This window comes from Nocardia thraciensis, assembly GCF_054782435.1.
In genome coordinates this window covers 1-102,539 of sequence record NZ_BAAGSM010000029.1, presented here as the reverse complement: position 1 = coordinate 102,539, position 102,539 = coordinate 1, and the positions used below count along the sequence as shown (strand labels likewise).

General features: G+C 68.0%; 101 protein-coding genes and 3 pseudogenes. 60 read left to right on the top strand and 44 right to left on the bottom strand.

Annotated features, from left to right (window positions below; all coding sequences use genetic code 11):
- Window positions 1–95: 95 nt before the first annotated feature.
- The 4 genes from ACYVLQ_RS20170 (at window position 96) to ACYVLQ_RS20155 (ending at window position 3,499) form a co-directional block, all read left to right on the top strand.
- Window positions 96–1,100 carry an NADP-dependent oxidoreductase gene (locus ACYVLQ_RS20170; protein WP_460699061.1) on the top strand — a complete coding sequence of 335 codons (1,005 nt, stop codon included), beginning with the start codon at window positions 96–98 and terminating at the stop codon, window positions 1,098–1,100.
- Window positions 1,101–1,268: 168 nt separating this feature from the next.
- The gene (locus ACYVLQ_RS20165; protein ID WP_460699056.1) at window positions 1,269–1,523 is read left to right on the top strand and encodes a GntR family transcriptional regulator; all 255 of its coding nucleotides are present in this window, start codon (window positions 1,269–1,271) and stop codon (window positions 1,521–1,523) included.
- Entirely contained in the window at window positions 1,463–1,936 is a 474-nt protein-coding gene (locus ACYVLQ_RS20160; protein ID WP_460699055.1) for a DUF2848 family protein, read from the top strand. Before ACYVLQ_RS20165 ends, ACYVLQ_RS20160 begins: the two co-directional genes overlap by 61 nt.
- 84 nt (window positions 1,937–2,020) lie before the next feature.
- Window positions 2,021–3,499, top strand: coding sequence for an FGGY-family carbohydrate kinase (locus tag ACYVLQ_RS20155; RefSeq protein WP_460699054.1), 1,479 nt, complete (start codon window positions 2,021–2,023; stop codon window positions 3,497–3,499).
- Between the two features lie 48 nt (window positions 3,500–3,547).
- Here ACYVLQ_RS20155 and ACYVLQ_RS20150 read toward each other — a convergent pair whose 3' ends face one another.
- Both ACYVLQ_RS20150 and ACYVLQ_RS20145 read right to left on the bottom strand, forming a co-directional pair.
- A complete protein-coding gene (locus ACYVLQ_RS20150; protein WP_460699053.1) occupies window positions 3,548–4,351 on the bottom strand; it encodes an SDR family NAD(P)-dependent oxidoreductase in 804 nt (267 codons plus the stop codon).
- A gap of 30 nt (window positions 4,352–4,381) precedes the next feature.
- Entirely contained in the window at window positions 4,382–5,371 is a 990-nt protein-coding gene (locus tag ACYVLQ_RS20145; RefSeq protein ID WP_460699052.1) for a sugar-binding transcriptional regulator, read from the bottom strand.
- Between the two features lie 118 nt (window positions 5,372–5,489).
- Between ACYVLQ_RS20145 and eltD the strand changes: the two genes are divergently transcribed.
- From eltD to ACYVLQ_RS20085, 12 genes are all read left to right on the top strand, one after another.
- On the top strand, window positions 5,490–6,563 hold the full coding sequence (eltD, locus tag ACYVLQ_RS20140) for an erythritol/L-threitol dehyrogenase (protein ID WP_460699051.1): 1,074 nt from the start codon (window positions 5,490–5,492) through the stop codon (window positions 6,561–6,563).
- Window positions 6,564–6,637: 74 nt separating this feature from the next.
- On the top strand, window positions 6,638–8,059 hold the full coding sequence (locus tag ACYVLQ_RS20135) for an ABC transporter substrate-binding protein (RefSeq protein ID WP_460699050.1): 1,422 nt from the start codon (window positions 6,638–6,640) through the stop codon (window positions 8,057–8,059).
- 31 nt (window positions 8,060–8,090) lie between these two features.
- The gene (locus ACYVLQ_RS20130) at window positions 8,091–9,050 is read left to right on the top strand and encodes a carbohydrate ABC transporter permease (protein WP_460699049.1); all 960 of its coding nucleotides are present in this window, start codon (window positions 8,091–8,093) and stop codon (window positions 9,048–9,050) included.
- Between the two features lie 3 nt (window positions 9,051–9,053).
- Window positions 9,054–9,920 (top strand): carbohydrate ABC transporter permease, encoded by an 867-nt coding sequence (locus ACYVLQ_RS20125; protein ID WP_460699048.1) that lies wholly within the window; start codon window positions 9,054–9,056, stop codon window positions 9,918–9,920.
- The gene (locus ACYVLQ_RS20120) at window positions 9,920–11,101 is read left to right on the top strand and encodes an ABC transporter ATP-binding protein (protein WP_460699047.1); all 1,182 of its coding nucleotides are present in this window, start codon (window positions 9,920–9,922) and stop codon (window positions 11,099–11,101) included. Before ACYVLQ_RS20125 ends, ACYVLQ_RS20120 begins: the two co-directional genes overlap by 1 nt.
- Window positions 11,098–12,225, top strand: a complete 1,128-nt coding sequence (locus tag ACYVLQ_RS20115; protein WP_460699046.1) for an ABC transporter ATP-binding protein — start codon at window positions 11,098–11,100, stop codon at window positions 12,223–12,225. The genes ACYVLQ_RS20120 and ACYVLQ_RS20115 overlap by 4 nt, the downstream gene beginning before the upstream one ends.
- Window positions 12,226–12,235: 10 nt before the next feature.
- A complete protein-coding gene (locus ACYVLQ_RS20110; protein ID WP_460699045.1) occupies window positions 12,236–14,089 on the top strand; it encodes a dihydroxyacetone kinase family protein in 1,854 nt (617 codons plus the stop codon).
- A complete protein-coding gene (locus ACYVLQ_RS20105; protein ID WP_460699044.1) occupies window positions 14,089–14,550 on the top strand; it encodes a ribose-5-phosphate isomerase in 462 nt (153 codons plus the stop codon). The genes ACYVLQ_RS20110 and ACYVLQ_RS20105 overlap by 1 nt, the downstream gene beginning before the upstream one ends.
- A 17-nt stretch (window positions 14,551–14,567) precedes the next feature.
- The gene (locus ACYVLQ_RS20100; protein ID WP_460699043.1) at window positions 14,568–14,702 is read left to right on the top strand and encodes a hypothetical protein; all 135 of its coding nucleotides are present in this window, start codon (window positions 14,568–14,570) and stop codon (window positions 14,700–14,702) included.
- Window positions 14,703–14,814: 112 nt separating this feature from the next.
- Window positions 14,815–15,672, top strand: coding sequence for an alpha/beta fold hydrolase (locus tag ACYVLQ_RS20095; protein ID WP_460699042.1), 858 nt, complete (start codon window positions 14,815–14,817; stop codon window positions 15,670–15,672).
- 47 nt (window positions 15,673–15,719) lie between these two features.
- The gene (locus ACYVLQ_RS20090; protein WP_460699041.1) at window positions 15,720–16,151 is read left to right on the top strand and encodes a pyridoxamine 5'-phosphate oxidase family protein; all 432 of its coding nucleotides are present in this window, start codon (window positions 15,720–15,722) and stop codon (window positions 16,149–16,151) included.
- A 485-nt stretch (window positions 16,152–16,636) separates the two neighbouring features.
- A complete protein-coding gene (locus ACYVLQ_RS20085; protein ID WP_460699040.1) occupies window positions 16,637–18,142 on the top strand; it encodes an alpha/beta hydrolase in 1,506 nt (501 codons plus the stop codon).
- Between the two features lie 6 nt (window positions 18,143–18,148).
- Here the strand turns inward: ACYVLQ_RS20085 and ACYVLQ_RS20080 are convergent, their stop codons facing one another.
- Window positions 18,149–18,391, bottom strand: a complete 243-nt coding sequence (locus tag ACYVLQ_RS20080; RefSeq protein WP_460699039.1) for a hypothetical protein — start codon at window positions 18,389–18,391, stop codon at window positions 18,149–18,151.
- A 661-nt stretch (window positions 18,392–19,052) separates the two neighbouring features.
- Between ACYVLQ_RS20080 and ACYVLQ_RS20075 the strand changes: the two genes are divergently transcribed.
- From ACYVLQ_RS20075 to ACYVLQ_RS20045, 7 genes are all read left to right on the top strand, one after another.
- A complete protein-coding gene (locus ACYVLQ_RS20075) occupies window positions 19,053–19,418 on the top strand; it encodes a hypothetical protein (RefSeq protein ID WP_460699038.1) in 366 nt (121 codons plus the stop codon).
- A gap of 46 nt (window positions 19,419–19,464) precedes the next feature.
- Window positions 19,465–20,460 (top strand): alpha/beta hydrolase, encoded by a 996-nt coding sequence (locus ACYVLQ_RS20070; protein ID WP_460699037.1) that lies wholly within the window; start codon window positions 19,465–19,467, stop codon window positions 20,458–20,460.
- Between the two features lie 2 nt (window positions 20,461–20,462).
- Window positions 20,463–21,383 (top strand): SDR family NAD(P)-dependent oxidoreductase, encoded by a 921-nt coding sequence (locus ACYVLQ_RS20065; protein ID WP_460699036.1) that lies wholly within the window; start codon window positions 20,463–20,465, stop codon window positions 21,381–21,383.
- A 1-nt stretch (window position 21,384) separates the two neighbouring features.
- A complete protein-coding gene (locus tag ACYVLQ_RS20060; protein ID WP_460699035.1) occupies window positions 21,385–22,305 on the top strand; it encodes a ferritin-like domain-containing protein in 921 nt (306 codons plus the stop codon).
- Window positions 22,302–23,822 carry a flavin-containing monooxygenase gene (locus ACYVLQ_RS20055; RefSeq protein WP_460699034.1) on the top strand — a complete coding sequence of 507 codons (1,521 nt, stop codon included), beginning with the start codon at window positions 22,302–22,304 and terminating at the stop codon, window positions 23,820–23,822. Before ACYVLQ_RS20060 ends, ACYVLQ_RS20055 begins: the two co-directional genes overlap by 4 nt.
- Window positions 23,823–23,918: 96 nt before the next feature.
- Window positions 23,919–24,677, top strand: coding sequence for a MerR family transcriptional regulator (locus tag ACYVLQ_RS20050; RefSeq protein ID WP_460699033.1), 759 nt, complete (start codon window positions 23,919–23,921; stop codon window positions 24,675–24,677).
- An 8-nt stretch (window positions 24,678–24,685) separates the two neighbouring features.
- Window positions 24,686–25,855 carry a hypothetical protein gene (locus ACYVLQ_RS20045; protein ID WP_460699032.1) on the top strand — a complete coding sequence of 390 codons (1,170 nt, stop codon included), beginning with the start codon at window positions 24,686–24,688 and terminating at the stop codon, window positions 25,853–25,855.
- A gap of 10 nt (window positions 25,856–25,865) precedes the next feature.
- Here ACYVLQ_RS20045 and ACYVLQ_RS20040 read toward each other — a convergent pair whose 3' ends face one another.
- On the bottom strand, window positions 25,866–26,081 hold the full coding sequence (locus tag ACYVLQ_RS20040; RefSeq protein ID WP_460699031.1) for a hypothetical protein: 216 nt from the start codon (window positions 26,079–26,081) through the stop codon (window positions 25,866–25,868).
- 381 nt (window positions 26,082–26,462) lie between these two features.
- On the opposite strand from ACYVLQ_RS20040, the gene ACYVLQ_RS20035 reads away from it, so the two are divergent.
- The 8 genes from ACYVLQ_RS20035 to ACYVLQ_RS20000 all read left to right on the top strand — a co-directional run bounded on the left by ACYVLQ_RS20035 (window position 26,463) and on the right by ACYVLQ_RS20000 (window position 34,437).
- Window positions 26,463–28,049, top strand: a complete 1,587-nt coding sequence (locus ACYVLQ_RS20035) for a sensor histidine kinase (RefSeq protein WP_460699030.1) — start codon at window positions 26,463–26,465, stop codon at window positions 28,047–28,049.
- Window positions 28,046–28,456, top strand: coding sequence for a roadblock/LC7 domain-containing protein (locus ACYVLQ_RS20030; protein ID WP_460699029.1), 411 nt, complete (start codon window positions 28,046–28,048; stop codon window positions 28,454–28,456). Before ACYVLQ_RS20035 ends, ACYVLQ_RS20030 begins: the two co-directional genes overlap by 4 nt.
- Complete coding sequence (locus ACYVLQ_RS20025; protein ID WP_460699028.1) at window positions 28,453–28,845, top strand: DUF742 domain-containing protein; 393 nt, start codon at window positions 28,453–28,455, stop codon at window positions 28,843–28,845. Before ACYVLQ_RS20030 ends, ACYVLQ_RS20025 begins: the two co-directional genes overlap by 4 nt.
- 28 nt (window positions 28,846–28,873) lie before the next feature.
- The gene (locus ACYVLQ_RS20020; protein WP_460699060.1) at window positions 28,874–29,458 is read left to right on the top strand and encodes a GTP-binding protein; all 585 of its coding nucleotides are present in this window, start codon (window positions 28,874–28,876) and stop codon (window positions 29,456–29,458) included.
- Complete coding sequence (locus tag ACYVLQ_RS20015; protein WP_460699027.1) at window positions 29,455–30,753, top strand: cytochrome P450 family protein; 1,299 nt, start codon at window positions 29,455–29,457, stop codon at window positions 30,751–30,753. The genes ACYVLQ_RS20020 and ACYVLQ_RS20015 overlap by 4 nt, the downstream gene beginning before the upstream one ends.
- On the top strand, window positions 30,750–31,985 hold the full coding sequence (locus ACYVLQ_RS20010; RefSeq protein WP_460699026.1) for a cytochrome P450 family protein: 1,236 nt from the start codon (window positions 30,750–30,752) through the stop codon (window positions 31,983–31,985). The genes ACYVLQ_RS20015 and ACYVLQ_RS20010 overlap by 4 nt, the downstream gene beginning before the upstream one ends.
- 53 nt (window positions 31,986–32,038) lie before the next feature.
- A complete protein-coding gene (locus ACYVLQ_RS20005) occupies window positions 32,039–33,244 on the top strand; it encodes an AI-2E family transporter (RefSeq protein WP_460699025.1) in 1,206 nt (401 codons plus the stop codon).
- Window positions 33,245–33,372: 128 nt separating this feature from the next.
- The gene (locus ACYVLQ_RS20000) at window positions 33,373–34,437 is read left to right on the top strand and encodes a cobalamin-independent methionine synthase II family protein (RefSeq protein WP_460699024.1); all 1,065 of its coding nucleotides are present in this window, start codon (window positions 33,373–33,375) and stop codon (window positions 34,435–34,437) included.
- Window positions 34,438–34,543: 106 nt separating this feature from the next.
- Here ACYVLQ_RS20000 and ACYVLQ_RS19995 read toward each other — a convergent pair whose 3' ends face one another.
- On the bottom strand, window positions 34,544–35,761 hold the full coding sequence (locus ACYVLQ_RS19995) for a cytochrome P450 family protein (RefSeq protein ID WP_460699023.1): 1,218 nt from the start codon (window positions 35,759–35,761) through the stop codon (window positions 34,544–34,546).
- Between the two features lie 190 nt (window positions 35,762–35,951).
- Window positions 35,952–38,150, bottom strand: a complete 2,199-nt coding sequence (locus ACYVLQ_RS19990) for an MMPL family transporter (protein WP_460699022.1) — start codon at window positions 38,148–38,150, stop codon at window positions 35,952–35,954.
- 360 nt (window positions 38,151–38,510) lie between these two features.
- Between ACYVLQ_RS19990 and ACYVLQ_RS19985 the strand changes: the two genes are divergently transcribed.
- Window positions 38,511–44,981 (top strand): type I polyketide synthase, encoded by a 6,471-nt coding sequence (locus ACYVLQ_RS19985; RefSeq protein WP_460699021.1) that lies wholly within the window; start codon window positions 38,511–38,513, stop codon window positions 44,979–44,981.
- 135 nt (window positions 44,982–45,116) lie between these two features.
- Window positions 45,117–46,505: a condensation domain-containing protein gene (locus ACYVLQ_RS19980; protein ID WP_460699020.1), complete on the top strand. Its 1,389-nt coding sequence runs from the start codon at window positions 45,117–45,119 to the stop codon at window positions 46,503–46,505.
- Here the strand turns inward: ACYVLQ_RS19980 and ACYVLQ_RS19975 are convergent.
- Window positions 46,498–47,181 carry a hypothetical protein gene (locus ACYVLQ_RS19975; RefSeq protein WP_460699019.1) on the bottom strand — a complete coding sequence of 228 codons (684 nt, stop codon included), beginning with the start codon at window positions 47,179–47,181 and terminating at the stop codon, window positions 46,498–46,500. The genes ACYVLQ_RS19980 and ACYVLQ_RS19975 overlap by 8 nt on opposite strands.
- 144 nt (window positions 47,182–47,325) lie before the next feature.
- A complete protein-coding gene (locus tag ACYVLQ_RS19970) occupies window positions 47,326–48,654 on the bottom strand; it encodes a bifunctional o-acetylhomoserine/o-acetylserine sulfhydrylase (protein WP_460699018.1) in 1,329 nt (442 codons plus the stop codon).
- A gap of 123 nt (window positions 48,655–48,777) precedes the next feature.
- On the opposite strand from ACYVLQ_RS19970, the gene ACYVLQ_RS19965 reads away from it, so the two are divergent.
- The 5 genes from ACYVLQ_RS19965 (at window position 48,778) to ACYVLQ_RS19945 (ending at window position 52,758) form a co-directional block, all read left to right on the top strand.
- On the top strand, window positions 48,778–49,083 hold the full coding sequence (locus ACYVLQ_RS19965) for a hypothetical protein (protein ID WP_460699017.1): 306 nt from the start codon (window positions 48,778–48,780) through the stop codon (window positions 49,081–49,083).
- A gap of 197 nt (window positions 49,084–49,280) precedes the next feature.
- On the top strand, window positions 49,281–50,105 hold the full coding sequence (locus tag ACYVLQ_RS19960; RefSeq protein ID WP_460699016.1) for an SAM-dependent methyltransferase: 825 nt from the start codon (window positions 49,281–49,283) through the stop codon (window positions 50,103–50,105).
- 57 nt (window positions 50,106–50,162) lie between these two features.
- On the top strand, window positions 50,163–51,509 hold the full coding sequence (locus tag ACYVLQ_RS19955; protein WP_460699015.1) for a family 1 glycosylhydrolase: 1,347 nt from the start codon (window positions 50,163–50,165) through the stop codon (window positions 51,507–51,509).
- Between the two features lie 311 nt (window positions 51,510–51,820).
- Window positions 51,821–52,162: a hypothetical protein gene (locus ACYVLQ_RS19950; protein ID WP_460699014.1), complete on the top strand. Its 342-nt coding sequence runs from the start codon at window positions 51,821–51,823 to the stop codon at window positions 52,160–52,162.
- Window positions 52,163–52,314: 152 nt separating this feature from the next.
- Window positions 52,315–52,758, top strand: coding sequence for an NUDIX hydrolase (locus tag ACYVLQ_RS19945; RefSeq protein ID WP_460699013.1), 444 nt, complete (start codon window positions 52,315–52,317; stop codon window positions 52,756–52,758).
- Between the two features lie 74 nt (window positions 52,759–52,832).
- Here ACYVLQ_RS19945 and ACYVLQ_RS19940 read toward each other — a convergent pair whose 3' ends face one another.
- Window positions 52,833–53,912 (bottom strand): asparagine synthase-related protein, encoded by a 1,080-nt coding sequence (locus ACYVLQ_RS19940; RefSeq protein WP_460699012.1) that lies wholly within the window; start codon window positions 53,910–53,912, stop codon window positions 52,833–52,835.
- 92 nt (window positions 53,913–54,004) lie between these two features.
- Window positions 54,005–54,508: a DinB family protein gene (locus tag ACYVLQ_RS19935; protein WP_460699011.1), complete on the bottom strand. Its 504-nt coding sequence runs from the start codon at window positions 54,506–54,508 to the stop codon at window positions 54,005–54,007.
- Between the two features lie 477 nt (window positions 54,509–54,985).
- Between ACYVLQ_RS19935 and ACYVLQ_RS19930 the strand changes: the two genes are divergently transcribed.
- From ACYVLQ_RS19930 to ACYVLQ_RS19895, 8 genes are all read left to right on the top strand, one after another.
- Window positions 54,986–55,747, top strand: a complete 762-nt coding sequence (locus ACYVLQ_RS19930) for a GntR family transcriptional regulator (RefSeq protein WP_460699010.1) — start codon at window positions 54,986–54,988, stop codon at window positions 55,745–55,747.
- Window positions 55,748–55,975 (top strand): 4Fe-4S dicluster domain-containing protein, encoded by a 228-nt coding sequence (locus tag ACYVLQ_RS19925; protein WP_040744775.1) that lies wholly within the window; start codon window positions 55,748–55,750, stop codon window positions 55,973–55,975.
- Window positions 55,976–55,984: 9 nt separating this feature from the next.
- Window positions 55,985–57,412 (top strand): ABC transporter substrate-binding protein, encoded by a 1,428-nt coding sequence (locus ACYVLQ_RS19920; RefSeq protein ID WP_460699009.1) that lies wholly within the window; start codon window positions 55,985–55,987, stop codon window positions 57,410–57,412.
- Complete coding sequence (locus tag ACYVLQ_RS19915) at window positions 57,409–58,266, top strand: ABC transporter permease (RefSeq protein WP_460699008.1); 858 nt, start codon at window positions 57,409–57,411, stop codon at window positions 58,264–58,266. The genes ACYVLQ_RS19920 and ACYVLQ_RS19915 overlap by 4 nt, the downstream gene beginning before the upstream one ends.
- Complete coding sequence (locus ACYVLQ_RS19910) at window positions 58,263–59,033, top strand: ABC transporter ATP-binding protein (protein WP_460699007.1); 771 nt, start codon at window positions 58,263–58,265, stop codon at window positions 59,031–59,033. Before ACYVLQ_RS19915 ends, ACYVLQ_RS19910 begins: the two co-directional genes overlap by 4 nt.
- A gap of 23 nt (window positions 59,034–59,056) precedes the next feature.
- On the top strand, window positions 59,057–61,735 hold the full coding sequence (locus tag ACYVLQ_RS19905) for a fumarate reductase/succinate dehydrogenase flavoprotein subunit (protein ID WP_460699006.1): 2,679 nt from the start codon (window positions 59,057–59,059) through the stop codon (window positions 61,733–61,735).
- A gap of 58 nt (window positions 61,736–61,793) precedes the next feature.
- Window positions 61,794–62,276, top strand: a complete 483-nt coding sequence (locus ACYVLQ_RS19900) for a MarR family winged helix-turn-helix transcriptional regulator (RefSeq protein ID WP_460699005.1) — start codon at window positions 61,794–61,796, stop codon at window positions 62,274–62,276.
- Window positions 62,277–62,521: 245 nt separating this feature from the next.
- The gene (locus ACYVLQ_RS19895; RefSeq protein ID WP_460699004.1) at window positions 62,522–62,884 is read left to right on the top strand and encodes a hypothetical protein; all 363 of its coding nucleotides are present in this window, start codon (window positions 62,522–62,524) and stop codon (window positions 62,882–62,884) included.
- On the opposite strand, the gene ACYVLQ_RS19890 is transcribed toward ACYVLQ_RS19895, so the two are convergent.
- The gene (locus ACYVLQ_RS19890) at window positions 62,873–63,058 is read right to left on the bottom strand and encodes an alpha/beta fold hydrolase (RefSeq protein ID WP_460699003.1); all 186 of its coding nucleotides are present in this window, start codon (window positions 63,056–63,058) and stop codon (window positions 62,873–62,875) included. The genes ACYVLQ_RS19895 and ACYVLQ_RS19890 overlap by 12 nt on opposite strands.
- 344 nt (window positions 63,059–63,402) lie before the next feature.
- Here ACYVLQ_RS19890 and ACYVLQ_RS19885 point away from each other — a divergent pair, with 344 nt between their 5' ends.
- Window positions 63,403–63,555 (top strand): winged helix-turn-helix transcriptional regulator, encoded by a 153-nt coding sequence (locus tag ACYVLQ_RS19885; protein ID WP_460699059.1) that lies wholly within the window; start codon window positions 63,403–63,405, stop codon window positions 63,553–63,555.
- 112 nt (window positions 63,556–63,667) lie between these two features.
- On the opposite strand, the pseudogene ACYVLQ_RS19880 reads toward ACYVLQ_RS19885, so the two are convergent.
- From ACYVLQ_RS19880 to ACYVLQ_RS19865, 4 genes and pseudogenes are all read right to left on the bottom strand, one after another.
- A pseudogene (locus ACYVLQ_RS19880) lies at window positions 63,668–63,841 on the bottom strand (winged helix-turn-helix transcriptional regulator); the annotation flags it as partial.
- An 80-nt stretch (window positions 63,842–63,921) separates the two neighbouring features.
- A complete protein-coding gene (locus tag ACYVLQ_RS19875) occupies window positions 63,922–64,665 on the bottom strand; it encodes a metallophosphoesterase family protein (RefSeq protein ID WP_460699002.1) in 744 nt (247 codons plus the stop codon).
- 30 nt (window positions 64,666–64,695) lie between these two features.
- Window positions 64,696–65,523 (bottom strand): BON domain-containing protein, encoded by an 828-nt coding sequence (locus tag ACYVLQ_RS19870; protein WP_460699001.1) that lies wholly within the window; start codon window positions 65,521–65,523, stop codon window positions 64,696–64,698.
- A gap of 11 nt (window positions 65,524–65,534) precedes the next feature.
- Window positions 65,535–65,672: a hypothetical protein gene (locus ACYVLQ_RS19865; protein WP_460699000.1), complete on the bottom strand. Its 138-nt coding sequence runs from the start codon at window positions 65,670–65,672 to the stop codon at window positions 65,535–65,537.
- Window positions 65,673–65,995: 323 nt separating this feature from the next.
- On the opposite strand from ACYVLQ_RS19865, the gene ACYVLQ_RS19860 reads away from it, so the two are divergent.
- Window positions 65,996–66,760, top strand: coding sequence for a MerR family transcriptional regulator (locus tag ACYVLQ_RS19860; RefSeq protein ID WP_460698999.1), 765 nt, complete (start codon window positions 65,996–65,998; stop codon window positions 66,758–66,760).
- Here ACYVLQ_RS19860 and ACYVLQ_RS19855 read toward each other — a convergent pair.
- Window positions 66,757–68,163 carry an aspartate ammonia-lyase gene (locus tag ACYVLQ_RS19855; RefSeq protein WP_460698998.1) on the bottom strand — a complete coding sequence of 469 codons (1,407 nt, stop codon included), beginning with the start codon at window positions 68,161–68,163 and terminating at the stop codon, window positions 66,757–66,759. The two genes, ACYVLQ_RS19860 and ACYVLQ_RS19855, sit on opposite strands and share 4 nt — an antisense overlap.
- A gap of 94 nt (window positions 68,164–68,257) precedes the next feature.
- Between ACYVLQ_RS19855 and ACYVLQ_RS19850 the strand changes: the two genes are divergently transcribed.
- Window positions 68,258–68,401, top strand: coding sequence for a hypothetical protein (locus ACYVLQ_RS19850; RefSeq protein WP_460698997.1), 144 nt, complete (start codon window positions 68,258–68,260; stop codon window positions 68,399–68,401).
- A gap of 19 nt (window positions 68,402–68,420) precedes the next feature.
- Here ACYVLQ_RS19850 and ACYVLQ_RS19845 read toward each other — a convergent pair whose 3' ends face one another.
- From ACYVLQ_RS19845 to ACYVLQ_RS19820, 6 genes are all read right to left on the bottom strand, one after another.
- Window positions 68,421–69,053, bottom strand: a complete 633-nt coding sequence (locus ACYVLQ_RS19845; RefSeq protein WP_460698996.1) for an LppU/SCO3897 family protein — start codon at window positions 69,051–69,053, stop codon at window positions 68,421–68,423.
- A gap of 19 nt (window positions 69,054–69,072) precedes the next feature.
- Window positions 69,073–70,464 (bottom strand): DUF4328 domain-containing protein, encoded by a 1,392-nt coding sequence (locus ACYVLQ_RS19840; RefSeq protein WP_460698995.1) that lies wholly within the window; start codon window positions 70,462–70,464, stop codon window positions 69,073–69,075.
- A gap of 276 nt (window positions 70,465–70,740) precedes the next feature.
- Window positions 70,741–71,304 (bottom strand): hypothetical protein, encoded by a 564-nt coding sequence (locus ACYVLQ_RS19835; RefSeq protein WP_460698994.1) that lies wholly within the window; start codon window positions 71,302–71,304, stop codon window positions 70,741–70,743.
- A 652-nt stretch (window positions 71,305–71,956) separates the two neighbouring features.
- Complete coding sequence (locus ACYVLQ_RS19830) at window positions 71,957–72,433, bottom strand: SRPBCC domain-containing protein (protein ID WP_460698993.1); 477 nt, start codon at window positions 72,431–72,433, stop codon at window positions 71,957–71,959.
- Window positions 72,423–72,767 carry an ArsR/SmtB family transcription factor gene (locus tag ACYVLQ_RS19825; RefSeq protein WP_460698992.1) on the bottom strand — a complete coding sequence of 115 codons (345 nt, stop codon included), beginning with the start codon at window positions 72,765–72,767 and terminating at the stop codon, window positions 72,423–72,425. The genes ACYVLQ_RS19830 and ACYVLQ_RS19825 overlap by 11 nt, the downstream gene beginning before the upstream one ends.
- Before the next feature lie 25 nt (window positions 72,768–72,792).
- Window positions 72,793–72,936 (bottom strand): GntR family transcriptional regulator, encoded by a 144-nt coding sequence (locus ACYVLQ_RS19820; protein WP_460698991.1) that lies wholly within the window; start codon window positions 72,934–72,936, stop codon window positions 72,793–72,795.
- Window positions 72,937–73,410: 474 nt separating this feature from the next.
- Here ACYVLQ_RS19820 and ACYVLQ_RS19815 point away from each other — a divergent pair, with 474 nt between their 5' ends.
- Window positions 73,411–73,917: a hypothetical protein gene (locus tag ACYVLQ_RS19815; protein ID WP_460698990.1), complete on the top strand. Its 507-nt coding sequence runs from the start codon at window positions 73,411–73,413 to the stop codon at window positions 73,915–73,917.
- Between the two features lie 302 nt (window positions 73,918–74,219).
- On the opposite strand, the gene ACYVLQ_RS19810 is transcribed toward ACYVLQ_RS19815, so the two are convergent.
- The 4 genes and pseudogenes from ACYVLQ_RS19810 to ACYVLQ_RS19795 all read right to left on the bottom strand — a co-directional run.
- A complete protein-coding gene (locus ACYVLQ_RS19810; RefSeq protein WP_460698989.1) occupies window positions 74,220–75,035 on the bottom strand; it encodes an SAM-dependent methyltransferase in 816 nt (271 codons plus the stop codon).
- A gap of 94 nt (window positions 75,036–75,129) precedes the next feature.
- Window positions 75,130–76,074, bottom strand: a complete 945-nt coding sequence (locus ACYVLQ_RS19805) for an SDR family oxidoreductase (protein WP_460698988.1) — start codon at window positions 76,072–76,074, stop codon at window positions 75,130–75,132.
- Between the two features lie 107 nt (window positions 76,075–76,181).
- A complete protein-coding gene (locus ACYVLQ_RS19800; RefSeq protein ID WP_460698987.1) occupies window positions 76,182–76,490 on the bottom strand; it encodes an SDR family oxidoreductase in 309 nt (102 codons plus the stop codon).
- A gap of 68 nt (window positions 76,491–76,558) precedes the next feature.
- Window positions 76,559–76,930, bottom strand: a pseudogene (locus ACYVLQ_RS19795) (SDR family NAD(P)-dependent oxidoreductase); the annotation flags it as partial.
- Between the two features lie 180 nt (window positions 76,931–77,110).
- On the opposite strand from ACYVLQ_RS19795, the gene ACYVLQ_RS19790 reads away from it, so the two are divergent.
- Window positions 77,111–77,722, top strand: coding sequence for a TetR/AcrR family transcriptional regulator (locus tag ACYVLQ_RS19790; RefSeq protein ID WP_460698986.1), 612 nt, complete (start codon window positions 77,111–77,113; stop codon window positions 77,720–77,722).
- 278 nt (window positions 77,723–78,000) lie between these two features.
- On the opposite strand, the gene ACYVLQ_RS19785 is transcribed toward ACYVLQ_RS19790, so the two are convergent.
- From ACYVLQ_RS19785 to ACYVLQ_RS19770, 4 genes are read right to left on the bottom strand one after another with little or no spacing between them, the layout of a single operon-like run.
- Window positions 78,001–78,519, bottom strand: a complete 519-nt coding sequence (locus tag ACYVLQ_RS19785; protein WP_460698985.1) for a hypothetical protein — start codon at window positions 78,517–78,519, stop codon at window positions 78,001–78,003.
- 10 nt (window positions 78,520–78,529) lie between these two features.
- The gene (locus tag ACYVLQ_RS19780; protein WP_460698984.1) at window positions 78,530–78,946 is read right to left on the bottom strand and encodes a hypothetical protein; all 417 of its coding nucleotides are present in this window, start codon (window positions 78,944–78,946) and stop codon (window positions 78,530–78,532) included.
- On the bottom strand, window positions 78,930–80,183 hold the full coding sequence (locus ACYVLQ_RS19775; RefSeq protein WP_460698983.1) for a hypothetical protein: 1,254 nt from the start codon (window positions 80,181–80,183) through the stop codon (window positions 78,930–78,932). The genes ACYVLQ_RS19780 and ACYVLQ_RS19775 overlap by 17 nt, the downstream gene beginning before the upstream one ends.
- A 38-nt stretch (window positions 80,184–80,221) precedes the next feature.
- Entirely contained in the window at window positions 80,222–80,968 is a 747-nt protein-coding gene (locus ACYVLQ_RS19770; RefSeq protein WP_460698982.1) for a hypothetical protein, read from the bottom strand.
- 322 nt (window positions 80,969–81,290) lie between these two features.
- Here ACYVLQ_RS19770 and ACYVLQ_RS19765 point away from each other — a divergent pair, with 322 nt between their 5' ends.
- Window positions 81,291–81,440 (top strand): hypothetical protein, encoded by a 150-nt coding sequence (locus ACYVLQ_RS19765; protein ID WP_460698981.1) that lies wholly within the window; start codon window positions 81,291–81,293, stop codon window positions 81,438–81,440.
- A 268-nt stretch (window positions 81,441–81,708) separates the two neighbouring features.
- On the top strand, window positions 81,709–82,509 hold the full coding sequence (locus ACYVLQ_RS19760) for a hypothetical protein (protein ID WP_460698980.1): 801 nt from the start codon (window positions 81,709–81,711) through the stop codon (window positions 82,507–82,509).
- A 214-nt stretch (window positions 82,510–82,723) separates the two neighbouring features.
- Here ACYVLQ_RS19760 and ACYVLQ_RS19755 read toward each other — a convergent pair whose 3' ends face one another.
- Both ACYVLQ_RS19755 and ACYVLQ_RS19750 read right to left on the bottom strand, forming a co-directional pair.
- Window positions 82,724–83,179 carry a hypothetical protein gene (locus tag ACYVLQ_RS19755; protein WP_460698979.1) on the bottom strand — a complete coding sequence of 152 codons (456 nt, stop codon included), beginning with the start codon at window positions 83,177–83,179 and terminating at the stop codon, window positions 82,724–82,726.
- Window positions 83,179–83,742, bottom strand: coding sequence for a DUF6414 family protein (locus ACYVLQ_RS19750; protein ID WP_460698978.1), 564 nt, complete (start codon window positions 83,740–83,742; stop codon window positions 83,179–83,181). The genes ACYVLQ_RS19755 and ACYVLQ_RS19750 overlap by 1 nt, the downstream gene beginning before the upstream one ends.
- Before the next feature lie 832 nt (window positions 83,743–84,574).
- Here ACYVLQ_RS19750 and ACYVLQ_RS19745 point away from each other — a divergent pair.
- Window positions 84,575–84,832, top strand: coding sequence for a hypothetical protein (locus ACYVLQ_RS19745; protein WP_460698977.1), 258 nt, complete (start codon window positions 84,575–84,577; stop codon window positions 84,830–84,832).
- Between the two features lie 150 nt (window positions 84,833–84,982).
- On the opposite strand, the gene ACYVLQ_RS19740 is transcribed toward ACYVLQ_RS19745, so the two are convergent.
- The gene (locus ACYVLQ_RS19740) at window positions 84,983–86,440 is read right to left on the bottom strand and encodes a Na+/H+ antiporter NhaC family protein (RefSeq protein ID WP_460698976.1); all 1,458 of its coding nucleotides are present in this window, start codon (window positions 86,438–86,440) and stop codon (window positions 84,983–84,985) included.
- 747 nt (window positions 86,441–87,187) lie between these two features.
- Here ACYVLQ_RS19740 and ACYVLQ_RS19735 point away from each other — a divergent pair.
- Window positions 87,188–87,799 (top strand): class I SAM-dependent methyltransferase, encoded by a 612-nt coding sequence (locus ACYVLQ_RS19735; RefSeq protein ID WP_460698975.1) that lies wholly within the window; start codon window positions 87,188–87,190, stop codon window positions 87,797–87,799.
- A 206-nt stretch (window positions 87,800–88,005) separates the two neighbouring features.
- Here ACYVLQ_RS19735 and ACYVLQ_RS19730 read toward each other — a convergent pair whose 3' ends face one another.
- The 4 genes from ACYVLQ_RS19730 to ACYVLQ_RS19715 all read right to left on the bottom strand — a co-directional run bounded on the left by ACYVLQ_RS19730 (window position 88,006) and on the right by ACYVLQ_RS19715 (window position 91,763).
- Window positions 88,006–89,466 (bottom strand): SulP family inorganic anion transporter, encoded by a 1,461-nt coding sequence (locus ACYVLQ_RS19730; protein WP_460698974.1) that lies wholly within the window; start codon window positions 89,464–89,466, stop codon window positions 88,006–88,008.
- A gap of 220 nt (window positions 89,467–89,686) precedes the next feature.
- Entirely contained in the window at window positions 89,687–89,860 is a 174-nt protein-coding gene (locus ACYVLQ_RS19725) for a TrkA C-terminal domain-containing protein (protein WP_460698973.1), read from the bottom strand.
- Between the two features lie 105 nt (window positions 89,861–89,965).
- Window positions 89,966–90,805 (bottom strand): ABC transporter permease subunit, encoded by an 840-nt coding sequence (locus ACYVLQ_RS19720; RefSeq protein ID WP_460698972.1) that lies wholly within the window; start codon window positions 90,803–90,805, stop codon window positions 89,966–89,968.
- A 40-nt stretch (window positions 90,806–90,845) separates the two neighbouring features.
- Window positions 90,846–91,763: an ABC transporter ATP-binding protein gene (locus tag ACYVLQ_RS19715; RefSeq protein WP_460698971.1), complete on the bottom strand. Its 918-nt coding sequence runs from the start codon at window positions 91,761–91,763 to the stop codon at window positions 90,846–90,848.
- Window positions 91,764–91,836: 73 nt separating this feature from the next.
- Between ACYVLQ_RS19715 and ACYVLQ_RS19710 the strand changes: the two genes are divergently transcribed.
- Complete coding sequence (locus tag ACYVLQ_RS19710) at window positions 91,837–92,301, top strand: GbsR/MarR family transcriptional regulator (protein ID WP_460698970.1); 465 nt, start codon at window positions 91,837–91,839, stop codon at window positions 92,299–92,301.
- Window positions 92,302–92,313: 12 nt separating this feature from the next.
- Here the strand turns inward: ACYVLQ_RS19710 and ACYVLQ_RS19705 are convergent, their stop codons facing one another.
- On the bottom strand, window positions 92,314–93,270 hold the full coding sequence (locus ACYVLQ_RS19705) for a calcium/sodium antiporter (RefSeq protein ID WP_460699058.1): 957 nt from the start codon (window positions 93,268–93,270) through the stop codon (window positions 92,314–92,316).
- Window positions 93,271–93,442: 172 nt separating this feature from the next.
- On the opposite strand from ACYVLQ_RS19705, the gene ACYVLQ_RS19700 reads away from it, so the two are divergent.
- Window positions 93,443–93,577: a hypothetical protein gene (locus ACYVLQ_RS19700; protein ID WP_460698969.1), complete on the top strand. Its 135-nt coding sequence runs from the start codon at window positions 93,443–93,445 to the stop codon at window positions 93,575–93,577.
- Here the strand turns inward: ACYVLQ_RS19700 and ACYVLQ_RS19695 are convergent.
- The 6 genes and pseudogenes from ACYVLQ_RS19695 to ACYVLQ_RS19670 form a co-directional block, all read right to left on the bottom strand.
- Window positions 93,559–94,845, bottom strand: coding sequence for an ArsB/NhaD family transporter (locus ACYVLQ_RS19695; RefSeq protein WP_460698968.1), 1,287 nt, complete (start codon window positions 94,843–94,845; stop codon window positions 93,559–93,561). The genes ACYVLQ_RS19700 and ACYVLQ_RS19695 overlap by 19 nt on opposite strands.
- 43 nt (window positions 94,846–94,888) lie before the next feature.
- Window positions 94,889–95,334: pseudogene (locus ACYVLQ_RS19690) on the bottom strand (CBS domain-containing protein).
- Between the two features lie 993 nt (window positions 95,335–96,327).
- Entirely contained in the window at window positions 96,328–96,960 is a 633-nt protein-coding gene (locus tag ACYVLQ_RS19685) for a hypothetical protein (protein WP_460698967.1), read from the bottom strand.
- A 344-nt stretch (window positions 96,961–97,304) separates the two neighbouring features.
- Window positions 97,305–98,522, bottom strand: coding sequence for a multidrug effflux MFS transporter (locus ACYVLQ_RS19680; protein WP_460698966.1), 1,218 nt, complete (start codon window positions 98,520–98,522; stop codon window positions 97,305–97,307).
- Window positions 98,519–99,028: a MarR family winged helix-turn-helix transcriptional regulator gene (locus tag ACYVLQ_RS19675; RefSeq protein WP_460698965.1), complete on the bottom strand. Its 510-nt coding sequence runs from the start codon at window positions 99,026–99,028 to the stop codon at window positions 98,519–98,521. The genes ACYVLQ_RS19680 and ACYVLQ_RS19675 overlap by 4 nt, the downstream gene beginning before the upstream one ends.
- Window positions 99,029–99,060: 32 nt before the next feature.
- Window positions 99,061–99,888: an aminotransferase class V-fold PLP-dependent enzyme gene (locus ACYVLQ_RS19670; protein WP_460699057.1), complete on the bottom strand. Its 828-nt coding sequence runs from the start codon at window positions 99,886–99,888 to the stop codon at window positions 99,061–99,063.
- A gap of 458 nt (window positions 99,889–100,346) precedes the next feature.
- On the opposite strand from ACYVLQ_RS19670, the gene ACYVLQ_RS19665 reads away from it, so the two are divergent.
- The 3 genes from ACYVLQ_RS19665 (at window position 100,347) to ACYVLQ_RS19655 (ending at window position 102,505) form a co-directional block, all read left to right on the top strand.
- Window positions 100,347–101,120, top strand: coding sequence for an SDR family NAD(P)-dependent oxidoreductase (locus tag ACYVLQ_RS19665; RefSeq protein ID WP_460698964.1), 774 nt, complete (start codon window positions 100,347–100,349; stop codon window positions 101,118–101,120).
- A gap of 112 nt (window positions 101,121–101,232) precedes the next feature.
- Window positions 101,233–101,832, top strand: a complete 600-nt coding sequence (locus tag ACYVLQ_RS19660; protein WP_460698963.1) for an Rv1733c family protein — start codon at window positions 101,233–101,235, stop codon at window positions 101,830–101,832.
- A 28-nt stretch (window positions 101,833–101,860) separates the two neighbouring features.
- The gene (locus tag ACYVLQ_RS19655; RefSeq protein ID WP_460698962.1) at window positions 101,861–102,505 is read left to right on the top strand and encodes a universal stress protein; all 645 of its coding nucleotides are present in this window, start codon (window positions 101,861–101,863) and stop codon (window positions 102,503–102,505) included.
- Window positions 102,506–102,539: the final 34 nt, after the last annotated feature.

Genomic DNA, 102,539 nt, shown 5'->3' with positions numbered 1-102,539 from the left:
CGCCGCACTCACCTGCTACAAGAAACTCACGAAGGCGAAATCAGCGACATGAGACACGGTCTAACATGGGGGTCGTGCGCACGACGGGGAAGACGATGAATCGGCAGTGGGTGCTGCGGCGGCGGCCGCAGGGTGAGGTGCGGGACGACGACTTCGAACTGCGGGAGACCTCCCTGCCGGACCTCGGCCCCGGTGAGGCGCTGGTGCGGGTGGAATGGCTCGGGATCGACCCCACGCAGCGTGGCTGGCTGAACGCGGGCGACAACTATATCGAGCCCGTCCCGCTCGGCGCCGTCATGCGGGGCAGCGGTGTCGGCGAGGTGATCGCATCGAACTCTCCGGCCTATCCCGTGGGCTGCCGCGTGGTCGGGATGGTCGGGTGGCAGGACTACGCCGTCGCCTCGGAACAGGGACTGTTCGGGCTCAACGCGGTGCCGCCCGGTGTCGAGCCCAGGATGATGCTGAGTCTGCTCGGAACGACCGGGCTGACAGCGTATTTCGGGATCACCGATATCGGGCGGGTGCGGGCCGGGGAGACCGTGCTGGTCTCGGCGGCGGCCGGAGCCACCGGGTCGCTGGCCGGTCAGATCGCGAAAGCATTGGGCTGCAGGGTAATCGGGATCGCGGGCGGGCCGGACAAGTGCGCCTGGGTCACCGCCGAGGCGGGCTTCGACGCGGCGATCGACTACCGCGACGACGACGTCGGCGCCCGGCTGGGTGAGCTGGCCCCGCAGGGTGTCGACGTCTACTTCGACTGTGTCGGTGGCGAACTCCTCGAACGCGGACTCGACCACCTGGCCACCCATGCGCGCGTCGTCCTGTGCGGCGCCATCGCGTCCGGCTACGACGGCGCCGTTCCGCCGACCGGCCCGCGCAACTACATGCAACTCGCCCTCAAACGCGCCCGGATGGAGGGCTTCATCTTCCTCGACTACGCCGAGCGCTTCCCCGAGGCCTTCGACCGCCTGCTCACCTGGCACACCACGGGGAAACTGCTTGTCGCAGAACAGGTGAGCCAAGGCCTCGAATCGGCCCCCGCAGCTCTGCGCGGCCTCTTCCAGAGCCGCAACATAGGCAAACAACTAGTCCGCGTCGGGTAGGGGCGAAAGCGTGCCGGAACAAGGGTCGGGCGGAGTGATTGTGGCTCAGTACTTTCGGTTGGCCAGCACCGGGAGGTAGGTTCTGCTCCGGGTCGACCTCGCTGGTGACCTGGGCGAGACCGATTCTGGTGAGCATGATTTCGTTCCCTCCTGGTGTATACGTTCTGTATGCCGAAGAACGACTCCGCGCCGGGCTTGTCGGGGCGGGAGAAGGCGTACAACTACGTCAAGGATCAGGTGCTGACGTCGCTGCCTGCCACCGGCACGTTCCTCAACGAGCAGGAACTCGCGTCCAGCATCGGCGTCTCGCGGACGCCGGTGCGTGAGGCGCTGCTGATGCTGCGGGCCGAGGCCTGGTCGAGATGGTGCCCAAGCGCGGCGCGCACGTGCCCGCCATGTCGGGCCGCCAGATCGCCGAGCTGAGGGATCTGCGCGGCGTGCTGGAGCGGCACGCGGCTAGCCGCGCGCTGGCCGGGGGCAAGGCGCCGCTCGCCGCGATGCGGGCGGCGCTGAGCGAACAGGAGTCCCTCGCCGACGCCGACGACGACCAGGCGGCGATTGACACGATCGGAGACGGCTCCGGCCAACGGGAAGCCCCTCGGCGTAAACAGGAGGGCACGCTCGGCAACCTGCTCGCCCCGGCGTACTGGCTCGACGTGCTGGCCGCTCGCGGCGAGGACAAGGCGGGCACGGTCCTGATCTCGGGGACGATCTCGATGCTGCCCGGGGTCGACCAGTTCGGCGATTCGTGGCGGGTGGAGATGACCGACCCGGCCACCGGCGACACGCTGGCCTGCGCCCACCGCACGGTGCCGATGGCAGCGCCCATCGGCTGACGGGTGCCGCGAGCGGAGACCGGTCGCGGGCCGATTGTCGCGGTCCGGGCCTCCGATCGGCGGGGAGCGCATACGCTGGCGCTCGTGGACGTGCTGGTAGGAATTGATCTCGGGACGGGGAGCAGCAAGGGGGTTCTGGTTCGGCCGGACGGGGTCGTGGTCGCCGAACATCAGGTCGCGCACGAGATATCGCTGCCGCGGCCGGGGTGGGCCGAGGTCGACCCGGTCGGGATGTGGTGGCACGAGGTGTGCGAGATCAGCCGGGCGCTGGTCGCGGCCGCGCCGCCGGGAGCGCGGATCGCGGGGATGTGCGTCAGCGGCGTCGGCCCGTGCCTGGTGCTGTGCGACGACGATCTCGATCCGGTGCGCCCGGCCATCCTGTACGGGATAGATTCGCGAGCCTCGGCCGAGATCGGCTCTCTCACGGAGCTGTTCGGCGCCGAGGAGATCTTGCGGCGGGCGGGCAAATCGCTGTCCAGCCAGGCGGTCGGGCCGAAGATCGAATGGGTCCGGGTCAACGAGCCGGAGGTGTTCGCGCGTGCTCGGCGCTGGTACGGCTCGAACTCCTTCGTCGTCGCCAAGCTGACCGGCGAGTACATCCAGGACCATCACACCGCCAGCCAGTGCGATCCGCTGTACGCGATCCGCGACTTCGACTGGAACGCCGAATGGGCCGGGCGGATTCTGGGCGACTTGCCGCTGCCGCGGCTGGCGTGGCCGTCCGAGGTGGTCGGCACCGTGCACGCGGAAGCGGCCGCGCAGACCGGGATCCCGACCGGGACGCCGGTCGCGGCGGGCACCGTGGACGCGTACTCCGAGGCGTTCAGCGTGGGCGTCCGCCAGCCCGGCGACCTGATGCTGATGTACGGCTCGACGATGTTCTTGGTGCAGGTGCTGGAGAAGTTCCACACCAACCCGGCGCTGTGGACGACGACGGGTGTCGAGGCGAACACCTTCGCGCTCGCCGCGGGCACCTCCACGGCGGGCAGCCTGACCCAGTGGCTGCAGAGGGTCACCGGCGGGGCGCCTTTCGACGAGCTGATGGCCGAGGCGGCGGCGGTGCCGCCGGGGTCCGAAGGGCTGGTGGTGCTGCCCTACCTCGCGGGCGAGCGCACCCCGGTGTTCGATCCGGACGCGCGCGGCGTGGTCGCCGGGCTGACCCTGCGGCACGGGCGCGGACATCTGTTCCGGGCGTCGTACGAGGGGATCTCGTTCGGGATCCGCCAGATCATGGAGATGTTCGATGACGCCGATTCGCCGGTCACCCGCGCGGTGGGCGTCGGGGGCGGGCTGCGCAGCCCGGTGTGGACACAGGCCCTCAGTGATATCACCGGTCTCACGCAGCTCCTGCCCGAGCAGGCCATCGGCGCCAGTTACGGCGATGCCCTGCTCGCCGCGATCGGGGTGGGACTCGTTGCGCCCGAGACGGATTGGGCGCGCATAGCCCGCGAGGTCCCACCCGACCCGGCCAACCGCGAGCTGTACGACGACCTGTACAAGACCTGGCTCGAGCTGTACCCGGCAACCCGAGACCAGGTCCACAGACTGGCGGGACTCGGATAGCCCACCCCGTGTCTCCGGCGCGCTCTCGGCCGGAATCTACACATGGACTCAGCTCACCCCGTAGCCGCCGTCTATCGGGATGTCCGCGCCGTTGATCATCGAGGACATGTCGGAGGCGAGGAACAGGGCGGTGGCGGAGACTTCGGCGGGGACGGCGAAGCGGCCCAGGGGGATTCGGGCGAGCATCGGCGCGGACTTCTCGTCCTCGCCCCAGACCTTCCGACCCATATCGGTCAGCACCACGGTGGGACAGATCGAGTTGGCGCGTACACCGCTCGGGCCCAGTTCCAGCGCAAGGACTTTCGTGGCCATCACCAGCCCGGCCTTCGACGTGCAGTAGGCGTAGTGCTCGGGCAGGGCGCGCAGGGCGGCGGCCGAGGCGACGGTGACGATCGATCCGCCCCCGGCCGCGGCCATGGCGGCGCCGACCTCGGCGGCCAGCAGCGCGGGCGCGCGCAGGTTCACGGTGAGCACCTCGTCGAAGGCGGCCGCGGTCAGACCGGAGACCGGCTCCGGATGTGAGATCCCGGCGTTGTTGATCAGCACGTCGAGCCCGCCGAAGGCCGCAACGGCGTCGGCCGCCAGGCGCGCGGGTGCCTCCGGCTCGGCCAGATCTGCCGCGATCGCGGCGGCGCGAACACCGTACTGCCGCTCCAGTTTTCGCGCTTGCTGGGTGAGTGCGGCGGGATCCCGTCCGGATAGCGCCAGCGTGGCGCCCGCACCGGCGAACGTCTCCGCGATATCGGCCCCGATCCCTCGGGAGGCGCCGGTGACGAGTACTCGCTTACCGTCGAGGCGAACAGAATTCACATGTGCTCCTGCGGGTGTGTCACCGAGTGCCTTGCTCTCCATCGGTTGTGGGGAAATCGTCGGGCGGTGAACTCACTCGGCCTCCAGCAGTTGTCGTGCGGTGGCCGGGTCGGTGACGAGGCGGTTGAAGTAACCGGCTCGAGCCCCAGCGAGGATCGGCGCGACCTTCTCCTGTCCGATCGCCACGGCAATGCCTACCGGAATCTGTTGCAGTACAGACAGATCCACCGCGATCAGACGCTCACCGCCGGGAAAGTCCACCGCCGCACCCGCGCGGTCGTAGAACCGCGAGCAGACGTCGCCGACGGCCGCGCGCAGCGAGGCGGCGGTGGTGGGCACGAACTGCGGGATGTCGTCGCGCAGCAGTGGCGGCGCGCCGACGCCCATCAGCGCGCATCGAGCCTTGGGCCACAGGTCCAGCACGCGCTGGATGGACGGATCGGCGTGCAGGGTGTCGTAGAGGTCGGGACCCGGAAGCGCCGGGGCGAACAGGTAATTCGGGCGCCCGCCGAGCTTGGTCGAGATCAGCCGGGTGATCTCGTTGGTCTGATACCAGCCCTCGGGCTGATCGTTACCGCCGACCGTGGGCACCACGAGCACGCCCGGAATGCGTTCGAGATCGAACTGCGCCACTTCGTACACCGTGCGGCCCGACGACACCAGCAGCACATCGCCCGGAACCAGACCGACCTCGGCCAGCGCGCGGGATACCGCCGGGGCCAGATAGCTGCCCATCACCTCGACCGTGGGCTTGGCCGGGGTCGCGGCGGGCAGCGGCGCCGACAGGTAAACCTGTTGCAGCCCAATGGCTTCGGCGAGGGTGGCGGCCAGGTCCGCGTCGTCGCCCTCGTGCGGCGCGCGGACCTCGATCCGGACGATGCCCTGGCGGCGCGCCTGCGACAGCAAGCGGCTCACGGTCGCCCGGCTGACCCGCAGCTTGGCGGCGACCTGGGCCTGGGTGGCCTCCTCCTCGTAGTACATCTTCGCGGCCGCGTAGAGCTGCGACGGCGCGAAAGTGCCGCTCTCCGCGGGCGATTGCGCCGGAGTGTCGGGGCTCTGCATGACTCGCAGTATTCCATTGAACAAATGTTCACGCCATAGGTGCGGTGAACATTCGTTCTGGACAGATGTAAACGGGATGGGCTACTGTGATGGCCGACACAGAATGAAGGGCAGTGCGATGACGGAGAAGATGCAGGCGGTGATCTGCCACGGACCCGGCGACTACCGGCTGGAGGAGGTGCCCGTCCCGGTTCCCGGACCGGGCGAGGCGCTGGTTCGCGTCGAGGCGGTCGGGATCTGCGCGAGCGATCTGAAGTGTTATCACGGCGCGACCAAGTTCTGGGGTGACGAGCACCGCCCGGCCTACGCGGAGACCGGGGTGATCCCCGGGCACGAATTCGTCGGGAGGATAGTGCGACTCGACGCCGAGGGCGCCGCGCGCCGGGGCCTCGCGATCGGTGACCGGGTGGTCTCCGAGCAGATCGTGCCGTGCTGGGAATGCCGCTACTGCCTGCGCGGCCAGTACCACATGTGCGCGCCGCACGACATCTACGGCTTCAAGCGCCGGACCCCGGGGGCGATGGCGAAGTACATGGTGTATCCGGTCGAGGCGCTGGTGCACAAGGTGTCGAAGACCCTGCCGCCCGCGCACGCCGCGTTCACCGAACCGCTGTCGTGCTCGCTGCACGCGGTGGAGCGCGCGGGGATCACCTTCGACGACGTCGTGGTGGTGGCGGGCTGCGGCCCGATCGGTCTCGGCATGGTGGCCGGGGCGCGGGCGAAGAATCCGGCACATGTCGTCGCGCTGGACATGGCGCCGGAGAAGCTGGCGCTGGCGCGGGAATGCGGCGCCGACATCGTGATCGATATCCGTAGCGAGGACGCGGAGGCGATCGTCAAGGACCTGACGGGCGGCTACGGCGCCGACGTCTACCTGGAGGGCACCGGGCATCCCTCGGCGGTGCCGCAGGGCCTGAACCTGTTGCGCAAGTTGGGGACCTATGTCGAGTACGGGGTCTTCGGCAGCGATGTGACCGTCGACTGGAGCATCATCAGCGACGACAAGGAACTGGACGTGCGCGGCGCGCACCTCGGTCCGCACTGCTGGCCCGCGGCGATCCGCATGCTCGAATCGGGCGTGCTGCCGATGGACAAGATCTGCACGCATCAGCTGCCGCTCGGCGACTTTCAGAAGGGCTTGGATCTGGTGGCGAGCGGGACGGAGTCGGTGAAGGTGTCGCTCATCCCGTGACACTCGAGGGCGGAGGTCCGATGAGGGGACTTCCGCCGGAACAAACAGTGGGATAGGCGATCCGAGGAAGTTCGATGAGGGAAAGACAGTATTGCGGGCCGCACATGTCGCGCCGGAACATGTTGCGCGCCATGGGTATCGCCGGTGCGGCGGCCGCCGCGCTGCCGGTGGTGTCGGCCTGCGGGGTCGGGGGCAGCGTGCAGGCCACCAATGGCGCCGCGGAGGTGAGCGGGCCCTTCGATTGGCGTGCGGCACAGGGCACGACGCTGAACGTGCTGCAGACCCCGCACCCGTATCAGCAGTCGCTGCAGCCGTTGCTGGCCGAGTTCACGCAGCTGACCGGCATCACCGTGAATACCGACCTGGTGCCCGAGGCCGACTACTTCACCAAGCTGAACACCGAGTTGGCCGGTGGCACCGGCAAACACGACGTGTTCATGCTCGGGGCCTACTTTATCTGGCAGTACGGCCCGCCGGGCTGGGTGGAGGATCTGGCGCCGTGGCTGGCCAACTCCTCGGCGACCAGCGACGAATACGACTTCGAGGACATCTACGAGGGTCTGCGCACCTCCACCCGCTGGGATTTCGCGCTCGGTTCGCCGCTCGGCACCGGCGGTCAGTGGGCGATCCCGTGGGGCTTCGAGAACAATGTGGTCGCCTACAACAAGGCGTACTTCGATCAGCGGAAGATCAAGCTGCCGGACACCTTCGACAACTTCATCCAGCTCGCGGTCGACCTCACCGATCGCTCCCAGAACCGCTACGGCATCGCCACCCGCGGGTCCAAGTCGTGGGCGACCATCCACCCGGGCTTCATGACGCAGTTCGTGCGGGAGGGCGCCGCGGACTACGAGTTCACCGGCGGGGAACTGCGCGCCGCCATGGGCTCCGACGCGGCGGTCGCCTTCACCGAGAAGTGGATCGAGATGCAGCGGCTGGCCGGGCCGACCTCGTGGACCACCTACGACTATCCCAATGCCACAGGCGATCTCGGCGACGGCAAGGCCATGATGGTCTACGACGCCGACAGCGCGACCTATCCGAAGAACAAGCGCGGCGCCAGCGCGCAGGCCGGGAATATCGCCTGGTATCCGGGACCGGCCGGGCCGGGCGGCAATTACGACACCAACCTGTGGACCTGGTCGCTGGCCATGAACTCGATGTCGAAACGCAAGCTGGCATCCTGGCTGTTCATCCAGTGGGTCACCGGCAAGGAGGCGCTGTCCAAGGCCGTACAGGGCGGCATCTTCGCCGATCCGGTGCGGAAGTCGGTATTCGACGGCGTGTTCAAGCGGCAGCTGGGCGGGATGCCCGGCTACCTGGAGGCCTTCGAGACCGTGATCGGCAGCTCGCGCATCCAGTTCACTCCGCAGAAGAAGTTCTTCGACACCACCGAGGACTGGGCCGTGGCGCTGCAGGACATCTACGGCGGCGCGGACGCCCGATCGCGGCTGGCCAGCCTGGCCAAGACCTGCTCGTCGAAGGTCAATCTGTGACCCGCCGCGGGTCGAGGAAAGGGAGGTCGAGATGACCACTCAATCGGTTCGTCCGCCGTCGGCCGCGGGCCCGGAGGCCGAGACGCCGCAGAAACCGCCCGGCGCCGCGGAGATTCCGCGCTGGCGGCGCTCGCTGCGGCCGTATCTGCTGTCGGTGCCCGCGGTGCTGATCGTGGTCGGCATCCTCTATCCGTTCGTGATCGGCGCCTACTACTCGGTGCTGAATTACGCTGCGGTGAATCCGAATCCGATCTTCGTCGGGCTGCGTAACTATGCCAGCGTCCTGGGGGACATGGAGTTCTGGACCAGCGTGCGGATCACGGGCGTCTTCGCGATCGTGGCGACCGCGGTCGAGACCGTCATCGGTGTCGGGCTCGCGTTGCTGCTCAACAGGTCCAGCCTGATCGGGCGGATCTTCGAGAAGGTGCTGATCCTGCCGTTGATGATCGCACCGGTGATCGCCGGGGTGATCTGGAAGCTGATGTTCAACCCCCAATTCGGCATCCTCAACCATATTTTCGGACTCGGCTCCACCTTCGACTGGCTGTCGGGCAGCAACGCGCTGTGGTCGGTGATCCTGGTCGACCTGTGGATCTTCACCCCGTTCGTGGCGATCCTGGTGCTGGCCGGGATCCGGTCGCTGCCGAAGGAGCCGTTCGAGGCGTCGGCGGTGGACGGCGCCAGCTGGTTCTACATGTTCCGCAGGCTCATGCTGCCGATGCTGTGGCCCTACATCCTGGTGGCGGTCATCTTCCGGTTCATGGACAACCTCAAGGTGTTCGACGCGGTGTACGTGCTCACCGCGGGCGGTCCCGGCGTCGCCACCCGCACGCTGCAGATCGGCGCCTTCGAGGACTCGATCATCAATCTCGACTACTCCCGCGGGAGCACCTACATGTTCCTGCTGTGGGCGATCGTATTCATCACCGCACGCATCCTGGTGGGCGTGCTCGGCAAGGCGCAGCGTCGCGCCGCTGGAGCGGAGTCGTAGCTCATGGCATCGGAACTTCTTCCCGGACAACGGCGGTTCACCCCCGCATCGGTGGGCGCCGACCTGGTGTTGTTCGGCTGGTTCGTGTTCTCGCTGTTCCCGATCGTGTGGATGGTGTTGCTGGCGTTGAAGACTCCGGCGGAGCAGACGACCACCTACTTCCGGTTCAGCCCCACCCTGGAGAACTTCGGAACGGTGCTGAGCCAGCGCGGCACCGATCTGACCAGTGTGGACTTCAAGGCGGCGCTGCTGACCAGCCTGCTCAATTGCGGTGGCGCCGTGCTTGTTTCGCTGGCCATCGGCATTCCGGCGGCGTACGCGGCGGGCCGGTGGCAATACAAGGGGTCCAACGATCTCATGTTCACCATGCTGTCTTTCCGGTTCGCGCCGGAGCTGATGGTGATCGTGCCGCTGTTCGTCATCTACAACCAGATCGGGCTGTTCGACACCAAGGTCGGCATGATCTGGGTGCTGCAACTGGTGACCATGCCGCTGGTGGTGTGGATTCTGCGGTCCTACTTCCAGGACCTGCCCGACGATCTGGAGCAGGCGGCCCTGCTCGACGGGTACACCCGGCGGCGGGCGTTCGTGATGGTGGCGCTGCCGCTGGTGCGGCCGGGCCTCGCGGCCGCGGCGCTGCTGGCGTTCATCTTCGCGTGGAACAACTACGTATTCCCGCTCATCCTCGCCGACAGCAATGCCAGCACGGTCACGGTGGCGATCACCAAGTTCCTGGGCGGCGGCGGCCAGGCCTACTACAACCTGACGGCCGCGGCGGCGGTGATCGCGGCGTTGCCACCGCTGATCGTCGCGCTGACCATTCAGCGCTACCTGGTGCGCGGCCTGTCGTTCGGGGCGGTGAAATCCTGATGGCACACCTCACACTCGACGGGTTGACCAAGCGCTACGGCAAAACCGTAGGGATCGAGGAGATCTCGCTCGATATCGGCGATGGCGAGTTCTTCGTGATTCTCGGACCGTCCGGCGCGGGCAAGACGACGACGCTGAAATCGATCGCCGGACTGATCGACGTGGACGGCGGCGCGGTCCGCATCGGCGGCACGGACATGACGAATGTGGAGCCGTACCACCGGAATGTGGCGATGGCGTTCGAGAGCTACGCGCTCTACCCGCAGCAGACCGTGGCGCAGAACCTGGCGTCGCCGCTGCGGTCGGGGCGCACGGGGAAGTACTCCGAGGCCCAACAGCGCGAGCGGGTCGAAGCGGTGACGCGGACGCTGGGAATCGACCATCTGCACAAGCGTTTTCCGCGCGAGCTGTCCAACGGACAGCGGCAGCGGGTGGCGCTGGGGCGGGTGCTGATCCGGCCCGCCGATGTGTATCTGCTCGACGAGCCGCTGTCGCACCTGGACGCCAAGCTGCGCGCGGCGATGCGGGCCGAACTGCGGGAACTCGGGCGGATGTCGAATACGACGACGGTGTACGTCACGCACGACTATCAGGAGGCACTGGCGCTGGGCGACCGGATCGCCATCCTGCGCGAGGGACGGCTGGTGCAGGTCGATACGCCGGAGGTGATCTGGCGGCGGCCGGTGGATACGTTCGTCGCCCGGGCGCTGGGTCAGCCGGAGATGAATCTGGTCGACGCGGTCGTGGACGCCGGGCGGCTCCTGGTGCCCGGCACCGGATTCGGCGTGACGGTACCGGCCGGGGTCGAGATCGCGGGCGGCCGTGCGCGATTGGGGATGCGGCCGTGTGATATCGCCGTGACGGAGCCGGGTGGTGAACGACCCGGTCAGGTGACGGTGGCGGGCCGAATCACCCTGGCCGAGCGGCTGGGCCGCAATGTCGAGGTGTCGGTGGACGTGGGTGGGGTGTCGCTGATCGCCCTCTCCCCGGGAGGCCCGCATATCCGCGAAGGCGCCGAGGTCACGCTGACGGTGCCGCCGGCCGATGTGCATATTTTCGCGGCCGCCGACCGCGGCGGGGACAGCCCGCGGCTCGGCGCCGCGGGGAGCGACGACCGTCGCGTCGAGGCCGGGGCGAGCGATGGCCGTCCGTGCGGCGCGAAATCGGAGGAGGAGCAATGACATCCGAGGCGCTGGTGACGGCCGGTGCGGTGGCGCAGCGTCTCACGCTGAAACAGCTCACCAAGACCTATTCCGCGCGCGGCCGGGAGAGCTTCCAGGCGGTGAAGGGCATCGAACTGGATATCGCACCCGGCGAACTGGTGGCACTGCTGGGGCCGTCCGGATGTGGCAAGACAACCACGCTGCGCATGATCGCCGGGCTGGAGACGGTGACCGGTGGGGAGATCCGCGTCGGCGAGCGCGTCATCACGAATCTACCCGCCGGAAAGCGCGGTGTCGGTGTGGGATTCGAGAGTTATGCGCTGTATCCGCCGCTGTCGATACGGGAGAACCTGGCCTACGGCCTGAAGGCCCGCAAGGTCGCGGGGGCGGACCGGCTGGTCGCCGAGATCGCGCGGCGGCTGGAGCTGGAGGATCTGCTCGACCTGCGGCCCGCGGGCCTGTCCAGCGGGCAGAAACAGCGGGTGGCGCTGGCGCGGGCGCTGGTGCGCAACCCTCCGGTGCTGCTGCTGGACGAGCCGCTGTCGCACCTGGACGCGTCGGCGCGGCAGCGGGTGCGGCGAGAGTTGAAGGTGCTGCAGCGGGAATTCGGCTACACCACCATCGTCGTCACCCACGATCAGGTGGAGGCGCTGAGCCTGGCCGACCGGCTCGCCGTGATGGACGGCGGGATCATCCAGCAGTTCGGCACGCCCGACGAGGTATTCGACGATCCGGCGAATCTCTTCGTGGCCGGGTTCGTGGGCGAGCCGCAGATCAATGTCGTGGACGGCGTGATCGAGCGGGACGCGACCGGCGCGACGGTCCGAATCGGCAGTGCCGCACTGCCTGTCGCGGCCACCGGCGTGACCGGCGGGCAGCGCGTGCGGGTGGGCATCCGGCCGCAGGACGCCAGTCTGTCCGCGAGGTCGGCCGAGGACGGCGAATTGCCCGGCACGGTGCGCTATTTCGAACACCTCATGGAGTTCGGGCGGGCGGCGCTGGATGTGCCCGGCGTCGCGGAACCCGTGCTGGTGGAGACCCCGGCGCACGAACGCTTCGAGCCCTCGCGGCCGGTGGCGCTGTCCGCCCCGGCCGAGCGCGTCTACCTGTTCGACCCGGAATCCGGGAACCGAGTGCGATAGAGGACATCTCATGACGTGGCTCTACAACGACCCGGCGGCATTCACCGAGGACATGCTGACCGGATTCCTCGACGCCAGCGCCGGATACGTGGCGGGCGTGCCCGGCGGCGTGGTCCGCGCGGCGCCCCCGCGAGCCGGGAAGGTCGCGGTGGTCGTCGGCGGGGGATCGGGACACTACCCGGCGTTCTGCGGGGTGGTGGGCCCCGGATTCGCCGACGGCGCCGTGGTCGGGAACATCTTCACCTCGCCCTCGGCGGCGGACGCGGCCTCGGTCGCCCGCGCCGCGCACGGTGGCGCGGGCGTGCTGCTCACCACCGGGAATTACGCGGGTGACGTGATGAATTTCGGTCTAGCGGTCGAACAGCTGGCGGCCGAGGGGATTCCCGCGCGGTACTTCGCGGTCACCGACGACATCGCGAGCGCACCCGCCGGTGAGGAAGAGAAGAGGCGCGGAATCGCAGGCGACTTCACGGTTTTCAAATGCGCGAGCGCGGCGGCCGAAGCGGGTTACGACCTCGACGGCGTGGCACGAGTGGCGGCTTTGGCCAACGACAACACCCGTACGCTCGGCGTCGCCTTCGACGGGTGCACGCTCCCGGGTGCGGCGGGACCGTTGTTCACGGTCGAGCGGGGAACCATGGGCCTGGGCCTCGGAATCCACGGCGAGCCCGGCGTGGCCTCGCACGAGATGCCGACCGCCGCCGAACTCGGCGAACTGCTCGTATCGGGCGTGCTGAACGAACGGCCGCCGGATGCCGGGACGCGAATCGCGGTGATCCTCAACGGACTCGGGCGCACGAAGTACGAGGAGCTGTTCGTGGTCTGGGGAACGGTGGCGCCGCTGCTGCGCGCCGCGGGCTACACCGTGGTCGGCCCCGAGGTCGGCGAACTGGTGACCAGCCTCGACATGGCGGGATGTTCACTGACCGTCATGTGGCTCGACGAGGAGCTGGAGCGATTCTGGGCCGCCCCCGCCGACACCCCCGCCTTCCGCCGCGGGAATGTGGACGGTCGGCGACGAGGTGCTGGCGGGACGGCGGCCGACGGAGCGGATATCAACGGCGCGGGTGCGGACGGTGCCGCCGACCCTGGCCGGGAATATGCCTCGGCCGCAGCACGATCGGCTGCCGCGGATTCGACGCCGGGGGCCAGGGCACAGGGCTCGGCGGCGCGGGACTGCGGGGCCGCCATCGCGCGGGCGCTGCGTGTGGTCGCCGCGGAAATGATTGTCGCAGAGGAGGAATTGGGCAGAATCGATGCGGTCGCGGGGGATGGCGACCACGGCCGCGGGATGGTTCGCGGCACGGCGGCGGCGAGCGCGGCGGCCGACGCCGCCGTAGCGCGGGGCGCGGGACCGCACGGGGTGCTGCGGGCGGCCGGGGATGCCTGGGCCGCGCAGGCCGGTGGCACCTCGGGAGTGCTCTGGGGCGCGGGGCTGACCGCCGTGGGCGCGCGACTCGGCGATGTGGGTGATCCCGCTGCCACGGAAATCGTTGCGGCACTGCGGGAGGGATACGACGCACTGACCCGCCTCGGCAAGGCGCGGCCCGGCGACAAGACCATGCTCGACGCCCTGCTGCCATTCCTCGAGGCCGTGGAGCGCGGCGAAAGCTGGCGTGCGGCAGCGGATATCGCGGAGACGGCGGCCCGGGCCACCGCGACCATGCGCCCCCGGATCGGCCGCGCCCGTCCCCTGGCCGACCGCAGTGTCGGCAGCCCCGACGCGGGCGCGATCTCCTTGGCCCTTTGCATCCGCACAGCCCTCGGCACGTTCGAAACCGTTGCTGCGGCGGAGGTCGCAGCCGACGTGAGGTCAGCGGAGACCGGTACCGCCGGACCCCGCGCCGCGGAGGGAGCGCGGTGATGAGCGGCGGACTGCGGGTCGTGGTCGGGTGTGATGATGCCGGGCTCGACTACAAGAGTGCGATCAAGGCGGATCTGGAGGGCGACGAGCGGGTGGCGGAGGTGCTCGATGTCGGCGTCGACGATGGCGAGCACACCGACTACCCCCATGTCGCGGTGACCGCGGCGCGTATGGTTGCCGAGGGGCGGGCCGATCGCGCGCTGCTGGTGTGCGGCACCGGGCTCGGCGTAGCTATCAGCGCGAACAAGGTCCCCGGGATCCGGGCCGTCACCGCGCACGACAGCTTCTCGGTGGAACGCTCGGTGCTCAGCAACAACGCGCAGGTGCTGTGCTTCGGGCAGCGCGTCGTCGGCCTGGAGTTGGCCCGCCGCCTCGCCAGGGAGTGGCTCGGCTACCGCTTCGACCCCGAGTCCGCCTCGGCCGCGAAGGTCGCCGCGATCGGGAGGTACGAGGACGGCTGAGGGGTAAGGTCGGCGGCGTGACGGTTGCCGAGGACTTTCTCCTGCTCGCCTACGACGACACCGGCAGGCCGCGCGTGGACGGCACCAAGCTGAAGGCGGCGCCCACTTCCCGCACCCCGTACACGTTCTCGCACCCCCTGCATGTGCTGTAACGGGTGCGGGAACGAACCAGGGGTGCGCGAACTTTGGGCTCTGCCGACCGGTAGGCGGGCGGTGTGGTTACTATGTGCACAGCTGGGGATTGACGACGGTCGGAGGGGGCCGATGGTTGGAATTGTGCCGGTGCTCGAGACCTCCGAGCATGAGATCGGCGGGCTGCGTTGTGCCGTATTCGACAGTGGGCCAGCGGAATCCGGGGAGGCCGTGGTGTTCGTGCACGGCAATCCCGGGCCGATGGACGACTGGGCGGAGCTGGCGCCCGGGATCGCGGGATTCGCGCGCGTGATCGCCATGGATATGCCTGGTTTCGGGCGGGCCGAGCGGCCGCCGCGGTCCTTCGACCACAGTGTCGCCGGATACGCCGGCTACCTCGGCGGGCTACTCGACCGGCTCGGTGTCGAGCGGGCGCACCTGGTCCTGCACGACTTCGGCGGGCCGTGGGGGCTGCGGTGGGCGCTGGACCATCCGGAGCGGACGGCGAGCCTCACGCTGGTCAACTGCGGTGTGCTCGACGGGTACCGCTGGCACCGGTACGCCCGGATCTGGCAGCTGCCGGTGCTCGGCGAACTGTTCCAGCTGGCGAGCACGCGGCGCGCCCTGCACGCCGCGCTCAACCACGACAATCCCGTCCCGCTGCCCCGGTCCTACGTCGATCGCGTCGACGGCTATTCGGACTGGGGGCACAAGCGGGCGGTGCTGCGGCTCTACCGCGCGTCGCGCGATCCGGCGGGGGCGTTCCCGGAGCGGGACGCGGGCATCGCGGCGGACGGCCTCCCGGTCTGCGTGATCTGGGGCGCGGGCGACCCGTACATCCCGGTGCGTTTTGCCGAGCGGCAGCGAAACTACTTCCCGGAGGCCGAGATCCACGTCCTCGAGGGGCTGGGGCACTGGCCGTTCATCGACGATGCGCAGGCGGTCCGCACGCCGTTGGAAGGGTTTCTGCGCAAGCACGTCCGGCGCTGAAACCGGTGTGCGGGAACAAGTCCAGCGGCCGGGACGTTCGAGGGGACATGGCGAAACCGTTCACGGAGGCCGAACGTCAGGAGTTCCTCGCGGGCAAGCGCATCGGTGTGCTGTCGGTCGCGGCGAACGACGGGCGTCCGCCCGCGACCGTCCCGATCTGGTACGACTACACCCCCGGCGGCGACATCCGGATCAATACCGGCGCCGAGCGCCGCAAGGCCCGGCTGATCCGCGAGGCCGGTGTGGTGACGCTGACGGTGCAGCGCGAGGAGCTGCCGTACCAGTACGTCATCGTCGAGGGCACCGTCGTCGACGCGGCCACCCCCTCGCCGAGGGAGGTGCGGGAGGCCATCGCCGTCCGCTACCTCGGCCCGGAGGGCGGCCGCGAGTTCGCCGCCAAGATGGACGGCACCACATCCGTGCTGTTCACCATCCGCCCGGACCGCTGGTTCTCCCAGGACTACTCCGGCGACCTCTGAGACCGCACGCCCGGACGGCGGGCGCGAGCACCTCGGCACACCACTCGCGGAAGTGGTGGCGCTCGCGGTCCGCGGGGTGCGCCGCACCGAACCCGTCCAGCGACTGCCGCCGATAGCGAACCGGGCGGCCGAGTACGTCGGACATGATGTGCGCCAGGTCGTTCGGCGAAAGATCCTCCGGGCCCAGTACCGGTACCCCGCCGTCCCGGTCCACGAGCGGTCGAGCAGCCGGCTCGCGGCTGCCGCGGCGATATCGCGGGTGGCGACGACCGGCGCGGCGCGATCGGGCGCACCGGTGCCGGTGAAGACGCCGGCGTCGCGGATCGGCGCGACCTGGTGCGGAACTTCCTGGAGATCGCCGCGGGCGACGCTTCGGCGCTGACCTGTGCGGGCCGACTGTTGACTGTGCCGCTACGGCACGGAGTGCACTGTCGACGACACAGGTGAGGTCGTCGACCTCCCACACAGAAATCGGGGAGACCGCAATGGTTCGACAGGACAGGGCAGGCCGGGTATCGGTCGTGCTCGCGATGACGGTCCTCGCGGGTGCGCTCGCCGCACCGGCTTCGGCCGGGGGCGGCGGCGGGGCGGGGCTGGAATGGGGTGCGTGTCCGGACAAGGTCGCGGCCGAGTCGCCCGAATTGCGGTGCGCCACAGTGTCGGTGCCGCTGGACTACGCCGCGCCGGACGGGCCCGCGATCGACCTCATGATATCCAGACTGGCGAGCAGGAACCCGGATGAGCGCCGCGGCGTGCTGCTGCTGAATCCGGGCGGGCCGGGTGGGTCCGGATTGACGTTCGGATCGTTCCTCGCCGCGCACGGGCTGCCGCCCGCGGTCACCGACAGCTACGACCTGATCGGCATGGACACCCGGGGCATCGGCTACTCCGCGCCGGTGAGCTGCGGATTCACCCCGGATATGGCCTACACCGGCAATATCCCGCCGTATGCCGTCGACGACGCGGCGGTCGCCGAGCGGGCCCGGGTCGCCGAGAATGTCGCCGACCGGTGCGCGGCGAACGACCGGGAGGGCCGGATGCGCGAGGTGTCGACGGCGAATATGGCCCGCGACCTGGACCGGATCCGGGCGGCGCTCGGCGAGGAGAAGGCCAGCTACTATGGGGCCTCCTACGGCTCGGCGCTCGGCGCCGCGTACGCGTCGATGTTCCCGGAGCGGGCCGACCGGGTCGTGCTCGACAGCAACCTGGCGGACACCCACCTCGACCAGGACGGGATCCGCCGGTTCGGCCTCGGCGCCGAGGACACGTTCCCGGACTTCGCGGACTGGGCGGCGCGGCGGGACGGCGACTACCACCTGGGTCGGACGCCGGAGGCCGTGCGCGCCACCTACTTCGATCTGGCGGCGCGCCTCGACCGGGCTCCGATGCCCGAAGTCGACGGCCGCGCCTTCCGGTTCATCACCTACTTCGGACTCTACGGCCCGAGCAAATACGCCGCGACGGCGGACATCTGGCGGTCGGTGCGCGACGGCGACGGTGCGGGGGTGCAACGGACGCTGACGGGCGGAGGCTCGGCGCCGAGTCCGACGGAACCGCATACGATCGATAACTCATGGTCGGTGTTCATGGCGGTGACGTGCAACGATGTCGCCTGGCCGCGGGGCGTCGAGCCGTACCGCAGGGCCGTCGCCGAGGACCGGGAGAAGTATCCGCTCTATGGTGCGGCCGCCGCCAATGTCATGCCGTGCGCCTTCTGGCACAGTCCACCGGCCGAGCCGCCGGTGCGGGTGGACGCCGCGGGGCCGAGCAACGTGCTGCTCGTGCAGAATCTGCGCGATCCGGTGACACCGCACCGGAATGCGGAACTGTTGCGGGCGAAGTTCGGCGACCGGGCGCGGCTGGTGAGCATCGACCAGAGCGGCCACGGCGCCTACGTCAACCATGACAACGCCTGCTCGAAATCGACGACTACGGACTTCTTGGTCGGCGGAAAGATGCCCGTCGACGATACGTTCTGCGCGGCGGACTGAACCGGGTCAGGCCCGCGACAAGGCGGGCCAGGCGACCGGATCGATGGCGAGCCACGGTGCGGCGGCGATGGCCGGAGGCGTGATACCGGCGAGAGCCCTGGTCTCGCGGTGCAGGTGGGACTGATCGGCGTAGCCGCACGCCGCCGCGACCAGCGCGGGTCCGCCGCCAGACGGGCGCGACCTCGGGATCGACGCCCGGCGTGGCCAGGTGCGGGCGGAGCGTCTCGGCCACGATCGCGAACCGGTCATCCCACGACGAGGCGGCGCGCAGCCGGTCCCGGGAGCCGTTCGGCCTCGCTGCCCAAACCACTTCCAGGCCAACGCTGTTCCCGCTGAGTTCGGCGGCCGCGCCCAGGACGGCGGCGGCCGTGACCGGTGAGAGGCGGACCTGCAGACAGCCGCCGCCGAGCCGCCCGCGTGTGCGGAGCTCACCGCGAAATCCAGCAGCAGCCCACTCGTGGCCCCGGGCGCCTCGAGGATCGGCATGTGACCGACGCCGGACAGCGTCTCGATCCGTGCGCCGGGCACGATCTCGTAGTCGCGCACCGACGACGGGCGCCACTTGGGGTCGGCGACCATGCTCGCTCGCGGATCGCCTGTCTTGAACGAATGTTCCCGTCGGAACGCCTTCGACACGCGCTGTGGCGCACGGGAATCGACGGCTACGCCGCCGTAGCTGCGGGCGACGAGCGCGGAGCGGAGGTACCGGAGTCCGCTGGCTTGGGTGGGGTCGAAGCCTGTCGAGTTGTGACTCGTCCCAACGGGCGAGCTGGACACCGGTCTCATTACCCAAAGTTTGCTGGCCGATTCGTGGGCGTCCCGGCGCCCACCTACCGTCGGCAGCGGCCCGACTTTCGGCGCGGTGACACCACTATCGGCGGCTTGTGTCCTTCGGGGAGGGCGAAACACCATGGATCGGAACCACACGGACGAGGACGACAGTCGGCATCCGCGCCCGTCTACCTCGAAGGACCCCGGAACATTGATACAGATCGGCCTGGAACTGGCCCTGGTGCTGCTCGACGCATCCGATGCCGTGACCTCCGATTTGCTGGATCGGCTCGAGCACGCCGCCGCGGAATGCGCGCGCAGCGCGGTGCCGATCGAAACGGTGCTGCACGCCATCCACGAGAGCATCGCGACCATGATCGAACAGCTCGGCGACGACCCCGTCCGGGCGGGCCGGTCTATCGACGCCTCCGCCGTGGTGCGAGTGCTGGACGTGCTCACCTCGACGGTTTCCCGCGGTTACGTGCACGAACTCCGACAGGGCTAGTTTCTGCCATTGACAAATGGCACATGATGGACTGATGCTTGGCGGCATGACGAAGACGAGGTCAACGGCGACCGTCTCGGCAGTACCGGCGGCACCGTCGCTCCCGGCCCGTATCGCGGCCGCGGCGTCGGTGGTGGGGCTGCGGCAGCTCAACGCGCTGCTGCCGCAGAACCGTGCGGGTATCTGGGCCGGGCGCGGACTGATCGCCGCCATCATGGCCGCATTCGGACCGCCGCCACCGGGCACGCACGTGACGACCCTGCGCTCGGGCGGGGTCCGCGGCGAGTGGGTCCGGGCGCCCGGGGTCCAACAGGGCGAGCGCGCGATCTACTTCATCCATGGCAGCGGCTATGTGGTCTGCTCGGCGCGCACCCATCGGGGGCTGGCCGCGCGGTTGTCGCGCGAGACCGGATTGCCGGTGTTCCTCGTCGACTATCGCCTGGCGCCCGAGCATCGCTTCCCGGCCGCCGCCGCGGATGTCGAGGCCGGTTACCGCTGGCTGCTGGCGCACGGCTACCGGCCCGAGCACCTGGTGGTGGGCGGTGACTCCGCGGGTGGGCACCTGGCCCTGGATCTGCTGCTCGAGAATCTGCGGTCCGCGACCTCGCAGCCCGCCGGGGTGTTCATGTTCTCGCCGCTGCTGGACCTGTCGCTGACCCTCGCCGAGGAGCAGGATCGGCGCCGCCCGGACCCCATGGCCCCGGCGCGGGTCGGCCGCCGCCTCGTCGCGCTGTACACCGAGGGGCAGCCCGAGGATTCGCCGCGGCTGCGGCTGACGATCCCGTCCGGCGCGGCCCTGCCGCCGCTGTTCGTGCAGGCGAGCGCGGAGGAGATGCTGTCCGGCGATGCCCGGCAGCTGCGGGATATGGCCGCGGCGGCGGGCGCGCGGTGCGAACTCGAACTGTGGCCCGGCCGGATTCACGTCTTCCAGGCGCTGCCGCTGCTGGCGCCGGAGGCCCATGCCGCGCTGCGCCATACCGCCGCATTCGTCGAACAGGCTCTGGCGCAGGCGGATTCGACGACACGGGAGCGGGTGAGCTGACCATGTGGGTGCTCGACAATCTTCGGATCGCGCTGGGCGGGCCGCGCCGCTCGCACAACGCACGGGCCGTCGTGACCGGCGCGGGCAGCGGCATCGGGCGCGCCTTCGCCCTCGAGCTGGCCGCCCGCGGCGGCGAGGTGATCTGCGCGGATATCGACAAGGACCGCGCGGACGACACCGTCGCGCTGATCGACCGCACACACGGTCGCCGGGCGCACGCGGTGTTCTGCGACGTCTCCCGGCGCGAGGACGTGGAGAGCCTCGCCCTGCACGCCGAGCTGATCTTCGGTCGCGCCCCCACCCTGGTGATCAACAACGCCGGGGTCGGCATCGGTGGAAAACCGGTGGGGGAGATCGGATTCGACGACTGGCAGTGGGCGCTGGGCATCAATCTGTGGGGCGTGGTGCACGGCTGCGAGCTGTTCGCGCCGCAGCTGCGGGCCGCGGGCGGGGGCGGCATCATCAATGTCGCCTCGGCGGCGGGTTTCACCGCCGCGCCCACCATGGGTCCCTACAACGTCTCCAAGGCCGGGGTGCTGTCGCTGTCGGAGACGATGGCCGCGGAGCTGTCGGGCAGCGGCGTCGCGGTCACGGTGCTGTGCCCGACGTTCGTGCGGACGAACGTCGCGCGCGACGGCCGGATCACCGCCACATCCATGCGCCTGGCCGAGAACCTCATGCGCTGGACGGGTTTCACGCCCGAGCACGTCGCCCGGATGACCCTCGACGCGCACGATCGCGGGCGGCTGTACGTGCTGCCGCAGCTCGACGCCACCGTCATCTGGCATCTCAAGCGGCACTTCCCCACCCTCTATACCCACGGTCTCGGCGTCCTGAATCGGCTACTGCCGCAGGAGAACCCGGCGGCGCACGCCCCGGGCGCCGGACCGGATCGCACCACAGAGAAGAAGACAGGAGTCTGACATGTCTTTCGACTTCGACAGCATGCTGGCCAAAATCAAGGGCCGCCAGTGGGCCCTGGCAGATATCGACTGGGACGCGCCGGGCGCCGAACTCATCGAACCCGATCTGCACGCCAAGCTGAAGCCGTTCATGGCGGACCTGATGTGGATCGAGAACGTCGGCGCCCGCGGTTTCGCGGCCATGGCGCAGAAGGCGCCGACCGACACGCTGAAGGAGATCTACCGCTATTTCCACGCCGAGGAGCAGCGGCACGCCAATGCCGAACTGGCCCTGATGCGCCGCTGGGGGATGCTCGACGGCGACGAGATCCCGGAGCCGAACATCAACGTCAAGCTGGTGATCGACTTCCTGGACAAGCACTCCGACGAGATGTCGCTGTCGTTCCTGGGCACCGTCATCCCGATGCTCGAGGTGGCGTTGGACGGCGCGCTGATCAAGTTCATCACCGACGAGATCGCCGATCCGGTGGCGCAGGAGGTGTTCAAGAAGATCAACGCCGACGAATCCCGGCATCTGGCCACCGATTACGCGGTGATGGAGCTGCTCGGGCACGCCACGGCCCGCAAGCTGTTCATCGATCTGGTAGGCGGCTGGGTGAAGCCGTCGTTCCTCGTCGGCGTGCTCAGCTATGTGCCGCTGCTGAACAAGATGCGTGACAACATCGTCGAGATGGGCGTCGACGAGGAGAAGCTTTACGCCGCGATGCGGCGGTTCAAGGCCGTCGGCGAGCGCACGCCGATCGCCAACCGCGTGCCGATGTACCGGATCGTGAAGATGCACAGCGGCTGGGTGATCAACCGCCGCCACCCCTACCATCTGTTCGCCGACGCCATGGTCAAGCTGACCGCGCGCGTCCCGGACCGCTTCCTGGGGCCGCAGCCGACGTGGTCGAAGGAACTGACCTACGAGCCGGTCGCATGAACTCGGCGAACAAGCCGCTGGACGTGGCGATCATCGGCGCCGGGTTCGCCGGTATCGGCGCGGCGATCCGGTTGCGGCAGCGGGGGGTCGGCAACTATGCGATCTTCGAGCGCGGGGAGCGGGTCGGCGGCACCTGGCGCGACAACACCTATCCCGGTGCCGCGTGCGATATTCCGTCGCGGCTGTACTCCTACAGCTTCGCGCCCAACCCCGAATGGTCGCAGACCTATTCCGGCAGTGCGGAGATCCTCGGCTACATCGAATCGATGGTGGACGAGTTCGGCATCCGCCCGCGGATCCGCTTCGGCCACACCGTCACCGGGCTCGTCTACGACGAGGCGAACGGATGGTGGGAGGTAGCTTTCGCCGGTCGTCGCCGAAAGGTGCAGGCGCGCACCGTGGTGCTGGCCGCCGGTCCGCTGGCCAACGCCGGATTCCCCGACATCCCCGGCATCGACGACTACGAGGGCCACAAGATCCACAGTGCCCGTTGGGATCACGACTACGACTTCACCGGTAAGAAGGTGGCCGTGATCGGTACCGGCGCGAGCGCGGTGCAGATCATTCCCGAACTAGTCCGGCGGGCCGGGTCGGTGAAGGTGTACCAGCGCACGCCCGGCTGGGTGCTGCCGCGCGTGAACCGGCGCACCAACGCCGTCACCCGGCAGCTGTACCGCCAGGTGCCGCTCACCCAGCGCCTGGCCCGGCAGGCCTGGTTCTGGGGCCACGAGTCGGTGGCGCTCGGGGTGGTGTGGAACTCGCCGCTGACCCGGGTGGTCGAATCGGTCGCGACGATGCATCTGCGCAGCCAGGTCCGCGATCCGTGGCTGCGCCGCCAGCTGACGCCCGACTTCCGGGCGGGCTGCAAGCGGCTGCTGCTGAGCAACGACTACTACCCGGCGCTGCAGCGCGAGAACTGCACCCTGGTGACGTGGCCGATCGCCCGCATCGCCCCGCGGGGGATCCGCACCGCGGAGGGCATCGAGCACCGCGCCGACTGCATCGTCTTCGCCACCGGATTCGAGGTGTCCAAGCAGGGCACCCCGATCCCGGTGGCGGGGCGCGGCGGCCGACTGCTCGCCGACGAGTGGGCCGGTGGCGCCTACGCGTACAAGAGCGTCACCGTCGCGGGCTATCCGAATCTGTTCCTCACTTTCGGGCCGAACTCGGGCCCCGGGCACAACTCGGCGCTGGTCTACATGGAGGCGCAGATCGACTACCTCACCGAGGCGATCGGGCTCGTCGTGGACCGCGGGCTGCGGTCGCTCGAGGTGCGCCGCGATCGGCAGGACCGCTACAACCGGCGGCTGCAGCGGCGGCTGACGGCCACCACGTGGAACTCCGGTTGCCGCAGCTGGTACCTCACCGAGGACGGCTTCAACCCGACCATGTACCCCGGCTTCGGCACGCAGTACACCCGGCAGCTGGCCCGGGTGGACCCGGACGATTTCGTCCTGACGCCGGGCGCGGCCGAGGGCGCGGGTTCGGGCGCCCGGACGGTCGCCGCCCTCGGCTGAGTCAGCGCAGCGAGCCGGTCGCCTTCGACCGGCTCGGCTGGACTAGTGTTCACCGCGGCGAAACACCGGCGCAGGGGAAGGACGGGCGAGGCGACGATGACGGAATACCGTATCGACGATCTCGCCCGCGCCGCCGGGACCACCAGTCGCAACGTACGCGCCTACCAGGAGCGCGGACTGCTGCCGCCCCCGGTCCGGCGCGTCGGCCGCGCGCTGATCTACGACGACTCGCACCTGGAGCGGCTGCGGATCATCGATACGCTGTTGCAGCGCGGATTCACCACCGCCCACATCGCCGACTTCATCACCAGCTGGGAGACCGGCAAAGACCTCACCGAGGTCCTCGGACTACAGCGCGCGGTCACCGCGACCTGGGGGAAAGCCGAAGCGGCGGTCGAGGTTCCGCGCGAACTGGTCGAGACCTTCCTCGGCGCGGACGCCGCCGATCCCGACCTCCTGGACCGGCTGGCGGAGCTGGATCTGCTTCGCCTGCACGAGGATACGGTGGAATTCACCGAACCGCAGCTGCTGGAGACGTTCGCCGAACTGCACGGCTACGGCTTCGGCCTGCGCGGCGTGGCCGACCTGCACGCCACCGTGGTCGGCCATCTCGACGACATCGCGCACGAGATGGTGGCCGCCGCCCGCAACCACATCGTCGAACGGCACGGCCCGGGCTGGCTGCCCGACACCGATGCGGAGATCGCCGAGACCACCGCCATGATCAATCATCTGCGCGATCTCGGCGTCACGGCCGTGCACCGCAGCCTCGCCCGGGCGCTGGACCGGGTGCTGCACGACGAACTCGGCGCCTACCTCGCCACCGCGGTGGGGCGGCGCGGCGACAACGGCTGAGCCGCCCCGTGTTCGCCCCGCTTCGCACCGTCGCCGCGCGGACGCTGTCCGTGGCCGGCTTGCTGATCTCGGCGGGCGCGCTGAGCGGTTGCGGGACCGACGGCCCGGTGTCCGACCACGAATCCGACTACGCGGCGATCGGCGATCCGATCGCGGTCACCTCCGACGGCGGGATCTACCTGCTGGACGGGGAGTCGCTCGCGCTGGCCGACGAGGTGAAGCTGGAGGGATTCGACCGCCTGTTCCAGGTCGGCGACGGCCATCACCTGATGGTGTCGACCCGGGACGGCTTCCGGGTCCTCGACGCCGTGCACGGGGAGCTGGCCGAGATCGCCTTCCCGGCCGCCGAACCCGGCGAGGCGGTGTCGCACGCCGGGCGTGTCGCGCTGTTCGCCGACGGCAGCGGCGAGGTCACGATCTTCGATTCGGCGCGGCTCGCGGACGGACCCCCGCGGACCGAGGTATACCGCACCGCCGCTGGGCACCAGGGCGTGGCCGTTCCGCTGTCCACCGGGGGACTGGTGGTGACCCTCGGGGCCGGGGCACATCGCACCGGTATCGCGGTGCTGGACGCCGACCGCGGGGAGATCGCCCGCAACGAGGACTGCCCGGGCGTGCGCGGCGCGGCCACGGTCCGGGGCGAGGCCGTGGTCCTCGGGTGCGACAACGGCGCCCTGATCTACCGCGACGGCGTCATCACCAAGGTCACGGCGCCCGCGCCGGTCGGCCGCATCGGCGCCCTGGTGGGCACGGACGCCTCGCCGATCGCGCTCGGCGACTACCGGCGGGGTGCGGAAACCGAACGGCCACAGCAGGTCGCGCTGATCGACACCCGCGACGGGAGCCTGCGGCCGGTGGAGTTGGGGACCGGCTACACCTACCGCTCGCTGGCGCGCGGCCCGCGCGGCGAGGGGCTGGTGCTGGGTGCCGACGGGCGCATCCACGTCATCGATCCGGTGGCGGGCGCGGTCGTGGGGAGCATTGCGGTGATCGAGCCCTGGGAACAGCCGCGGCGGCAGCAGCCGCGCCCGGCGCTGTTCGTGCGCGGCACCGACGCCTACGTCTGCGACTCCACGACCCGCAGGGTGATCCGGGTCGATCTGGTCGCTCGTACGGTCGAGGCCGCGGCCACGCTGCCCGGGATCCCGAACGAGCTGGTGGGAACCGCGGGGCGGTGAATGGTCCGCCTCACTGCTGGATGTGGGGCGTGGCGGACCACAGCTCGGCGTTCGGCAGGTCGGCGAGCGCTTCGGTGACATTGTCATCGATGTGCACGTCGATGCCGTGGCGAGCGAGTTCGGTGGCGACGCGGGCCGCGATCGACGGGGAGGCGCGGTAGTTGAGCACCGCACCGCCCTGCGGGAACCGCATCTGCACATGGACTGTGTTGGGTATTTCGGCCATTTGCCGCCACATCACCAGGTCGTCGTTGCGGGGTCGTTGTCGCGAAATCGTCGTGCTGTGAGGTGTTGCGGTAGGTCTCGTTGCGTCCGCACTATTGCGTCCAGCATCTTTCGAGCAAACTTCAGTGTAGCGGGCGGACGTTCCGGCGTCACCCGGCAGTTTCGGTCGAATCCGGCATAGCCGCCAAACACCAAGCACTTGTTAGGGTTTCGCTCACATGGGAGTTCTCGTACCGGCGTGGCGCTCGGGTGGCGGCGACGGACCCGGGCGGTTAAGCTCGTGCCCGAGTTTCGAAAATGCCTGTCTACCTGGACGTTTGATGACCTCCGGTGACGACGGGCCGGTAATCCTCCCTGTTGGTTGGGGCGTGAGGTGCGGGAGTTGGCGGACACAGTGAAGTCGGCTGGTGCGGAGTCCGATACAGGGCTCGACGCGGCATCCGGTGCGGCTCCCGATCGGAGCGCTCGCTCCAGCTACTGGGCGCTGGCGGCCTGCGTGCTCGTGACCGGGGCCGCCGCGGCCGCCGCGGTGCGCAGCGCGCCCGAGGAGTTCAGAATCCCGCTGGCCAGCGGCCTGGCCGTCGTGGCGGTGGTGCTGTGCGCCGCGGTCACCGCGGCCGTGTACCAGCGCGCGCAAGCCGGACGGTATCGGGAGGCGGCCGCGCGTGCCGACGAGGCGAGCGCGGCGGCGGCCGCCGAGGCCGCGGCCCGCATCGCCGCCGCCGACGAGGCGGTCGCGCGGCACGCGCACGAACAGCAGCGCAGCGAGGGGCGGCGGGTGGCCGCGCTGTCCGCCTTCGCCGGGGCCGCCGGTCGCATGCAGGCGATGACCACCGGCATGCTGGCCGAACTGCGCGAGATGGAGCACCGGCACGCGGACTCGCGTGTGCTCGCCGATCTGCTCCAGCTGGACCACCGCACCGCCCAGGCGGGACGGCTGGCCGACAGCATCGCGGTGCTCAGCGGCGCCCGGACCGGCCGCCGCTGGGCGAAACCCATTGCCATGGAATCGATTCTGCGCGGCGCGATGGGCCGCGTGGCCGGATATCAGCGGGTGCGGCTGCGGGCCGTCGCCGGTGTCGGCGTCGCGGGGCACGCCGCCGAGGGCGTGATGCACGCGCTGGCGGAACTGCTCGACAACGCGTGCAACTTCTCGCCGCCGACGACCGAGGTGCACGTCTACGCCGCCGAGGTCCCGGCCGGTGCGGTGATCACGATCGAGGACAGCGGCCTGGTGATGAGCGAATCGGCGCTGCGCCGCGCCGAGCGGGCCGTCTCCGGCGCCGACGCCGAAAGCCGCGGGGGAGTGGACCTTTCGTCGCTGACCGGAACCCGGTTCGGACTCGCGGTGGTCGGGCATCTGGCGCGCAAGCACGGCCTCACGGTGTCCTACCGGCCCTCGGCCATCGGCGGCACCGCCGTGGTGGTGATCGTGCCGCGGGACCTGATCACGCGCGCCGACGGAGTCGATCGGACCTCGGATCGGACGCTGGCGGCCGGGCCGCCCGCCTCGATCACCACCCCTGCCACCGAGACTCGCGAACTGCCGGTGGCGAATTCGGACAACGAGGCGTTCTCCGTCGGCGCCGCGGCCTCCGGCGCCGCGGCGGCGGACATCAGGGTGGGGCGGCACCGGGGCGCGCCCGCGATCATGGAGTCGCGGCTGCCAAAGCGCCGCCGCGGCAGCACGCTCGCCGCCGTGCACCCCGAGGGCGTGCCCGCCGCGAACGACGCGGCGCCCGCCAGCGCCACGCCCACACCGACGGTCTCGCGACCGGCGGCGTCGGCGATGGGCGCCTTCCAGCGTGCCGTCACCGGGCGCAACCCGGGGGACGAGCAGCCCGAGACCGCTGCCGCACCACATTTTTCCGAGCAGTCGGTGGCCGCGGAGAAGACAGTCGTGCAACAGACAACCGAGCCGGTCGGGTCGGGGAACGCTCCCGCTGGCGGAGTGGAGAACGATCGATGACAACGTCCGCGCCCGCGCAGCTGGGCTGGCTGCTCGAGAAACTGCTGACCCGCACCCCGCAGACCCGGCACGCCCTGCTGCTGTCCAGCGACGGGCTCAAGATCTGCCACACCCAGGAGCTGTCGGTCGACCGGGCCGATCAGCTGGCCGCCATCGCCGCCGGAATACAGAGCCTGTCGCACGGCGCGTCCGTCGAATTCGGTTCGGCGCGCAGCGGCGTGCGGCAGTCCATGACCGAGTTCTATGGCGGCATCCTGTTCATCGTCGAGGCCGGGATGGGCGCGCACATCGCCGTCATCGCCGCCGAGGAGGCCGACGCCGGGCTGGTCGGGCACAACATGCGCGAGCTGGTGGAGCAGCTGGGCGAGTATCTCGCGGCCGCCCCGCGCGGCCGGGGAACGCCGTGAGCAGATCGGTCCGGGACGAGAGCCCGGACCGCCTGTACACGCTGACCGGCGGCCGCGCCAAGCCCGATTCGGACGCGTTCGACCTGGTCACCCTCGTCGTCAGCGAATGCGATCCGACCCCGGGAATGCAGTCGGAGCTGGTGGCCATCCTCGATATGTGCCGCGCGCCGACCGCCGTGGTCGAGATCGCCGCGGAGCTACGGGTGCCGGTCGGCATCGCGACCGTGCTGCTGGCCGACCTGCTGCACGCGGGCCGGATCACCGTGCGGCATCCGCATACGGGTGCGGCCGGGAACCGCGGTGACACAGCGTATTCCGGTGACACATGGGTTTCGGTAACAGACGCCGCCACTTTGGAGAAGGTGCTCGTTGGACTCCGTCAGCTTTGATCAGCCACCCGCACGGGCCGACGCGCCGCTGGACAGCACGATCAGCCAGGGGCTGAAGATCGTCATCGTGGGCGGGTTCGGCGTCGGGAAGACGACGATGGTGCGCTCGGTCAGCGAGATCCGCCCCCTCGACACCGAGGCGACGATGACGAATATCGGTGTCGGCGTGGACGATCCGGTCGGCGCGCCGGGCAAGTCGACCACCACGGTGGCCTTCGACTTCGGGCGCATCACCCTCGACGCCGAGAATGTGCTGTACCTGTTCGGCGCGCCGGGCCAGGAGCGGTTCTGGTTCCTCTGGGACCGCCTGTTCGGCGGCGCGCTCGGCGCCATCGTGCTGGTCGACCCGCGTCGCATCACCGACTGCTGGTATGCCATCGACCGGCTGGAGCACCAGGGCACTCGATTCGTGGTGGCGTGCAACGACTTCGGCGGCCCCTCGTACCATCCGAACGAGATCCGCGAGGCCCTGGACCTCGATCCACAGGTGCCGCTGCTCGACTGCGACGCCCGCTCCCGGAGTTCGTGCAAGCGGGTGCTGATCACCCTGGTCGAACATCTGCACACCGCCGCCCGCAATGCCGCCGCCCGCGTCCCGGAGACCGCGCCATGAGCACGCCCCGCCTCGATCCCGACGGTGTCGCCCGCTGCCCGGTGTCGCCCGAATCCCGGATGGTGCCGCTGAGCGGACCGCGCTTCCACACCGACCCGCAGCACCTCTACGCCGAGATGCGCCGCGAGCACGGCCCGGTGGTCGCGGTGGAACTGCCCGGCGGTTTCCCGGCCTGGCTGGTCATCGGCTACCGCGAACTGCACCAGGTGACCAGCGATCCGGAACTGTTCCCGCGCAACGTCGCCCTGTGGAACCAGTGGCCGAAGGTACCCGACGACTGGCCGCTGCTGCCGATGGTGGGACGGCCCATGCCCTCGATCTACTTCACCGCGGGCGGCGAGCACCGCCGACACGTGGCCATGGTGGAGCCGGCGCTGGAATCGGTGGATCCGTTCGAGCTCCGGCGCACCTGCGAGGACCTGGCCGATCGGCTGATCGATGCCTTCTGCGGCCGCGGCGAGGCCGACCTGATGGCCGAATTCGCCGAGCCGCTACCGGTTCTCGCGCTGGCCGCGATCCTCGGCTTTCCGGACGAGGAGGCGCCGGAGCTGGCGTGGGTGATGAGGAAGCTGGCCGACGGCGGCGCCGACGCGCAAGCGGCGTTCCAGCGCTTCAACGAGTTGATGCGCCACACGGTGGCGACGAAGAAGGCGGCGATCGCGCAGGGGCTGCCGGGCTCGGACCTGGTGTCGGTGATGCTGCGGCATCCGCAGCCCTTCACCGACGAGGAGTACGTGCTCGATCTGCAGGCCGTCGTCGCGGCCGGTCACCTCCCCACCGCCGACTGGCTGGTGAACTCGCTGCGGCTGATGCTCACCGACGAGCGGTTCGCGGCGGCCTTCGGCGGCGGCCGCCGCAGCGTCGGGCAGGCCATGAACGAGGCGCTCTGGGAGGACACGCCCACCCAGATCCTGGCCGGGCGCTGGGCGGCGCGCGACGCGCGTCTGGCGGACAAGGTGATTCGCGCGGGCGACCTGCTGCTGCTCGGCCTGGCCGCGGCCAACGCCGATCCGCACGTGCGCCAGCACCTCGGCGGCGCCGCCGAACCCGCGCACACCGGCAACAGCGCGCATTTCGCCTTCAGCCACGGCGAGTACCGGTGCCCGTTCCCGGCCCAGCAGATCGCCGAGATCATCGCACGCACCGGGATCGAGGTGCTGCTGGACCGGCTGCCCGATATCGATCTGGCCGTGCCCGCCGCGAACCTGGTGCGGCGGCCGTCGCCGTTCCTGCGCGGAATGACCTCTCTCCCAGTTCATTTCACTCCCGTTCGCGCGGTCGGAGGTAGCCGGTGAAGTCGCAGTGCCCACTTGTCGTGGATCCGATGATCGGCGATCTCGCCGGGGAGACCGCGCACCTGCGCGACAGCGGCCCGGTCACGCGGATCGAGCTGCTCGGGGTGCCCGCCTGGACCATCACCGATCACGCGCTCGCGCGGCGGCTGCTGGTCGACCCGCGGCTGGTCAAGGATCTGGAGGCGTGGTCGCTGTGGACCTCCGGGGCGGTGACCCGGCAGTGGCCGCTGATCGGAATGATCGACGCGGGCCGGTCCATGTTCACCGTCGACGGAGCCGAGCATCGGCGGTTACGGATCAAGACCACCCAGGCGCTCACCCCGCGGCGGCTCGAGGCGCTGCGGCCGATGATCGAACGGTTCACCGCGGAACTGCTCGACGACCTGGCCGCCGCGGGCGCCGGGGGCGAAACCGTGGACCTGAAGGCGGTGTTCGCGTATCCGTTGCCCATGCGGGTGATCAGCGAGCTGATGGGGGTGCCGCGGTCCGACCACCCGATGCTGCTGGAGTCGTACAAGAAGTTCTTCTCCGTGCTGACCCCGCAGGACGAGCGGCTGCGGGTGATCGCGGACTTGGACGTGTACTACCGCGACATGGTGCGGGAGAAGACGGCCCGGTTGCGCGCCGGGTCGCCCGCCGACGACCTCACCACCGCGCTCATCCAGGCCGACGAGGGCGGCGAGCCGCTGACCGAGGAGGAGGTGACGGGGAACCTGAAGGCGCTGGTCGCGGCCGGGCACGAGACCACCGTCAGCCTCCTGCTGTGCGCGGTGCGGGCCCTGTTGACCCATCCCGGGCAGTTCGATGCGGTCCGCCGCGGCGAGATCGAGTGGAAGCAGGTGATCGAGGAGACGCTGCGCTGGGACGGCCCGGTGATCCACCTGCTGATGCGGTTCGCCACCGAGGACATCGCCGTGGGTGACATCGTGATCGAGAAGGGCGAAGGGGTCGTGATGTCCTACCGCGCGATCGGCCGCGACACCGCGGTGCACGGCCCCGACGCCGACGACTTCGACGCCACCCGCCCGACCGCGGGCCGCAACATCTCCTTCGGCTACGGTCCGCACGTCTGCCCCGGCGCCGCACTGGCCCGCCTGGAGGCGGCGGTCGCCCTCCCGGCCCTGTTCGCACGCTTTCCCGAGCTGCGCCTCGCGGTCCCGGCGGGAGATCTCGCCAATCTCCCGGTGCTCACCCAGAACGACATTGCGGCCTTCCCCGCGACATTGAGCTGAGTCACGGTCCGTGATCCCGTCCCGTACGGGCGATTCGTGACAGACTTGCCGGCGTGAGTGGGCTTGCTGATTCTGCCGCCGGTGCGAACGACACGGGTGCTCCGCCGCCCCCGGATCGGGGGACGTTGATCGGGCGGGGCACGCTCTGGCTCGCGAAATGGGCGGTGTGCGTCGTCGCGATCGCGGCGGGCGGCTGGGTGCTGCAGATTCTCCTGGCGAAGCTGTGGGTGGTGGTGCTGCCGGTGCTGCTGGCGATCGTGGTCGCCACGGTGCTGTGGCCGCCCACGCGCCTTTTGACCCGGCACGGTTTTCCACCCGCCGCGGCCGCGGCGGTGACGGTGCTCGGCTTCCTCGCGCTGTTCGCCGGTGTCGTGGCGCTGATCGTGCCCTCGGTGGTGGACCAGGCGCCGGAGCTGGCCGACCGGTCGACCGACGGCGTGCACAAGGTGCGCGACTGGCTGCAGGGGCCGCCGCTGAGAATCGGTGACGAGCAACTGAATTCGGGCGTGGACGCGATCGTGTCCCGGCTGCAGTCCAGCTCGGAGCGGATCGCGAGCGGCGTATTCACCGGGGTCAGCGCGGCGACCTCGGCGATCATCACGATGCTGCTGGTCCTGGTGCTGTCGTTCTTCTTCATCAAGGACGGCCCGAAGCTCCTGCCGTGGCTGCACGCCATGTTCGGCAATCGCAGCGGGCGGCACTTCGAGGAGGTGCTGAACCGGGTCTGGGCGACGCTCGGCGGCTTCATCCGGACCCAGGCGCTGGTGAGCCTGATCGACGCCGTGTTCATCGGCGCGGGACTGTTCATCCTGCATGTGCCGCTGGCGATGGTGCTCGCGGTGATCACCTTCATCGGCGGCTTCATCCCGATGGTCGGCGCCTTCGTCGCGGGTGCGCTGGCGGTGCTGGTCGCGCTGGTCGCCAACGGCGTCACCACGGCGCTGATCGTGCTCGGCATCATCATCGCGGTGCAGCAGCTGGAAGGCAATGTGCTGCAGCCGGTCCTGCAGAGCCGCAGCATGAAGTTGCACGCCGTCGTCGTGCTGCTCGCCGTCACCGCCGGTGGCTCGCTGTACGGGATCGTCGGGGCGTTCCTGGCGGTGCCCGTCGCCGCGGTGGGCGCGGTGGTGCTCCGGTACGTGGGCGAGCAGATGGATGTGCTCGCCACGCCCGCGGCCGAGGCGGCGGACGAATCGCCAGCGGACGAGACGGCGCCGGAGGAGACGGTGCAGGACGCGGGCGCCGCGAGTACGGAGTAGGGCACACCGGACCGACGACTGGGGCGCGCCACAGGATCTTTGCCGACGTAACAAACGATTGGGTGAATTCTCAACTGGCGCAAACCATTAGGCGACGGCCATCGGTGGTCCGGCTTACACTCGCGAGCGTGAGCATTCCCACAGAACCCATCGGCAGCATTCCGCGGCCCGCTGATCTGCTGGCGGCCATGACATCACACGGTGCGGGCGAGGTGGACGACGCCGCGCTCGCCGCGATTCAGGAGCGCGCGGTCTCGGACACCCTCGCGGCACTGACCTCCCTCGGCTCGCCGGTCGTCACCGACGGCGAACAGTCCAAGCCGAGCTTCGCCACCTATCCGATCGCCGGGCTGCCCGGGCTGGCGCCCGACGGCGCAGTCATCCCGTTCGCGGACGGGCACCAGCGCCAACTGCCGCGCCTCACCGCCGGGCCGTTCCGGTACCAGGTGTACGCGGAGAGCTACCTCCGTGCGGCACAACGGCATTCGAAGGCGCCGATGAAGCAGGCGGTGATCGCGCCGTCCGCGCTGAGCCTGTTGTACCCGGCCGACGGTATCGACGGGTACAGCCGCGAGCGGTTCCTGGCGGATCTGGCCGACGAGGCCGAGAAGGATATCCGCGGCTGCCTCGGCGCGGGCGCGTACGTGGTGCAGGTGGACTTCACCGAGGGTCGGTTGTCGCTGAAGCTGGATCCCAGCGGGGGCGTGCTCGACAGCTTCATCGAGCTGAACAATAGTGTGCTGGAACGGTTTTCGGAGGCCGAGCGCGCGCGGATCGGCGTGCACACCTGCCCCGGCGGGGATCAGGACTCCACGCACAGCCTCGACGTCGACTACACGGCACTGCTGCCGAAGCTGTTGCAGCTGAAGGCCGGTGCGTTCTATGTGCAGCTCGCGAGCGAGCCGGATCCGGACAAGATCCTCGCGGTGATCGCCGAGCACCTGCCCGCCGCGGCCCGCATCTTCGTGGGCGTCACCGATCCCATCGATCCGCGGGTCGAGACCCCGGAGGAGGTTCGCGACCGGGTGCTGAACGCCGCCCGCTACCTGCCCGCCGACCGCCTGGGCACCTGCGACGACTGCGGATTCGCGCCGTTCGCCGACGACGTCTCCACCTCGCGCGAGATCGCCTTCGCCAAGATCCGCGCCCGGGTCGCCGGAACCGCCCTGGCTGCAACGGAATTGGGGATCTGACGGCCCGGCGTACGCCGGGAAGACGGAGAGTCGGGAGGACGGAGATTCGGGAAGACGGAGAGTCGCAGCGGGATGAGAGGTCCCGCTGCGAGCGATCCCGTGGTGGTCAGACAGCCGGCGCGGTGAGAACGACCGGGAGCGCGGTGAGGCCGCGGATCAACAGGCTCTTGCGCCAGGACAATTCGCCGAACTCGCCGTCCAGCGCGAGGTCGGGGAACCGGTCCAGCAGCCGGGTGAGCGCGATGGTGGCCTCCATCCGCGCCAGCGCGGCGCCGACGCAGAAGTGGATCCCGTGCCCGAAGGCCACGTGCCGGTTGTCCTCGCGTCCGGCATCGATCCGGTCCGGTTCGGCGAAGCGCGCCGGATCGCGGTTGACCGCCGCGAGGGAGATCATGATGAACTCGCCCGCGTCGATGTGCTGGTCTCCCAGCGTGATCGGCGCGGTGGTGTAGCGGGCCGTGGCCAGGTGGACCGGCCCCTGGCAGCGGAGCAGCTCCTCGAGGTAGGCGGGGATCTCGTCGGGACGCGCCCGCAGCCGCGCGGCCGTCGGCGGATCGCGCAGCAGTTCGAGCACCGCGTTGCCGATCAGGTTCACGGTGGTCTCGTGGCCCGCCGCCAGCAGCAGCAACATCAGCGAGATGAGTTCCTGCTGATCGAGCCGGTCGTCGTCGTCCTTCGCGACGATGAGCTCCGAGAGCAGATCGGCGCCGGGATGCTCGCGGCGCGCGGCGATCAGCTCGTTCAGGTAGGTGAAGAAGGCGACACCGGCGGTGGTGCGCTCCTCGATACTGGCCGAGTCGTTGACGATAACGGCTGTCCAGGAACGGAAGTCGTCCTTGTCGTCGTCGGGCACGCCCAGCAGTTCGCAGATCACCGCGATCGGCAACGGGAAGGCATAGCTGTCGAGCAGGTCCGCGCGGTTCCGTCCACCCATGGCGTCGAGCAGGTCGTCGGCGATCGCGGTGATGCGCGGACCGAGGTCGCGGATGGCGCGTCCGGCGAAGGCCGGAGCCACCAGCCGACGCAGCCGGGTGTGCTGCGGCGGATCGGCGAACAGCATGTTGTCGTTGATGGCGCCGTTGATCATCTCGGCCGCACCGTTTTTCGCCAGCACGGCCTGGCCCTCCGCGGATCCGACGTTCTTGCTGATGCTCGGCTCCACGAAGGCCTGCTTGGCCACATCGTGATCCACGATCAGCCACCCGAGCACGCCGTCCAGTTCGATCCGGTGGATGGGCCCGCGTCGCCGCAGCGTCCGGTAGACCGCATGCGGGTCCTGGTAGAACTCGTCGGTCAGCTCGAGGACCTCGGCCGCGGCCGTCACGAGCGGCCGCCGGTCGTTCGAGAAATAGGTGTGCGGGGGATCAGGTTGTGCACTTGCCTCAATCCTTTCGATAATCGAATGGTTCGGCGTACGCGAGGGTCGAGCGGCGGGAATACCGCGAAAATCGGACTTGCTACGCGTTCGGGACGCCCAATATCCGCGCGCCCGAGCACTTTCCGCGCCGGGATTATTACACAGCAACCTCGTGGCTTCCCAAATCGCCTGGTGCCGTACGGCGTACGCCGGGGCGATCGGGTGGGGGAGTGCGCCGCAGCCAGGACGGCGCCCACCAGCAGGCGTCGCCGAGCAGTTTCATGGTGGCGGGGACGAGCAGCATCCGCAGGACCACGGCGTCGATGAACAGTGCCGTCACCATGCCGACGGCGATGTACTGCATCATCACCAGATCGGAGAGGGCGAACGCGCCGGTGACCACCAGGAGGATCAGCGCGGCCGCCGTGATGATCCGCCCGGTGCGGGCGATACCGGTGCGGACCGCCTCGGCGGTGGTGGCGCCCGCCGCCCGCGCCTCGACGATGCGGGCCAGCAGGAACACCTCGTAGTCGGTGGACAGACCGTAGATCACGGAGATGATCAGCACGAGTATCAGCGACATGATCGGCTGCGGGGTGAACCCCAGCACACCCGCGCCGTGGCCCTCGATGAATATCCAGGTCAGTATGCCGAGCGTCGATCCCAGCCCGAGCAGATTCAGCAAACCCGCCTCGAGCGGCAGCACCAGCGATCCGAAGGTGAGCACCAGCAGCGCGGTGGTGGCGAGGAATACCAGCGCGACCATCAGAGGCATTCGATGCACGAGCGCGTCGATGCTGTCCTTCTCCACCGCCGGTTGGCCCCCGACCATGACGGTCGTGCCGTTGGGCAGCGGCATTGCGCGAAGGTAGTCGATGGTGGCCTCGGCGTCGGCTCCGGGCGCGAGCACGGTATTAGTGGTGAAGACGCTCGGTTGCGCCGGGCGCTTGAAGGGTTCGGGGAAGGGCGCCGCCAGGCTGGGGGCCCGATTGGCTTGTGCCAGTACCGTTTCGGTGGTGGCGGAGTTGTAGGTGACGATGACGAGGTCGACCGGATCGATCTGGCGCAGGGGGAAGATCTCGTCGAAATGCTGCTGTGCCAGCCGGGTCGGGTGCTCCGGCGGCAGGAAGCGTTCGCTGATACTGCCGAAGACGATGTGCTGCACCGGGGCGATCAGGAGCAGCAGCCCGGCGGTCACCGAAACAGTCACGGCCACCGGCCGTCTCATCACCCATCCGGCCACTCGGCCCCAGGCGTTGTCGCGCTCCTCGACTCGGGTCCGGGTCCTGCGGAACCAGGGGATTCCCAGCCGGTCCACCCGGCGGCCGAGCACGGCGAGCATGGCGGGCAGCAGCGTGACCGAGGTCAGGGCGGCCAGCGCGACGGTGACCATGGAGCCGTAGGCGAACGAGCGCAGAAATCCCTGCGGGAAAACCATAATGCCGCCTGCCGCGACCACGACGATGGTGGCGGAGAACAGGACGGTGCGGCCCGCGGTCGACACCGAGCGCCGCACCGCCGTCGGCACGTCGCTGCCGTCGGCGAGTTCCTCGCGGAAGCGGCTCAGGATGAACAGCCCGTAGTCGATGGCCAGGCCCAGGCCGATCATCGAAACCACCGGTGAGACAAACGAATTCACCTCGGTTACCGTGGTGAGCGCGCGGATGATCCCCCAGGCGCCGAGCACGGTGAGCCCGCCGACGATCAGGGGGAGGGCCGCGGCGACGGCGCCCCCGAAGAGGAAGAACAGCAGCACCGCGACCGCCGGGACGGCGAACAGCTCCATCCGCCGCTGGTCGTGGGTCATGGTGTCGTTCAGCGCGCCCGCCACCGGCTGGCCGCCCGCGATCTCCATATCGATACCCGGAATGGCCAGGGCGTCAGCGATCTCGCGGTAGTTGCGCATCTGCGCGGTGTCGTCGCCGCCCTTGATCCCCAGGGAAGCGAAGGCGTGGGTGCGGTCCGCGGAGCCGAAGAGGTCGGGCAGGGCCATGCCGGTTCGGGTCTGCCAGTAGGCGGCATTGATGCGGTCGATCCGGTCCGGGAAACGCTCCGGCAGGCTGTCGAGGTGATCGATGATCGTGCGGCCGAAGGCGGGGTCGTCGACGGTGCGGCCCGGCGGCGCGTGGAACAGCAGGATCACGTCGGCGCTGTGATCGGTCCCGAACACCTGATCCCGCAGTTGCGCCACCCGCACCGATTCCGACGACGGATCGTCCCAGCCGCTCGAGCTGAGGCGGTCGCCCAGGCCGAGGCCGTACGCGCCGAGCGCGAGAAGTCCGAACACGGTGACGCCGATTACCGTGAATCGCCGCCGTACCACGGTATCTGCCCAGTGCCTGAACTCGGCGAACAACCGTCGCCTCCCTAACTGCCGATGCGCGGATCGGCTCGCAACCTACCAACCCGGGCGCGGGTGCCAGGAGGGAAAACCGGAGTATTCCGAACCAGCACAACGAAAGTACCGTGAGATTGTGAAATTACCCGAAATAATCATCGATGAATGATGTCGCGCCCTGGTCGGAGCGTGTCGACTAGGTCGTATCACAGTCGGGGACAGGTGAATTCGGCAGACTTTACAAAATGCCCGGCGAACCGTGTCGGCATTGTTATGCGTGGACCATGCTTGGCCTCATCGGCCAGCTCGCTGGGCCTCTATCGAGCACGTCGCGGGACAAGAGCGGCGATCGGAAATCGGAAGCACGGAGGGATGTGCGTGTCGGATATCGCAATTGTGGGTATCGGCTGTCGATTTGCGGGTGGAATCGATTCGCCCGACACGTTCTGGGACTTCGTCGTGGACAAACGCGACGGCGTCGTCGAGATTCCCGCGGATCGGTGGGACTATCGCCGCTACTACGACCCGGAGCCACGCACCCCGGGCCGCATGTACACCAAGCGCGGCGCGTTCATGACGGTCGACCCGTGGGAGTTCGACCCGGACTTCTTCGGCATCTCGCCCCGCGAGGCCACGGTGCTCGACCCGCAGCAGCGCCTGATGCTCGAGGTGACCTGGGAGGCGCTCGACGACGCGGGGATCGCGGGGCGCACGGCCGGTGAGTCGGTCGGTGTCTACGTCGGCGGATTCGTGGTGGACCAGTCGGTGATCGGCGTGGTGGGCCCGGCGCTGTTCCACACCGATATGCACACCCCCGCCAGCGCGTCCTACACCATGCTGTCGAACCGAATCGCCTACGCGCTCAACCTGGTCGGGCCCGCGCTGACCGTCGATACGGCCTGCTCCTCGTCGCTGGTCGCGTTCCACCTGGCCTGCCAGGCGCTCGACAACGGCGACTGCAAGGTCGCGCTGGCGGGCGGCGTCAACGTGATGCTGCAGCCGGAGACGTTCGTGCTGATGTGCAAGGGCGGATTCCTCGCCACCGACGGCCGGTGCAAATCCTTCGACGCCGCCGCCGACGGATACGGCCGCGGCGAGGGCGCGGGCATGGTAGCGCTGAAGAAGCTCGACGACGCGGTGGCAGACGGCGACCGGATCTACGCCGTGGTCAAGGCCACCGGCTCCAACCAGGACGGGCGCACCACCGCGATCACGGTGCCGAACGTCGACTCCCAGGAGTCGCTGGCCCGAAACGTCTGCGCGCGTGCGGGTCTGGCTCCGGACTCGATCACCTACCTGGAGGCGCACGGCACCGGCACACTGGTCGGCGATCCCGTCGAACTCCGGGCGCTCGGACGGGTCTTCGGCGCGCCGTCCGGGCGTACCGGAACCATCGGCGTGGGGTCGATCAAGGCGACCATCGGCCACACCGAGGCGGCCGCCGGGGTGGCCAGCGTGATCAAGGCGGCGCTGGCGATCCACCATCGCACCGTGCCGCCGCAGGGCTGGCTCGACAAGCCCAATCCGGATATTCCGTTCGACGAACTGGGCCTGCACGTGCAGGTCGACGCCGAACCGCTGGCCGCCGCGGCGGGCCCGATGACCATCGCGGTCAACGGCTTCGGCTACGGCGGCACCAACGCCCACGCCATCCTGCGGGAATACAGCGCGGCACCGGTGGCCCCGAGGGACGAGCCCGCGCGGCACTTCGGGATCCTGCCGATCTCCGCCCGCAGCACCGGCGGCGCCCGCGCGCTGGCGGGCCGCTTCGCCGATCTGATCACCTCCGGCGCCGATCCGGAACGACTAGCCGAGGCGGCGTGGACCCGGATGGCGCATCATCCGTACCGCACGGGTGTGCTCGTCGGCGATACCGACGCGGTGATCCGGGAACTGCGGGACTACGCGGCCGGGGACGGCCGGGACGCGTCCCGCGCCATCGTCTCCCGGGGTGCCGAGCCGGTGTTCGTGTTCTCCGGAATGGGCCCGCAGCACTGGCGGATGGGCCGCGAACTGCTGTCCGCCGGAGGCGTTTTCGCCGATACCGCGGAGCGGGTCGACGCCGAGTTCCACGCCGTCGCGGGCTGGTCGATCATCGAGGAGCTGCGCCGCGACGAGGACGACTCGCGGGTCACCCACACCGCGGTGGCGCAGCCCGCCAACTTCCTGGTGCAGGTGGCGCTGGCGAGCGAACTCGCCGAGTACGGCATCACCCCGGCCGCCATCGTGGGGCACAGCGTGGGCGAGGTGTCGGCGGCGTACGTGAGCGGCATGCTGTCGCTGCCGGACGCGGTGCGGGTCGCTTACCACCGGGCCCGGTTGCAGGCCACCACCGCCGGATCGGGCGGCATGCTGGCGGTGGGGCTGACCGCGGACCAGGCACGCGAACTCGTCGGCGACGATCCCGGCGTGGATATCGCGGCGATCAACAGCGCGAGCGGCGTCACCCTCTCCGGCGATTCCGCGCGCCTGGACGAGATCGCCGAAAAGCTCACCGAGGACGGCACTTTCGCCCGCCACCTGCGCGTGGAGGTGCCCTACCACAGCCGCCTGATGGACCCGATCCTCGACGATCTGCGGACCGCGCTGGCCGAGCTGTCGCCGAAGATCCCGGAGATACCGCTGTATTCGACCGTCACCGGTGGCCGGGTCAGCGAGGGCGACTGGGACGCCGACTACTGGTGCGCGAACGTGCGCCGGCCGGTGCGGTTCGCCACGGCGATCACCGAACTCATCGGCGCGGGCAGCCGGGTGTTCCTCGAGGTGGGCCCGCACCCGGTGCTGTCGGGCAATATTCGCGAGGCGCTGCTGGGCGCGGACGTGAACGGGACCACGGTGGCGACCCTCGACCGCACCCAGTCCGACCTCGACAGCATCCGCCGCACCCTCATCGGCCTGCACGCGGCCGGGGTGCTCGATCGCGAGCTGCTCTTCCCCGCCGATCGCCCGGCCACGCCGCACGTGCCGCTGCCGCGCTACCCGTGGCAGCGCACCCGATTGCATTCCGCCCTGCCGCTTTTCGAACAGGCGCGGCTGGGCACGCCGGGCACCTACGCCATGCTCGGCGACCCGGACGTGGAGGGGCGTCCGGACTGGCTGCTGCAGGTGGGGACCGAACTGCTGCCGTGGCTGGCCGATCACGTCGTCAACGGGATCCGGATCATGCCGGGCGCCGCGTACCTGGACGCCGCGCTCAGCGCGACGGCGACCCGAATCGGCGCGAAACGCGTTGCGCTGGAACAGGTCCGGTTCGTCGCGCCGCTCATCATGGGCGCGCCGGACGTCCCGCTGGTGGCCATGACGGTGGAGGAGGCGAGCGGGCGCTTCCAGATCCGGTCGCGCAGCGCGACGGGCACGGCGTGGACCGTGCACGCGTACGGGCGGACGCTGACCGGCAGTCACGAGCAGACCAAGGCGGCGGTGCCCAGCATCGACGTCGGCATCGATGTCGATCCGGAGATGTTCTACTCCGGCCTGGCCGCGGCCGGGCTGCAGTACGGCCCGTCGTTCCGGCGGGTGCGGTCGGTGCGGGTCGGCAGGGATACCGTGGTGGCGACGGTCGACGGCACGATCGCCGCGGACTCCGGACATCTCGCGCACCCGGCGGTGGTCGACGCGGCGATGCAGAGCGCCGCGCTGCTGTTCGCCGAGGAGCGCATCGACGAGGGCGTCATGGTGCCCGTCGGGGTGGCGGCGGTCCGGCTGCTCGCGGAACTCCCGGAGGAGATCACCGTCGTCGCGCGGCGCAGCGCGCACGCGCGGCTGCGCGCCGACGTGGACCTGCTCGACGCCGACCAGAACCTGGTGATGCGCCTGACGGGGCTGCAGATCGGCGCGCTGAAGCCCGGCGACGACCCGCTGCACCGGATGGCCGACTTCTACTACCACGAGACGATGGAGGAGCGCGACGCCATCGATCCGGCTGCCCTGGTCGACGCGGGCTCGGCATCCGCCGTCGTCGTGGCGCTCGGAACCGGCGGGCGCGCAGGGGAACTCGCGGCCGCGATCCCGGGATCGCGGGTGTACGTGGCGGATTCGGCCGGAGCGGATCTCGAGGCCGACCTGATCGCGAATCTGGAGGCCGCCAAGGCGGAGCAGAAGAAGCGGCTGCACGTCTGCGTGGTCGCGGGTACCGGGGAGGCCGCGGGTGCGCCCGACGATCTCGCGGCGCTGTGGACGCTGAAGCGGATCGCCGTCGCCGTGGCCGGATTCGCCAATCCGGAGGCGGAGGGCGAGACGCCGCAGACGGTCTTCGGCGACGGTTCCGTGCACGTCACCCTGGTGACCGAGCGGGCATTCACCTTGCCCGACAGCACGATCGCGCCCAACCCGTATCAGTCGGCGCTGGCGGGCGCGCGCCGGGTGCTGCTCAACGAGCAGACCCCGCTGCGCTGGCGGCTCATCGATGTGGAACCGGGCACGGCCGTGTCGGAGATCGTCACGGAACTGGCTGTGCCGGGCGCGTTCTCGCTCGACAATGTCGACGAGGTGCTGTTGCGGGACGGCAAGCGCTGGGCCCCGGTGGTGACCAAACCCATGGAGGAACGCCTCGAGGCCCTGGACACGCCGGAGCCGCTGACCGACCCGGAGGTCAACTTCGAGCTGGAGCTGCCACGGAACCGGCTGCTGTCGCAGCTGGCCTGGCGCGAATGTCCTCGCCGCGCACCGGGACCCGGCGAGGTCGAGGTCCGCATGCAGGTCATCGGGCTGAACTACAAGGATCCGCTGAAGGTCATCGGCCTGCTCGGCGAGCGCGAGCTGGCGCCGACGTACTTCGGCACCGTGCCCGGCATGGAGGGCGCCGGAACCGTCGTCCGGGTCGGCGCGGACGTCGACGACCTCGCGCCCGGCGACCTGGTCGCGGTGGCGTCCAAGGGCATGATGCGGCGCTACGCCCTCGTGGACCGGCAACTGGTGGTCGCGCTGCCGCCCGACGCCGACCCCGGGTACTGCACCAGCACGATCGCCTTCGGCACGGCGGAGTACGCGCTGCTCGATCTGGCCCGGCTGGAATCGGGCGAGACGGTGCTGATCCACGGCGCGGCGGGCGGCGTCGGCACGGCCGCCATCCAGGTCGCCAAGGCGCTCGGCGCGCGCATCATCGGCACCGCGAGCACCGACGAGCGCCGCGCCCACGTGCTGGCGCTGGGCGCCGACCACGCGATCAACTCGCGCTCGCTCAATTTCGTGGACGACGTCCTCGAGCTGACCGACGGCAAGGGCGCGGACGTGGTGCTCAGCAGCGCCCCGGGCGAGATCCTGCGCCAGAACTTCAACGCCGCGGCGGAATTCGGGCGCATCGTGGAGGTCGGCAAGGCCGACATCTACACCGGCGGGCTGCTGGAGCTGGCCAACTTCGACAAGAACCTGTCGTACTTCTCGATGGATCTGGACCGCCTGGTCGCGGTGCGCCCGCAGCGGCTGGCGCGCCTGCTGGAACGGGTCTACGAGAAGGTCTCGGCGGGCACGTACACGCCGCTGCCGTACCAGGTGTTCGACACCCAGGACGTCGGCAAGGCATTCGAGGAGACCATCCGCTCGACCCGGCTCACCCGGATCGCCCTGCGCATGGACTCCCCGGAGCCGCCCGTGCGGCCGTATCTGCCCGAGGTCGAAATACACCAGGACGCGAGTTATCTCGTCACCGGTGGCTTCGGCGGCTTCGGCCTGGCCACCGGCCGGTGGCTGGCGCTGCGGGGGGCGCGCCGACTGGTGCTGCTGGGCCGCGGCGGGCCCGCCACCGAGGAGGCGCGGCGGCAGCTCGAGGCCTGGCGCACGGTGGGCATCGAGGTGGTCGAGGAACGGGTCGACGTCACCGACGCCGCAGCCGTGGCCGAGGTGGTGGCGCGGGCGCACAGTGCGGAACATCCGCTGCGCGGCGTGTTCCACGCGGCCGGGGCGGTGGCCGACAACCGGATCAGCAAGATGGAGTTCGAGCAGCTCGACCGGGTCTATCGGCCGAAGGTGCACGGCGCGCGCATACTGCACGACGCCATCGCCGACGCCGGTATCACGCTGGACATGTTCGTGCTCTACTCCTCCGGCGGTTCGATGTACGGCATCTACGGTCAGTACAACTACTGCGCGGCCAATGTCGCGGTGGAGGCGATGGCCGAGGCGTGGTCCCGCGCGGGCGAGCGGGCGCTGTGTATCGGCTGGGGACATCTGTCCGGTGCGACCGGCGGCATGGCGGCCGACGAGACGGCCCTCAAGTATCTCGATCTGGTGGGTTTCGGCCCCATCGACATGTCCGACGCCACCGCGTACATGGAGCAGACGCTGCGGCTCGGGGCCAGACGCGCGGCGATCATCCCGACCGACTGGGCCAAGCTGACCGGCACGTTCCCGCAGCTGACCCGCACCGGCCGCACCATCTCCCTGGCGCAGGCCTCCGCCAAGGACACCTCCGAGCTGGCCCAGTTGCGAGCCGAACTGGCCGCGATGGAGGACACCAAGCGCGGGCCCTACGTGGCGCGCAAGATGGCCGAGGAACTGGCCGTGGTGATGGGCGTGCCGGTCGAGTCGATCGATATGACCGTGCCGGTGCCCGAACTGGGGCTGGATTCGCTGATGGCCGTGGAACTCGGCGCCCGCGTCACCAAGACCCTCGGCATCGACCTGATGTCGCTGCAGATGGGCCGCTCGTTCAGCCTGGAGCAGGCCGGGCCGAAGGTGGCGGAGCTGATCCTCGCCCACGAACCCGACAAGCCCCAGCCACTGCCCGAACCGGGGATGGTGGCCGACGGCGCCGGTGCCAACGGGGCCGGGTCCAACGGGTCCGGAAACGGGACGACGAACGGGCCATCGCCGGAGCACGCGGTGGCCGAGGCGGCAGCGGCGCGGCAGTGATCATCGCCGACCCCGGCGCGGCAGTGATCATCGCCTACGCCGGCGCGGCAGTGATCATCGCCTACTCCGGCGCTGCACCGTCATCCCGGCGAATGCCGGGACCGCATCTCACCACCGACGAATCGAGGTATCGCCGTGGTCGATTTCGGCCTGATCGATGAATGGGAACCGGCCCCGGGGCGGCTGGTCACCTGGGTCGCCGCACCGGAGTCGGTGGAGCGGGCCAGGCAGGCGCCCGTGCACCACTCGCCGCCGTCGCATCAGCAGGAGCAGTATCTGCGCCTGGCCGACCGCCACTCCGCCGCCGAGTTCCGCTTCTCCGGCCTGTGCCTGGTGACGGCCGAGATCCCCACCGCCGATCTGGACCGGGACGCGATGACGCGGGTCATCAACGCGTTCCTGCTGCGGCACGACACCTTCCGGACCTGGTTCTCCATCGATTCCGGCGGAGCCGTGCGGCGGCACCTGGTCCCGGCCGACGCGGTCGAGTTCGTCCCGGTCGACTACGGCCGGATCGACGATGCGCAGGCGATCCGCGAGCACGTGCAGAAGACGACTCCCGGTCCGTTCCAATGGGATTGCTTCACCTTCGGGGTGATCGCGCACGGCGAGTCGACCACGGTCTACCTCGCCGTCGACCACCTGCACACCGACGGGCTCGGGCAGTACCTGTCGTGCTTCGACCTGGCCCAGCTCTACGCCAACGAGGTCTGGGGGGACACCGGTGAATTGTCCCCGGCCGCCAGCTATCTCGACTACTGCGTCATGGAGCGCGAGTACACGTCGCGACTCACCCTCGCCTCGCCCGGCGTCCGCAAGTGGCTGGAGCTGATCCACGGCAACGACAACGAACTACCCTGTTTCCCTTTGGATCTCGGGAAGCGGAAGGACGGGTACAACCGCAGCGCACATCGCACCATCCAGCTGCTGGACGAGGAGGGCGCGCTCCGCTTCGAACGCGTCTGCCGCGCGCACGACGCCGAATTCGTGGGCGGCGCCTTCGCCGCGGCCGCGCTGGCCGAACGCGAACTCACCGGCAGCGACTACTACTTCGGCATGACGCCGATCAGCACCCGCACCACGGCCGCGGAGCGCGCGTCGGTCGGCTGGTACGTGACGCTGGTTCCGGTGGCGTTCCCGATGGGCCCCACGACCTCGGCCACCCGCGCGCTGACCATCGCCCAGCGCGCCTACGAGAACGGTCTCCGGTTGGGGCCCACGTCGTTCCACCGCGTCGTGGAACTGCTGCCGAGCGATTCCGAGATCAAGGCGCGGCCGGGCTGGTCGACGCCGATGATCTCCTACGTCGACGCCCGCGACTTCGTCGGGCACGAGTTCTTCGGCGAGGTGACCGCCGGGGTGTACGCCAACCGCGCCGCCTCCGAGGAGGTCCTCATCTGGATCAACCGGTTGCCGACGGGGACCTCGCTGAGTGTCATCTACCCCGACACCCCGGTCGCGCACGACTCGGTGGAACGCTACGTCGCGGCCGTGCACGCCGTATTCGCGGAGATCGCTAGCTGACCAGTTCGAGCACTCCGCGGGGCGCGGAGGGCATCGGCTGGGTCGGGAAGCCGAACCGCACCAGCCGATGCGGCGGCGCCGCCTCGAAATGCGCCACCGACGGCGGCAGCAGGCCACCGATCATCTTGTCCAGCAAAGTGTTCACCTGTGCGAAGCCCGGCCGCAGCAGCACCTGCCAGCAGGGCACGCTGCCCGCCGGCACCTCCACGGTCGTCCGCTTGTCCACCTTCGACATCAGCGGCCAGTGCAGCGAGAAGGCCAGCCACAGTTCGAGCGATTCCGCGGCCCCCTCGGTGAAATCCAGCCCGCGCAGCAATGTCATGCCGCCGAGTAGCGGCATGACATTCGGCGGGAACGGCGCGATGTCGCCGCTGAGCCGCAGGTGCGTGGTATCGACGAAATGTGCCTCCTCCCGCGATACGACCGTATCGCCAGAACGTGTTTCGGCGTAATAGTCCTGCGCGCACAGCCATTCGCCGTTCCGCTGAAATCGCTGTTCGATCGTCAGCGTGAGATCGTCCGTGCCCACCTCGGCCTCGGTGGTCGAGCGGTAGCCGCCGGACTCGCGCGCCACCACGCTGGTCAGCTCGTGCCGCCGCGGCCGATCCGCGATGCCGACGGCGTAGACGGATTTCTCGCCGTCGGGAATTCCCGGGTCACGGAAAGCGGTGCGCACCAGTCCTCCTTGCGATGTCGGGATAGCGGTATTGAATCGGCTGGCCGCCGCGCGGGACGACCGAACCCCGAATCCCTACGACATTTCACAATTCGTGGTGACGCGAAAGTAGCTGTGGCACAAACCGCATTCGTCCGGATTCCGTCAGCTCGCGACGGCCGCGAATCCGGTGCGCAGATCGGCGAGGATATCCTCGATACCTTCGATGCCGACGGCGAGCCGGACCAGACCGGGCGTGACTCCGGAGGCGAGTTGCTCCTCCGGGGTGAGCTGCGAGTGCGTGGTGGAGGCGGGGTGGATGACCAGCGAGCGGACGTCACCGATATTGGCGACGTGGCTGTGCAGGACGAGCGCCTCGACGAACCTCTTTCCCGCGTCCACGCCGTCGGCGAGCTCGAATCCGATGATGGCTCCGGTTCCCTTGGGCGCCAGCTGTTTTCCACGCTCGTACCACGGTGAGGACGGCAGCCCGGCGTAGGACACCGAGGTGACCTCGGGCCGTTCGGTGAGGAACTCGGCCACCGCCTGCGCGTTCTGCACATGCCGTTCGACCCGCAGGCTCAGCGTCTCGAGCCCCTGACTGATCAGGAAGGCGTTGAACGGCGAGATCGCCGCGCCGAGGTCGCGCAGCAGTTGCACCCGCGCCTTGAGCGCGTAGGCCGGGGCGCCGAGGTCGGCGAAGACCACGCCGTGATAGCTCGGGTCGGGTGTGGTGAAGCCGGGGAAGTGGGGGTTGCCGTCGGCGTCGGCGCCGGTCCAGTCGAAGGTGCCGCCGTCGACGATCACGCCCGCGATGGCGGCGCCGTGCCCGCCGAGATACTTCGTCGCCGAGTGCACCACGATGTCGGCGCCGTGGCGCAGCGGCTGGATCAGGTACGGCGTGGGCACGGTGTTGTCGACGATCAGCGGCACCCCGGCGGCGTGCGCGACTCCGGCCACGCCGGGGATGTCGAGGATGTGGTTCTGCGGGTTGGAGACCGTTTCCCCGTAGAGCGCCTTGGTATTCGGCCGGATCGCGGCGCGCCACTGCTCGAGGTCGTCGGGATCGTCGACGAAGCCGACCTCGATGCCGAGCTTGGGCAGCGTGTAGTGGAACAGGTTGTAGGTGCCGCCGTAGAGCCGGGGGCTGGACACGATGTGGTCACCGGCTTGGGCGAGATTGAGGATCGCGAAGGTCTCCGCGGCCTGCCCGGAGGCCAGCAGCAGCGCGGCCACGCCACCCTCGAGCGCGGCGATGCGCTGCTCGACGGCGTCCTGCGTGGGGTTGATGATGCGGGTGTAGATGAAGCCCGGCTCCGCCAGTCCGAAGAGGGCGGCCGCGTGCTCGGTGTCGCGGAAGGTGTAGGAGGTGGTCTGGTAGATCGGCAGGGCCCGTGCGTTGGTGGTGTCGTCGGGCACCTGGCCCACGTGGACCTGCTTGGTCTCGAACGTCCAGTCCCGGGTGGGGTCGGCGGGCGCGGTGGAATCGGTCATAGGCCGGAACGGAACTACATTTCGCCCGGCCGGGACATTGTTTTAATCGGCGGGATTTCATCGGCGTCGCCCACCGGGCACGATGGACCCGGCGAATCCACTCGGCGAAGGGACGGAATCACTGTGTCGGAGACCGTCGGAGCGTCCGCCTCGGGGCGATTGCGCGCCGCGTGGGCGCTGGTGCTGCTGGCGCCGGTGTGCGCGGAGCTGACCTTCACCGCCGTCGCCGTGCCCGTCACGTGGCTGCTGCTGCCGCTGTTGCTGGTGATGTACGGCGCGGGCGTGCTGCTGGTGCGGGAGCTGGTCGTCCGTGCGGGCGGTGGCTGGCCCAGCCTGGCGGCGGGCGGCCCGGCCGGGTGTTCCCGCGGCCGCGGGCCGTCTCGGCTGCCCCGCGCCCGGCTCTCGCCGGTGTCGCGGCGGGGGTGGTGACGTCGTCTTTCTCGGCTTGCTGCTCCCGGTGGCGCCGGTCAACGTCACTGTCGGTGCCATAACCATTGTGCTGGAAGTGATTGCGCTGATCCTGCTCACCCGTCGCCTCGAGAGCCGGGATGGCGCAGCGAAGCCCGCGCCCGTGATACCGTGATATTTCTCGGGGTGATTATCACAACAGAAGAGCGGGGGAGACGATGAGCGCCAACGACTTCCAGTCACGCGAGATCGACGCCACCCGGCCCTCGGGCGCCCGGATGTATCACTACTACCTGTCCGGCGAGGCCGTCTTCGCGGTCGACAAGGTCTTCGGCGAGCGCATCTTCGAGGTCTTCCCCTATGCCGACACCTGGGCGCACCACAATCGGGAATTCCTGCAGCGTGCCGTGAAATTCATGGTGCGGCAGGGGATTCGGCAGTTTCTCGATATCGGCTCGGGCCTGCCCACGGTGGGCAATACGCACGAGGTCGCGCGCACGGTCGCGCCCGAGTCGCGGATCGTCTACGTGGACAACGACCTGGAGGCGGTCGACCGCGCGCACGAACTGCTGCAGCGGCAGGACGCGCTGGACCGCACCGCCGTCATCGAGGCGGACCTGCGGTTCCCCGATCTCATCCTCGACCATCCGGACACCCGGCGGCTCATCGACTTCGACCGGCCGCTCGGCCTCATGATCGTCAGCGTCTGGCCCTTCGTCCCCGACAGCGACGGCCCGTACGAGTTGATGGCGCGGCTGCGCGACCGGCTGCCGAGCGGCAGCTACGTGGCGATGAGCCACGGCTCGCTGGAGGACGCCGGTGCCGAGGTACGGGAGCGGATCGTCGCGCTGACCGAGCTGTACCGGGAGACCTCCGATCCGGCCGTCACCCGCACCCGCGCCGAATTCCGGGCTTTCTACGAGGGTTTCGAAATCGTCGACCCCGGCATCGTCTACACCTCCGACTGGCGCCCGGACGAACCGGTCGATCTCGAGGACCCCGCCCGCCCGTGCAATTTCGCGGCCGTCGGCTACAAGCCCTGAGCTACGGATGATCTCGAACGCCAGCGCAGACCCCGGGGCGGCGGTTACCCTGAGCCGATGCGATCCCGGTTCCGGCGGTGCGTGGTAGCTGTGCTTGCTGCTGCTGCGTCGACCCTGCTGATCTGCACACACGCCGCGGCTGCTCCGCCGATGCGGTCGGCCGCCCTACCCGCGCTGGGTTCGGACTTCCTCTGGGGCGTGGCGAGCTCCGGATTCCAGTCCGAAGGCCATGCGCCCGACAGCAATTGGACGCGCTATATCGCGGCGAACCCCGGTTACGACCGGCTGGGGGATTCGGTCGACTTCACCGATCGCTACGAATCGGACATCGATCTGGCGGCCGCGATGGGGGTGCGGGTGTTCCGGGTCGGGATCGAATGGGCGCGCCTGTCGCCCGCGGCGGGAACGTGGGACGACAACGCGTTCCGCTTCTACGACGCGGTCGTCGACAAGATCGTTCAGGCGGGCATGCGGCCGATGATCACGCTGGACCACTGGGTGTACCCGGGCTGGGCCGTCGACCGGGGCGGTTGGCGCAATCCGGGCATGGTCGGCGATTGGCTCGGGGTGATGCGCGTGGTGGTCGACCACTATGCCTCCCGGAATCCGCTGTGGGTGACCGTGAACGAGCCCGCCGCCTACATCCAGCACGAGATGCGCCGGGGCGCCGCCGACTGGAACGAGATGCAGGACAAGATCGTGCAGGCGCACAACGGGATCTACGACTACATCCATCAGAAGCAGCCCGGCTCCGAGGTCACCGCGAACGTCGGATATGTGGCCGGTTCCGAGCAGCAGGTCAACGGCGCGTTCATCGATCGCGTCGCCGACCGTCTCGACTATGTGGGCGTCGACTACTACTTCGGCTACGACCCGGTGCAGTCGGTGCTCGGGTCCATCGTGCGCGGCAGCGGATCGGCGATCCCGGAGCTGCCGGGGCCGCGCATCTGGGAGATGCCGCTGCGCACCGAGGGCATCTACTATGCGCTGCAACACTATTCGCGCCGCCTGCCAGGCAAGCCGCTCTACATCGTCGAGAACGGCATGCCGACCGAGAACGGCGCGCCCCGCGGCGACGGCTACTCCCGCTCCGACCACCTGCGCGACACCGTCTACTGGATCCAGCGCGCCCGCGCCGACGGCATGAACGTCATGGGCTACAACTATTGGAGCATCACCGACAACTACGAATGGGGCAGCTACACTCCGCGATTCGGCCTCTACACCGTCGACGTGCGCACCGATCCGACCCTCACCCGTCGCCCCACCGACGGCGTCGGCGCCTACACGCAGATCGTCGCCGCGGGCGGTGTTCCGGACGGCTACCGGCCCACGCGCGCCCCGGCGCTCTGCATTTTCGTCGACCCGCCGAACAGCTGCGCGTCACCGGTCGGCGCGCCGTAGACAACTATTCGTTTGGCTCCCATAGCTGCCGCCTTCTCCAGAATTGAAAAAGGCTACAGAAATCAATCGCATTGAACGGAATGAAATCCGTTCCAAGCGAATATAGTCGCTTGACCGGCTGTCCGCGGAGCGCCTATCTGTTCGGGAGGCTGGTCGATAGCCGCGAGAATAGGCTCGCGACAGGGTGTCCGACATCACCCCGCAGCTATTTGCTGATTGATAACTGACGTGGTGAACTGCTCGGTGATCGGACGGCGCACCGCCTCGGTGGACGCACCCGTCGGTGATCTGTGAGCCGGAGGTGGAACGGGATGAGAGATGGCGATGTGGCCGGGGCGGACGCGGGCGCGCTGACCTACCTCGTGGAAATCTCGGCGCCGGGCAACTTTCGGCGGCCATGGTGGTGTCTGGCCGATGCCGGGACCCCTGCGGCGGTCGCCCGCGAAGTGCGCAGGCTGGCGGGACAGCTCGGCGGAACGCCCGCGGAGCCGTCGTGGTCTCCGGGCATGTGCTGGTGCTATTGGGATGTCCGGTCGGCCGAGGGGCGGATCGTGGAGTACTTCGTCGGGCCGATGGCGCCGGATCGGCTGCCCGAGGAGATGCGGGCGATGGCCGCCCGCATCGGCCGGATCATCGAACCGGTATCGAGGTGACGCCCGCGGTCCGCCGCGGCAACCGAAATCGCCTGCCCCGGTGGGTGTTCGATGGGGATTGTTATGCGGCGGTCACCGCACGGTAAAATCGAGGTGAGCGCCGCGTGCGAGGGCGGTGCATTGGCTCGATCGAAGGTCGGTGAGGGTTTCCGGTGTCGGTATCGATGTTCGATGAGGCGTTGCCACGCGGTGAATACGACGGTGTCGGTTTGCGGGTCGGCGCAATCGTCGACCGCGGCGGCGAGATATTGTTGTTGGAGCCCGACAGCACCGGGCCGATTCGCCCCACCCGCAAGCTCCCGGGCGCGACGGTGGAGGCGGGCGAGTCCGTCACGGAGGCGGTGATTCGCGGAGTGGGCCACGAGACGGGATTGCTCGTCACCGGAATCCGCCATCATGTCGGCGACTTCGATTATCTGTCGCCGCAGGGAAAACCGGTGCGGCGTCTGCATTTCGCCGTCGAGGTGGCGGCCACGAGCCCGATCGTGCTGAGCGAACATGCCGGATACGTGTGGGCGCCGCTGGACGGCGACCTGTCCGTCACGCCCTCGATCCGCAAGATCCTCGATACCTATCAGGCCCTCGCGTACGGCTGATCGGCGGCGAGCGCAGCACCACCTCCGCGATTCTCGCACGGGAAGATTCCGGCGAAAAGACGCGCCGGAAACGGCTAGGTCGGCTGGCGGCCGCCGTGCTCGAGGATCGACAGGTACAGGCGAGTGGCGACGGCGTCCGCGTCCTCGGTCATCGGATCGGTGTAGGTGCGCGCTCCGGGCAGGTTCGCCGCATGGGTTCGGGCCGCGTTCGCCAACACGCCCATGAGCCCGGAAGACCGCTGGATCGGCGCCTTCGCGGCCCACGCCAGGTGCTCGACCGGCCGGGGCAACTGGTCTCGGCACGCGATGCGCAGGGCGAGTTTGTCCACGGGACGTCCGAGGTGCGCGCCGAATAGCACTGTGGGAGAGAAGCGTTCGCTGAGTTGCCACCATCGTACGGTCTGGAAGACGTGGATCATCCGCTTCGCGTAGTGGCCCAGCAGCGCCGGGTGGAAGTGCGGGACCAGCCGGTCGTATCGGAAATTGGCCGCGGACTCGGCCCGGATGACGCGGTCCAGCTCGTCTCGTGCCGCGGCCGAATCCGGTGCGTGGGTGAGCCTCCGGCCTCCGGCGAGGATCGCGTCGGCGCCCGAGCCGCTGAAGACCGCGCCCAGATCCGGGATCTCGTCGAAACTGCGCCGGGCGGCGAGCAGCGGGATTCCGGCGGTGACCTCCCACAGCTCGGAGGTGCCGAGGCGGTGCACGACATCGCGGGCCAGCTCCACGACTTCGCCGGGGCGGAGCCGAATGACGTCGTGCCGCAACCCCAGCGCGGCCGCGGCCGCGGCCGCGTTCGACTCGTCGGACTGCCCGTCGGTCACGATCGTGACGGCGACGGGCCTGGCGCCGAGCGCGACGGCGACCGCGGCGATGTAAATAGAGTCGACGCCGCCGCTGAGCAGCACCGCCGGGGTGCCGCCGAATTCGTCCAGGACGGCCGCGATGCGCGACCGCGTCTCCGCGGCGATCAACCGCGCCGCCAGGTCCGGATCGGTCAGGGTGCGCGCGTCGGCATTGGGCCGCGCGATATCGCCGAGCAGATCGGCCACGTGCTGCAGCGGTTCGCAGGTCTGGGGCGCCAGGCCGGTGTCGTCGGTGGTGAGCGGGTCGACGGCCCGCTGCTTCCAGGCTGGCTCTTCCCCCGGGCTGGTCACGGACGCCGCAGTTGCCGGTCGCGTGCAGAGAACATGTACGCACTGTATCGGAGAACGATGTTATGCCCGGCTGTCATCGATAGTGCGAAGGCTCACGAGTTGAGCGGTCGCAGTGGGGGATTATCGATTTGCTCGCGGAGAATATCGCCGTGGCCGGCGTGCCTGGCGAACTCTTGAATCATGGCGAGCAGCGTGAAACGCATGCTGATGGTGCCCTCGCGAGGAATGTCCTTGGTGTCGTCGAGATCGAAGCGGGCGGCGATCGCACGGGAACGTCGACTGGCGCGCTCGAACTCGCTGATGACGTCGGTCAGCGACTCGTCGTCGGTGACGGTGAAGGTGCCCTCGTCGCGGCGCGAGTATCCGTCGCATTCGGATTCATCGAGTCCTGCCCAGAACCGTTGGAACCAGATCCGTTCCGCGGCCGCGGCGTGCTTGATCAACGAGATGGGTGTCGTCAGTGACGCGACGAGGCGTCGGCGGGCGTCGGCGTCGGAAAGTCCGCGCACGGTCTCGATGAGCGCTTCGCGGTTGCGGTCGAGCATGTCCTCGATGACCGCTCGCTCGGTGCCGTTGCTGATTCGGTTGATGCTCATGGTCTTTCACTCCATTCTGTTGTGCGGTGGCGGACACAGCGGTGCGTATCGTTCGGGCCCTATGGCACGAGTTGGGGCGGCGATCGTTCTCGGAAGAGGGCGAGACAATCCGACGTCGGGGAACAACCCGGGGCCCTGAAAATATTTGTCGCGAGAACTACGCCGGACAGTGGCAAGAAGGGGACATCATCACCCGTGGCCAGGCCAGTCAGAGGGCACTGCCTGGAACCAATATATCTCAGACGGCCAGTGCCGCGCGACTCGACCGTTCAGGCATTCGGCTCAGCCTGATTCCAATGCCGTCGCGCCGGGCGGGGGTGGCGTAATCGCCGGAATCACCGTGATCCGACCAGGATGCGCCACTCGCCGGGCGGCGGATAGCGCACGCCCTGCCGGACGCCCGGCGGTGACCGCCAGGAGCCGCCGCCCTCTGCACTTACAGTCGTCATCGCAGGTCAACGGCGGAAGGGAGATGAGGTGACGTCGCAACCGGCGCCGCGCGGCAGCCGCCGTGCCGACCGCGCCCGGCAGGTCGCGGATGTGCTGCGCCAGCAGATTCACACCGGCGCCTTCGATAGCGCGCTCCCCGGCGAATCCGATCTGGCGGCCGAATTCACGGTGTCCCGCAATACGGTGCGCGACGCGCTGGCGCTGCTCAAGGACGAGGGGCTGATCGAGCGCGCTCCGAAGGTGGGAACCCATGTGGCACAGCGGAAGTACGACCACGGCCTGGACGCGCTGCGGGGATTGAAGGAGACCCTGCGCGGCCACGGCGAGGTGCGCAACGAGGTGCGCGCCGCCCGCCGCATCGCCCCGCCGCCGGCGGTCGCCCGCCGATTGCGACTGGCACCCGGCGAGCCCGCGGTCTACCTCGAGCGGCTCCGCTACCTCGGCGACCTGCCGCTGAGCCTGGATCTCACCTACCTCGTCCCCGATATCGGCGACGAGGTGATCGCCCGCGACCTCGAGAGCAACGACATCTTCGCGCTCATCGAACAACTCGGCGGCGGCCCGCTGGGGTCGGCGGACCTGGCGCTGGAGGCCATCACGGCCGACGCGCACTCGGCCGCGACCCTGCAGATACCCGAGGGCGGCGCGCTGCTGCTGCTCGAACGACTCACCAAGCTCGAGGACGGCCGCCCGGTCGATCTCGAGTACATCCGGCTGCGCGGGGACCGAATCACCATGCGCGGCAGTCTTGTTCGCCCGATCGACAGCCCCGATTGGAGGTTGATCTGAATGGCTCTGGTCAATCAGCGCGCCGATGTTCCCGTCACGATCGACGAATCGCTGTGCATCCAGGGATGCACGCTGTGTGTGGAGATCTGCCCGCTCGATTCGCTCGCGATCAATCCGGACAACGGCAAGGCGTACATGCACGTCGACGAGTGCTGGTACTGCGGCCCGTGCGCGGCACGCTGTCCCACCGGCGCCGTCACCGTGAACATGCCTTATCTGCTGCGCTGAGGAAGTCCCATGAAATACCGCCGAGCCCGTCTTCTCGCCGTCGCCGCCATCGTCGCGCTCACCGGGGCGGGCTGCTCGCTGGAGCAGGCCGCCTCCGGTGACGTCGTCAAGGTCGTCGTCGGCTATCAATCCAAAACCATCAACACGGTCACGGCCGGAACCCTGTTGCGCGCCAAGGGGTTCCTGGAACAGCGCCTGGCGGGGCTGACCGCATCGGGTGGCAAGAAGTACGAGGTCGAGTGGCAGGACTACGACACCGGCGCGCCGATCACCGCGCAGATGGTGGCGGAGAAGATCGATATCGGGTCGATGGGCGACTATCCGCTGCTGATCAACGGCTCGCGCACGCAGGCCGCTGAGCGTTCGCGCACCGCACTGGTCTCGGTGACCGGCTACCACCCCCGGGGCTCGCTCAACATGATCGTGGTCGACCGGGATTCGCCGGTGCGGTCGGTGCGGGAGCTGTCCGGCCGGAAGGTGTCCTCCAGCGTCGGGTCCGCGAGCGACGGGCTGTTGCGGCAGGCCCTGAACCGCACGGGAATCGATCCGAAGTCCGGTGTCGAGGTGCTCAATCAGCAGCCGCAGATCGGTGCGTCGGCCCTGGAATCCGGTCAGGTCGAAGCGCTTTCGCAATTCGTGGCCTGGCCGGGTCTGCTGGTGTTCCAGGACAAGGCGAAGCCGCTGTTCGACGGCGCGGAGCTGGATGTGCCGACCTTCCACGGCGTCGTCGCCCGGCGCGACTACTCCCGGCAGCACCCGGAGGTGCTCGACGCATTCCTGCGGGCCCAGCTGGATGCCACCGATTTCGTGCATCGGCAGCCGTTGGAGGCGGCGAAGCTGGTGGCGGACGGGTCGGGACTGCCGCAGGAGGTCGTCTATCTCTACAACGGCCCCGGCGGCACCTCGTTCGACACCCCGCTGAAACCGCAGCTGATCCAGGCATTGAAAGGCGATGTGCCGTACCTGAAATCGATCGGTGACTTCGCCGACCTGGACATCGACGGATTCGTCGACGATGCGCCGCTGCGCAAGGCATTCGCCGATCGCGGCGCCGACTACGAGGCGGCGGTGCGCGATTTCGGCAATCCCGCGCCGATCACCGGGACCGACCCGATATCCGGCGGAGCGGTGCGCGATCCGGCGCTGGCGAGCGAGCTGTGGCTCGACGGGCAGGCCGCCACCCGAGCCGCAACCGATCCGACCGGCCTGCTGCGCGCGGTGAAACAGGCTCGCGCCCAGGGCGAGAAGGTGCGCGCCGCCTATGTTCCCGACGCCGAACTCGGCACGCGCTGGTTCGCCGACAAGGCGCAGTGGGTGCGCGACGGTGAGACCTACTTCCCGTTCACGACACCCGCGGGCGCACAACGCTATCTGAGCGCCCACGCCGGCGCCGTGCCGACCTCCTATGAACAAGCGATCGGGGAGGTGCGGCCATGACGACGCTCGCCCTCGAGCCCGCGACCACGACAGTGCCCGAACAGCAGGCCCCGGCACGCGGCACGGGCGCCGCCGCCCGGTGGCGTTCCCGGATCGTCCGCATTCTGTCCGTCCTGGTGGCAGTCACCGCTTGGCAGCTGTTGACCGCCAACGATATTCGTATCTGGGTACGGTTCGACACCTTGCCGACGGTCACGCAGACGCTCGACGCGCTGCAACGGCAATGGGGCGCCGAGACCTATTGGCTGGACCTGGGGCAGTCGCTGATCCGCATTCTCAGCGGCTTCGGTCTGGCCGGGGTGCTCGGCGTGGCCACCGGCGTGGCACTGGGACGTTCGCGGGTGTTCGCGGATATCGTCGGCCCGCTGACCGAGCTGGCCCGGCCGATTCCGGCCATCGCGATCGTGCCGGTGGCGATTCTGCTGTTCCCGACCGACGAGGCCGGAATCGTGTTCATCACGTTCCTCGCCGCCTACTTCCCGATCATGGTCAGCACCCGGCACGCGGTGCGGGCGCTGCCGACGATCTGGGAGGACTCGGTCCGCACCCAGGGCGGCGGCCGCTGGGACGTGCTCGTGCGGGTGGTGCTGCCGGGCAGTCTGCCCGGCGTCTTCGGCGGGCTGTCGGTCGGCATCGGGGTGGCGTGGATCTGCGTGGTCTCGGCCGAGATGATCTCGGGGCGCCTGGGTGTCGGCTATCGGACCTGGCAGGCCTACACGATCGTGGACTATCCGTCGGTCTTCGTCGGCATCATCACCATCGGCGTGCTCGGCTTCGGGACCTCGGCGGCGGTGGAACTGCTGGGCCGACGGTTCACCCGCTGGCTGCCGCGCGTCTCGGAGGCGACACGATGACCGAAACCAACAGCACGGCAATGGGTTTGCGACTGGATCGGGTCGAGCTGGCGTACGCGGGAACGCCGGTCGTCCGGGACCTGACGCTGGATATCGGCCAAGGGGAGATCCTGGTCCTCACCGGCCCCTCGGGCTGCGGCAAATCGACGGTGCTGCGCGCCCTGGCGGGACTGCTGCGCCCGACGGCGGGTCGTGTGCTCGCCGACGACGTCGAGGTCACCGGCCCGTCCCGCGAGCGCGCCATGGTGTTCCAGGACAACGCGCTGCTGCCGTGGCGCACCGTGCGCGCCAATATCGACCTGGCGCTGAAGCTGCGCGGCGAACCGCGCGCCGGACGCCGGGCCCGTGCCGAACGCTGGATCGACGAGGTCGGCCTGACCGGCTTCGGCGACTATCTGCCCAAGAACCTCTCCGGCGGCATGCGTCAGCGCGTGCAGCTGGCGCGGGGCCTGGCGGGCGCGCCGCGCGCGGTCCTGATGGACGAGCCGTTCGGCGCGCTCGACGCCCCGACCCGCGCCACCATGCAGCGCCTGCTGGTCGACACCTGGCGGGCGCATCCGGCGACGGTCGTGTTCGTCACCCACGACGTGGACGAGGCGCTGCTGCTGGGCGACCGCATCGCGGTCCTCGGCCGCTCCGCCCAACCGCTGCGTGCCCTCGTCGACGTGCCGCGCCCGCGCGAGACGACTGTCGACCGCTCGGCGGTGCGCTCGGAAATTCTCGCCGCCCTGGACTATTCGGGCGATTTCTCCGTGTCTGCGGCCTGACCTGCCCCAGGAGCGTTGTGCTGATGCATATTCCCGACCTGTCCGAAACCACCCGCCTCGACTGTGACGTGCTGGTCGTCGGCGGCGGCACCGCGGGCACCATGGCCGCGCTCACCGCCGCCGAGCACGGCGCGAACGTGCTGCTGCTGGAGAAGGCGCACGTCCGGCATTCCGGTGCGCTGGCTATGGGCATGGACGGCGTCAACAACGCCGTCATCCCGGGCAAGGCCGAACCCGAGGACTACGTCGCCGAGATCACCCGTGCCAACGACGGAATCGTCAACCAGCGCACCGTCTATCAGACCGCGACGCGCGGTTTCGCGATGGTGCAGCGGCTGGAGCGCTACGGCGTGAAATTCGAGAAGGACGCCTACGGCGAATACGCGGTGCGCCGGGTACACCGCTCCGGGTCGTACGTGCTGCCCATGCCCGAGGGCAAGGATGTCAAGAAGGCGCTGTACCGGGTGCTGCGGCAACGGAAGATGCGGGAGCGGATCCGCATCGAGAACCGGCTGATGCCGGTCCGGGTGCTCACCGACGGCGGCCGCGCGGTCGGGGCCGCCGCATTGCACACGCGCACCGGGGAATTCGTCGCCGTCGGCGCGAAGGCGGTGATCCTGGCGACCGGCGCCTGCGGGCGGCTGGGCCTGCCCGCCTCCGGCTACCTGTACGGCACCTACGAGAATCCGACCAACGCGGGGGACGGTTACGCGATGGCCTATCACGCGGGCGCGGAGCTGTCGGGTATCGAGTGCTTCCAGATCAACCCGCTCATCAAGGATTACAACGGACCGGCCTGCGCGTACGTGGCCAACCCGTTCGGCGGATACCAGGTGAACGCGCAGGGCGAGCGTTTCGTCGATTCCGACTACTGGTCCGGTCAGATGATGGCCGAGGTCAAGCGGGAGATCGAATCCGCGCGCGGGCCCATCTACCTCAAGGTCTCGCACCTGCCCGACGAGACGCTGTCGGCGCTCGAGGGCATCCTGCACACCACCGAGCGGCCCACCCGCGGCACCTTCCACGCCAATCGCGGACACGACTACCGCACCCACGACATCGAGATGCACATCTCCGAAATCGGGCTGTGCGGCGGGCATTCCGCCTCCGGGGTGTGGGTGGACGAACACGCCCGCACGACCGTGCCGGGGCTGTACGCGGCGGGGGACCTCGCCTGCGTGCCGCACAACTACATGATCGGCGCGTTCGTCTACGGCGACCTGGCCGGTGAGCACGCCGCCTCGACACTCGCGACTGTGCCCGCGCCACAAGACCCTCCCCTCGATCAGCTCGAGGACGCGCACGCGCTGGTCTATCGGCCGCTGCGCAACCCGGACGGCCCGCCGCAGCCGCAGGTGGAGTACAAGCTGCGCCGGTTCGTCAACGACTATGTGGCGCCGCCGAAGACGGCCACCAAGCTCTCGCTGGCCGTCGAGACCTTCGAGCGCATGCGCGAGGAGATCGGCGGCATGGGCGCGGCCACCCCGCACGAACTGATGCGCTGCCTGGAGGTGAGCTTCATTCGCGACTGCGCGGAGATGGCGGCGCGCTCGTCGCTGACCCGTACCGAATCCCGCTGGGGCCTCTACCACGAACGTGCCGACCTGCCGCAGCGCGACGATGCGGAGTGGCGCTACCACCTGAACCTGCGCAAGGCCGCCGAGGAGATGGAGTTCGTGCAGCGTCCGGTGGCGCCGTATTTCGTGCCGGTGCCCGAATTCGCCGGGGTGCCGTCCACCGGGGCGGAGCGGGCGGTGGCCCAACCCGACATCGTCACCGGGCCGCCGCGGACGGGCGGGTCCGAGGCGCCGACCTCGCGCCGGACGGCCGACGCCGCGGCGGGGACGAAAGACGCCGCGGCGCCGCGGATTGCGGCCCTGCTCGCGCTGGACGGCCCGACCACCGGCGACCTGGCGCCGTACCTCGACGACAGCGAGCCGCGGGTGCGCGCCACCGCCCTGTCGGTGCTGACCGAGGAGACCCCGAACGGCTTCGCGGACCGCTTGATCGACGCACTGGGCGACGCGGAGCCCTCGGTGCGCGCCGCGGCGGTCTCCGGCCTGCGCGAACTCGTCGAAATCCTGCCCGCCACAAACGGTTTGGCGACGTTCGCGGATTCGTCCGATCCCCTCGTGCGCGCGGCGGTCGTGGACCTGCTGCGCGCCACCAGATCCGGGGAACCCGACCTGTTCGGCAAGGCGGTAGTCGACACCGATCACCGCGTGCGGATCGAGGGCGTGCGGGCGCTGGTCTCCCTGGACGACTGGCGGGCACTGACCACGGCCGCGCACGACGAGAACCGCGAGGTGCGCATCGCGGCCGCGCACGGTCTGGCCACGATCGGCCGCGGCGGCGCCGCGACCGTGCGCGCCCTCACCGCGGACCGGGATCCGCTGGTGCGCGCGGCCGCGCTGGCCGCGCTGGCCACCCTCGGCGACACCGGCGACACCGCGACTCTCACAGCGGCGCTGGACGATTCGGCCTGGCAGGTGCGCGTGGGCGCGGCCCGCGGCTGGGCGGCCCTGGGCCCGGCCGACGCCCTGGGCGCGGCGCTGACCGACACCCACCCGGACGTTCGCAAGGCGGCCGTCCTGACGCTCGGCGCGTGGCCGCACGACGAGGCCGCGCGAACGGCGCTGCGCCGGGCCCTCGACGACACCGACGCCGACGTCCGAGCCTACGCCCGTCGCGCCCTGACCTGACCCAGCCCGTATATTATGAGAATCATACGAGTCGGGTCCTTGGGCGGAGGTGTACGAGGTGGGCGGCGATCGCGGCGCGGCGCGGCGTCGGCGGAAGCTGACGGTGGAGGTCAAGGATGCGTTGCGGGAGTTGAACATTCAGCTGTCGTTGCTGAATCGGCGGTTCGGCGGCCGGGTGGAGGTTCGCGATGTCGACTGGACATGCCTGGATCTGATCAATCGGCACGGGCCGATGTCGCCGACCGAGCTGTCCCGCCGCGCCGGTCTGCACCCGGCCACCCTGACCGGCATCCTGGACCGGCTGCAGCGGGGCGGCTGGATCATGCGCGAGCGCGAGCCGGACTCCACCGACCGGCGGGCGGTCACACTGCGGGCCGTGCGAGAACGCAATGCCGAGCTGCACGAGGTGTTCTCGGGTATGAACGGCAGGATGGACGATCTGTGCGGCCGCTACTCCACGGCGGAACTCGAGGTGATCGCCGATTTCCTGCGGCGCACCCGCGCCGCCGGGCACGAATCCGCCGAGGAACTCGCCCACTGAGCGACCGGTCATTCGCTACCGGATTGCTACATCTCACAAGGGTGCGCGACGCTGCGGTATGCCCGGCTGGGAGCGATCACAGCGTCGACGCGTGCTCCATTTGGGTATCGAGTGAACGGTGATGAATCCTCGTGGACATCGTCGACACCTCGTACGGACCTTGACGTGAGCCCGGAAGTACACGCTCTCAACCATTCGTGGTTGGTCCAGATGACTGTTTGCCAGATGTTCGGTATGTTCTAGGGGTGGCGGATGCTACGGAGTTGCTCACCTATGAGGTGACGATCTCGCAGCCGGACAGTGTCAGCCGTGCGTGGTGGCAGATCGGTAATGCCGGTACCCCGCACCAGGTAGCCGCCGCACTGTCCGAGCTGGCGATCCGCTGTGCCCGAGAGTTCACCGACGCGGCGGCGCTGTCGGCGTGGCACTGGTACATCTGCGAGGTCCGCGGATCCGACGGAGCGCAACTGGACTACTTCGTGGGCGCCGTGCGCGCCGTACATCTGCCCGGCCAGCTCGACGACGTCGCCCGGCGGGTCCTGGAGCTGACCTCCGCCGCCGCACCCGGCCCCGGGGACCGGATGCCGCCGCGGCGATCACCGGGGTAACCCTTCGGGCGCGAGGAATTTCGACAGCGGGGGGAGCAGCGCCGCCGGGCGGTCGAGAGGGATGATGTGGCCGCAGTCGGGGATGATGTGGCTGGCCAGGTCGTCGGCCAGGGGGCGCAGCTGGCGGGCGAGGGCAGCGCCGACCGGATGGGAGCCGAGTGCCAGCGTGGGCATCCGCGTACGGCGTGGAATCCGAACCACCAGGGCGGCCCGGCCGCGAGGAACTCTTCGGCCCCCGGGAGCCCGCCGAGCACGGCCTCCATCACGACGAGCCCGGCGCACTCGTGCGGGCCGTCGCATCGCCAGCAGGAAGGCCACGGGAGCGCCGAGATCCATCGCCACGACGTCGGCGGCGGGCTCGCCCAGCGCGTCGAGGACAGCCTCGGCGTCGCGGGCCAGGTTCGCACTGTCGTATCCCGAACTCGCCCGCTCGCTGCCCCGAGCCCGCGCAGATCGGGCGCGAGGACCCGGTGCCGCGGCGCGAGCGCCCCGATGACGGGCTCCCACAGTCGCCACGTGTGATCGCGCGCCGCGTGGAGCCGACGGTCCCGCCCCGAGTCCACTACCGCCTCACCGACCTCGGCCTTTCGCTCGAGGTCCCCCTGTCGGCTCTGCGCGCCTGGGCGGAAGAACATATGGCCGAGATCGACGACCAGGTCGGTCGCGGGTGAGGTCGAGACCGGGGTCCGTGGCCGGGGCGGTGGATCGGTGCGGCGAGCAGTCGTTCAGGTGCGTTCGTGACCAGCCGCACAGTTCGTGGATCGTCTCGACGAGCGCGGTTCCGGCCTCGGTGAGGCGGTTGTCGACGCGCGGGTTGGCGGTGTGGTGGTCGTATCGGCTCACCAGTGCGTGGTACTCGGGTTCTCGCAGCGTCCGGGTGAGCACCTTGTAGCTGATGCCCTCGACGGCGCGATGGAGTTCGTGGAAGCGGTGACGGCCGTCGTGGATCTCCTCCATGACGCGCGGGCCCCATTTACGAGCGCGCGTACTCGGCGCTCACGTGACCGGATCCGGTAATGCCTTGTGGCCGTAGCGGACTACGCGCTGCGGGCGCGGGCGTCCTCGGCGTGCCCGGCATCGAGTTCGTAGACCGCGAAGGCCTGGTGGATGACCGGCTGGGCGACGTTGCGGACCCGGACGCCGCCCGGGGTGGTGCCGCTCTCGATGCCCGCGTGCGCGTGGCCGTGCAGGGCCAGGTCCACCGCGCAGTCGTCGATCGCCTCGCCGAGCAGGTACGAGCCGAGGAAGGGGTAGATCTCGCGCGGTTCGCCGTGCAGGGTGTCGCTGACCGGGGAGTAGTGCGTGAGGGCGACTCGCACATCGGTGTCCAGACTCGCCAGGGCCGCCCGCAGCGACTGCGCGAGACCCACTGTATGCAAGGCGAATTCGCGCATCACCCGCTCTCCGAAGACGCTGGCGCACTTGCCCGCGAAGCCGCCCCCGAAGCCCTTGGTGCCCGCCACGCCGAGGGTGTGCCCGTCGATTGTCACGGTGGCGGCGGCGCCCTCCAGCATGGTGAGGCCGTGGTCGGTGAGCAGCGCGGCGACCTCGGCCTGGGCATCGCTGTGATGGTCGTGATTGCCCAGCACGGCGATCACCGGCACCGGCAGGTCTTCGAATTCCGTTGCGACGGCGCGTGCCTCGTCGACAGTTCCGTGCCGGGTGAGATCGCCCGCGAGCAGCAGCACATCGGCACAGCCGGGAAGTTCGTCCAGGGCCGGGCGCAGAGTCCCGGCCGACTCGGGGCCGTAGTGGATGTCCCCGACGGCGGCGATACGCATGGTCGAGCCTCCTGTTTTCCGGGTCGCGCATCAGTCCAGGTGTTCGCGGTCGGCCGGCGCGGCACTGCTGGTGACGCGAACGTCGTTGTGCACGCGGAGCTTCGGCACGTGTTCGCGCACGACGTCCTGCAGTTGCTCGCGGCACCGCGCGCTGGCGACCTCGCCGCTGAGCACCACGACATCGCCGCGAATCGTCACGTGCACACCGAGTTCGGCGGTGCGCGGGTCCTCCGCGAAGGCGCGGCGCAGGTTCGCCACCAGGTACTGCGGCAGCAGGTCGCTGTCGTGTTGGTCGGTCATCATGTCTCCTTGGTTGCCGATGCCGAGATCATCGACCAGACCCAGAAAGGCCCGCGCGTACGGCGACATCGCGGTCTCCTCCCGCACGCGCGGCCAGTCCACCTGCTCCCGCAGGTCACGCGCGATGCGCAGCAGCACGGTGAAGTCCAGCCGGTGCGGGTCGAGCACCATGAGCTTGTCGACCATCAGATCGGTCGCGCTGACCACCGGTGCGGCCGTCGGTCCGACCCGCATCCAGCTCGCCCGGCCCAGGAACTCGTCGGTGACCGCGCGGTAGTTGGGCCGAAAGATGAGGTCCACCAGGGTGTCTCCGTCGTACACCTTGGTGAGCCAGTCCTCGGCCGGATCGCACAGGCGCAGCCCGGCGGCGGCGAGCGACCGGCGGGCCCGGCCGACATCGGCGGGTTTGACGAAGATGTCGACATCGTGATCCGAGGCCGGGCCACCGCGCGCGTACACGGCGCACCCGCCCGCGACCGCGAACGGAACCCCGCTGTCGTGCAGGGTGTTCGCGACCCGGGTGAGGGTCTGCAGCAACTGATCGATCGTCTGAGCCATACCGGGGACCCTCAGCTGTCCGCCTTGCGGCTGCCTTCGTTGCCCGTGATCTGGTCCTGCTCGCGCGCAACGGTTTTCGAGCGTCGACGCTGGATGAGCACGATCACCACGAGTACTGGTATCGCCACCAGAATCAGCAGTAGTTCCATCGGAATCCACCTGCCTCCAACGGTCGTCGGTGAGTCGTTCCCGGGCCAGGAAGGCGACCACCGCCGCGACCGAGAACGGTGGCGGTCGCCGCGCCGATGCCCGAATCGGGCCCTGTCACGATCGCCCGCACCGGAGCGCCGACACGGTCGCGAGGTGTGCGTGCGGTAGTGGTCATACTCCGCGACTACCCGGCAGCAGGGCCCTCACACGCGGACGTCGCCCCGGAATTTGCCATCAAATGATGTAATATTACGCTGGTTGATGGCACACCGTGGGAGGAGGAGCGGCCCGCCGCGAATCCGGTGTGGCGGTCCGGGGAGATATGGCGGCAGGGGCAGAGTTCACCATCAGCTCGCTGGCGGAGGCGTCCGGTCTGACGGTGCGGACGCTGCGTGACTACAGCGTTCGCGGCCTGCTGCCGCCCCCGGAGATGCGGGGCCGCACCGGGTTCTACGGCGCGGAACACCTCAACCGGGTACGCGTCATCGGCCGGTTGCTCGAGCGCGGGATCACCCTCAACGGCGTCCGCGGCCTGCTCGAGGCGTGGGACCGCGGCGACGATCTGGTCGACGTCCTCGGCGTGGCCGCGTCCCGGGCGGAGGCGGCGCGTGCGGCCCGCCCGGAATCCGAGAAGCGCATCGCCGCAACCGATCTCGCGCGGTTGGTCGACGACGCGCCCGACGGTCTGCGCCGGGTGGTCGCGGCGGGCATCTACGAACCGGTCGATGCCACGACCTACCGGGTCGCCAACGGCGCGGTGGCGGAGCTGCTCGAGCAACTGATCGGCGACGGCGTATCGGTGTGCGAGGCGGTCGGCGAGGTCGAGCGGCTGCGGGCCGACTGCGACCACATCGCTCGGAGGTTCGTCGATCTCTTCGAACGGTCCATCGTGCGGCCCTTCCAGCGGTCGGGTCGCACGCCGGAGGACGTCGACCGGCTCGCCGAGCGCCTGACCGACGCGCGCACCGGGCCCGGCCGCATCGCGACCGGGCTGATCGACGAGTTCGTCGGGCGGCACCTGAACTACCTCGTGACGCGCGATCTCGACGACTTGCCGCCCGGCCGGGCTCGAACACCTGATCCCTAGTCGACCGGGATCATGCCCGGGTGCGCGACCGCTTCCGGCCGCAGCAGCCGCTCCAGCTCGTCGGCGGGGAGCAGTCCCTGTTCGAGCACGAGTTCGGCGACCCCGCGTCCGGATGCCAACGCCTCCTTGGCGATTCGGGTCGCGGCGTGATAGCCGATGGCCGGGTTGAGGGCGGTCACCAGGCCGATCGAATTGTCGACATAGCCGCGCATGACCTCCGGGTTGGCGGTGATCCCAGCGATGCAGCGCCGCGCCAGCACCAGGCAGCCCGACCGCAACTGGGTGATGCTCTCGCCGAGCGAGTGCAGAATGACCGGCTCGAAGGCGTTGAGCTGCAACTGGCCCGCCTCCGCGGCCATCGTGACGGTGAGATCGTTGCCGATCACCCGGAACGCGATCTGATTGACCACCTCCGGGATCACCGGATTGATCTTGCCGGGCATGATCGACGATCCGGCCTGCACGGGCGGCAGATTGATCTCGTTGAGCCCGGCCCGCGGCCCCGAGGCGAGCAGCCGGAGATCGTTGCAGCCCTTGGACAATTTCACCGCGATCCGTTTGAGCACGCCGGACAGGTGCACGAAGGCGCCGCAGTCCTGGGTGGCCTCGACCAGGTCGACGGAGGTCTGCACCGGCACGCCGGTGATCTCGCGCAGGTGACGGCAGGCGGCCTCGGCGTATCCGGGCGCCGCGTTCAGGCCGGTGCCGATGGCGGTGGCGCCGAGATTGATCTCGTGCAGCAGCGTGGCCGCCTCGTCCAGGCGCTGCCGGTCCTCACCGAGCATGACCGCGTAGGTGCCGAACTCCTGCCCCAGGGTCATCGGCACCGCGTCCTGCAGTTGGGTGCGGCCCATCTTCAGCATGTCGCCGAATTCCGCTGCCTTGTTCCGGTATTCGGTGCGCAGGACCTCCATCGCCGCCGACAGCTCGCGCAGCGCGCCGATGGTGGCCAGCCGCACCGCGCTCGGATAGGCGTCGTTGGTGGACTGCCCGAGGTTGACGTGCTCGTTGGGGTGGATGCGGGCGTAGTCGCCCTTGTCGTGACCGAGTCGCTCCAGGGCGCGGTTGGCGATCACCTCGTTGGCGTTCATATTCGTCGAGGTGCCCGCGCCGCCCTGCATCACGTCGACGATGAAATGGTCGTGGAGTGCGCCGGAACGGATATCGGCGCAGGCGGCGATGATCGCCTCGGCGATATCGGGCGCGAGCAGGCCGAGTTCGGCGTTGGCGCGCGCGGCCGCCTCCTTCACCGCGGCCAGCGCCGTGATCAAGTGCGGGTACGCGGCGATCGTGACGCCGGTGATCGGGAAGTTCTCCCGGGCCCGCGCGGTATGGATGCCCCAGTGAGCATCGGCCGGAATCTTCTTCTCACCCAACAGGTCGTGTTCGGCGCGGTAGCTCATGAGGCGTCCTTCGCGGTGCCGGTGCGGCGGGGAGTCGATGTCATCGCTCGACGTACGATACCATCAAATGATGGCACATAGAATACGGCAATGTGTGTCCATCCACTCGATCGCACTGCCCACCATGTGCCGCGGCCACGATTGGCGGGCCACGGTCGACTGGCGTCGGTTCGCCGACGAGGGGCCGGTGTCGAGCGCCGTCCTGGACGCGACCCTGGAGTTGATCGGTTCCCGATGAATCGCGCGGCCGTGAGCGATCAGGCCGGTGCGATACACAGGACGACGTCGTACACCTTGGGCGCGCCGCTGGGGTCGTCCAAGGCGAACGGCCCGGTCATCTTGAGTCGCCAGCCGTACGCCCTGCGGGCGCCGGGAACGTCGTGGCAGGTGCTGTTGGTGACGACACTGCGCTCGCGGCGGTCCACGATTCGATACGCGTCCGGTGCGGTACACGGAACGCGCCGGGCGGATTTGCCTCCGGCCGGTACCAGCATGCAATCGCCGGGCTGGGCGATATTGATGCCGTCCGCCGGGGCGATGTCCTTGAAACCCAGGCAGACCTTCGCGGGGCTGGGCGTGGTGTTGTCGACGTAGGTGTAATAGACGCCGGGCACCGGACGGCAGTCGGCCTGATCGCCCGGAAGCCGTTCGAGGGCAATGTAAGTGGAGGCCGAGCTGCCGCAGGGCGCCTCGGTGTAGTCGGTTCCGTTGTCGTACACGCAGTCGCCCTTCTCCACCAGATTCGGTGCCGCGGAGGTCTTCTGCACCGCGGATGTCGGCGTCTGCTCGGGGCGCGCGAGGGGGTCGGAATCGGAACATCCGCCCGCGACCGCGATCAGGGCGATCGATGCCGCCGCGAGGTGGGCTTTTCGTTGACGTAGGTTGATCATTTCGTTCCTTACGGCGATCTCACAGAGGCGCGGAACGCCACCATTGAATGTGCTCAGCCTCTCGATCGGGTGGCGCGTCCGAAAAGATGTGGCACATGTTCTGCTGTCTGTTCTCGAACGTGATGATGATCATGGGATCCCGGTAGCCGTACTCGCGGCGCCAGATATCGACGGTTCCGGACGGGCGCTGCAGTCGGTCGACGAGGATGTCGCCGGAGAGGTCGCTCATGTCCTGGCCGTGGCTGAAACAGTAGATTTCGAAGCTCGGCTCGAAGACGCCGCCCGGTGGGTAGTCGCACGCGAGTGTGGTGAGGTCGCTGGTGTCGACGCGGCAGGCGGCGCCCCGGTAGCCGTCGGCCACCGTCTGCGAGGTGGGGACCAGGTTGGGGAACTTGTCCGCCGCCAACTGCATTGGGCCCCACGGCGCCCGCGCTCGTGCGGGCGGGGAGGTTGCGGGTTGCGGGGTGTCGGCGGCCGCCGGGCGCTCGGATTCGTCGGAGTGACCGAGGAGCACGACCGGGACCGCACCGGCCACCAGGATCGCCATGAAAACACCGGCCACGACGGCGACGATGCGGTCGCCCCGCTCGGGGCCGTCCGGGACGCTCGGCGTCGCCGACGGCGGCGATCCCGAGAGAATGTCCGGATTCGGCTGCGGGCGTGGACCGCCATCGTATGGGGGCGTTGCGGCGGCCGGGACGATCGCACGCGTCTCCTGCCAGCGTTGTACCTGGATGACGATGGCGCCGAGGAGCGTCGCGCCCGCTGACAGCACGGCCAGCTGGATCAGCTCCGCCACGATGAGGCCGAACCCGCCCACCGGGGCGGTCGCGTAGACGAGGTAGTCGCCGGTTCTCTCCACCCTCGGCGACGGCAAACTCAATACGAGTGTCACGAGTGTGAGCACGAGACCGGCGAGCACGGACATCCACCACACGGTGACCCGCACGCCCGCCGGGCGGCCACGCAGGTCCACCGCGTCCGTCGGCGTTCGCGGATCGCTCGCGCGGATCACGTCGGCGACGATCATGTGGGGGAACCAGAGATTGACCACCGGGCACACCCAGGCGCCGATCACCCAGCCGACGGGGAGCCGGTGCCGGGCGGCGCACAGCGACTCGGCATTGCGCCGCGCCCGCCACAACCAGGCCAGCAAGGCGATTCCCGCGGCGAACTGCAGCGATAGCCCGACGCCTCGTACCCAGCCGTGGTGGTTCCACTCCCTGCTCGTCCCGTCCGATCGTTCCCAGTTTCGCTCGAAATCCACGAGGGCGGTCCAGTCCATGATCACGCTGACGAACTGCGTGACCGCCGCGCCCGCGATCAGGACGATCACGGAGACGCCCAGCATCCCGAACGGACGTACACCCCGGCCGTCGTGCGCGAACACAGCGCCCCGCCCCATCGACATGGCTCGATTCCCTTCGGTTGCAACGGCGGCGGTGATTTCTTCCAGCGCCACGCGTTCGTTCGTGCAGTTACGGCATCCGCATGTGGGTGTAGACCCGTCGCGGGGCCGAAAGGTTGGGTCCGAGCAGCGCTCGATGTCCGGGTGCGGTGTCGCGGCCGGATACCGCCCCGGTTCTCGCAGCGATGGGTGAGCGAATAATGACGGGGTGAATCAGATCTACGCCGAGGCGTGCCTCAGGGCCCGACAGTGGGCGTCGGCGGAGCGCCCGTTCGGTCGCTAACTGGCGAGTTTGGCTGTCGCCCACGCGGTAGCCGAGGGGCGACCGGCGGTGACCCAGGTCCAGTAGCTGCGCCGGACATTGTTGAACAGGCTGGTGAGAATTCCGTTGGCGTCGGCCGAGAGGTCGGTGACGCGGCCTTCGACGATGGCGATCTCGAGTTGGCTGCGCGGTGTGATGCAGGCGAGGTATCCGCTGCATTCGACCGTGGGCCAGAAATTCACGCCGACGGGCGCGTTGTCGGGCACATTGCACCAATATCCTTCGAACTGGCGCACGAACACCTCGCCCACGAAGCGTCCGAACCTGTCTATCGCCGATCGGTTTCCCGGGGCGATTACGGCGCGGTGATCGGGGAACGTCTGCCGTGCGGTGGCTATGGCGGTCTGCAATCCCGCGAGGGTCCACGGGTCATCGAGGGCCGCGACGCGCGGGGCGTCGTACTCGAAGAAGGTCGCGAAGGCGGTCTCGCTGCCGGACAGCCATGCGAGGTAGTGCGGCTCGTGCTGGTCGGCGGGTTCGTGCTGCTGTTCGGCCCTGGTCGGGGCGTTGAGAATTCCCATGTCTGCCTCCTCGCTACCGAATCGGATGCGTCCATCGCGGGCACCGCCCGGAAATCGACCGCAAACTCTCGACAGACGATCCGCCTCTCGGGATCTCTTACCTCGCAGTACTAATGACCTGCGATCGAAGCGTACAACCCGGACTGCCGATGTCGCCTCGGCGAGATCGAACCGAAACCTGATCGGATTCAGGCAACTATCTGGCGATCATAGATGCCGTGGGGATTGCGCGCTGCCGCTGGCACGATCCCGGCCGGGACGCCGTGAGCGTAGGCCGGGGGAATCGGTGAAATCGCCAACGGTGGGTGCGGAGGAGTCTGCGGTGGGACCACCGGGGGATCGGCGCGCCGACCTGTACGAGTCCGAATTGTGGTGTGCGGGCCGCATTTTCGGCAAATATTCGAATTGGAGTAGCTGAGCGATGGTTCCCCACGATTCCGGGAAATACATGCCGCAGGTTCGAAACGAATGGAGTGACAATGGGTTCAGTGGACCTGGGCAGCCTCGGCGACCTGCTGAGTGCGTTCGGCGACATCTTCAGCGGCTTCGGTGGGCTCTCGAGCTTCTCCGCTGAATAACGCACAGGTCCGATGAGGGGCCATGCTGTCGACAGCCCGCCGGGTCTTCCGGCGGGCTGTCTTCATCCCCATGTTCATGTCCGGACCGTGTTCTCGGCGAACTCGGCGAGCTGGGTGGTGATGGCTCCCCATCCTTCGTGAAATCCCAGTTCTTCATGGCGGGCTCGTGCGGCCGGGTCGCCGTGCCGGACGAGGATGCGGTAGTCGGTGCCGTCGGGGTGGTCGCTCAGGGCGATTTCGGCGGTCATCGGGACGGGAGCGGGTGTGGCCGGGCGCCAGTCGCTGTCCAGGGCGTTGGTGAAAACCAGTCGCTCGTGCTCTTCGACCACCAGGAAGCAGGCGTCCAGGTGCGGGACGAATTGTTCGCCGTCGTCGCTCATCGCGGTGACGAACGCACCCGCGGGGCGGACCTCGAGCCGCTCGATACGGCATCGGGTGGGTGCGGGGAGCAACCATTGCGCCAAACTGGAGGCGTCGGTCCAGGCTTCCCAGACGCTCCGCCGCGGCGCGCGGATGACACGGTGGAGGGTGAGGTCCAGATCAGGATTCATCGGGGGACTCCTTGTTCGTGGTGAGGAACTGTTCGAGCCTGTCGGTCCGGGATTCCCAGATCCGGCGCTGTTCGGCCAGCCAGTCGTCGACCAGCGCGAACCTTTCGTGATCGAGTTCGCATCGGCGTACCCGACCGGTCTTGACCGTTCGGATGAGGCCGCTGGTCTCCAGGACCCGAATGTGTTTCATGAACGATGGCAGCGTGATCGGAGCCGATTCGGCCAGCTCGCCGACGCTGGCCGGGCCGGATCCGAGTCGGCGGACCACCGCGCGGCGGTTCGGGTCTGCGAGAGCCGCGAACACCCCGTCCAACGCCTCCGAATACTTTGCCATAAGGCTAAGTATTAGCAGGTGGCGCTCAGCACCGCAAGGTGTCTCGGGCGTCGCCCGCCTCACGGACGGTGCTGCGGCTCACCCCGAGCGCGGCCACCAGCTCCGGTTCGGAGGAAATCTTGGTCCCGACCGGCCACGCCCCCCGCCGCGATACGTGAGCGCAACTCATCCGCAATCTGCTGGGAGAGCGTGGATTGCCGCATCGGCTTGGTCATGTCGACCACGTCTGTATCGGACGACCATTTCAGCATACAGTTGGCTACCATTGTTCGGTCGTGAAGAAGACTGCATCGACGACCAGGAAAGGGGGACTCATGAGCCCGGGGGACCCCATTCAACCCGATTGATCGACAGACTTCCGGCACACGCCGAGAAAGGGGACAGTCGTGAAACGACTCCTGGCCACTACCGCAACCCTCGTGAGCCTCACCGCCGGTGTGGCCGTCGCGCTCGCTCCGGCTGCCTCGGCCGTACCGCCGCACGAATGGCACCCGTGCTCGGACTACTTCCGCGATGTCACCGACCCGGCAGCCTGGGACGCGGCACCACCCTCTGGATCACCACCCCGTTCTGAGCGTCGACTCCGGAACCCATTGGCGTCCACACCATTCCAGCTCTCCACTTCGAGCAAGGGAGCAATTTCGTGAAACGTCTCGCTGTGTGCCTGTGCGGCCTCGCCGCCGCGTTCGCCCTCGCCGCCTGCTCCAACGACTCCTCCACCACACCCACCCCCACGGCGACTACTTCGGTGCCGGCGTCGACCACGCACAACGCGCCCCAGCCCGGTCCGACCCAACCCCCGCAACCGGCACCCACGACCCACCACACCACACCGGGCGCCGAATACTGCGCCAAGAACCAGGACTCGAGCTGCCCACCCGGGAGCTACATCGGCCCCAACGCCATCCCCAGCCCCAACGGCGACGGCACCTGGGTCCCCTGTGAAGGCACCATCTGCACCAACCCCAACCACGGGGCCAATACCGAAACCAATCCACCGGCCCCGGCGCCGACCACCACCGTCCCGCCGAACAACGACGGCCCCGTCGCGGGCGCAGCCTGCGGCGACGACGGCCGCGGCCGCTGGGTACACCTCGAGGGCGGAAACGCCGAGCACTACGGCACCGAATGGCTCTGCTCCTACAACTGACCACGGGCAATGGCAGGCCTGGACCCCCGACACCGGACCCGGATGGATCGACGTCACCATCACCACCAGCAACCCCCACATCGCAGGCAAAGGCACCTACTACTCGCCCGAATAACCCAGATGCGTCGCGCGGCGCGGACCACCTTCACCCTCGGCTTTCGCGCCGCCACCGCCGTGGCGCCGCAGCGCTGTTCGCGAGTGTCATCCGTCAGTCGCTGGCCATCTGCCTGGATATGGAGATCATCAGGGGGCATCTGGAGACAGTGCTGCTCACCGAGGTCGAACGGCGCAGCGGCCCGACGTCACGGCTTGCGACCCACCGCCCCGTACATCGCGATGTCGGCATCGGCGATGGTGCCGATGTGGATAGCGTCGGGACGCCACTTGTGCATCTGCACCAAGCCCGGCTCCTCCAACTCCAGTCCGTCGAAGAACTGCTCGGCCTGTGCCTTGGTCCGCCACCGCAGGGTTTCGCCGTGGGAGTGGTAGAGGTCGCGGACCTTGGCCAGCGGTTCCGGGGCGAAGTCGTCGGTGGCAATCGTGGCGGCGAAGTAACTGCCCGGCGGCAATACGTCGATGACGTGGCGGGCGACCCGGAGGGCTTCGTCGTCGTCCTCGATGAAGTGCAGCATCGCGATCAGCAGCAGCCCGATCGGCTGGTTCAGATCGAGGGTGTCACGCAGTTGCGGGGCGGCGAGGATGGCTTCGGGTTCGCGCATGTCGGCGTCGATGTAGGCGGTGCGTCCCTCGGGGGTGCTGGTCATCAAGGCCCTGGCGTGGGCGAGCACGATCGGGTCGTTGTCGACGTAGACGATGCGGGCGTCGGGCGCCACGGCCTGGACGACCTCGTGCAGATTCGGCTGGGTGGGTATACCGGTGCCGACATCGAGGAACTGGCGAATACCGCGCTCGGCAGCCAGAAAGCGGCCGACACGATGCATGAAGGCACGGTTGGCCTGCATGTGGACCCGTAGCGCGGGCCATACCTTCAGCGATTCGTCGCCGGCGGTGCGGTCGGATTCATAATTGTCCTTGCCGCCGAGGATGTAATCGTAGATCCGGGCGCCGTGCGCTCGTTCGACGTCGAGGTTCACCAGCTCCGGCTCGGCCACAGACATCGCCTCCATCCTGTTGCGTCTTCGCTATCGCCGCTGTTGATTCTAAGGGTTGCACGCTGCGTGTGCGGTGGCCAAAGCTGCTGAGCTGAATATCTCAGTCGTTGGGGATGGTGACCTTTGTTAGTTCTTCGGAGAGTCGCCAGATTCTTTGGGCGTCGTCGGTGCTGCGCAGACGGGAGTAGATCCTCTGCTCGGCGGGTAGGCCGCCGAGGTGACCGGGGCCTTTCGGTCCGTACAGTCGGCCGCCGCGGGCGTCGGGAACCGTCGCGGCATACAGGGCGGGGAGTTTCGCGGTCTCCACGGTTCCGAAGAGGAGGCCCCGTGCTGACATGGCGCTGATGAACTTCCTGCGCGGAGTTTCCTTGGTGCGGCCGACCTCGGGGCGCGCGGCGAGCAGGTTCGTCGGAGCGACCCCAGGGTGGGACAGGTTGCTGGTGATACCCCAGCCATCGGCCCGACTGCGCCGGTCGAGCTCCAGCCCGAAGAGCCCGACCGCGATCTTGGACTGGCTGTAGGCGCCGTCGCCGTCGTAGGAGCGTTCCCAGTTCACGTCGTCCCAGTTGATGGCGTGCTGGTTGGCCGCGATGCTGATCTGGGAGGTCACGCGTGCCTGTCCGGCGCGTAGCAGCGGCAGCAGGTGGGCCACCAGGGCGAAGTGGCCGAGGTGATTGGTGCCGAACTGGAGCTCGAACCCGTCGGCGGTCGTCTGCCGGTCGGGTGGGGTCATGACACCGGCGTTGTTGATGAGGATGCTGATCGGGCGACCGTCCTGCCGCAAGGTCTCGCCGAGGTCAGCGACGGACTCGAGCGACGACAGGTCGAGGGCAAGCAGCGACACGTCCGCGTTCGGTGCCGTCTTCCGGATCGTGGCGATCGCCGCGTCGCCCTTGCGCGGATTGCGAACGGGCAGTAGTACTTCGGCGCCGGCTGAGACGAGTCTCGTCGCGATCCCGAGGCCTATGCCGTCGCTGGCTCCGGTGACGACGGCGCGCTTCCCGGAAAGATCGGGAACGGTGATGTCGATCGGCTTGCGTGCCATATATTCGCTCCTATCGCACTGGTAGGGAGGGTGTGGTTCCGGTGGTTCCGCGTCGGGATCGCGCAGGGGCCAGGTGCGCCCCTTCGGGTGGTTCCGCTGCCATGGGTTTATCCCGGAAATCCGCCGCTGATGAGCAGGAGCTGACCACTCACCCAATGCGACAGCGGGCCAGCGAAATACTCCGCGGCGTCTGCGACATCCTCGGGCCGGCCGAGCCGACCTTCGAGGGGACGCACAGCGTTCTGGGTACGGACCGGGGAATCCTCGGGAAGATCGGTGAAGACCCCGGCACCCTCGATCTGCGTGGGAATGATGGCGTTGACCGTGACGCCACGGTTCCCGACCTCCTGGGCAAGCACCCCGACGGTGTAGCGGTTGGCCATCTTGCTGGCGCCGTACAGCCCGACGCCTGCCATGGGCAGGTGGTGCTGGAGCCGATGTAGATGATCCTGCCGTGGTCCTCGATGTGCTTCGCGGCCTTCTGCAGGGTGAAGAACCCGCCCTTGCTGTTGACGGCGAACAGGCGATCGAACTGCTCTTCGGTCACCTCGGCGATAGGTTGATCGATGATCTCGACACCGGCGTTGGCGACCACGATGTCGATCTTCCCGAATGCCTTCACCGACTTCTCGAACAGGCGCTCGAGAGCCTGCAGATCCGAGACATCGGCCTGGATCGCGACCGCCTCCGATCCGAGGTCTTCGACCTCCTGCACAGTCTTTTCCGCGTTGCATCGACTACCCGCGTAGTTGATCACCACGCGGGCACCGAGCGAGGCGTAGCGCAGCGCGATCGCTCGGCCTACCCCTCGGGCCGAGCCGGTAACGACAGCGACCTTGTCCTGCAGATCCGTCACGTCTATCTCCCATCTCTGTAGATAGCTTCAGCGCCGACGATCTCGGTGGTGCTGGCAGTCCAACGGCCGTCGGTGGTGACCGGTCTCGTTCAGTGCCGTCAGGGCACGCCAGGTCTGTCGACACGATAATATCAGGCAGTCGTCTGATAATTTGGAAACAGCAGGTCAAAGGAGGGACACATGGTGCGCCGGGGGCCGGGCAGGCCGAAACGCGACATTCGGACACCCGACCACACGGAGCTCATGCGCCAGGGCTTGCGGGCCTTCGCCGAACTGGGCTACGAGTCGGTCTCGGTGCGCGAACTCAACGACCGCCTCGGCATGGGGCATACATTCGTCCACGACCGGTACGGCACGAAGGAGGCGTTCTGGCAGGCGGTCATCGCGTACGAGGTCCGGATTCTGACCACCGAGCTGACATCCGCCTTGACATCGGTGCCCAACGACGACCTGGACTGGCTGACCCAGGCGGTTCGGGTCTTCCACCGGGTCAGCGCGCATCACCCCCATCTGAACCAAGTGATCGACTACGAGGCCGCCCGCGAATCAGAACGCCTGGACTACCTGTTCACCCTGACCGAACCCCTGAATCAACTCATCAGACCAGTTTTCGACCGGCTCGTCGCCGCCGGGCGCATCCGCGACATCCCCTGGCATGTCTTCCATTTCGCCATCGTCAAACCCGCCCTGCTGTACGGACAGCACCCCTGGGCCCGCAGATTCGGCCGACCCGAAAACACCGATGACAGCGCCGCGATCGCAGAAATCATCCTCCACGGACTATTGACCTGAAACCCGACAGGACCCTTGACGGTGATGGCCAGGCAGTATTCGGTGGCATAGTCGATGACCGCGCAGATTCGCCAGATGCCACCGCCGCTGGTTTCGAATTCACTGAAGTCGGTCTGCCACACTCGAGCGCGTCTGGTCGGCGGATTGTGGAACACCTTGCGCCGCAGCGCCCGCTGCACGGTCGAGGTGGAGACCTCGTAGCCGTCGGCACGCATCAACGCCGCAGATACCGACGTTCATCGAGTCGTGTCCCACTGAGCAGTATCGGCTAGGTCGATTCATCGGGACAATGCACAATCGGTTTCGGACTGATGCATGTGCTTGGGGTCCAGTTCACAGATCGAGAAGTCGCCGCGCATGGTGTAGGCGGCGGTGTAGTCGACTGTGTCCGCGCGCCAGTCGCCGCGGTAACCGGTGAGCTGGAACGGGGCGCCGTTGTTGTCGAGGGTGATCGTCTTTTCGTCAGCGTCGATGGCGTAGGTGATTTTGAGGGTGAACTCGACGGAGGAGCGGGTGACCCGCAGCGGCATCCAAATTACTTCTCGTTCGTCGTTCTCGAGCGTGATCTTCTGCTTGTCGAAGTATGGTTCGCCGAAGACCAGTTCGCTGCGGGGGTCGCGTGAGCCCTCACGCGGGATCGGGTTCGGTTCGTCGAAGTTCAGGGCCATAGGGATCGTCGGGGCCTGTCCCTGCCCGCCCAAGATGAACACGGTGCCACCCAGCGGCTCGGTCCTTCGGTTGATGACTGGAGTGATATCCAGAATGCGGATCTCGTGGTCACGCTGGCCGGTCAGCACGAGCTCGAGGTCAACCGGAGATACACACGCCGCCCGCTCGGTACAGATCGCTGGCGAATTCGTCATCGGCAGCAGCTCCAGACATGGTCATGAACTTGGCTTGTGGCCGGTACCGGCCAGGGACCACCGTGTTGAAGCCGTTGCCGTCGCGATCGGGCATCGTCACGATGGCCGCCAGCTCGGGGCCAGGCGCCTCACTGCCGTTGTTCCGGATGTTCACGAGCACGGCGTAGACGACGAGGAGACCAACAACACCGAATACGGCTGCGGCGATCAGCCAAGGTGTCACCCGGTGCGGCGGGCGCTTATCCGGAGGAGGACGCCAGTTGTTGATTACTTGTCGGCTGTGCGGGCCGCCGACGACGACATGGCTGGCGTGCCGCACATCGACCTGTTGCGGATTCGGCTGTTCAGTATCCTCGTTCAACGGTGAGCCCCCGATCCTCGGGTGTGCTGGCAACGAGGATGTTCGATCCGCGACCAGTCTGCTGCTTCAAGTCGGCGGTCAGCGTGAGGGCGCGGTGTGTGAAGTACGGCTCGAGTTCGGTCTTCAGGGCGATCACGCCATCGGTTTTCAGATCGAGTTCGGTCCACTGTGAACATGGACTCCATATATCTTCGGTGCCTCGGCTCGGTATCAGTCCGCTGCACAGCCAACGAGGGCCAGGTGTACTACCTGAACCGGTTTGCAGGGCCACAACCAGCTTGTACTTACTATCCGGATGACCGGTGTCCACGCGGACGACGATCATTGTCTTGTCCACCACGGGCAGCTCGGTGAGGTGCACGCTGACCGACAGTTCGCGTTGACGGTAGGTCGCGCACAGTCGCGGGATCTGTGAGGATTCCGGCCAGCTCTGACAGCGCTGCTGCGCTGGAGTTGTTTCTGGGGTGAGGATTTCGCGATACCGGTCGCGGAGGTGGTCGATCTCGGCCGAACGGACGGCTTGGATCTCGTACACGGAGTCCAGCAGCCGGGAGTTCCTTTCGACGCACTGCATGTCGAGGGGTTCGGCGGCTTGGCGGCGAATCGCGTCGGTGTTGGTTACCACGGCGACGTTTCCGATATCGAGTGACGCCGATCCGTCGTGGATCAGTGCTACCTGAGCGACGATCAGGTACGGCTTCGATGACGAGATGTTCTGCTGCTCGGGTCCGACCGAGAATGACAGGCGATCGACCGATCCTCCCTTGACCTCGAACCGCATGTCCCGCTTCACCGCGAACGGCCGCGATGGCATCGGCATCGGCAGCTTGGCTGTGTAGTGAGCGCTGATGACCGATGGCCCGGCTCCCGCCTTTGCGCAGTCCTCTAGCTGTTCGGCCAGCAATACCTGCACCTTCGCCGCGGTGATCAGCGCTGGAGCCGAGCCGTTGTTCTTGAGCGTGATATCGGCGTTGGTCGCGCCGATCTTGAATGGTTGCGGTGGGTCACCGGGTAGACCGGTCACTTCGCCGTCGATCTCGTCCGGCTGGGCCACGGCCAGCGCGGCCAGCTCCAGCGCGGGATGGGGCGAATCCGGTAGCAGCGCATAGATCACCGTGGCGCCGGTCAGCACTGTCACCACAATCCCTGCGACGATAAGAAGGCGTGTCCGTTTATCGCGCCAGAAGTGGACGATCTGCTTGCTGTGCGGGCCGACCACGATGTTCTTACCGGTCACGTTTACAGGCTGGCCGGCTCCATCAGTGCCGCGTGTGGTCATTTGTGATTGTGAATGATCTGGAATGCATGCGGACCGGCAGTAACCTGCCCTGCGCTGGTGATATTCACCGTCATGCTGCCCATGCCAGGGATCGGTGCTTCAGCGACCGACTCCGCCGCCTCTGATGACGCATTAGAAACGTCGGCTTCTTGCTGCACATCATCGGTTGCGGTTTCGGATGCATCGCTCGTCCCAACCGACCGTTCAGCATCGGCCGTCGCCGATTCAGCATCGACCCTGGAATCTTTCCGAATGCCCACTTCGATCTCATTCTCTAGTAAGACGGCTGCTAGTTGCCTTTTTATCTGGCTGTTTAACCGGCTGATTGCGTCGCCATCGTCGGGCGGTAATGCATAGTCCTGTACGTAGCGTGCACGTTTGACGTATTCCTGTTTGCGCGAATATTGACTCTCTACGAGGCGAATTTGTGCGGAAGGAAGCGGGACAATCTGGTACATGATCAACGCTGCTTGCTGCCAACTCATGTCTGAATGCGACTCGGGGAGGGAGCCGTGCGGAAGCTGGCCCATAGCTGCCTTTAATACGGAAGCAAGCGCTTCGTCGCGGTGGCCGCCATTCCACAGATCTGGGCACAGCATCGCAACGATCCTGGACAACGTCGGAATTTCGAGCGAGCCCTGTTTGTCGAGGCGCTGGAACACGCGGAAGACTCCGCGCTTACGCACGTCTTCCAGTTCTTTCGTCAGTTTTTCATGATCGTTTCGAACAGGTGCCAGGCCCATGTGGTGAGTATCGCATGTTTGCTGCTGCGACGTTACTCGGTGAGTATTCATCCCATCACCTAGTGGTCGCTTCTCTTAGAACTGTGGACCAAAGACTCTAGCGATCTTTCGAACCACAGACACGGACGGTCTGGCACTCTTCGAAACTGTCAAGTGTTCCACTTCGGATTTGCACCCCGGTTCTACTGCGTGTCGATCCCGAGAACCGGGGTTCGAACCGCGTGTCGAACCGGCCATCGAAACCTATTTCTCGCTTGGCCGCCTTGGAATTCTATTTCTCAGCTTCTCCACTCGGAAAGCTGTTCAGGAAAAGGAGAACGCCTTGGAACTGGCGCTGACGGCGTGGGCATTCCTGATGCTCACCTACCTGATCGTCTTCCCCGACGTGGCCTTCCGTATCCAGATGAAGCTCACCAAGCGCTTCACTCCGGGCAGCCGGAAGCGCTACCGCGGGAAGGGAGGCCGCCGCTGATCTGACACAGCCGATGCGGGGCCGGGACAAGTGCCCGGCCCCGCGCCTTCCCGTCATCCCTTCTTGGAAAGAAATCCGCGCTACGCCCTGAAGAACTTCCGACGCTATGTGATCCAGCTATTCACCCGAGACTCAGTCCGCTCTCTCGTACTGGTCCTGGCCGCTGCCATCCTGCTGTGCAGCTGTGGGTGGGTGATCACACCGTGGTGGCGACTGCGTCCCGGTACGGTTGGGTGCAGTCGATGCCGATTCCGCGTGGGGGTGCACATTGATCGGTCTCAGTGAGAGTGCACCGCATCTGACGTTCGCGATCCATCTGCTGCTGATGTTCATCTGTGCGTGGACGCTGGTGTATTGGCGGCGGCAGGACCTGCTCGACGAGCTCCGTGGGGCGACGATCGGCCTCACGGTCGCGATGACGGTGGCCGGCTTCCAGGTCCTCGGCTACGCCGTGTCGCAGCTGGGTGTGGGCGGCAACCAGGTGGGCAAGATTCTCGGGATGTTTGCGGCGTCGATCGAACTGTCCGGCGTGGCCTTGGCGGTGATCGACGCCCGCATCGTGTCCAAACGCCTGCCGCGCACCATTCCCGGGTTCAGGGTGCTGGCTGCCGCGCCGCTTCCGCTCGCGATCATGGTGGTCTTCCTTGGCTTGTTCACGTTCGTGCTTATCCCGAAGCCGCCGACCATCATCACCGGGACCCAGCCTGACCGAACTGACGAATGCCTGGGCAAGAACATGTGCGACGGGGTGACGTATGTGTGGGGCTTCGCCGACAAGGGCTCCCACATCGATGTCGTCATCAACCGGGGTTCAGAACGGCAATGGGCCGAATCCCACAGTCCGGCCATGTTCCAGGTGAACGACAACTGTCCGGCTGTGATCGAATGGGAGCTGGTGCAGAACTACGGCGAAGTCCAGCACGGCACCATCAATCAGGGCTCGGGCTTGTTCGGAGTCGGCAACTTCGACCTCGGTATCCTGGGACCGTCCGCGGGGCAAAGCCTGCACCTCACCGCCCGGCGCATCGACGACAATGCGTGCCGCGGTGAACTGTTGCTGGCCCTCTGAAGTCTCAGATCACCCACGCTCAGCAGGCGAAACCTTGTCCGAAAGCGTCTCATGGGTCAAGAAGTGGACGAAGGCCATCCTGGAGGGATGCCATCGGCACGATCGACGCTGGAGGGGCGCGGGATCACAATACAGGCCAACACCCAGCAGGCCACGCGACCGGGAGGCCGCGCAACGAGGTATGCATCGCGTCCCTTCTCCCTTTCTGTACTTACTATTCTGCCCCGGAAGGCTGAAAATTGGAGAGCTTGGGAATAGCGCGATAGATGGCAATGGGAACAATTGAGAACCCTGGCGCTTGTGCGACTTCCGACATTCCTATATGGCCGACGAAATTTAGGAAGTTGTTTATCGCTGCTGTCATCATGCCGCGTCGGATCATCTGTCCATCCATCACGTCTTCCATGATGTCGTCTTCGGTATTATTCGGCGGCTCGGCATGGTATCCAATCGTTCCAACTACAGTCCAATCTTGAAACCCGAAACCGTATCGGGCAAAGAGTACGTCCGATTCGGCGTCCAAGTATTGACGCCCTTCCTGCAGGCGTAGCGTTATTCCCGGCCCCTGGACTCCGGCGGGACTCAACAACATAGAAACGCCTTCTGGGTACAGGCCACGCATCACCTTGACCATCCCACGTAACTGCGCGCTATCGGTGAATTGAGACACTATTGAATCAGGTGGAAGGTCGGGAATCTGGTCCTCCAGTGACGGCGGTGAATCTTGCCTCCGCTGCTGGGGCGATCCTTGTTCTTACGCCGATTTCCCGATCCTGCTGGTCGAATGAGGGGATCCGGGGCCTTGGCTCCGACGAGACCGAAGCCCTCTGCTGCTGTGGCGAATCCCGCTATGGTACGCGCGAAATATCGTGGATCGACAAGCCTGCCCTGTGATGTAATTCGCACGAGACTTCCGGCTGGATATTTGCCCAGCAATTTACCGGATGTGAAGTCCTTTCCATCTTGCGTCTGATCGCTGATATCGTGGAGATATCCTTGAGCTTCGAGATCTAACTCGAGCCGCGGAAAGGTCGCGTCGGCGAGGACTCGTCGCTCCATCAGGTCTGATTCGCGATCTTTTCCAACATGTCCGATATTGCGATTTGCTAGCTGGGTGCGAGTTCCCTTCTTCAGTGATTCTTCGATCGCTTCAGGTAGCCCGTCGAAAACCTGACTCGCGAGGCCGTTTACCTTCTCGAGGTCCACGTAAAGATATTCACGAAGTACGTCCACTAAAATTCGCCTTTGCTAAAGCTGGTGTTGGGTTTGGGGGCCCAGCTGCGGATTGCGACTATACTTTAGTATTGCAGCTTGGCCCGTCGAATCCGCTGTGATTAGGGGACGGTGGCGACTGGCCCCCTTATTCCGCCGTCAGGAGGAAGCAGCGGCCAACAGCACCCAGCCGTTGGCTGCAGCGGGCGGCTGCCGGTCGAACTGCGGGAGGCCCCGCCGGGCACGCCGACAGCCGGACAGCTGAGCGGTACATCCATCCGGATCGTCGGGAGATCGCCGGGGCTGGTGACCAGCCGTCGAAGCACCCACGGTCCCGCTCTGCGCGTGGTCGGCAAATTAGAAAAGCCCCCCGACGATGGTCAGAGGGGCTTTCTGCTCTGTCGGGCTGACAGGATTTGAACCTGCGACCACTTGACCCCAGTCATATTCGGACTTTCTATTCGGACATATTGTGCTCGTAATTCTCGTTGTGCTCGCATGAACAATATTAGTTCACTAACTGCTATTGTCGACGTCTTGTGAACGGCTATCGACGCGGGTCCTTTGTTATGGCCAATGCTGCGGCGATCCGCGTTATGTTCTTGTGCGATGATTTCTAATGCTCCGTCGCGGTACCTGCGCCTTTTGTTGAAAGGCCTTCTCGAAGTTTCCGGAATGCTGGTGCATCCTCTTCGAGTATTTCTGTCTCCCGACTCGACTCGGTGTCTTGTCGGCGAAGTATCCACCATGGGTCGACCGGACGGGGCAGACCGTCCCATCATTCGTCGCCATACCTCTGCGGCTGCTTCGGAAACCCGATGTGGCCGATGGGCTTCGCCGATAGCCTGCCTGCATGACTTTCACTGTGTACCTGGCTGATTCGAGCGTCGTCACCTACGGCCGTGGCTACCGTTTCGGGATCGGTCCCAGCGGCTCACTGGCGATCACGGGCAACAATCGGGCCCGGTACTACGCGCCCGGCTACTGGGCCCAGGTCGACGAACATCCCCACGACACCGTGCCTGGAGACCGGCGTGACACCGCGCCGGGAACGCAGGGTGCCGGTAGCGATCGTGTCAGTAGGTACAAGTGGTGGTTTCGGGTTCAGTGATGTTGGCGGCGAGCATCCCGAACGCCGGAGTCCGGGCTCCCGGTGCCGCTGCGCGCCCAGTACGGGAGCCGGTATTCGAACGGACACGCGCATCGCTTGCGTAGGCTGTGTTCGGTTGCGGATCCAGCTGAGCGTTTCTGTTACGAGCGATTACAGGATGGCGAAGGCGAGGGCGGTGGAGGTGATGGCGCCGAGGCCTGCGGCGGCGAGGGCGAGGGGAATTTGGGTTTTGACATGGTCCATGACGTCGCCGCCGCAGGCGAGGGCGGACAGGATGGTTGTGTCGGAGATCGGGGAGACCTGGTCTCCGAACACCGCGCCGCCGACGACGGCGCCGAAGCACAGGTGCAGGTAGATCGGGTTGGGGTCGACGGCGTAGGCGAGTGGCATGGCGAGCGGGAAGACGACGGCGAAGGTGCCCCAGGACGATCCGATCGAGAACGCCACGCCCATGCAGATGGCCATAAGGATGGCGGGCAGCAGCGGGTCCACCACCCAGTCCGAGGTGGTTTCGACGATGTATTTCGCGGTGCCGAGCTGTTTGGACACGTAGCCGAGCGTCACGGCGAGAGCCAGGATCAGCGCGCCGACGGTCACGCCTTTGCAGCCGTCGACGAATCCGTCGATGGCCTCGCCGAGCGGAAGTCCTTTGATCAGTGCGAGCACGATCGCGACGATCACGGCCAGGCCGAATGCCTGGGCGATGAGTACCTCGCCGGTCATGATGTAGGACCCGATGACGATGGTGAGCAGGACGCCCATGGGGACGGCGAAGTCGGCGACGCTGGGTGTGTAGTCCTTCGGCAGCTTCATGGTGACGAGTTCGTCGGAGGTGATCGGCTTCGCGGTCGGGGCGTTGAGCTGTCCGGTGGTGCGGGCACGGTGGATCGCCTGCTTCATGCTCTTGCCGACCCAGGGCAGCTTCCCCCACGCGAACAGCAGCGTCGCCAGCACCGCGAAGATCGCGTAGAAGTTGAACGGGATCGAGCTGATGAAGAACGCGACACCGTCGTCCTCGGTCGCGAACAGCGGCGTGGTCCCCACTACCAGGCCCGCTACGTACAGTGGCCAGGCGTTGAACGGGAGTATGGTCGCGACCGGCGAGGCGGTGGAGTCGACGATGTAGGTCAGCTCCTCCTTGGACACCTTGTGCTTGTCGGTGAGCGGGCGCACGGTGGTGCCGGCGAGGATCGTCGAGATCGTGCCGCCCTGGTGGAAGAGGACCCCGACCAGCCAGCCGAAGACCCGGGCGCTGTTCGGTCCGCGGACCAGCGTGCGGCCCGCCATTTCCGCGAATGCCTGGGCGCCGCCGGTCCGGGTCCACAGGCCGATCATTCCTCCCAGTGCCCACAGGTAGACCAGCAGGATCGTTGCGAACGAGGCGGTGCCCAGCGCCGGGAGCATGAATCCGTCGATGACGTTGTACTGCGCACTGACGACGCCACCGGTGATGACACCGAGGAACAGCGCGGCCACGACGTTCTTGGTGACGAAGACGACCAGGAGGGTGATGAGGGCGGGCAGCAGGCTGAACAATCCGACGTGCTCGCTTTCTCCCGGAACCCTTCCGGGAGAAAGGATTCCGAGGATGATCAACGCCGCAGCCAACGCCGCCACCCCGAGCAGGGCGCGTGAGGGGCGAATTCGTGAGGTGTCCCAGACCTTGCGTGGGCGAGTGGGTGCGACTGTGGCACTCGCTCCGGCTGCGGACAGATCGAGATCTCTACCGGGATCCTGGACCTCGGACTTCGAACCTGCGGTATTCGCGGACATGGCGACCTTTCGATGCGGGACCGACACACACACGGCCCCGGGGACGCGCACACGGTTGCGTGGAGCGAGCCTGCGCGCGGTAGTTATGCGTACTTGATCTCGATCGAGCACTGTCCCGCAGGGGACGCCGACCGTATGAACTACTTCTTGCCACTCGGCCAACGCCCTTCGGACACGTTGTGCCACACGGGCATCCGGTCCAAGGCTGCGAAGCACGGGCCGTGTGGCCGCCGAGTAATTCCTCCGTCGTTTAATGCGCCGTTATTTAACGGTACGATAGCTGATGTGATGAAGTCGTCAGGGACCAACTCTTCCCACCCATGGAGGGCTGTGCACTCTGGGATGCTGCGGACCGCCGCTGCGCTATCGGTTCGCCGTCCCGCTGCTCGAGATGCTGAGCACTGTGAGTCAGGGGCGATGGCCTGTGTTCGCTCGGCGCTCGTGTGACTGCGCTGTGTCTGACACGCCGATGGGTGTGCTCGGTTACGACGAGGGATGGCCCGGATAGGGTCGGGGGCAGGAGTGCCGGGAAGCCTGGTCGGCGAGGCGAACAAACCTGCCCGCGGATTCCAGGAGAAGCCAGTGCGATTCACCGACCAGCTGTTGTCCCATTTCGCGCATCCACGGGGAGCATTGGGTGCGCTCGCCGGGGTGCTCATGGCGCACCGGCGCGACAACATCGCACGGGGACAGTGGGCGGTCGACATGCTCGCGCCCGCGAGGGATGCGCGGGTGCTCGAGCTCGGGTGCGGACCCGGTGTGGCGCTGGCCGGGATGTGCCGACTGGTTCCCGACGGCCAGGTGATCGGTGTGGATTGTTCGCCGGTGATGCTGCGCCAGGCCGCGCGGCGCACCGAGCGCTTCGTGGCATCCGGGCTGCTCGAGTTGCGTCTCGGTGACGCGGCGGAACTCGGCCCGGATCTGGATGGATTCGATCTGATCTACGGCATCAACGTGTGGCACTGCTGGGCCGACTCGGCCGCGGTGGTGGCCGGGTTGGCCACGCGCCTGCGGCCGGGTGGACGGCTGGGCCTGATCTATATGCGGCCTCCCGGCGCGGCCCTGACCCATGGCGAAGCCGCCAGGAGCCTGGCGGCGGACTTTGCTGTCACATCCCTGATTCACCCCGGAACCGAGTGGATGCCACACGAGCCACCGGCCGTACTGGTGAGCGGGCGCCACCCTTCCCGGTAACCGGGTCGCCCACTCGAGTCGCCAGCGGCCGCAGCGCACCGCCACCTGGACTGCGAGTGCGGGGCTGCTGTGAGGGGAAGGGCCGCATAGTTGCCGTGTTTCTCGGGCCGCACTCACCCCGGAGTTCACCACGCCCAGGCTGAGACCAGAGTGTCTCGGCGAGAACGTAGCGTTCGAGTTCGGAAATCGGACTCCTGACACGGCCCTCAGCGTGATTCGACGATGTCCTTCAGCTTCTCGTGCTGTTCGTCGCTGGCGAGCGAGGTCAGACGGTCTTCGATGTGTGGCGGTAATTCCTTGATGCTCAGGGAGATTCCGGTCTTCTCGGAGTGGTGGATGTAGTTCAGCAGGGCCTTCGCGCCGGAGGTGTCCATGTAGTTCACATTTTGCAGGCACAGCGACACGTCGGAGTCAGCGCTTCGCAGCGAGGTGATGACGTGGTCGGCCGACAGGAACGACATCGGGCCGTGGATGCGGTAGGTCTCGGTGTCGTCCTGCACGATCGACGCCCTGCGTTGCCGGGTCTGGACGAAATGCACGATCAGGGAGAGCGCGACGCCCACCGCGACGGCGATGGTCAGGTCGAACACGACGGTGATGATCATCGTCGAGAACAACACGGCGACATCACCTTTGGGAGAGACGTGCACCTTGCGCAGGGTCTCCCAATCGAACATCCCGACCGCGGTCATGATCAGGATCCCGGACAGCACCGCGAGCGGAATGTATTGCACCACAACACCGAGACCGACGACGAAGACCAAGAGGACGACGCTGTGGGTGGCAGCGGAGAACGCGGTGCGGCCCCCGCTCCGGATGTTTACCACGGACCTGACGGTGGCGCCCGCGCTGGCCATCCCGCCGAACAGGCCGCTGGCGATATTGCCGAGTCCCTGGCCGATCAGCTCCTTGTTGCTGCGATGCCGGGTGCCGGTGATGTTGTCCATGACCACCGAGGTCAGCAGCGAGTCGATCGATCCGAGCAGCGCGATGCTGAGCGCCGGCAGCAGCAGGGTCAGGATTGTCGAACCGCCGAGATCCGGGGTGTTGATCGTCGGAATGGCTTCGGGAATCTTGCCGATATAGTCGATCGCCGAGTTCAGGGCCAGCGGCCCGATGCTGATGTTCTCGATCGACGATCCGATCAAAGGCAGTGCGGCCGTGATGAGGACGAGCACGACCAGACTCGCGGGAATCGCTTTGATCAGTTTCCCGGAGACGAGCATGAGTCCGATGGTGACCGCGACCAGCAGGAAGCTTTTCTGCACCTGGTCCAGCTCACCCAGGATGATGATCAGCGCGATCCCGCCCATGAAACCCGAGACCACGGGGTGGGGGATGAACCTGATCAGAGAACCGATCTTGCAGAGCCCGAACAGAATCTGGAAGCCCCCCGCCATGATGAAGGCGACGAATGCGCCCTCGAGACCGTGCGCGGCGATCACCCCGGTCGCGACGACGGTGATGGGCCCGGTCGGTCCGGTCACCTGGCCGGGTGTGCCGCCGAATACCGCGGCGAAGAAGCCTGCGAAGATCGCGCCGTACAAGCCGACGAGCGCACCTTCGGGTGTGCCGGTCGCGGTGATGCCGAAGGCGATGGCCAATGGCAGCGCCACGATCGCGACGGTCAGCCCGGACAAGGATTCTCTGGCGATTCGCTGTAACACCGGGCCTGTACCTCATCTCACGGCTACTCGATCCCGACCTGCTTCGGTTTCGAGTTGCCGACCAGACTTCCCGGCACACCTGGTAGTAAAGATGCCGTAAAGATTCCGTCAAAACAAGCCCCCACTGGCTTGCCCATAGGTTGCGGGCGCCCGAAACAAGGGCGGATGGTAACGAGCTTGTGGTTGCTGGGCTCTTCGAAAACACCGAAACCGGGCGCCGTCACACGAGATCGGCGAAGGACTCCACGCAGGCTATGCTTCCGGAAACGATGAGCTGATCACTGTCGGAGACGATGGTTTCCGGCGTGGTGTAAGTGAATTCGCCGCCGCGGCGTTTGATGGCGACGACCGTGACGTTGAAGTGCTCGCGCAGCCCGCTGTCGGTGAGTGTCATCTCCATCACGGCACGCGTGGCCGTGGTGTGCACAGAGTTCGTGTCTGCCGCGAACGGGTGTCGGCCCGCCGCCTCGGGTGAAGGCGGCGGACCGATGAGGTGCTGTCAGGCGAGGTCGCGGTGGTTGAACCGGTAGGTTCCGGCGGCGACCAGGATGGTGGAGGTGGCGGCGAGGACCGCGATGTCGGTCCAGCCCAGGCCGTTTCGCAGGGGTTCGCTGTCGATGTAGTAGTGGAAGGGCGAGAGGTAGGCGGCCCAGTCCAGGCCGATTTGTCCGCCGAAGGTGTGCGCGGCGTAGGCGGCGACGCCGACGATGGCGGTGATGGCGAAGACGATGCCGCGGCGGCCGAAGGCGGCGCCGATGCCGGTGGCGAGCGCGCCGAAGGTGACGGTCAGCAGGATCAGGTGGACGCATTGCGCGGCGAACTGTCCCGGGCCGATCGCGTCCAGGTCGGCGCCGCCGCGGATGGCGAGCATCGCCAGCCACAGCGCCGTGCCGACGCCGGTGGCGGACAGTACCAGGGCGGCGAATCGCTGCAGGATCAGTGCGGTCCGGGTGAGGGGATGGGCCAGCAGCAGATCCAGGGTGCCTGACTCCTCGTCGGCGGCGGTGACCCGCGCGCCCAGGGCGGCGCCGAAGAACATGGCCAGCAGCGGCACGATCAGCCCGAATACCGTGGAGCCGAGATAGCCTGGCGCGGAGGCGAAGTCATTCATGTTCAAGGCCTCGCGCAGGCTTTCGGGCATGTTCTCGGTCTGGCTGCCACCGTTCTTCGCCATCTGAGGGTAGAAGCTGGCGTACATCGCGGCGGCCCCCGTGATTCCGGCGGTCCACCCGAGCAGGCTGCGGCGATTGACGCGCAGGGTCTTGGTGAGTACGACGGTGCGGGCGGTGGCCACGGCGGGCTCGATCATGGGGGCGACGGCGGTGGAGACGGTGCTCATATCGGTATGTCCTTGTCAGCGAAAAGATTTCGAAGGGGTGTCAGGCGACGGGCTGGGGTGCGGCCTCCGCACCGGCGTAGTGGCTGTGGAAGATCTCATCGAGATGCGGTTCGGTGGTGTGCAGTGTGGTCACCGAGTGCCGGGCGGCGGCCTTGATCACGGCGTCGGGGTCGCCCACCAGTCCCGCGCTCAGGGTGGTGCCGGTGTCGTCGAGTGACGGATCGACCAAGCCGGGCAGGCCGCGGAACTCATCGAGGGAAACCGGTGTGGCGAAACCGATTTCGATGCGCCGGACCGCTCCGGCCCGCAGGTCGGCGACGGTGTCGAGCGCGACCAGATGTCCGTCGCGCAGGATGCCGATGCGGTCGGCGACGGCCTCGACCTCGTCCATGATGTGGCTGGACATGAACACCGTCTGCCCGTTGGCGGCGGCCTCGGTGACCATGTCCAGGAAGGTCTGCTGCACCAGCGGATCCAGCCCGGAGGAGGGCTCGTCGAGGATGAGCAGTTCGGGGGTGTGCATGAAGGCCTGCACCAGGCCGACCTTCTGCCGGTTTCCCTTGGACAGGCTCTTGACGGTCGCCGTCTGGTCGAGCCCGAGCCGGGTGGCGAGGTCGTCGATGCTGTGCTGGGGGACGCCACCGCGCAGATCGCCCAGGAACCGCAGGCAGTCGCGTACCCGCTGGCGCGTGTCGACGACGAAATCCCCTGCCAGATAACCGATTCGGCGGCGCATCTCGACGCCGTCGCGCCGCGGGTCCAGGCCGAGGACCGTCGCGGTGCCGGAGGTCGGCCGAATCAGGTCCAGCAGCAGCCGGATGGTGGTGGACTTTCCGGCGCCGTTGGGGCCCAGGTATCCGAATACCTCGCCCTCGCGGACGTCGAGTGTGAGTCCTGTCAGGCCGCGGCGGGTGCCGTAGGTCTTGGTGAGGTCCCGGATTTCGATGGCGTTGCTCATGTCTCACACTGTAGCGAGATTTCAGAGAGTTGTGAAGGTTAGGAATAGTTGGAGTTGTCTGTATGGTGGTGACATGGACTCCAAGCAGCGACTTCGTGACGCCGCCGAGCGGTTGGCCCTGACTCTGGCTCAAGGCGGGATGCAGAAGACGACGGCGCGGGTGATGACCGCGCTGCTCTATACGGAGCAGGACACGATGACGGCCGCGGATCTGGTCGGGCAGTTGTCGATCAGTACCGGGGCGGTGTCGGCGGCGATCAAGCAGCTGACCCAGTCGGGGATGATCGAGCGGGTGCCCGCACCCGGCAGCCGACGTGAGCACTATCGATTCCCGAAGGGTGCGTGGGCGCGGCTGTATACGCAGCAGAACGCGCTACTGAAGGTCATGAAGGATGCCGCGCAGGACGGCCTGGACGCCGTCGCCGACGACACGCCCACCGCGGATCGGCTCCACGAGATGCAGGACTTCTACGGACATATGGAGCGGGAAATGCCTGCGATCATCGAGGGTTGGCTTCGGGGTTACGAGAACCGTTGAGCCGCACGGTGGTCAGCTCGACAGCACCAAGGGCAGGGCGGCCAGGTATCCGGCCAGCAGCAGCATCGATTCGACCTTGCCGATCCGCAGCACGCGGCGCAGCAGTCCCCAAGCCAGAACCGTCACCGCCGTCATGGCCACGAGAACCACCAAACCGGCGCGGGCAGAGGCGTCGCCCGTGCACAAACCGACGATACCGCCGCCGATGGTGCTGTTGAACAGGTTGCTGCCGAACAGATTTCCTACCAGGAGATCGGTCTCGCCGCGCCGTTGCGCCTGAATCGTAGTGATCAGTTCCGGCACCGAGGTGCCGAGCGCCACGAGTGTGAAGCCGATGACCAACTGCGACACACCGAGATCCGTCGCGATCGCCGCGGCGTTGGCGACCAGCAGCTGGGCCCCGGCCAGGACACCGGCGAGGCCCGCGGTCGCACGGAACGCTTCGAACCAGATGCGATGTGGCCCAGCGACATTGCCGGATACTGGGTCGGCGGTGAACTCGGCGGATTGCTCCGCGAGTGTTCGATTCTTGCGGTCGGTGCGGGCCCATCGGACCAGCAGTGCCAGTGTGGCGGCACCCGCGACCGCCAAGATCAGGCCCGTCCACCGGTGCAGCCCGGTTCCTGCCAGGACGGCGAAGAGCACGACGGCGGCCACCGCGAGCATGGCCTCGCGGCTGATCACCGCGGCGGTCACGGTCACATGTCGGATCAGCGCCGCGACCCCGAGTACCAGGGTCAGGTTGAGGATGTTGGAACCGACGAGGTTGCCCACGGCCATGGCGGGGTTGCCGTCTGCCGCCGCCGCACCCGATACCAGGAACTCGGGCGCCGAGGTGCCCAATCCGATCACGACGACCCCGACCACCGCCGCACCGACCCGCAGCCGCTGCGCGATTCGTGCGGAGCCGAGTACGAGATGGTCCGCGGCGAACGTCAGCAACACCAAACCGGTTGCCGCCCCGAGCAGTTGAACGAACAGTGTCCCTCCCCGCAGTCCAGCTGCCTCATGAGGCAGCGAAACAGTATCTGTAGCTTAACGGCTACTTGATGGGGCTTCCCATCGCCGACAGTGACAGCCGTGTCGATCGCGACTGCGCGATCTGCGTCCGGCGATCGCGTTATCGCGGTACGGTGACCTCGTGCCCGAGTTGACGGTCGTTGTGCTGATCGCGGCATTCGTCGCCGCGTTGCTACTGCTGCGCTGGTATAACCGGGACCACGGCCCGCGGCCGCATCCCGACGCCGACGAACTGGATCATCCGAAAGCGAAGTAGCGCAGCCACAGATACGGTGCCGCGATCGCAATGGTGATCGCGGTGATGACCGCGCCCTTACGCGTGAATTCCCAGAAGGTAATGGGGGTTTCGGCGCGGCGGGCGATGCCGAGCATGACGACGTTGGCGCTGGCGCCGACGGCGGTGAGGTTGCCCCCGAAGTCGGCGCCGATGGCCAGCGCCCACCACAGGGTGGTCCCGTGCTGGTCCATACCGCCGACGAGTTCGGCGACGAGTGGGCTCATGGTGGCGACGTAGGGGATGTTGTCGATGACGCCGGACAGCAGGGCCGACACGACGAGGATCACCATGGTCGCGACCAGGGCGTTGCCGCCGGTGGCGTCGACGGCGAGCCGGGAGAGCCGTTCGATGACACCGGTTTTCACCAGGGCGCCGATCATGATGAACAGTCCGGCGAAGAACAGCAGCGTCTCCCATTCCACCGCGGCCAGGTAATCGCGTTCGGGCAGACCGGAAACCAGCACCAGCGCCCCGGCGCCGAGCAGCGCCACCACCGACGGGTCGACATGGAATACCGCGTGGCCGACGAATCCGGCGAAGACGCCGATCAGCACGAGGCCGCATTTGATCAGCAGCTTCGGGTCGCGGATCGCTTCCCGCTCGTCCAGGGACATGACATCGGCGGCGCGTTCGGGGTCGACGGTGAAACTGCCGCGGAACAACCACGGCAACACCAGCGTGAAGACCAGCAGTTCGACAATGACCAATGGCGCCATGTGCACGAGAAAGTCGTTGAACGCCAGGTCCGCTCGGCTCCCGATGATGATGTTGGGCGGATCGCCGATCAAGGTGGCGGCACCGCCGATATTCGAGGCGAGCACCTCGGCGATCAGGAACGGGACCGGGTTGATGTCGAGGCGCTCACATACGAGGAGCGTGACCGGCGCGATGAGCAGCACGGTGGTGACGTTGTCCAGGAACGCCGACGCCACGGCGGTGATGAGGGTGAGCAGAATCATGACGCGCAGCGGAGAGCCCTTGGCGCGCTTGGCCGCCCAGATCGCCGTGTACTCGAAGACCCCGGTCTGCCGCAGGACACCGACGATGATCATCATCCCGAGCAGCAGGAAGATGACGTTCCAGTCGATACCGGTGTCGTGGGAGAAGAAGCTGTCGGACGAGCCCACGACGCCGAGGGCCAGCACGATGCCCGCGCCCGCGAGGGCGGCTTTGGTCTTGTGGATGCGTTCGGTCGCGATCAGCACATAGGCGGTGACGAAGACGACGACCGCGACGGCGACCTCCATCAGGTCCGCCCGGCCGCGGTCGAGACCGGACCGCCGTCGCTGGTCAGGAGTTCAGGAGTGCGGCGTCCAGCAGGCGCGAGGCGGTGATCACCCCGACCGGTTCCGAGCCTTTCATGACCGCGACCAGCGGGCTGCGGTACCGCGTCATGATGGCCGCTACTTCGATGATGGTGTCGTCGAACTTCGCGGCCGGAACCTTCGCCAGCTGCTCGGGCAGGACGTCGCGGACCTTCTTGCCGCGCAGCTTGCTCGCGGCCCGGTCGCACACCGACTCGTTCAGTACACCGGCCAAGGCGGGATCGTCCTGCACATACTTCGGGATGATGAACCGCACCACCTGCGAGGCGGGCAGCACCGCCTCCGGCCTGCCCTCGGCATCGGTCACGACGATTCCGGGCAGCCGATGCCGGCCATCAACCGAGCCGCGTCCAGCGCATCGGAATCCATCCCGACGACCGGGTACTCCTCGGCCAGCTCTGCAGCATGCACATTCGCAGGATACGACGGCAGAGGGCCTGATCGCCCGTATTGTCTTCGTCAAGATCATCTCAGCGGCGGCCATACGGAAACTCCCAGGTCGTCGTCCGTCGTCCGAGGTTTCGGGCAACGTTCGCCGACCAGACTTCCCGGCACACCAGGTGTAAAGATGCCGTAAGCGGTGTGGTCGAGGCAAGTCGACGGACCGTGCGTCAGGCGGAGGTCGGGACAAGCTGTGCGGGTTCGCGGTCTTGGCGCGTTTCGGTGGCGATGCTGATCTTCCAGCACGGTGGCCTCCAGGTGAGGACGCGGTCGGCGTCGCGGGTGCCGGCGGGATGTTGACGGAGGCGAAAGTCTGTGCGGCGGTGCCGAATGCGATATTCTGGCCGTCGAGGGTGGCGCGGTAGCCGGGGCCAGGCGAGCCGGGCGAAGACCACGCGGCCCCGGTGCCGGAGCTGACCCGCATGTGGCTGGTGAAGTGTCGCGCCGACGGAGGTCGCGGTCACGCCCCGGGTATCGGCGATGAGGCCGTTGCGTGTCGAGATCGGTCCGTCGGCGTATTCGAGCACCGAGATGTAGCGGTCGTGGCCGGGATGGTCGGTCCAGGTCCAGCCTGGTGGGGCAGGGTGATCGCGGGCGTCCGGGTAATGCCGCCGACCCACCCGAGTGTGCCCTGTATGCGGCCAGTGCGGGTTACCTCGCCGCGGTCATCGGTGCTCTCGCCTCCGCTGCAAAGCTATCTGGGTGAAGCGAGGGATATCGCCTTCGGCCTGCCGGATTTGCCGATGCTGGCGCATGTGGCGATCGGGATGGCCGACTTGGCCCACGGACGAGGCAAGCCCGCGCGAGCGTCAGAGATCCTCGGCGTGGCGCACGCGTTGCGGGGAGGCCCAACTCCGGCAACCCCGAGGTCGCGCGGATGACGGAGGTTGTGCGGGAATACCGAGGGGAGTACGAGCGCGGGTGTGGTCTCGACTTCGCGGGGGCTCTCGCGAGAGCCGAGGTCTACTGACCCGCGACTGTCACGCCCGCGCGCTTCTCTCGTTTCGCCACGTACTCGGCGCGGCAGCCTCGGCAGCAGAACGCATACAGCTCGCCGTTTATCTCGAGGGTGGTGGTGTTGTCGTCGAGCGGGACAAGCACCCCGCACACCGGGTCTTTCAGTGCTTTCCCGGTCTCCGCGTCGGCCCGGTACGGGTCACTCAGCATCTCGACGAGGTCCTCGGACCTCACCGTCCGTCCGAGCATTCCGATGCTCCCCTCCGAGACCCCGACGACGTGCACCTGCACGTTCGGCCGACGGTATGGCAACTCGTCGGAGACGATCCGTGTCGCGTAGGAGATCAACGTCTCGCTCATGTCCTTGCGCCACGGTCCCGGAACATGAATACGGACCAGACAGTGCGGAGGATCCTGCTCGGTGAGCGCATGCTCACCGGCGACCCAGATCCGCGGCTCGTGCACCACCACTTGAAACATCGACGCGAACACGGCCGCCGAGCGGGACGCCATCTCCTCTCCCTCATTGCCGGGCTTACCAGCACCCAACTCATGGATCGTGCCCAGACGCTGGGCAATCCGGCCGCGTTGCGCCGGATCGAGCGCACCCTCGGACAAGAACAATTCGATGAATATCATCGTCGATCACCTCCCCGCGCAGCATCGCGGAGCGGTCTGCCGGATCGCTGTCAAATCACTGCCACCGTCGCCCCAACGCGCCGAATGAGGCGAGGGGTTCGAGGCTGAAGCGGCCGAATGCTACGAAGACGGTCACGGCCAGGTAAAGGACCTCGGCGACGACCGTGGATCACAGACCACGCCGGATCCGGACTGCTATCGCGCCGAGATCGACGCGGGCGCGGATGAAGACCGACTGTCGAGAATGGAACTCACGGTGCCGTAAGCCGTCGGAATTCGCCGATGCCAATAGATCTCGCCTGCGCCGTTCGACGTCAGAATTCATCGCTGACGGCCATCATGATTCACCGGCGTTGTCGGCGTCCGGTGGTGAGGGCGGCGAGAGTGGCAAGGGCGAGAACCAGGGTCATGATGGCTGCCATGGGTGCGGGGCTATGGGTGCCGAACAGTCCGACGGCCGGGGAGGCGGCGGCGCCGAGGAGGAATTGCCCGCCGCCGAGGAGCGCGGAGGTGGCGCCGGGGGCGCTGCGTCCACGTTGCTGGGCGATGGTGACCACGGCGGGAAAGAAGACACCGAATGCGGTGAGTGACAACAGAAGACATCCCCAGGTGACGGCCATGGGGGTGCCGGTGGTGGCTGAGGTGAGGAGTAGTAGCGCGGATCCGATGGTGGCGACCGTGGCGCTGACGACGAGCAGCGTTTCCGGCAGCCGGTGCCGGGCCAGGCGTCCGTAGGCAAGGCTACCGAGCATGTTGCCGATGGCGTTGACGCCGTAGACGACGCTGGCTGCGGCGGGGGTGAGGTGGTAGATGTCCTGGAATATGAAGGTCGTACCGGCGATATAGGCGAAAACCGCTGCGCCGCCGAATGATAACGCCAGCACGGGAGCGAGGACAGCCCGGTGGGTGGCCAGGGCGGCGATCACGCGCAGCCCACCGGCGACGCCGCCGGACAGCCGGGCCTGCGGTGGGTGCGATTCGGGAATCCACCGCCAGACGCCGAGGACGAGGAGCAGGCCGAACGCGGCGAGTACCGCGAAGACGCCGCGCCACGGCACGATCAGCAGCAGGGCTCCGCCCGCCATGGGTGCGAGGACCGGTGCGGCGGCGGTGATGGCGCCCAGGCGGGAGTACATCGCGGCTACGTCGTGGTCGTCGAACAGGTCGGCGACGACCGCGCGGGCGACGACGATCCCGGCCGCGCCGCTGACACCCTGCCCGAACCGTGCCACGTCGAGGACCTCGACGGTCGGTGCGAGCGCGCAAGCTGCGGACAGAGCGGTGAATCCGGCGGTGCCCGTCAGCAGGACGGGGCGTCGTCCGACCGCGTCGGAGAGCGGTCCGAGGATCAGTTGGCCGACGATGATACCCGCCAGGAAGCCGGTCAGCGACAGCTGTGCGCCGGAGGCGTCGGTGCTCAGCGAGGCGGCCAGGTCCGGCAGGCCGGGCACGTACATATCGGTGGCCAACGGCGCCGCGCCGCTGAGTCCGGCGAGCACAAGAAGCAGCCGAAGGCGCTGTCCCGCAGCTGGTTTCGACCTCGAGGTCTGCGTCCCGGTCATAGCGCCGGTGCTGCGCCGTCGTCCCGGGACGGGGACTGGGCGCCGGTGGGGATGTCGGTGTCGGCGAGGTCGCGCAGCAGTCCGGCGGCGATGGCGAGAACGCCGCGTTCGGCGTCACTGAGGGTGTGGCGCAGCGCGGCGGCCAGCCAGGCGTTGCCGTCACGCACGTGTTCGCGCAGGGCCTCTTCTCCCGCTTCGGTGATAATGATGTCCTGCCGCCGGGCGTCGGAGTCGTTGCGGGAGCGGCGGATTCGGCCGAGGTCGTCGAGCTCGTTGAGGACGCGGGTCAGCGATTGCACCTGCAGTCCCTCGATCGCCGCCAGCTTCGACGCCGTGAGGGGGCCGCTGTGCGCGAGGTTCGCCAAGACCGACGCGGCCAGCCGGGTCAACGGTCTCCCGCTGCCGGGCTGCTCCGCCCGCAGCCGCGATGACAGCCGTGACACCGCCCACCGTACTGACTCGGCCAACCGCAGATCCTCGGCGGCACGCTTGTCCTCGATATTCACAGTTACAAGTTAAGGCTTACTGTTTTCGTGAGTCAACCCCTTCGGATGAGGAATTTAGCCATGCTTATGCTTAGCAATTTGAGCCCGTGGTGGGTCGCGGCTTCCGGTTCGCGGCGTGGACTCGCACAGGCTCGGTAGCCGGTCGCCGGAAAACGTGGTCGAGGTGGTCGGGAGCGGCGAGGGCATAGTCGGTGGTGCGGTGACCGGCCAGGACGCTGGTGCCCAGGCCGTTGACCATCATCACCAGCCGTGTCGCCTCGAAGGGCGGGTTGATACGGGGGAGCGAGGGTGTCGTGGTCGCGGGCGCGAGTGAGCGCGTCGGTGGTGTGTTCGGTGCGGGCGACGTCGGCGGCGGTACCGAGCGCGACGATGCCCGCGACCAGTTGCGGCCACTCCGTGGTACCACGTCGGATGTAGAGGGCGGCAACGCCTTTCGAGGCGTACATCTTGTGGCCCGCCAGCGTCAGCAGATCCACCCCCAGGGCGCTGACGTCGATGCCGATCGTGGCTGCGGCCTTGCGGCACCGGTGTGCAGCAGGATCCCGCGCTCGCGGGCGATCGCGCCGATCTCCGCGGGTAGTTGCATCGTGCCGATTTCGTTGATGGCAGCACCACCGACGCCAGGATCGTGCCCGGACCGGCAGCGGCGGCGAGTGCGGCCGGATCGACGCGGCCGGCCGGGCCGATCGGACCCGGGTGATGCGGGATCCGTCTGCGGCCAGCCGGTCACAGGTGGCTTGGGTGGTGGGGGGTTCGATCGCGGTGAGGCCGATGTGGTTGCCGCGGCCGGCGGCACGCGAGGCGTAGGCGGTGCCGGTGAGGGCGAGGTGGTTGGCCTCGGTGCCGGAGGAGGTGAACATGATCTCCTCCGGTGCCGCACCGATCCCCACCCCGCGACCTCGCCCCGTGCCCGCTCGACCGCGGCCTTGGCGGCCCGGCCGTGGGTGTGCATCGGGCGGGCACCGATGTGGTGATCGAGCCCGCTTTCGGCCGCACCTTGCGGCCGGAATCGCCGCGCTGTCGATGTCCGGTTCCAGCATCCTCGTCGCCGTGAATGTCCTGGCGCTCAGACGGTTACGGATACCGGACCGATCGTAGCCGTGCGCGTGGCGATCGGTTATCCGCTCCGTCCGAGCCGCTGCACAGGAACCGCCGGTACCGAGACCACATCGGCCGCGGGCCTGAGTCCTTCCCTATTGCGGTGCTGGGCCGTTCGCTGTCGGACGGCCTGGCGGTTGATGACTTTCGGCCGTCTTGGCGGCGGTTGTCGCGCGGGATGCTGAGTCGCACGGATCAATAGACGGCGGAGGTCGGAGTCGTGGGCGAATTCAGTGGCAGAAGCGCGATCGTGACCGGTGGCGCCCGCGGCATCGGGGCGGCTGTGGCACGCGCGCTGGCGAAGGAACAGTTCGGTGTGGTGATCGCCGATCTACTCGAGCAGGAGGGTACGTCGCTCGCCGAGTCGCTCGGCCCGAACGTGACATTCCGCCGGTTGGATGTGACCGACGAAAAGGGTTGGGACTCTGTTATTTTCGATTCCGAGGCGGTGTTCGGGCCGTTGGCGGTGCTGGTCAACAATGCAGGCATCCTGGACTTCGGTGGGGTGGAATCCGAGTCGCCGCGGATGTTCCGGCATGTTCTCGATGTCAACCTGTACGGGGCGTGGCTCGGGATGCACCGGGCCGGACCGCGACTGCGCGCGGCCGGAGGCGGAGTGATCGTCAACGTATCCTCCACTGCGGGTTTGATGGGGTATTCGGGGATCGGTGCATATGTGGCGAGCAAGTGGGGACTGCGTGGCCTAACGAAGACCGCGGCGCTCGAGCTCGGCCCGGCGAATGTGCGCGTGTGCTCGGTGCATCCGCGTCCTATCCATACTCCGATGACCGCCGTCATGGATGAATCTGTCGCTGCCGGACAGCCTTTGGCTCGATTCGGGGAACCGGACGAGGTGGCGGCGATGGTGCGGTTCATCGTCACCGAGGCGACGTTCTCGACCGGGGTGGAGTTCGTGTGTGACGGCGGCGCCACCGCCGGTCAAGTTCTGACCGCGACCGTGGGCTCCCAGACGGCGGCGGGTTCCCGCAGATGATTGCCCGGGTCGGCTGGGCCGCAACCAGGTCCGTCTCCGTTTCGGCGACGCCGCGGCGTGCCCTCGACGAGGTCGGGCATCCGCTATGAGACCGGGACATGAGGTGTGGGAGATGTCGCCCTATCGGTCCATGCTGTTGCGGGCCTGGCGTGCTCGGCCGTGGAACGGCAGTCGGCTGATGCGTCCAACGGATCGGCTGGAAGGCCTGATACGGATTCTGGCGATCGTGGTGGTTCTGGCCGCTGTCCCGCTGTGCGGGGCACTCGGCACGGCGCGCTACACCGCCGCCCAGTCGGAGATTCGCGCCGAGAACTCGGAGAAGGCCGAAGTGGTGGCGGTGGTGACGAGTGATCCGGAGCGGGTGACATCGGTGACCACTCATGAGGTGTACGACAACCGTCACGAGGCCGCCGTACGGTGGAATCTGGATGGTGTCGCCGGTGCGGCGACCGTCGAGGTTCCCGCCGCCGCGGCACCCGGTGACGAGAGGACCGTGTGGCTCGGGCCGGACCGGAGCCCGACCGAGCCGCCGTCGCCCGCGAGTGTGGCGGCATGGCGCGGAATCGGCCTGGGCCTGGCTGTTCTCATCGAGGCGTGGGCCGTCGCGGCTGTAGTCGTGTGGCTGACCACGTGGCTGCTGAGCCGCCGCCGCGAGGCCGGTTGGGAGCGGGAGTGGCGGCAACTGAGCCGCCCGATCGGACAGGACCAATGACGACCAATCGACACAGGAGGAGAGCACGATGACCGACTCGACGCAGACGAGGGATCCGAACCCACCGGTCTTGGCGGCCGTCGACGGCTCGGCGGTGTCCTATCACGCGGCGGCGTGGGCCGCGGCCGAGGCCGCCCATCACGGATGTCGGTTGCATCTGGTGATCTCGGCGGAGATCCCGCTCGGCTTCGGCCCGGTACCGCCGCTGACCGACGCCGATCTGGCGTGGCGGCGTACCGATGCCGAGCGGGTCCTGACCGAGGCGAGCCGGATCGCCCGCGTCGCCGCTCCCGGTGAGGCGCTGGCGATCAGCACCGAGGTGACGACCGAACCGATCATCTCGCATCTGATCGTCGAGTCTCGCCGGGCGCGGATGCTGGCGGTCGGCAGCCGCGGGCTCGGCGCGATCCGGCGGGGCCTGATGGGCTCGGTCAGCACGGCGCTGATCCGGCACGCCCACTGTCCGGTCGCCGTGGTGCATTCGGTGTCGGCCACCGACGCCGTCTCGACGGGCAAGCCGGTACTGGTCGGGGTGGACGGCAGCGAGAACAGCGAGCCCGCAGTCGAACTCGCCTTCGAGGAAGCCTCGCGACGCAAGGTCGAACTGGTGGCACTGCATGCCTGGTCGGATGTGAGCGCGGGACTAGTACTCCAGCATCACTTTGTAATGTAATCGGTGTCGGCGCTGGTAGTGGGCCTGTTTGGCG

Coding starts and splice junctions, on each gene's coding strand:
- ACYVLQ_RS20170 (WP_460699061.1), top strand. CDS start 96: ATGAATCGGCAGTGGGTGCTGCGGCGGCGGCCGCAGGGTGAGGTGCGG.
- ACYVLQ_RS20165 (WP_460699056.1), top strand. CDS start 1,269: ATGCCGAAGAACGACTCCGCGCCGGGCTTGTCGGGGCGGGAGAAGGCG.
- ACYVLQ_RS20160 (WP_460699055.1), top strand. CDS start 1,463: ATGGTGCCCAAGCGCGGCGCGCACGTGCCCGCCATGTCGGGCCGCCAG.
- ACYVLQ_RS20150 (WP_460699053.1), bottom strand. CDS start 4,351: ATGGAGAGCAAGGCACTCGGTGACACACCCGCAGGAGCACATGTGAAT.
- ACYVLQ_RS20145 (WP_460699052.1), bottom strand. CDS start 5,371: ATGCAGAGCCCCGACACTCCGGCGCAATCGCCCGCGGAGAGCGGCACT.
- eltD (WP_460699051.1), top strand. CDS start 5,490: ATGACGGAGAAGATGCAGGCGGTGATCTGCCACGGACCCGGCGACTAC.
- ACYVLQ_RS20135 (WP_460699050.1), top strand. CDS start 6,638: ATGAGGGAAAGACAGTATTGCGGGCCGCACATGTCGCGCCGGAACATG.
- ACYVLQ_RS20130 (WP_460699049.1), top strand. CDS start 8,091: ATGACCACTCAATCGGTTCGTCCGCCGTCGGCCGCGGGCCCGGAGGCC.
- ACYVLQ_RS20125 (WP_460699048.1), top strand. CDS start 9,054: ATGGCATCGGAACTTCTTCCCGGACAACGGCGGTTCACCCCCGCATCG.
- ACYVLQ_RS20120 (WP_460699047.1), top strand. CDS start 9,920: ATGGCACACCTCACACTCGACGGGTTGACCAAGCGCTACGGCAAAACC.
- ACYVLQ_RS20115 (WP_460699046.1), top strand. CDS start 11,098: ATGACATCCGAGGCGCTGGTGACGGCCGGTGCGGTGGCGCAGCGTCTC.
- ACYVLQ_RS20110 (WP_460699045.1), top strand. CDS start 12,236: ATGACGTGGCTCTACAACGACCCGGCGGCATTCACCGAGGACATGCTG.
- ACYVLQ_RS20105 (WP_460699044.1), top strand. CDS start 14,089: ATGAGCGGCGGACTGCGGGTCGTGGTCGGGTGTGATGATGCCGGGCTC.
- ACYVLQ_RS20095 (WP_460699042.1), top strand. CDS start 14,815: ATGGTTGGAATTGTGCCGGTGCTCGAGACCTCCGAGCATGAGATCGGC.
- ACYVLQ_RS20090 (WP_460699041.1), top strand. CDS start 15,720: ATGGCGAAACCGTTCACGGAGGCCGAACGTCAGGAGTTCCTCGCGGGC.
- ACYVLQ_RS20085 (WP_460699040.1), top strand. CDS start 16,637: ATGGTTCGACAGGACAGGGCAGGCCGGGTATCGGTCGTGCTCGCGATG.
- ACYVLQ_RS20080 (WP_460699039.1), bottom strand. CDS start 18,391: ATGACCGGTTCGCGATCGTGGCCGAGACGCTCCGCCCGCACCTGGCCA.
- ACYVLQ_RS20075 (WP_460699038.1), top strand. CDS start 19,053: ATGGATCGGAACCACACGGACGAGGACGACAGTCGGCATCCGCGCCCG.
- ACYVLQ_RS20070 (WP_460699037.1), top strand. CDS start 19,465: ATGACGAAGACGAGGTCAACGGCGACCGTCTCGGCAGTACCGGCGGCA.
- ACYVLQ_RS20065 (WP_460699036.1), top strand. CDS start 20,463: ATGTGGGTGCTCGACAATCTTCGGATCGCGCTGGGCGGGCCGCGCCGC.
- ACYVLQ_RS20060 (WP_460699035.1), top strand. CDS start 21,385: ATGTCTTTCGACTTCGACAGCATGCTGGCCAAAATCAAGGGCCGCCAG.
- ACYVLQ_RS20055 (WP_460699034.1), top strand. CDS start 22,302: ATGAACTCGGCGAACAAGCCGCTGGACGTGGCGATCATCGGCGCCGGG.
- ACYVLQ_RS20050 (WP_460699033.1), top strand. CDS start 23,919: ATGACGGAATACCGTATCGACGATCTCGCCCGCGCCGCCGGGACCACC.
- ACYVLQ_RS20040 (WP_460699031.1), bottom strand. CDS start 26,081: ATGGCCGAAATACCCAACACAGTCCATGTGCAGATGCGGTTCCCGCAG.
- ACYVLQ_RS20030 (WP_460699029.1), top strand. CDS start 28,046: ATGACAACGTCCGCGCCCGCGCAGCTGGGCTGGCTGCTCGAGAAACTG.
- ACYVLQ_RS20015 (WP_460699027.1), top strand. CDS start 29,455: ATGAGCACGCCCCGCCTCGATCCCGACGGTGTCGCCCGCTGCCCGGTG.
- ACYVLQ_RS19970 (WP_460699018.1), bottom strand. CDS start 48,654: ATGACCGATTCCACCGCGCCCGCCGACCCCACCCGGGACTGGACGTTC.
- ACYVLQ_RS19960 (WP_460699016.1), top strand. CDS start 49,281: ATGAGCGCCAACGACTTCCAGTCACGCGAGATCGACGCCACCCGGCCC.
- ACYVLQ_RS19955 (WP_460699015.1), top strand. CDS start 50,163: ATGCGATCCCGGTTCCGGCGGTGCGTGGTAGCTGTGCTTGCTGCTGCT.
- ACYVLQ_RS19950 (WP_460699014.1), top strand. CDS start 51,821: ATGAGAGATGGCGATGTGGCCGGGGCGGACGCGGGCGCGCTGACCTAC.
- ACYVLQ_RS19935 (WP_460699011.1), bottom strand. CDS start 54,508: ATGAGCATCAACCGAATCAGCAACGGCACCGAGCGAGCGGTCATCGAG.
- ACYVLQ_RS19925 (WP_040744775.1), top strand. CDS start 55,748: ATGGCTCTGGTCAATCAGCGCGCCGATGTTCCCGTCACGATCGACGAA.
- ACYVLQ_RS19920 (WP_460699009.1), top strand. CDS start 55,985: ATGAAATACCGCCGAGCCCGTCTTCTCGCCGTCGCCGCCATCGTCGCG.
- ACYVLQ_RS19915 (WP_460699008.1), top strand. CDS start 57,409: ATGACGACGCTCGCCCTCGAGCCCGCGACCACGACAGTGCCCGAACAG.
- ACYVLQ_RS19910 (WP_460699007.1), top strand. CDS start 58,263: ATGACCGAAACCAACAGCACGGCAATGGGTTTGCGACTGGATCGGGTC.
- ACYVLQ_RS19905 (WP_460699006.1), top strand. CDS start 59,057: ATGCATATTCCCGACCTGTCCGAAACCACCCGCCTCGACTGTGACGTG.
- ACYVLQ_RS19890 (WP_460699003.1), bottom strand. CDS start 63,058: ATGCCCACGCTGGCACTCGGCTCCCATCCGGTCGGCGCTGCCCTCGCC.
- ACYVLQ_RS19875 (WP_460699002.1), bottom strand. CDS start 64,665: ATGCGTATCGCCGCCGTCGGGGACATCCACTACGGCCCCGAGTCGGCC.
- ACYVLQ_RS19870 (WP_460699001.1), bottom strand. CDS start 65,523: ATGGCTCAGACGATCGATCAGTTGCTGCAGACCCTCACCCGGGTCGCG.
- ACYVLQ_RS19865 (WP_460699000.1), bottom strand. CDS start 65,672: ATGGAACTACTGCTGATTCTGGTGGCGATACCAGTACTCGTGGTGATC.
- ACYVLQ_RS19860 (WP_460698999.1), top strand. CDS start 65,996: ATGGCGGCAGGGGCAGAGTTCACCATCAGCTCGCTGGCGGAGGCGTCC.
- ACYVLQ_RS19855 (WP_460698998.1), bottom strand. CDS start 68,163: ATGAGCTACCGCGCCGAACACGACCTGTTGGGTGAGAAGAAGATTCCG.
- ACYVLQ_RS19845 (WP_460698996.1), bottom strand. CDS start 69,053: ATGATCAACCTACGTCAACGAAAAGCCCACCTCGCGGCGGCATCGATC.
- ACYVLQ_RS19840 (WP_460698995.1), bottom strand. CDS start 70,464: ATGTCGATGGGGCGGGGCGCTGTGTTCGCGCACGACGGCCGGGGTGTA.
- ACYVLQ_RS19835 (WP_460698994.1), bottom strand. CDS start 71,304: ATGGGAATTCTCAACGCCCCGACCAGGGCCGAACAGCAGCACGAACCC.
- ACYVLQ_RS19830 (WP_460698993.1), bottom strand. CDS start 72,433: ATGAATCCTGATCTGGACCTCACCCTCCACCGTGTCATCCGCGCGCCG.
- ACYVLQ_RS19825 (WP_460698992.1), bottom strand. CDS start 72,767: ATGGCAAAGTATTCGGAGGCGTTGGACGGGGTGTTCGCGGCTCTCGCA.
- ACYVLQ_RS19820 (WP_460698991.1), bottom strand. CDS start 72,936: ATGAGTTGCGCTCACGTATCGCGGCGGGGGGCGTGGCCGGTCGGGACC.
- ACYVLQ_RS19810 (WP_460698989.1), bottom strand. CDS start 75,035: ATGTCTGTGGCCGAGCCGGAGCTGGTGAACCTCGACGTCGAACGAGCG.
- ACYVLQ_RS19805 (WP_460698988.1), bottom strand. CDS start 76,074: ATGGCACGCAAGCCGATCGACATCACCGTTCCCGATCTTTCCGGGAAG.
- ACYVLQ_RS19800 (WP_460698987.1), bottom strand. CDS start 76,490: ATGGCAGGCGTCGGGCTGTACGGCGCCAGCAAGATGGCCAACCGCTAC.
- ACYVLQ_RS19790 (WP_460698986.1), top strand. CDS start 77,111: ATGGTGCGCCGGGGGCCGGGCAGGCCGAAACGCGACATTCGGACACCC.
- ACYVLQ_RS19770 (WP_460698982.1), bottom strand. CDS start 80,968: ATGGGCCTGGCACCTGTTCGAAACGATCATGAAAAACTGACGAAAGAA.
- ACYVLQ_RS19745 (WP_460698977.1), top strand. CDS start 84,575: ATGACTTTCACTGTGTACCTGGCTGATTCGAGCGTCGTCACCTACGGC.
- ACYVLQ_RS19725 (WP_460698973.1), bottom strand. CDS start 89,860: ATGACACTCACCGACAGCGGGCTGCGCGAGCACTTCAACGTCACGGTC.
- ACYVLQ_RS19720 (WP_460698972.1), bottom strand. CDS start 90,805: ATGAGCACCGTCTCCACCGCCGTCGCCCCCATGATCGAGCCCGCCGTG.
- ACYVLQ_RS19715 (WP_460698971.1), bottom strand. CDS start 91,763: ATGAGCAACGCCATCGAAATCCGGGACCTCACCAAGACCTACGGCACC.
- ACYVLQ_RS19710 (WP_460698970.1), top strand. CDS start 91,837: ATGGACTCCAAGCAGCGACTTCGTGACGCCGCCGAGCGGTTGGCCCTG.
- ACYVLQ_RS19695 (WP_460698968.1), bottom strand. CDS start 94,845: ATGGAGGTCGCCGTCGCGGTCGTCGTCTTCGTCACCGCCTATGTGCTG.
- ACYVLQ_RS19685 (WP_460698967.1), bottom strand. CDS start 96,960: ATGATATTCATCGAATTGTTCTTGTCCGAGGGTGCGCTCGATCCGGCG.
- ACYVLQ_RS19680 (WP_460698966.1), bottom strand. CDS start 98,522: ATGACCGGGACGCAGACCTCGAGGTCGAAACCAGCTGCGGGACAGCGC.
- ACYVLQ_RS19670 (WP_460699057.1), bottom strand. CDS start 99,888: ATGTTCACCTCCTCCGGCACCGAGGCCAACCACCTCGCCCTCACCGGC.
- ACYVLQ_RS19660 (WP_460698963.1), top strand. CDS start 101,233: ATGTCGCCCTATCGGTCCATGCTGTTGCGGGCCTGGCGTGCTCGGCCG.
- ACYVLQ_RS19655 (WP_460698962.1), top strand. CDS start 101,861: ATGACCGACTCGACGCAGACGAGGGATCCGAACCCACCGGTCTTGGCG.